Source organism: Streptomyces sp. NPDC002845 (assembly GCF_053591955.1).
Map to the genome: position 1 here is coordinate 1 of NZ_JBSFUU010000010.1, position 113,503 is coordinate 113,503.

The 113,503-nt window shown below is 69.9% G+C and carries 98 protein-coding genes, 1 tRNA gene, 1 other RNA gene and 6 pseudogenes (1 of these 106 cut by a window edge); 36 read left to right on the forward strand and 70 right to left on the reverse strand.

The genetic code is table 11. The annotated features are described in order from the left end of the window. Nucleotides 1–140: 140 nt before the first annotated feature. From serS to ACWD3C_RS09180, 3 genes are all read left to right on the forward strand, one after another. Nucleotides 141–1,433 (forward strand): serine--tRNA ligase, encoded by a 1,293-nt coding sequence (serS, locus tag ACWD3C_RS09170; RefSeq protein ID WP_451141737.1) that lies wholly within the window; start codon nt 141–143, stop codon nt 1,431–1,433. After that, nucleotides 1,433–2,455, forward strand: a complete 1,023-nt coding sequence (locus tag ACWD3C_RS09175; RefSeq protein ID WP_451141739.1) for a glycosyltransferase — start codon at nt 1,433–1,435, stop codon at nt 2,453–2,455. The genes serS and ACWD3C_RS09175 overlap by 1 nt, the downstream gene beginning before the upstream one ends. 77 nt (nt 2,456–2,532) lie before the next feature. Further along, entirely contained in the window at nt 2,533–3,423 is an 891-nt protein-coding gene (locus ACWD3C_RS09180; protein WP_451141741.1) for a hypothetical protein, read from the forward strand. Nucleotides 3,424–3,462: 39 nt separating this feature from the next. Here ACWD3C_RS09180 and aspS read toward each other — a convergent pair whose 3' ends face one another. Both aspS and ACWD3C_RS09190 read right to left on the reverse strand, forming a co-directional pair. Next, entirely contained in the window at nt 3,463–4,509 is a 1,047-nt protein-coding gene (aspS, locus tag ACWD3C_RS09185) for an aspartate--tRNA(Asn) ligase (RefSeq protein ID WP_451141743.1), read from the reverse strand. Between the two features lie 413 nt (nt 4,510–4,922). Then, complete coding sequence (locus tag ACWD3C_RS09190; protein WP_451141745.1) at nt 4,923–6,266, reverse strand: RNA-guided endonuclease InsQ/TnpB family protein; 1,344 nt, start codon at nt 6,264–6,266, stop codon at nt 4,923–4,925. A gap of 26 nt (nt 6,267–6,292) precedes the next feature. Here ACWD3C_RS09190 and tnpA point away from each other — a divergent pair, with 26 nt between their 5' ends. Continuing rightward, nucleotides 6,293–6,724 (forward strand): IS200/IS605 family transposase, encoded by a 432-nt coding sequence (gene tnpA, locus ACWD3C_RS09195; RefSeq protein ID WP_389020981.1) that lies wholly within the window; start codon nt 6,293–6,295, stop codon nt 6,722–6,724. Nucleotides 6,725–6,816: 92 nt separating this feature from the next. Here the strand turns inward: tnpA and ACWD3C_RS09200 are convergent, their stop codons facing one another. After that, a complete protein-coding gene (locus ACWD3C_RS09200; protein WP_451141748.1) occupies nt 6,817–7,068 on the reverse strand; it encodes an LmeA family phospholipid-binding protein in 252 nt (83 codons plus the stop codon). A 513-nt stretch (nt 7,069–7,581) separates the two neighbouring features. Between ACWD3C_RS09200 and ACWD3C_RS09205 the strand changes: the two genes are divergently transcribed. Further along, nucleotides 7,582–7,971: a hypothetical protein gene (locus ACWD3C_RS09205; RefSeq protein ID WP_451141750.1), complete on the forward strand. Its 390-nt coding sequence runs from the start codon at nt 7,582–7,584 to the stop codon at nt 7,969–7,971. 48 nt (nt 7,972–8,019) lie between these two features. Further along, nucleotides 8,020–9,102 (forward strand): substrate-binding domain-containing protein, encoded by a 1,083-nt coding sequence (locus ACWD3C_RS09210; protein WP_451141752.1) that lies wholly within the window; start codon nt 8,020–8,022, stop codon nt 9,100–9,102. A gap of 53 nt (nt 9,103–9,155) precedes the next feature. Here the strand turns inward: ACWD3C_RS09210 and ACWD3C_RS09215 are convergent. Both ACWD3C_RS09215 and ACWD3C_RS09220 read right to left on the reverse strand, forming a co-directional pair. Beyond that, nucleotides 9,156–9,266 (reverse strand): annotated as a pseudogene (locus ACWD3C_RS09215) (esterase); the annotation flags it as partial. A gap of 117 nt (nt 9,267–9,383) precedes the next feature. Then, nucleotides 9,384–11,021 (reverse strand): serine/threonine-protein kinase, encoded by a 1,638-nt coding sequence (locus ACWD3C_RS09220; protein WP_451141754.1) that lies wholly within the window; start codon nt 11,019–11,021, stop codon nt 9,384–9,386. A gap of 105 nt (nt 11,022–11,126) precedes the next feature. Between ACWD3C_RS09220 and ACWD3C_RS09225 the strand changes: the two genes are divergently transcribed. Further along, nucleotides 11,127–11,330, forward strand: a complete 204-nt coding sequence (locus ACWD3C_RS09225; RefSeq protein WP_451141756.1) for an AMIN-like domain-containing (lipo)protein — start codon at nt 11,127–11,129, stop codon at nt 11,328–11,330. 281 nt (nt 11,331–11,611) lie between these two features. Here ACWD3C_RS09225 and ACWD3C_RS09230 read toward each other — a convergent pair whose 3' ends face one another. Further along, nucleotides 11,612–12,085, reverse strand: coding sequence for a carboxymuconolactone decarboxylase family protein (locus ACWD3C_RS09230; protein ID WP_451141758.1), 474 nt, complete (start codon nt 12,083–12,085; stop codon nt 11,612–11,614). 198 nt (nt 12,086–12,283) lie between these two features. Here ACWD3C_RS09230 and ACWD3C_RS09235 point away from each other — a divergent pair, with 198 nt between their 5' ends. Further along, a complete protein-coding gene (locus ACWD3C_RS09235) occupies nt 12,284–13,876 on the forward strand; it encodes a PH domain-containing protein (protein ID WP_451141760.1) in 1,593 nt (530 codons plus the stop codon). Nucleotides 13,877–13,898: 22 nt separating this feature from the next. On the opposite strand, the gene ACWD3C_RS09240 is transcribed toward ACWD3C_RS09235, so the two are convergent. Continuing rightward, a complete protein-coding gene (locus ACWD3C_RS09240) occupies nt 13,899–14,459 on the reverse strand; it encodes an HAD domain-containing protein (protein ID WP_451141762.1) in 561 nt (186 codons plus the stop codon). A 141-nt stretch (nt 14,460–14,600) separates the two neighbouring features. Here ACWD3C_RS09240 and ACWD3C_RS09245 point away from each other — a divergent pair. Beyond that, nucleotides 14,601–15,262 (forward strand): annotated as a pseudogene (locus tag ACWD3C_RS09245) (HAD family hydrolase). A 280-nt stretch (nt 15,263–15,542) separates the two neighbouring features. Here the strand turns inward: ACWD3C_RS09245 and ACWD3C_RS09250 are convergent. Both ACWD3C_RS09250 and ACWD3C_RS09255 read right to left on the reverse strand, forming a co-directional pair. Continuing rightward, complete coding sequence (locus tag ACWD3C_RS09250) at nt 15,543–16,388, reverse strand: inositol monophosphatase family protein (protein ID WP_451141764.1); 846 nt, start codon at nt 16,386–16,388, stop codon at nt 15,543–15,545. A gap of 72 nt (nt 16,389–16,460) precedes the next feature. Continuing rightward, nucleotides 16,461–17,264, reverse strand: a complete 804-nt coding sequence (locus ACWD3C_RS09255) for an alpha/beta fold hydrolase (RefSeq protein ID WP_451141766.1) — start codon at nt 17,262–17,264, stop codon at nt 16,461–16,463. A 248-nt stretch (nt 17,265–17,512) separates the two neighbouring features. Between ACWD3C_RS09255 and ACWD3C_RS09260 the strand changes: the two genes are divergently transcribed. After that, a complete protein-coding gene (locus ACWD3C_RS09260; RefSeq protein ID WP_451141768.1) occupies nt 17,513–17,815 on the forward strand; it encodes a hypothetical protein in 303 nt (100 codons plus the stop codon). Between the two features lie 171 nt (nt 17,816–17,986). Here ACWD3C_RS09260 and ACWD3C_RS09265 read toward each other — a convergent pair whose 3' ends face one another. After that, nucleotides 17,987–18,958, reverse strand: a complete 972-nt coding sequence (locus ACWD3C_RS09265) for a GlxA family transcriptional regulator (protein WP_451141770.1) — start codon at nt 18,956–18,958, stop codon at nt 17,987–17,989. A gap of 188 nt (nt 18,959–19,146) precedes the next feature. Between ACWD3C_RS09265 and ACWD3C_RS09270 the strand changes: the two genes are divergently transcribed. After that, nucleotides 19,147–19,662, forward strand: a complete 516-nt coding sequence (locus ACWD3C_RS09270; protein ID WP_451141772.1) for a protease — start codon at nt 19,147–19,149, stop codon at nt 19,660–19,662. 162 nt (nt 19,663–19,824) lie between these two features. Here ACWD3C_RS09270 and ACWD3C_RS09275 read toward each other — a convergent pair whose 3' ends face one another. Further along, nucleotides 19,825–21,087, reverse strand: a complete 1,263-nt coding sequence (locus ACWD3C_RS09275) for a DUF445 domain-containing protein (RefSeq protein WP_451141996.1) — start codon at nt 21,085–21,087, stop codon at nt 19,825–19,827. A gap of 326 nt (nt 21,088–21,413) precedes the next feature. Between ACWD3C_RS09275 and ACWD3C_RS09280 the strand changes: the two genes are divergently transcribed. Next, nucleotides 21,414–22,835, forward strand: a complete 1,422-nt coding sequence (locus ACWD3C_RS09280; RefSeq protein ID WP_451141774.1) for an SGNH/GDSL hydrolase family protein — start codon at nt 21,414–21,416, stop codon at nt 22,833–22,835. 6 nt (nt 22,836–22,841) lie between these two features. Here ACWD3C_RS09280 and ACWD3C_RS09285 read toward each other — a convergent pair whose 3' ends face one another. The 4 genes from ACWD3C_RS09285 to ACWD3C_RS09300 are packed head-to-tail and all read right to left on the reverse strand — an operon-like array spanning nt 22,842 to nt 26,411. After that, nucleotides 22,842–23,648 carry a DUF1707 SHOCT-like domain-containing protein gene (locus tag ACWD3C_RS09285; protein ID WP_451141776.1) on the reverse strand — a complete coding sequence of 269 codons (807 nt, stop codon included), beginning with the start codon at nt 23,646–23,648 and terminating at the stop codon, nt 22,842–22,844. 32 nt (nt 23,649–23,680) lie between these two features. Next, nucleotides 23,681–24,742, reverse strand: a complete 1,062-nt coding sequence (locus ACWD3C_RS09290; protein WP_451141778.1) for an ABC transporter ATP-binding protein — start codon at nt 24,740–24,742, stop codon at nt 23,681–23,683. Nucleotides 24,743–24,748: 6 nt separating this feature from the next. After that, nucleotides 24,749–25,552: an ABC transporter permease gene (locus ACWD3C_RS09295; protein WP_451141998.1), complete on the reverse strand. Its 804-nt coding sequence runs from the start codon at nt 25,550–25,552 to the stop codon at nt 24,749–24,751. A 58-nt stretch (nt 25,553–25,610) separates the two neighbouring features. Then, the gene (locus ACWD3C_RS09300; protein ID WP_451141780.1) at nt 25,611–26,411 is read right to left on the reverse strand and encodes an ABC transporter permease; all 801 of its coding nucleotides are present in this window, start codon (nt 26,409–26,411) and stop codon (nt 25,611–25,613) included. A gap of 369 nt (nt 26,412–26,780) precedes the next feature. On the opposite strand from ACWD3C_RS09300, the gene ACWD3C_RS09305 reads away from it, so the two are divergent. Next, nucleotides 26,781–29,363, forward strand: coding sequence for a transglycosylase domain-containing protein (locus ACWD3C_RS09305; protein WP_451141782.1), 2,583 nt, complete (start codon nt 26,781–26,783; stop codon nt 29,361–29,363). Nucleotides 29,364–29,445: 82 nt separating this feature from the next. Here ACWD3C_RS09305 and ACWD3C_RS09310 read toward each other — a convergent pair whose 3' ends face one another. After that, nucleotides 29,446–29,748, reverse strand: coding sequence for a GroES family chaperonin (locus ACWD3C_RS09310; RefSeq protein ID WP_152790579.1), 303 nt, complete (start codon nt 29,746–29,748; stop codon nt 29,446–29,448). A 101-nt stretch (nt 29,749–29,849) separates the two neighbouring features. After that, on the reverse strand, nt 29,850–30,179 hold the full coding sequence (locus ACWD3C_RS09315) for a DUF3618 domain-containing protein (RefSeq protein WP_451141784.1): 330 nt from the start codon (nt 30,177–30,179) through the stop codon (nt 29,850–29,852). A gap of 150 nt (nt 30,180–30,329) precedes the next feature. Here ACWD3C_RS09315 and bcp point away from each other — a divergent pair, with 150 nt between their 5' ends. From bcp to ACWD3C_RS09330, 3 genes are all read left to right on the forward strand, one after another. Continuing rightward, nucleotides 30,330–30,797, forward strand: a complete 468-nt coding sequence (bcp, locus tag ACWD3C_RS09320; protein WP_451141786.1) for a thioredoxin-dependent thiol peroxidase — start codon at nt 30,330–30,332, stop codon at nt 30,795–30,797. Nucleotides 30,798–31,563: 766 nt separating this feature from the next. Further along, entirely contained in the window at nt 31,564–32,433 is an 870-nt protein-coding gene (locus tag ACWD3C_RS09325) for an HNH endonuclease signature motif containing protein (RefSeq protein WP_451141788.1), read from the forward strand. 12 nt (nt 32,434–32,445) lie between these two features. Continuing rightward, nucleotides 32,446–32,521: transfer RNA gene (locus tag ACWD3C_RS09330), tRNA-Leu, on the forward strand. 53 nt (nt 32,522–32,574) lie between these two features. Here the strand turns inward: ACWD3C_RS09330 and rdgB are convergent. The 5 genes from rdgB to ACWD3C_RS09355 form a co-directional block, all read right to left on the reverse strand. Next, nucleotides 32,575–33,177 (reverse strand): RdgB/HAM1 family non-canonical purine NTP pyrophosphatase, encoded by a 603-nt coding sequence (gene rdgB / locus ACWD3C_RS09335; RefSeq protein WP_451141790.1) that lies wholly within the window; start codon nt 33,175–33,177, stop codon nt 32,575–32,577. Between the two features lie 84 nt (nt 33,178–33,261). Further along, a complete protein-coding gene (locus ACWD3C_RS09340) occupies nt 33,262–33,657 on the reverse strand; it encodes a hypothetical protein (RefSeq protein WP_451141792.1) in 396 nt (131 codons plus the stop codon). 149 nt (nt 33,658–33,806) lie between these two features. Further along, the gene (gene rph / locus ACWD3C_RS09345; RefSeq protein ID WP_451141794.1) at nt 33,807–34,544 is read right to left on the reverse strand and encodes a ribonuclease PH; all 738 of its coding nucleotides are present in this window, start codon (nt 34,542–34,544) and stop codon (nt 33,807–33,809) included. Nucleotides 34,545–34,668: 124 nt separating this feature from the next. After that, nucleotides 34,669–34,902: a glucose PTS transporter subunit EIIB gene (locus tag ACWD3C_RS09350; RefSeq protein WP_451141796.1), complete on the reverse strand. Its 234-nt coding sequence runs from the start codon at nt 34,900–34,902 to the stop codon at nt 34,669–34,671. 91 nt (nt 34,903–34,993) lie between these two features. Next, the gene (locus tag ACWD3C_RS09355; RefSeq protein ID WP_451141798.1) at nt 34,994–35,746 is read right to left on the reverse strand and encodes an MBL fold metallo-hydrolase; all 753 of its coding nucleotides are present in this window, start codon (nt 35,744–35,746) and stop codon (nt 34,994–34,996) included. A gap of 245 nt (nt 35,747–35,991) precedes the next feature. Between ACWD3C_RS09355 and ACWD3C_RS09360 the strand changes: the two genes are divergently transcribed. Further along, nucleotides 35,992–36,438, forward strand: a complete 447-nt coding sequence (locus ACWD3C_RS09360) for a type II toxin-antitoxin system PemK/MazF family toxin (RefSeq protein ID WP_451141800.1) — start codon at nt 35,992–35,994, stop codon at nt 36,436–36,438. 46 nt (nt 36,439–36,484) lie between these two features. Here ACWD3C_RS09360 and ACWD3C_RS09365 read toward each other — a convergent pair whose 3' ends face one another. The 7 genes from ACWD3C_RS09365 to clpS all read right to left on the reverse strand — a co-directional run bounded on the left by ACWD3C_RS09365 (nt 36,485) and on the right by clpS (nt 41,415). Continuing rightward, complete coding sequence (locus tag ACWD3C_RS09365; RefSeq protein WP_451141801.1) at nt 36,485–37,435, reverse strand: PLP-dependent cysteine synthase family protein; 951 nt, start codon at nt 37,433–37,435, stop codon at nt 36,485–36,487. A gap of 17 nt (nt 37,436–37,452) precedes the next feature. After that, nucleotides 37,453–37,731 (reverse strand): MoaD/ThiS family protein, encoded by a 279-nt coding sequence (locus ACWD3C_RS09370; protein WP_451141803.1) that lies wholly within the window; start codon nt 37,729–37,731, stop codon nt 37,453–37,455. A 118-nt stretch (nt 37,732–37,849) separates the two neighbouring features. After that, complete coding sequence (locus tag ACWD3C_RS09375) at nt 37,850–37,945, reverse strand: putative leader peptide (protein WP_316959376.1); 96 nt, start codon at nt 37,943–37,945, stop codon at nt 37,850–37,852. An 89-nt stretch (nt 37,946–38,034) separates the two neighbouring features. Then, nucleotides 38,035–38,457, reverse strand: a complete 423-nt coding sequence (locus tag ACWD3C_RS09380) for a Mov34/MPN/PAD-1 family protein (protein WP_451141805.1) — start codon at nt 38,455–38,457, stop codon at nt 38,035–38,037. Nucleotides 38,458–38,547: 90 nt separating this feature from the next. After that, entirely contained in the window at nt 38,548–40,080 is a 1,533-nt protein-coding gene (locus ACWD3C_RS09385; RefSeq protein ID WP_451141807.1) for an alanine/glycine:cation symporter family protein, read from the reverse strand. Nucleotides 40,081–40,435: 355 nt separating this feature from the next. Then, nucleotides 40,436–41,041 (reverse strand): DUF2017 domain-containing protein, encoded by a 606-nt coding sequence (locus ACWD3C_RS09390; protein WP_451141809.1) that lies wholly within the window; start codon nt 41,039–41,041, stop codon nt 40,436–40,438. 56 nt (nt 41,042–41,097) lie between these two features. Then, nucleotides 41,098–41,415, reverse strand: coding sequence for an ATP-dependent Clp protease adapter ClpS (gene clpS / locus ACWD3C_RS09395; protein WP_451141811.1), 318 nt, complete (start codon nt 41,413–41,415; stop codon nt 41,098–41,100). Nucleotides 41,416–41,496: 81 nt separating this feature from the next. On the opposite strand from clpS, the gene ACWD3C_RS09400 reads away from it, so the two are divergent. Next, complete coding sequence (locus tag ACWD3C_RS09400) at nt 41,497–42,825, forward strand: nicotinate phosphoribosyltransferase (RefSeq protein WP_451141813.1); 1,329 nt, start codon at nt 41,497–41,499, stop codon at nt 42,823–42,825. Nucleotides 42,826–43,122: 297 nt separating this feature from the next. Further along, nucleotides 43,123–43,707 carry an isochorismatase family protein gene (locus tag ACWD3C_RS09405; protein WP_451141815.1) on the forward strand — a complete coding sequence of 195 codons (585 nt, stop codon included), beginning with the start codon at nt 43,123–43,125 and terminating at the stop codon, nt 43,705–43,707. Between the two features lie 57 nt (nt 43,708–43,764). Here ACWD3C_RS09405 and ACWD3C_RS09410 read toward each other — a convergent pair whose 3' ends face one another. Continuing rightward, nucleotides 43,765–44,139, reverse strand: a complete 375-nt coding sequence (locus ACWD3C_RS09410; protein ID WP_451141817.1) for a hypothetical protein — start codon at nt 44,137–44,139, stop codon at nt 43,765–43,767. 121 nt (nt 44,140–44,260) lie between these two features. After that, nucleotides 44,261–46,600: an immune inhibitor A domain-containing protein gene (locus ACWD3C_RS09415; RefSeq protein WP_451141819.1), complete on the reverse strand. Its 2,340-nt coding sequence runs from the start codon at nt 46,598–46,600 to the stop codon at nt 44,261–44,263. 444 nt (nt 46,601–47,044) lie between these two features. Here ACWD3C_RS09415 and ACWD3C_RS09420 point away from each other — a divergent pair, with 444 nt between their 5' ends. Further along, the gene (locus tag ACWD3C_RS09420) at nt 47,045–47,377 is read left to right on the forward strand and encodes a hypothetical protein (protein WP_451141821.1); all 333 of its coding nucleotides are present in this window, start codon (nt 47,045–47,047) and stop codon (nt 47,375–47,377) included. A gap of 116 nt (nt 47,378–47,493) precedes the next feature. Here ACWD3C_RS09420 and ACWD3C_RS09425 read toward each other — a convergent pair whose 3' ends face one another. Further along, nucleotides 47,494–48,150: an RDD family protein gene (locus ACWD3C_RS09425; RefSeq protein WP_451141823.1), complete on the reverse strand. Its 657-nt coding sequence runs from the start codon at nt 48,148–48,150 to the stop codon at nt 47,494–47,496. A gap of 89 nt (nt 48,151–48,239) precedes the next feature. Further along, nucleotides 48,240–49,814 (reverse strand): RDD family protein, encoded by a 1,575-nt coding sequence (locus tag ACWD3C_RS09430; protein ID WP_451141825.1) that lies wholly within the window; start codon nt 49,812–49,814, stop codon nt 48,240–48,242. 313 nt (nt 49,815–50,127) lie between these two features. Between ACWD3C_RS09430 and ACWD3C_RS09435 the strand changes: the two genes are divergently transcribed. Further along, the gene (locus ACWD3C_RS09435; RefSeq protein WP_451141827.1) at nt 50,128–50,601 is read left to right on the forward strand and encodes an SsgA family sporulation/cell division regulator; all 474 of its coding nucleotides are present in this window, start codon (nt 50,128–50,130) and stop codon (nt 50,599–50,601) included. Nucleotides 50,602–50,671: 70 nt separating this feature from the next. On the opposite strand, the gene ACWD3C_RS09440 is transcribed toward ACWD3C_RS09435, so the two are convergent. After that, nucleotides 50,672–52,087, reverse strand: a complete 1,416-nt coding sequence (locus ACWD3C_RS09440; RefSeq protein ID WP_451141829.1) for an FAD-binding oxidoreductase — start codon at nt 52,085–52,087, stop codon at nt 50,672–50,674. 163 nt (nt 52,088–52,250) lie between these two features. After that, entirely contained in the window at nt 52,251–53,405 is a 1,155-nt protein-coding gene (gene hppD / locus ACWD3C_RS09445) for a 4-hydroxyphenylpyruvate dioxygenase (RefSeq protein WP_451141831.1), read from the reverse strand. Nucleotides 53,406–53,527: 122 nt separating this feature from the next. Between hppD and ACWD3C_RS09450 the strand changes: the two genes are divergently transcribed. The 5 genes and pseudogenes from ACWD3C_RS09450 to ACWD3C_RS09470 all read left to right on the forward strand — a co-directional run bounded on the left by ACWD3C_RS09450 (nt 53,528) and on the right by ACWD3C_RS09470 (nt 55,265). After that, on the forward strand, nt 53,528–54,001 hold the full coding sequence (locus ACWD3C_RS09450) for an Lrp/AsnC family transcriptional regulator (RefSeq protein ID WP_451142001.1): 474 nt from the start codon (nt 53,528–53,530) through the stop codon (nt 53,999–54,001). A 31-nt stretch (nt 54,002–54,032) separates the two neighbouring features. After that, nucleotides 54,033–54,164, forward strand: a pseudogene (locus ACWD3C_RS09455) (ABC transporter permease); the annotation flags it as partial. 73 nt (nt 54,165–54,237) lie between these two features. Beyond that, nucleotides 54,238–54,369, forward strand: a pseudogene (locus tag ACWD3C_RS09460) (glycine betaine ABC transporter substrate-binding protein); the annotation flags it as partial. Nucleotides 54,370–54,471: 102 nt separating this feature from the next. Then, complete coding sequence (locus tag ACWD3C_RS09465) at nt 54,472–55,065, forward strand: ArsR/SmtB family transcription factor (RefSeq protein WP_451141833.1); 594 nt, start codon at nt 54,472–54,474, stop codon at nt 55,063–55,065. Nucleotides 55,066–55,079: 14 nt separating this feature from the next. After that, nucleotides 55,080–55,265 carry a hypothetical protein gene (locus ACWD3C_RS09470; RefSeq protein WP_451141835.1) on the forward strand — a complete coding sequence of 62 codons (186 nt, stop codon included), beginning with the start codon at nt 55,080–55,082 and terminating at the stop codon, nt 55,263–55,265. A 206-nt stretch (nt 55,266–55,471) separates the two neighbouring features. Here ACWD3C_RS09470 and ACWD3C_RS09475 read toward each other — a convergent pair whose 3' ends face one another. From ACWD3C_RS09475 to ACWD3C_RS09535, 13 genes and pseudogenes are all read right to left on the reverse strand, one after another. After that, entirely contained in the window at nt 55,472–56,272 is an 801-nt protein-coding gene (locus ACWD3C_RS09475) for a S16 family serine protease (protein WP_451141837.1), read from the reverse strand. Between the two features lie 353 nt (nt 56,273–56,625). Beyond that, the gene (locus tag ACWD3C_RS09480; protein WP_451141839.1) at nt 56,626–57,270 is read right to left on the reverse strand and encodes an IclR family transcriptional regulator; all 645 of its coding nucleotides are present in this window, start codon (nt 57,268–57,270) and stop codon (nt 56,626–56,628) included. A 628-nt stretch (nt 57,271–57,898) separates the two neighbouring features. After that, nucleotides 57,899–59,698, reverse strand: a complete 1,800-nt coding sequence (locus ACWD3C_RS09485; RefSeq protein WP_451141841.1) for a DEAD/DEAH box helicase — start codon at nt 59,696–59,698, stop codon at nt 57,899–57,901. Between the two features lie 96 nt (nt 59,699–59,794). Further along, nucleotides 59,795–60,232: a type II toxin-antitoxin system death-on-curing family toxin gene (locus ACWD3C_RS09490; protein WP_451141843.1), complete on the reverse strand. Its 438-nt coding sequence runs from the start codon at nt 60,230–60,232 to the stop codon at nt 59,795–59,797. Continuing rightward, a complete protein-coding gene (locus tag ACWD3C_RS09495) occupies nt 60,229–60,429 on the reverse strand; it encodes a hypothetical protein (protein WP_451141845.1) in 201 nt (66 codons plus the stop codon). Before ACWD3C_RS09495 ends, ACWD3C_RS09490 begins: the two co-directional genes overlap by 4 nt. Before the next feature lie 54 nt (nt 60,430–60,483). Next, nucleotides 60,484–61,992 carry an MFS transporter gene (locus ACWD3C_RS09500; RefSeq protein WP_451141847.1) on the reverse strand — a complete coding sequence of 503 codons (1,509 nt, stop codon included), beginning with the start codon at nt 61,990–61,992 and terminating at the stop codon, nt 60,484–60,486. Between the two features lie 93 nt (nt 61,993–62,085). Next, the gene (locus ACWD3C_RS09505; RefSeq protein ID WP_451141849.1) at nt 62,086–63,279 is read right to left on the reverse strand and encodes an SUKH-4 family immunity protein; all 1,194 of its coding nucleotides are present in this window, start codon (nt 63,277–63,279) and stop codon (nt 62,086–62,088) included. A gap of 131 nt (nt 63,280–63,410) precedes the next feature. Beyond that, a complete protein-coding gene (locus tag ACWD3C_RS09510) occupies nt 63,411–65,729 on the reverse strand; it encodes a xanthine dehydrogenase family protein molybdopterin-binding subunit (protein ID WP_451141851.1) in 2,319 nt (772 codons plus the stop codon). Further along, a complete protein-coding gene (locus ACWD3C_RS09515; protein ID WP_451141853.1) occupies nt 65,726–67,351 on the reverse strand; it encodes a 2Fe-2S iron-sulfur cluster-binding protein in 1,626 nt (541 codons plus the stop codon). The genes ACWD3C_RS09510 and ACWD3C_RS09515 overlap by 4 nt, the downstream gene beginning before the upstream one ends. Further along, nucleotides 67,348–68,241, reverse strand: a complete 894-nt coding sequence (locus tag ACWD3C_RS09520) for an FAD binding domain-containing protein (protein WP_451141855.1) — start codon at nt 68,239–68,241, stop codon at nt 67,348–67,350. The genes ACWD3C_RS09515 and ACWD3C_RS09520 overlap by 4 nt, the downstream gene beginning before the upstream one ends. Nucleotides 68,242–68,533: 292 nt before the next feature. Next, nucleotides 68,534–70,201 carry a beta-N-acetylhexosaminidase gene (locus tag ACWD3C_RS09525; RefSeq protein ID WP_451141857.1) on the reverse strand — a complete coding sequence of 556 codons (1,668 nt, stop codon included), beginning with the start codon at nt 70,199–70,201 and terminating at the stop codon, nt 68,534–68,536. 14 nt (nt 70,202–70,215) lie between these two features. After that, nucleotides 70,216–70,967 (reverse strand): annotated as a pseudogene (locus tag ACWD3C_RS09530) (carbohydrate ABC transporter permease). A gap of 9 nt (nt 70,968–70,976) precedes the next feature. Continuing rightward, nucleotides 70,977–71,318: pseudogene (locus ACWD3C_RS09535) on the reverse strand (ABC transporter permease subunit); the annotation flags it as partial. Between the two features lie 111 nt (nt 71,319–71,429). On the opposite strand from ACWD3C_RS09535, the gene ACWD3C_RS09540 reads away from it, so the two are divergent. Then, a complete protein-coding gene (locus tag ACWD3C_RS09540) occupies nt 71,430–71,792 on the forward strand; it encodes a DUF805 domain-containing protein (protein ID WP_451141859.1) in 363 nt (120 codons plus the stop codon). Then, nucleotides 71,789–72,757, forward strand: a complete 969-nt coding sequence (locus tag ACWD3C_RS09545) for a hypothetical protein (protein WP_451141861.1) — start codon at nt 71,789–71,791, stop codon at nt 72,755–72,757. Before ACWD3C_RS09540 ends, ACWD3C_RS09545 begins: the two co-directional genes overlap by 4 nt. A 210-nt stretch (nt 72,758–72,967) precedes the next feature. On the opposite strand, the gene ACWD3C_RS09550 is transcribed toward ACWD3C_RS09545, so the two are convergent. Continuing rightward, a complete protein-coding gene (locus tag ACWD3C_RS09550; protein ID WP_451141863.1) occupies nt 72,968–73,252 on the reverse strand; it encodes a DUF3039 domain-containing protein in 285 nt (94 codons plus the stop codon). 30 nt (nt 73,253–73,282) lie between these two features. Continuing rightward, nucleotides 73,283–73,855 (reverse strand): YqgE/AlgH family protein, encoded by a 573-nt coding sequence (locus ACWD3C_RS09555; protein ID WP_451141865.1) that lies wholly within the window; start codon nt 73,853–73,855, stop codon nt 73,283–73,285. Nucleotides 73,856–74,164: 309 nt separating this feature from the next. Between ACWD3C_RS09555 and murA the strand changes: the two genes are divergently transcribed. Continuing rightward, nucleotides 74,165–75,511: a UDP-N-acetylglucosamine 1-carboxyvinyltransferase gene (gene murA / locus ACWD3C_RS09560; protein WP_451141867.1), complete on the forward strand. Its 1,347-nt coding sequence runs from the start codon at nt 74,165–74,167 to the stop codon at nt 75,509–75,511. 132 nt (nt 75,512–75,643) lie between these two features. On the opposite strand, the gene ACWD3C_RS09565 is transcribed toward murA, so the two are convergent. The 9 genes from ACWD3C_RS09565 to ACWD3C_RS09605 form a co-directional block, all read right to left on the reverse strand. Then, nucleotides 75,644–75,925 (reverse strand): HU family DNA-binding protein, encoded by a 282-nt coding sequence (locus ACWD3C_RS09565; protein WP_007382399.1) that lies wholly within the window; start codon nt 75,923–75,925, stop codon nt 75,644–75,646. Nucleotides 75,926–76,416: 491 nt separating this feature from the next. Continuing rightward, nucleotides 76,417–77,838 (reverse strand): malic enzyme-like NAD(P)-binding protein, encoded by a 1,422-nt coding sequence (locus ACWD3C_RS09570; RefSeq protein WP_451141869.1) that lies wholly within the window; start codon nt 77,836–77,838, stop codon nt 76,417–76,419. A 400-nt stretch (nt 77,839–78,238) separates the two neighbouring features. Next, complete coding sequence (locus tag ACWD3C_RS09575) at nt 78,239–80,764, reverse strand: HelD family protein (protein ID WP_451141871.1); 2,526 nt, start codon at nt 80,762–80,764, stop codon at nt 78,239–78,241. Between the two features lie 339 nt (nt 80,765–81,103). Further along, nucleotides 81,104–81,880: a zf-HC2 domain-containing protein gene (locus tag ACWD3C_RS09580; RefSeq protein ID WP_451141873.1), complete on the reverse strand. Its 777-nt coding sequence runs from the start codon at nt 81,878–81,880 to the stop codon at nt 81,104–81,106. A gap of 53 nt (nt 81,881–81,933) precedes the next feature. Continuing rightward, nucleotides 81,934–82,509 carry a sigma-70 family RNA polymerase sigma factor gene (locus ACWD3C_RS09585; RefSeq protein WP_013003188.1) on the reverse strand — a complete coding sequence of 192 codons (576 nt, stop codon included), beginning with the start codon at nt 82,507–82,509 and terminating at the stop codon, nt 81,934–81,936. Between the two features lie 436 nt (nt 82,510–82,945). Further along, nucleotides 82,946–83,563, reverse strand: coding sequence for a CGNR zinc finger domain-containing protein (locus ACWD3C_RS09590; RefSeq protein ID WP_451141875.1), 618 nt, complete (start codon nt 83,561–83,563; stop codon nt 82,946–82,948). Nucleotides 83,564–83,825: 262 nt separating this feature from the next. After that, the gene (locus tag ACWD3C_RS09595; protein WP_451141877.1) at nt 83,826–84,977 is read right to left on the reverse strand and encodes a uroporphyrinogen-III synthase; all 1,152 of its coding nucleotides are present in this window, start codon (nt 84,975–84,977) and stop codon (nt 83,826–83,828) included. A 105-nt stretch (nt 84,978–85,082) separates the two neighbouring features. Next, nucleotides 85,083–86,477, reverse strand: coding sequence for an MFS transporter (locus ACWD3C_RS09600; RefSeq protein WP_451141879.1), 1,395 nt, complete (start codon nt 86,475–86,477; stop codon nt 85,083–85,085). 777 nt (nt 86,478–87,254) lie between these two features. Then, entirely contained in the window at nt 87,255–87,650 is a 396-nt protein-coding gene (locus tag ACWD3C_RS09605; RefSeq protein WP_451141881.1) for an ATP-binding protein, read from the reverse strand. 334 nt (nt 87,651–87,984) lie between these two features. On the opposite strand from ACWD3C_RS09605, the gene ACWD3C_RS09610 reads away from it, so the two are divergent. The 4 genes from ACWD3C_RS09610 to ACWD3C_RS09625 all read left to right on the forward strand — a co-directional run bounded on the left by ACWD3C_RS09610 (nt 87,985) and on the right by ACWD3C_RS09625 (nt 94,731). After that, nucleotides 87,985–88,839 carry a helix-turn-helix domain-containing protein gene (locus ACWD3C_RS09610; protein ID WP_451141883.1) on the forward strand — a complete coding sequence of 285 codons (855 nt, stop codon included), beginning with the start codon at nt 87,985–87,987 and terminating at the stop codon, nt 88,837–88,839. Nucleotides 88,840–88,851: 12 nt separating this feature from the next. Further along, nucleotides 88,852–89,046, forward strand: coding sequence for a DUF397 domain-containing protein (locus tag ACWD3C_RS09615; RefSeq protein ID WP_451141885.1), 195 nt, complete (start codon nt 88,852–88,854; stop codon nt 89,044–89,046). A 523-nt stretch (nt 89,047–89,569) separates the two neighbouring features. Continuing rightward, nucleotides 89,570–94,174 (forward strand): DUF6531 domain-containing protein, encoded by a 4,605-nt coding sequence (locus ACWD3C_RS09620; RefSeq protein WP_451141887.1) that lies wholly within the window; start codon nt 89,570–89,572, stop codon nt 94,172–94,174. Nucleotides 94,175–94,290: 116 nt separating this feature from the next. Then, the gene (locus tag ACWD3C_RS09625) at nt 94,291–94,731 is read left to right on the forward strand and encodes a hypothetical protein (protein WP_451141889.1); all 441 of its coding nucleotides are present in this window, start codon (nt 94,291–94,293) and stop codon (nt 94,729–94,731) included. Between the two features lie 64 nt (nt 94,732–94,795). Here ACWD3C_RS09625 and ACWD3C_RS09630 read toward each other — a convergent pair whose 3' ends face one another. The 5 genes from ACWD3C_RS09630 to ACWD3C_RS09650 form a co-directional block, all read right to left on the reverse strand. Next, nucleotides 94,796–95,824, reverse strand: a complete 1,029-nt coding sequence (locus ACWD3C_RS09630) for a hypothetical protein (protein ID WP_451141891.1) — start codon at nt 95,822–95,824, stop codon at nt 94,796–94,798. Then, nucleotides 95,812–96,477 (reverse strand): hypothetical protein, encoded by a 666-nt coding sequence (locus ACWD3C_RS09635; RefSeq protein ID WP_451141893.1) that lies wholly within the window; start codon nt 96,475–96,477, stop codon nt 95,812–95,814. The genes ACWD3C_RS09630 and ACWD3C_RS09635 overlap by 13 nt, the downstream gene beginning before the upstream one ends. A gap of 381 nt (nt 96,478–96,858) precedes the next feature. Next, nucleotides 96,859–98,943 (reverse strand): glycosyltransferase, encoded by a 2,085-nt coding sequence (locus ACWD3C_RS09640; protein WP_451141895.1) that lies wholly within the window; start codon nt 98,941–98,943, stop codon nt 96,859–96,861. Between the two features lie 234 nt (nt 98,944–99,177). After that, nucleotides 99,178–100,266 (reverse strand): hypothetical protein, encoded by a 1,089-nt coding sequence (locus ACWD3C_RS09645; protein ID WP_451141897.1) that lies wholly within the window; start codon nt 100,264–100,266, stop codon nt 99,178–99,180. Nucleotides 100,267–100,362: 96 nt separating this feature from the next. Then, nucleotides 100,363–101,436 carry a LysR family transcriptional regulator gene (locus tag ACWD3C_RS09650; RefSeq protein WP_451141899.1) on the reverse strand — a complete coding sequence of 358 codons (1,074 nt, stop codon included), beginning with the start codon at nt 101,434–101,436 and terminating at the stop codon, nt 100,363–100,365. Nucleotides 101,437–101,519: 83 nt separating this feature from the next. On the opposite strand from ACWD3C_RS09650, the gene ACWD3C_RS09655 reads away from it, so the two are divergent. Next, nucleotides 101,520–102,854, forward strand: a complete 1,335-nt coding sequence (locus tag ACWD3C_RS09655; protein ID WP_451141901.1) for an MFS transporter — start codon at nt 101,520–101,522, stop codon at nt 102,852–102,854. Between the two features lie 80 nt (nt 102,855–102,934). Here ACWD3C_RS09655 and ACWD3C_RS09660 read toward each other — a convergent pair whose 3' ends face one another. Further along, nucleotides 102,935–104,380: a cytochrome P450 gene (locus ACWD3C_RS09660; protein ID WP_451142003.1), complete on the reverse strand. Its 1,446-nt coding sequence runs from the start codon at nt 104,378–104,380 to the stop codon at nt 102,935–102,937. A gap of 679 nt (nt 104,381–105,059) precedes the next feature. On the opposite strand from ACWD3C_RS09660, the gene yicI reads away from it, so the two are divergent. Together yicI and ACWD3C_RS09670 are read left to right on the forward strand one after the other, a co-directional pair. Next, nucleotides 105,060–107,342 carry an alpha-xylosidase gene (gene yicI, locus ACWD3C_RS09665; RefSeq protein ID WP_451141903.1) on the forward strand — a complete coding sequence of 761 codons (2,283 nt, stop codon included), beginning with the start codon at nt 105,060–105,062 and terminating at the stop codon, nt 107,340–107,342. After that, a complete protein-coding gene (locus tag ACWD3C_RS09670; protein ID WP_451141905.1) occupies nt 107,342–108,352 on the forward strand; it encodes a LacI family DNA-binding transcriptional regulator in 1,011 nt (336 codons plus the stop codon). Before yicI ends, ACWD3C_RS09670 begins: the two co-directional genes overlap by 1 nt. A gap of 563 nt (nt 108,353–108,915) precedes the next feature. Here the strand turns inward: ACWD3C_RS09670 and dacB are convergent. The 5 genes from dacB to ftsX form a co-directional block, all read right to left on the reverse strand. Further along, complete coding sequence (gene dacB / locus ACWD3C_RS09675; RefSeq protein WP_451141907.1) at nt 108,916–110,517, reverse strand: D-alanyl-D-alanine carboxypeptidase/D-alanyl-D-alanine endopeptidase; 1,602 nt, start codon at nt 110,515–110,517, stop codon at nt 108,916–108,918. A gap of 129 nt (nt 110,518–110,646) precedes the next feature. Beyond that, nucleotides 110,647–111,051: a transfer-messenger RNA gene (gene ssrA, locus ACWD3C_RS09680) on the reverse strand. A gap of 140 nt (nt 111,052–111,191) precedes the next feature. Next, nucleotides 111,192–111,671, reverse strand: coding sequence for an SsrA-binding protein SmpB (gene smpB / locus ACWD3C_RS09685; RefSeq protein WP_451141909.1), 480 nt, complete (start codon nt 111,669–111,671; stop codon nt 111,192–111,194). Between the two features lie 80 nt (nt 111,672–111,751). Next, the gene (locus tag ACWD3C_RS09690) at nt 111,752–112,948 is read right to left on the reverse strand and encodes a S41 family peptidase (protein WP_451141911.1); all 1,197 of its coding nucleotides are present in this window, start codon (nt 112,946–112,948) and stop codon (nt 111,752–111,754) included. Nucleotides 112,949–113,015: 67 nt separating this feature from the next. Further along, nucleotides 113,016–113,503 carry the 3' portion of a permease-like cell division protein FtsX gene (gene ftsX, locus ACWD3C_RS09695; protein ID WP_451141913.1) on the reverse strand. The gene runs 430 nt beyond the window's last position, so the window shows 488 of its 918 coding nt (coding positions 431–918); its start codon lies beyond the right edge, outside the window; its stop codon occupies nt 113,016–113,018.

A 113,503-nucleotide genomic window follows, 5' to 3' on the forward strand; every position in this document is an offset into this window, starting at 1 on the left:
GGTCAGCCCGCCACCCGTCGCGTACCGCATACCACCGGCATACCTGATGGATCATCAGCTGTCGCCAGGTCTACCTCAGGAATTTAAGATCAGTACCTTCAAGGCTGTAGTCCACCCGCCGGAGAAAAAGGACCCTCCTCATGCATGATGCCCGCGCCCTTCTCGAAATGGGTGCCGAAGCGGTTCGTCGCCTCGCTCGCCGCGGATACTCGCTGGACCTGTCTGCGCTGGAGAGTCTCCAGTCGCGGCGCAACCAGAACATCCGCTCGGCTGACGAGCTGCGGGCAGAGTCCAAGCGGGTGGCAAGCGAGGTCCAGCAGACCGCGAAGCAGGGTGGGGACATCTCCAAGCTCAAGGAGCGAGCCCGCGAGATCAAGGAACAGATTCGCGAGATCGAGGCCGATCAGGAAAAGGTGCAGGAGGAGCTCCGCACACTCCTCCTCACCATCCCGAACCTCCCCGACGACAAGTCGCCCGACGGCGACTCCGAGGAGTTCGCTGTCGAGGTCCGTCGAGTCGGGACACCGTCGTCGTTCTCGTTCACTCCGAAGGACCATGTCGATCTCGGTGAGGCCACCGGCATCCTTGACTTCGTCCGGGCCACGAAGCTGTCGGGCCCTCGCTTCGCCGTCGCGCGAGGAGCTGGTGCCGCCCTGGAGCGGGCGCTGGCCACGCTCTTCCTCGACCTTCACACGCGTCGGCACGACTACGTCGAGCACTCGGTGCCGTTCCTGGTCACGCGTAAGACGATGACCGGCACGGGGCAGTTGCCGAAGTTCGAGGAGGACCTGTTCAAGACCGGCGTCGCGGACCGCGAGCTGTTCCTGATCCCGACGGCCGAGGTCCCGCTGACCAACCTCTATGCCGACGAGATCATTCCGCCTGCGGAGCTGCCGCTCGCGCTCACCGCGCAGACTCCGTGCTTCCGCTCGGAGGCCGGCTCGTACGGCCGCGACACCCGGGGCCTGATCCGCCAGCACCAGTTCACCAAGGTGGAGATGGTGCGGATCTGCGACACCGAGGAGGCCGACGCCGAACTGGAGAAGATGCTCGGCCACGCCGAAGCCTGCCTGAAGGAGCTGGGCCTCGCCTATCGCGTGGTCACCCTCGCCGCAGGTGACACGGGTTTCTCCGCCCAGCTCACCTACGACCTGGAGGTGTGGATCCCAAGCCAGAACACCTACCGCGAGATTTCGTCGGTCTCGAACTTCGGCACCTTCCAGGCACGGCGCGCGAACATCCGCACTCGGGGCGCGGACGGAAAGCCCAAGCTCGTCGCCACGCTCAACGGCTCGGGTCTCCCGGTCGGCCGCACCTTGGCCGCGCTGCTCGAACAGGGCCAGCAAGAGGACGGCTCGATCGTCCTGCCTGAACCACTCGTCCCGTACCTCGGCTTCCGCCGTATCTCGGCGGACGGAACACCGGAGTCATAATGCTCGTCGGCGTCTGCGACTTTCCCGGTAGCTACGCTTTCCCCCCTGCCGGATACGGCGGGATCGAACGATGGCTGTGGGCGGTCGCAGTAGGCGCCCGAGCCGCAGGCGCCGACGTACACCTCCTGGGTCCGGGATGGCTCCCGGATCTGGAACCCGATTGGGTCCGCAAGCCGGTCCGTCTCGAAGACGTCATCGAGGGCTCGCTGGCCGAGCGTGAACTCAAAGCCTCCGGCTACGACCTCCTGGTCGTCGGTCACGAGTACCCCTCCCTGCCCGCCTGGGTACGAACCTGGAACCAACTGGACTGCGACGTAGCAACTTTCCAGCACTCTCCGGTGTTCCAGCACACTGACACCGCATTCGACGGCAAACGGTCACGGCTCTACTGCTACTCCCCCGAGATGATCGAGCGGTACACAGCCCACCAGCCCATTCCGGAACTGGCTGTTCACCTCGGCCTCAACGAGAAAGAGCGCCTGGCTATCCAGGGGCGAGACCTGGTGTGGCTCGGCCGCATAGACGAGGAGAAGGCTCCTCACCTCGCGGTACGAGCGGCTCAGCTCCTCGGCCGCCGCATTCGCATCGTCGGTCCCGTCTTCAGCGAGGACTACGTACGGAGCCACGAAGAGCTCTTCGCCGCGGGCAACGTGGAGTGGGGCGGTGAACTCGGCGGCCCGGCCAAGACGGCTGTCATCCGGGACGCCTCAGTGTTCGTCTACACCTACGCGCGGACCTACGTGGAGGCCGGTGCCGCTGTCTTTGGTGAATCCGTACGGGCGGGAACGCCCATGGCTGCGCTGACCTGGCGTGATGGAACCTGCGCCCAAGCTGCGCTCTGCGACCGGACGGGCGTGACGGCCGTCGTGCCGCCCGAGGCAGACGACGAGACCGCAGCGCGGGCCCTCGCGGAAGCGATCGAGCGAGCCGCCGACCTCGATCACACCGAAGTTCAAGCCATCGGCCAGCATCGCTTCGCCCCAACGCGGCACTTCGAAGCCATGGCGGCCCTCTCATGCTGACCGGATCGCCCGCGCTTCAGGCAAAGACCGCGCTCCGCGAAGTACTCGGGCCTAGCTGGGAGTTCACGATCGAGGGCATGAATCTGGAGATCCGTCACCGTCACCGGGGTTCGCCCTACGCGCCGCCGCGCCGACCGCCCTCGTGGGCAGAGCTCCTGAGGACGTTGGAGGACGCTTTTGCCGCTCGCGGTGTTCCTCGCGACGCGTGCATTCCGCTTCGTTGGGGGCGCGAAACCGAGCTGGCCATCTCAGCGGTTCAGGCTCTCGATCCGCTCCTCAAGGACGGTCGCCCGGTGACCTACCGCAGCGGGTTCCTGCCCCAACCGGTGGTCCGATTCACTGGCGAGCGGGGTCGGAACGGGGAGCTCCTCGACGGTTACCTGACGTCCTTCGTCAACGTGTCGCGTGTCCAGCAAATCCAAAGTATCGACGAGTACGCCACCGTCGTAGATGACTGGCTCTACGTACTTTCCCAACTCGGCTTTCACGCCCGGCACATAAGCCTCCACGGCCAGCTCAAGGTCTGGCACCGCCGACAGGTCGCCGGAGTGACCCTCATGTTTCGCCACTTGGATCTCACGCTCGGCGACATCGTTTTGCTATGGAACATTGAGAACCCTCAGCGCATGGCCGTCGACCTCGGCACGGGCCTTGAGCGCTTGGCCTGGGCCCGGACGCTTCGACGCTGGGATGAACTGATCTTCGGTCCTCTCGCCGGAGCCGCGCCTGTCCCTGCCCTGGATGCGCTCCGCACGGCGACCCTTCTGCTCGGCAACGGCATCATGCCTGCCGCACGCGGTGCGGGTGGGGTGACACGGAGAGTCCTGGGCGTGCTTGCGCCTGAGTCGGCGCGACTGGGAGTAAGCGCCGCGGTCCGCTCCTCGCATCAGTATTGGACGGCGATTGCGGCACTGCCAGTCCCTTGGCCTGCTATTGCCTCGTGCATCGAACAGGAAGTCAACCGCTGACGAGGCCTTTGCCCGTGTCGTGGGACAGCCACGACCGGGTTACGGAGTAAGCCGGTTCGGCCCGCGGAACAGGAAGGTGGCCTCGCGAATCGAGTCCAGGCCGAGCATGACCATCAGAACTCGGCCGAGGCCCATGCCGAGGCCCCCGTGCGGCGGGCACCCGTACCGGAACGCGTTCAGGTAGTCCTGCATCGGCTCGGTGCTCATGCCCTTCTCGGCGGCCTGCTTCAGCAGCACGTCGTACCGGTGCTCGCGCTGCGCGCCGGTGGTGACCTCCAGGCCCCTCCACAGCAGGTCGAAGCTCAAGGTCACGCTCGGGTCGTCGGCAGGCCGCATGTGGTAGAAGGGCCGGATGCCGACCGGGTAGTGCGTGATGAACACGAACTCATGCCCGGTGGCCTCCTTGATGTGGGCCGAGATACCCCGCTCACCCTCCGGGTCCAGGTCCTCCTTTACCCCTGCGGGGTCCCAGCCGCCCTTGCGCAGGATCTCCTGCGCCTCGGCCATGGTGATGCGGGGAAAGGGCGTAGTCGGCACGGCGACCTCGACGCCGAAGTGCTCGGCGATCGCCTCACCGTGCGCGTCGGCGACCTTGGCGATCGCGTGGGCGAGCATCTGCTCCTCGAACGCCATCACGTCCTCGACCCCGTCGATCCAGGCCAACTCCACATCGACGCCGGTGAACTCGGTGGCGTGCCGGGAGGTGAACGACGGCTCGGCGCGGAAGACCGGCCCGATCTCGAAGACCTTGTCGACGCCGGCCGCGATCGCCATCTGCTTGAAGAACTGCGGCGACTGCGCCAGGTAGGCACTGCGGCCGAAGTAGCCGAGCTTGAAGACCTCCGCGCCGGACTCCGAGGCAGTGCCCATGAGCTTGGGGATGTGCATCTCGGTGGCGCCCTGCGCGTAGGCGTACTCGCGCATGGCCTGCTCCAGGGTGCTCTGCGCGGTGAGCATCAGCTGGGTGGCGGGACGGCGGCGCACGTCCAGGAAGCGCCAGTCCAGCCTCTGCTCCAGGCCGGTGTGGTCGTCGATCGGCAGCGGCGTGACGTGAACCGCTCCGGGATCTTCGGAGGCTCGGGGCACACCCGAGCCTCCATCAGGCCCGGTGCGGTTCACCCCCGTCACAGCAGCCGCCGGATGTCACCGCGGACCCGGTAGAAGCCACCGCCCGCCGTGTGCAGGGCGTCCACGACGTAGCGCGCCCGAGACCTTGACGCGTGCCGCCTGGCCGTCCGACCCCGAGGCCTGGGAGACCCGCAGTGGCCCGCCGTCGCCTGCCAGCCGCGTCACGACGCCGGACAGCTCCTCGTATGACAAGGTCAGGGTGCCGGTGGCGAGATTCGCTTCGGCGCTGCGCGCAGTCAGCGATGTCACCTTCACGTCGTGGAGGTCGAGCCGGAGACGGTCGATGTGCAGATAGCTACCCTGCGTATTGGTCGTGGTGTCGATTTAAAGTTCTCCCCTCTCCTTCGCAAGCTCAGGAAGGGGATTCCTGTCTACCTTGCGGCGACAGGCTTGACGGTTTTACCCGCCCTGCGACCGCGCCTTCCGGCGGCCGGGACCTCCACGATGACGTGGCCGATCCGGTACAGGTGCAAGATGTTCCTCGCTGCGTTCCAGTCGGCGTTCGCCGTCCAGCCGCAGTCGGGGTTCTTGCATGCGAACAGTTCCTGGCTCTCTCGGCTGCCGGGGGTGGTGAAGCCGCAGGCTGAGCATCGCTGGGAGGTGTGGGGGGCGGGGACCTCGACGAGTCGGCCGCCGTAGCGGGCGGTCTTGTACGTCAGCATCGTCACGGTCCGCCCCCACGCTTCCTGGGCGATGGAGCGGTTGAGTCCGGCCTTCGCCTTGGCCCCGTTGCGCAGGAACGCACCCTCGTTGTGGGGGTCGGGCTTGGGTGCCGGGCTCTTGGTCATGCCGAGGATGTTGAGCTGTTCGACCACCAGCACGCCGTACGTGCGGGCGAGATACGTGGTCGTCTGGTGCTGCCAGTCCAGGGCTCGTCGCGTGGCTTTTGCTCGGAGCTGCTTGATCTGGTCGTAGGTGTGCTGCAACCGCTTGGAGGTCTTCTCTCCGCGTTTGCGGAACGTCTTGCGGTGCGCGGCCTGCCGCTCCAGGCGGAGGAGCTTGGCCTTCTCCCTCGGAGTCAGCCACTTGTCGCGGTCGGAGTCACCGTTCGGTAGGCGCGACGGGCGCCCGTGGTCCTGGTGGTCCTTGTTGGACAGGGCGAGGGGGATGTTCACTCCGGCGTCGATGCCGACCTCCGGCCCCTGGTGGGGCTCGGCGGCGCGTTCGAGGGTCTGGACACGAAAGGCGATGTGCCAGCCCCACGCGTCCTTGACCAACCGGGCACCGGTGATCCGGTTCTCCTTGTTCGCACGCTTTCCGACCGGGAGATCCTTGGTCCAGCGGAAGCGGACCCGGCCCACCTTGGGAATGTTGACCATGCCCCACCGGCGGTGGACGCGAACGATGTTCAGGTCCCGGCCCTGCGGGATGTCCACGGACATCGGCGAGCGGAAGCGGCCCTTGTAGGTGGGCTCCTCTGCCCTGCCTTCCCAGCAGTTCACCCAGGCGCGCAGGTACGTCTTCAACACGGCTTGCGCGGCCTGAGCGGGGAGGACGGCGAGGTAATCGAGGTCCTTGCGGGCCTGCCGGATCGCCGCATCTGCGAGAGACAACTTCGTGTCGCTCTTCGACGCCATCTGCCACCAGGAGTGCAGGCAATTCCACATGGTGCGGGCCGCATGCGCCTGGTCATCGATGAGCCGGATCTCGGCAGGGCTCAGCGCCAGTCGGGCACGGTGCCCGAACTGCCGCTTCATCAGACCGAGTTCACTCATGACGATCACCATACTACAGTTGGCTTATGTCACCACGCTGGAATCCCAACCCCGACGTACGCACCGGCCGTCACGTCGTCTACAACCTGCACGTGCACTTGGTGTTCGTCACCAAGTACCGGCGCAAAGCCATGACGGACGCCATGCTGACGCGCTGCGAAGAGATCATGCGGGAGGTGTGCACGGACTTCGAAGCCGACCTCAAGCAGTTCAACGGCGAAGAGGATCACGTACACCTGCTCGTGCACTACCCGCCGAAAGTCCAGCTCTCCAAGCTGGTCAACTCCCTCAAGGGCGTCTCCGCCCGCCTGCTCCGCAAGGAGTACGACGCGCACGTGCGCCGGTACCTGTGGGGCGGACACTTCTGGTCCGGCTCCTACTTCGCCGGAAGCTGCGGCGGGGCGCCCCTGACCGTCGTACAGCAGTACATCGAGCGGCAGAAACGCCCCGTGGGCTGAGCCGAACAGTGCAGACCCGTGCTTCGGTGCGGATCACACCTATTTTGAGATGGCCTTCACCCCCGGCGTAAACGCCGGAGCACTGGCCAAGATCAAAGGTAGGACATTCCCGCGGTCAGCGTGACGTGACTGAAGTCGCGAGCAGCCGCCTGTGTCAGGAACGGGAAGCCCTCGATCGCGACGCCCAGATACCCGTCGGTGGTGTTCGCGTAGCCGTACTTCTCCTTCGCGAGCTGCGCGGCCTCCGTGTCCGCATAATGCACGGCTATCCGGTCGGCAGCCGTGAAAAGCACGGCGAGCACCACCACCGTGATCGTCAGGACCTTCACCCATCGACGTCTCACGCCGATCCCTCCACACTGTTCAGATGTTCGAGCGACGGTAACGCGATCATGTATTGCGTGATGCGCGTGTGGAGGGCTCCTTTGCGAAGGCATTGCCGCCACACGCCGAGCGCCGAGGCTTCCGCTGAGCTGAGTGACACTCCCGATTGGGGCCCCGTGGGGACCGCTGCTCAGGCCCGTTCGCCCCACGAAGAGGAGTTGGCCTCGAACGCCTCGTACATGTAGATGATCGCCTCACGGCAGATCGAAGTCGCGGACCTGGCGGAAGTACTGCACGGCGCCGAGCTTGCCGTCCTCGGAAGCATGATCAGCGCTGGCTGTTCGCGTCACTCCACAGGAGCGACCGCACGTCAACAGGGGTAATGTCGAGGAGGGCCCCTGCTCGGGGGCGTCGCGGACGCGGAGTACCTCATCACCGCGGCCGGACCGAGCCCAGGTTCGGCCCTCGCCCTGCTGACGGACGGCTTGGTCGAGTCCGCGAGCCCTGCACCTGGAGGAGGGCAAGCGCAGCATGTGCGTCCTCTCGCCGCCGCGGCTCCGTCCGACGCCGAGCGCCTTGCCGGCGCGCTGCTCAGCGACCGCAGGCGGCGCGAGGGCGTCGTGGCGCTGCTGCTCCTGCGGTATGACGGGCTGGAGTTCCGCCCCATACGGTCCGGCTGGACGGTATGGCGGCTGTCCGACGCCGTCATGCACGCCCACCGCTTCACCGCACGCACGCTGCGCTCCTGGGAGGCGACGGGCGGCCGAGGCCTGTTCCTCGTCGCAGCGATGTCGGCGGCCTGGGGAACGGTGCCGGTCAGCGGCAGCAAGCAGGTGTGGAGCGAGATCGTCCTGCCGCCGCACGAGCCCCCGCCGGCTGATACCGAACCGGCCTGCGGGACCACTCGGCCTGCACCCGCCTGAGGACGTCGGCGGGGCCGTCTCCCTGTGCGGGACAAGGAGGTCTCTTCGATGAAGACCTGTCTGCGGGACGCTGCCGTCGCCGTCGCGGCGGTATCGGCGGCCGTCGCTCTCGCCGCCTGCGGGGATGGCGGCGGCGAGGCGGAGGGCGGCCTGGAGATCGGCCTGCTGCTGCCGTCGAGCCAGACCAGCCGCTACGAGGAGTGGGACAGGCCCTTGATCGAGCGGCGGATCAAGGAGCTGTGCGGCGACTGCACGGTGGTGTACGCCAACGCCCAGCTTGACGTGGCCCGTCAGCAGCAGCAGATGAACTCCGTGATCAACAGGGGGGTCGAGGTCCTGATCCTCGACCCCGTCAACGCCTCGTCGCTCCGCTCCTTGGTGGATATGGCGGACCAGGCGGGTATCCCGGTGGTCTCCTATGACCGCCTCGCCGAAGGCCCGATCTCGGGATACGTCTCCTTCGACAACGAACAGGTCGGCAGGCTCCAGGGCAAGGCCCTGCTCGAGGCCATGGGGAAGAAGGCGAACGGAGGCCAGATCGTCATGCTGAACGGCGCCCCGACCGACCCGAACTCGGCCGCCTTCAAGAGGGGCGCGCTCTCCGTCCTCAAGGGCAAGGTGAAGATCGGCAAGTCGTACGACGCCCCCGGCTGGCGGCCGGTGGAGGCCCACCGCAGCATGTCCGCCGCCATCACCGCCCTGGGCGCCGACAACATCGACGGCGTCTACGCCGCCGGCGACAACCTCGCGACTGGCGCCATCTCCGCCCTCAAGGCCGCCAAGAACGAGCCGCTGCCCCCGGTCACCGGCCAGAACGCCGACCTCGCGGCCGTGCAGCGCATCGTCACGGGTGAGCAGTACATGAGCGTCTACAAGCCCTTCAAGCCCGAGACCGATGCCGCCGCCGCCATGGCCGTCGCCCTGGGCCGCGGCGAAAAGCTCGGCGACCTCGCCACGGCCACGGTCAGCAATGACACCACCAAGGACGTCCCAGCCGTTCTGCTCACGCCGATCTCCCTGACCGTCGACAACATCCAGGACACCGTCGTCAAGGATGGCCTGTACACGATCGATCAGATCTGCACCCCTAAGTTCAGGTCTGCCTGCGACAAGGCCGGACTGACCGGATGAGGGCGGGCCTCACCGGGGTGTGTGCTGTTGCTGGTGCGAGACGGCACCGGCGGTCCCTGCCACCACAGTGGACGTTGAGCGGGCAGCGCGTCCACTATCGGCTGCCAGGCCAGCGCCTCATGCAGCGGCACCGGTTGGTCCAGCGCGACCAAGCCGGCCTGGTGCAGCGCCCGGCCTTGCGGACGGCAGGTCTGCATGACGTGGATGCGCGCGTACGGCGCCGAGGGGAAACAGCTCGCGGCACGGGCAGGGTCAGGCCCGGGCGAGGAACAGACGCTTCCTCAGCCGCGGGTGCCGAAGTGGCCGCCGGTCTTCTGGCCGTCCTCCGTGCCGGCGGCGGCGACGCAGCGGAAGACGCGGAGTCCGTTGTCCCATTCCGTCGTGCTCGGGGGAATCACGGTGATCTGCCATTCGTCGGCGATGTCCGCTCCTTGTGGGGACCTGGACTCGGCCATGGTCTGCTGTGAGCACAGTGCCCGGACATCGGGGTGCTTGATGAGATCCCGTGCGTTGTTCGTCATGCCGTCCTCGGGCAGCGGGGCGATGGCGAAGGTCTCCCACACGTGTTTCACCTGGCAGTCCGCGCGGCTGACGGTGACGATCCCCGATACGTCGAGGATGCCGCTCCAGCACTCGGTGGTGGTCACGCACCGGCCGCCCACGCCCTCTACGGCCGCGGCGGGGCAGTTCTCGGTGGTGGTCGACACCCCGCCGAAGCCGGGGGAGGAGGGCGGCGGGCTGCTGACTTCGGCTGTTTCTGACGATGAGGGAGCGGCGTTCGAGGAGGAATCCGCGTCTTTGCTCGACTGCCCGGTCTGGGAGACCACCACGGTGATCGACACGGTGACCGAGACGGCCACCGCCGCCAGCACGGCGATCAGGCGGGGGCGCCACCGCTTGCTGTCGCGGTCGTCCGCTCCCGTGTTCGTCCCTCCTGTCCCTCCCGCCTCGCTCGGGTACCCCGGAGCCACGTCCTGTATGGGCGGCGGAGGGGGAGCCGTGTGTGACGGCGGAGGGGCGTCCTGGTGCTCCCAGTGAGCAGGGCCGGGGGTGGTGGTCATGCCGGGGGCCGGTCCGAAGACGCCGAGGTCGACGGTGTCGAGGTCGACGGCGGCGAGGCCGTCCCGCAGCGCGCCGGCGTCGGACAGCCGGTGCGCGGGGTCGGCGGCCAGGGCGTGTCTGAGCACCTCGTTGAGGGCTGGGGGTACGGCGGGCAGGACGGGATAGGGCCAGGTGTGCCGTACGACGAGTTCGGCGAGACTGAGCTGGCTTCCGTCCTCCGGGAAATGGGGCGGGCGTCCCAGCAGCAGGGCGTACACGGTCGCGGCGAGCGAGTACACGTCTCCGGCCGGGGACGGTTCGGCCATGCGGAACGCCTCGGGCGGCGCGTACGCGGGAGTCAGCGCCTCCCTGGTCACGGAGAGTTCCTGATCCGGCCGTGGCATGGCTGCGAGCCCGAAGTCGGTCAGGGCCACGGCGCCGTACCGGTCGATCATGATGTTGCCCGGCTTGATGTCGCGGTGCAGCACCCCGGTGGCGTGCGCGGCCGCCACCGCGTCGGCGATGCCCACACCGATGTCGCGGGCCTCTCTCACCGGCAACGGCCCGTCCCGGTGCAGCCGTTCGCCCAACGAACCGCCAGGACACAGCTCCAGCACCATGTACGGGCGGTTGTCGCCGAGTACCCCGGCGTCGTACACGGCGACCACATGCGGATGCCCGGACAGCCGCCCGGCCGCGGTGACTTCGCGCATGAACCGCTGCCGGTCGCGGTGCGTGGACAGCACCCTGCTGTCCACCTTGAGCGCGACCTCCCGGTCCACCGCCAGCTGACGCGCCCGGTACACCGTGGCGAACCCGCCCTGCCCCAGGGCTTCCTGGACGTCGTAACCGGGCAGCTCGAAGTGTCCGGAGCGCATAGTGCCGTATCCCCCAGCGCGAATCCCCTGGGCCGGAACGCCTGGCCCAATGCGGGTGACGACTGTAGCTCAGCGGCTACGGGGCGCGAGAACGCGGATGCTTCAGTGCCCGGCACCCCCGCCTGGCCACCGGGCCCGGTCCGGCATCGTCCGACGGTGGACGTCGAGGGCTGCCGGACCTTCCGGGACACCAGGTTCGCCGGGAGCCTCGGTCACACCTACATGGGGCTCGGTGTGCCTGCCCAGCTGCCCTTCCGGACGTTCTCCCTGCCCGGTCGGATCGTCCTGGACGTGGCTCACGCCTGGTGAGGGCCGGGGCGCGGGAGGTCGGATCACGACAGTTGGTTGCGCGAGAGGCCTCCCGTTCGGTTGTGCGAGAGGCCTCCCGTTCCGGTCGCCGCGGACGCCATCCGCAGCAACCCTGCACCCGCTCACCCGACCTCACCCGACCCCGCCCGATCCCACCCGACACACCGGCGTCGGCGTCGGCGTCGCGATCGCCGCATGCAGACCTTCCGGCTCGGCCGGTGGTGAGGCCGGTTGCCGTCGGCCCCACGACCAAGCACGTCACCAGGTGCTGGTGCTCCTCGTTACGCGAACATGCCGGGCTCGTAGTCGCCGGCGGGCTGCTGGACGATGACGTTCATGCGGTTGTAGGTGTTGATGACGGCGATGAGGGACACCAGGGCGGCGAGCTGGTCCTCGTCGTAGTGCTTGGCGGCGTTCGCCCAGGCCTCGTCGGTGACGCCGCCGGCGGCGTCGGCGATGCGGGTGCCCTGTTCGGTCAGTTCGAGGGCGGCGCGCTCGGCTTCGGTGAAGACCTTGGCCTCCCGCCAGGCCGCGACCAGGTTGAGGCGTAGCGAGGTCTCCCCGGCGTGCGCGGCGTCCTTGGTGTGCATGTCGGTGCAGAAGCCGCAGCCGTTGATCTGGCTGGCGCGGATCTTCACGAGTTCCTGTGTCGCGGCCGGCAGCGTCGAGTCGGTGATGATCTTGCCCGCCGAGTTGATGTGCTTCAGGACCCTGGTTCCGACGGAGTTGCCGAAGAGGTTCAAACGGGCGTCCATGGTGGCCTCCTTGCCGTGCCTACGGTTACACAGTTCCGACGGTCCGGCCTGGCGGGGTGTGACAGCGGGCCGGGCCACGCGGCTGTGACGTGCGTCTCACCTGCGGTCGCCTCGTATCCCGTCGGCAGCGCTGCCGGCCGGAAAACTGCCGGACACCGCACAAGCGTCCGCGGTCCGGTGGGAGGCAGAATTCCGCGCATGGCCGATATCCGGGAAGTGACCTTCCGTCCCATCTGGAATCGCGGGCTGTGGGTCCTCGTCGGACTCGGGGCCGCCGGGGCGAGCGTGGCCGCGGTGCGCATGGCGTACTGGGGCGAGTTCGTGGACGTGTGGGTGGGCGTGGGCCTGCTTCTCGCGCTGATGGGCATCGCGTGCCTCTACGCGGGCACCGCCGAGGTGAGCGCCGACGCGTACGGCCTGCGCTCCCGGACGCTGCTGCGCCGCCGGAGCGTGCCGTGGCGCGACGTCGCCGACCTGCGCGTATACCTGCAGTACGGGCGACACCACGAGGTGTACCGCCGCGTCAGCCTGGTGCGGCGCAACGGACGCGAGCGGCGCCTGCCCCTGCCGTGGAGCTCCTCCGACGACGATCCGGACTTCGACGCGAAGCTGGACGTGCTCCGCGCGATGCACCGCCGTTACGGAGCCCCGGAGTCGAGGCACGTGCCGACTGCCCCCGTCCCCGTCATCTCGAACCGCACCGCGGGGCGCGGCCGGGCCGGGTCGCTGGCCCTGTGCGTGCTGCTGCTCGTGGGCGCGGGCGGGGTCGCGTGGAGTGTACTGGCCGTCGCGTCGCACGAGCGGGCCTGGAAGTCAGCCACCCCGTGCACCGCCGGGACGCCCGCCGCGGAGCGCCGCGAGTGTCTGACCACCCTGCCGGCGGTGATCGCGCGGACCGAGGTCAACGGGACCAAGGTGAGCAGTTGGCTGTACTTCGCCGACAGCCGGCCGCTGGAGCGGGTCGGGGTCTCGCGCGAGGACGCCCAGGTGTTCCGGCCCGGCGACAGCGTCGAGCTGACCGTGTGGCGCGGCACGGTGATGGAGGTCGCCGGAGAGCGTCACGTGTGGCACGAGCACGTCTCCACTCCCGGGAGCCAGGCTGTCCTCGCGGCCGTGCTCGGGCTCGCCGCGGGCTACCCCGGCGCCCGGGTGCTGATTCACCTGCGGGGGCGCCGACGGCCCGACGACGAGGTCCTCCCGTCAGCCCTGCCGTTCGTGGGCACGCTCGCCGGTACGGCCCTGTGGCTGCTGCCACTCTGCTACCTCCACCCCACGACCCTGTTCGACTCTCCCGTGACGATCACCTGGGCGACAGTGGGCTCGTCGGCCTCGCTGGGCATGTTGGCCTGGGCCTGGCGCGACACCCGCATCCGTACGCCCGGAGAGGCCGCGGCGACCGAGGAGTCCAAGGGGTCCGACGCGACCGAGGGGTTCGATGGGTCCGATGAGTCCGAAAGGTTCGCCGAGAAGGAGCAGGAGGTGTTTCTGGCCGCCCGCTTCCTGGACCACACCGACTACAACCCGTACGGCTTCGGCACCCACGTCGTTCTCGGGGGCGGTCCGCCCGCGGTGACGCCCCACCCCGGCCCGGGCCGGTTCGCGGCGAAACGGATGCCGGTGGAGCGGCTCGCCGTCAAGGCCGTGCGGCGTGTCCGGGGCAGCGACGGCGAGAACGTCTCCAGCGCGTGGCACATCGCCGAACTCGACGACGCGGGCGAGACGGTCCGCCTCGCAGCCGCCCCGGACGACCTGGCGCGCATCATCCGGGAGCTGGCCCGGCAGTCGGCCTGACGTGGGGCAGGGTGCATGCGGGTCAGAGTGCGCTCGTGTCCTCAGGGCCGATCGTCGATTCGTGGCACTCCGGTGAGGTGGGAGCCTCGCGCAGCCAGTCGTCGAGTACGGCGAAGTCCGCCTCCGTGAGGCCCACTTGGGAGTCGACGCGGTGGAGGAGTGCCTGCCCTCGGTGGTGCGTCGACACCCACGCTCGATCGAGGTCGGTGATCTCGTCGTCGACCCAGACGAACGGGCGCCCCGCGGCCACCGTGACGAGGGCCCGGATCTTCCAGTGGAGCACGCCCGTCTCGTCCTCCTCCGGCGCGTCCGGCAGGTCCGCCACCGGAAGCTCCGGCAGGCCGAGCAGTGGAGCGATGACCTCGTTGGCGTCGTCCATCCAGGCGGTGGCCCACATCAAGGCACAGGGCAACGCCAGCAGACGCGGACCATGGGTGGGGTCGAGCTTCGCCAGCTGGGGGTTCGACACGTGCTGCCGGCCGACCCATGCCTCGGGGGCTGACGGGAGACGTACTCCGCCGTAGGGCAGGAGTGTTCCGTCGACGTCCAGGAAGAGCAGCGGGCGCTCCGCGTGGTCGGTCATGGCCTCACGTTATCGGCCCAACAGTGTGAGCGGGACGGCCGTCGGGGGCCATACCCGCGACCGACGCCGACGCCGACGCCGATGCGCGGATCCGGGTGGGCAGATCCGGGTGGGCATGTCAGGCCTCGCTACCCTGCCTCCATGATTCGCGCGGTGGTCTTCGATGTCGGTGAGTGTCTGGTGGACGAGACCCGGGAGTTCGGGGCCTGGGCGGACTGGCTGGGCGTACCTCGGCACACGTTCTCCGCGATGTTCGGGCCGTCATCGCGCAGGGGCGGGACTTCCGGGAGACCTTTCAGGAGTTCCGGCCCGGGTTCGACTGGAACGAGGAGCGGGAGAAGCGGGTCGCCGCCGGGCAGGCGGAGAGCTATGGGGAGGAGGATCTGTACGAGGACGTCCGACCGGCCCTGGCCGCGCTGCGTGCCGGCGGGCTGTGGCTCGGGATCGCGGGCAACCAGACCGTGCGGTCGGGGCGGATTCTGCGGTCGTTGTTCTCCGAGGACGTCGATCTGATCGGTACGTCGGACGACTGGGGCGCGAGCAAGCCCGACCCGGAGTTCTTCAAGCGGGTCGCCGCCGCCGTGCCCTTCGAGCCCGGCGAGACCCTGTACGTCGGAGACCGGTGCGACAACGACATCCGGCCCGCCGGGGAGGCGGGGATGCGCACCGCGCTCGTACGGCGGGGGCCGTGGGCGTTGATCCAGTGGGACGGTCCCGAGGCCCGGGAGGTGCCTACCTTCCGTGTCGAGGGGCTGCTCGAACTTCCGGGGCTCATCGCCGAGTTCAACAGCTCACCGCACTGACGGCGCGCTCGGCGTGCTCAGCGACGCCGCGTGCGGTCCGTGCGTGTGCGTGCGGCGCGTGCGTGTGCGTGCGGCGCGTGCGTGTGCGTGCGGCGCGTGCGTGTGCGTGCGGCGTGTGCGTGTGCGTGTGTGCGTGCGTGTGCTGTTGACGTCGTGGCGCTCAGGGCCTCGTGGCGGAGAGGGCTTGTTCGGGCTGTGCACTGTTCTCCCCTCTTCGCCCTCTTCTCCCCTTCTCCTCCCTCTTCGCTGCGGCGCCGAGGCCGTCACGACCACCAGGGCACTACGCCCCGGAGCGCGCCTTGTGCCACAGGGCAGCCGCCTCCGCCGCCACTCCCGGTGCGGCGAGGAGCAGCGCCTCGTCGTACGCCGGGGCAGGTGGGAGTGCGACCGCTCCGGCCTCCGTGGCGATGAGGAGGGCAGGGAGGCCGTCGACCGGGTGGAACTCGCCGATGGCTGTGGCCGAGGCCCGGCCGGCGGCGACCTGGGCCAGGGAGAGGGCCGTTGAGCCCATGACGCGGACGGTGCAGTGGCGGGCGGACAGTGCCGAGAGGAAGTCGTCCATGCCGGGCCAGTGGGCGTGGGCCGCCCACTCGGTGAGGACCACGTGGCCGGTGAGGGTGGTGTGGTCGGCGGCGCGGATGGGGGTGCCGTTCAGGTGGGCGCCCCGGCCGGCGACCGCCGTGAACGTCTCGGAGCGCCAGGGGTCGGCCACTACACCCACCAAGGGTGTGCCGTCGGGGGCCGCCAGCCCCAGGGAGAACGAGCACCAGCCGATGCCGTGGGCGTAGTTCGTGGTGCCGTCGACCGGGTCGATGAGCCAGTGGGGCGCGCCGGGGGCGCCCTCGTGGACGCCGTACTCCTCGCCGTCGATGCCGTGGTGCGGGAACTCGCGGCGCAGGACCGAGCGGACGTACGCCTCGATCGTCTCGTCCGTGTCCGTGACGATGTCGGCGGGGCTCGCCTTCTCACGCACCGGGCCGCCTCCCCGGCCGGGGTCGCGGATCGTCTTCGACGCCCACTCGGCCAGGGTGATGGCCACGATCAGGGCCCGGTCGAGGTCGCGGTCATGGTCATGGTCATGGTCATGGCCGTTGGCGTCTTCGTCGTAGTGGTGGTGGTCGGGCATGGGTCCTTCGTCCTCAACTCCGGCCGGTGACGCGGGGATCGTCCGTCTCAGGGAAGGTCCTTGGGAAGGTTCTCAAGGAAGGTTCTCAACGAAGGGTCCTATCGCCGCGTGCAGGCTCTTCGGCTGGTCCAGGTGCACATCGTGGGACGCGTCCTGGATCGTGAGGCATTCCGTTTCGGGACGGTGGGATTTCATCTTCGCGAATTCCGTCGGCGGCATCGTCCCGGACTCACCCCGTACGACGAGTGCGGGACAGCGGACTCGCGACCAGACGTCCCAGTAGTCGTGGGTGGCCAGTTCCCGTACCGCCTCGATCATCCTGTCGCGGTCCAGGCGGGGGTGCCAGCCGTCCTCCCGTTCCTCCAGGCCTTGCGCCCAGGCCTCGTGCCCGAAGAACTCCCTTGCGGAGGCAGGGGAGTCGAAGGGAGTCGGCCAGGTGTCCAGCCAAGCCGAGATCTGCGACGGGAGGTCCGGGGTCGGGCCGCCGGGGCCCGCCTCGATCAGGACCAGCGCCCTTACGAGGCCGGGGTGGGCCGCCGCGGTGAGGAGCGCGGTGTGGCCGCCGAGGGACTGGCCGATCAGGGTTACGGGAGGCAGGGCGAGGGCCTCGATCAGGGTTACCGCATCCCCTACCGCCGCCCCTCGGCTCATGTCCCGTGGGCGGCGGGTGCTCGCGCCGTGGCCTCGGGCGTCGTACGTCACGACTCGGTGGCCGTCCGCCAGCAGCAGCGGCAGGAGGGGGTTCCACTCGCCCAGGTGGCCCGCCAGGCCGTGCAGGAGGAGGACGTCGCTGCCGGACGCGTGGGGTGGGGTGTGGGCGCGGTAGGCGAGGTGGGTGCCGTCCGCCGTGGTGACGTGGCCCGTGCTGGATGTCATCCGATCCCCGCCACCTGTGGTCGTCAGTACCTCGTTGATCTCGTACGTCCTCACGATAGGGCCCGCCGGGTCCGCGAGGCTCAGCAGCCGGCTTGCGTCAGTGACGGCTTGCGTCGTCAGTGACGGCTTGCGTCAGTGACGGCTTGCGGGCGAGCCGGGCGTCCGGGGCCGGCAACGGAGCGTTAGCCTCGGTTCGTCCGACCACATCGTCCGACATCCGACAGCAGCGGAGCCCTGGAGGCGGCGGCATGGCGAGGATTCCTACGGCGGCGGTGGCCGCGAGCGGGCTCATCGGCGGGTACGGCGTGGCCCGCTGGACCAGGAAGCGCCAGCTCGGCGGGGTCGTGCTGGCTGCCGCCGGGGCCGCTGCCGCGCAGCAGTGGCGGCGGGAGGCGGGCGGGGCTGCCGCCGGGGCCCTGAGCGCCGCGTACGTCGCCGCCTTCGCCGGGTCGCATCCGCTGGCCAAGAAGGTGGGCGCCTGGCCCGCCGTGTTCGGGGTCGCGGGCGCCGTCGCGCTGGCCTCCTGGGCGGTGGCCGACCGCAGGGGCTGAGCGCTCCGCTGGCTGTGTCGATACGCGGCTCCGCCGCGGGGGCGCGATGTGCCGTCGTTCGTCTGCGGCGCCGTCGTGGCTGGTCGCGCCCACGCGGCGGAGCCGCACAATGTCACAGCCCGCGCCCCTTCGGGGGCGCTGCCCAACCGCAGAGGACTTCGCCCCGCCTGCTCAGCGTGCCGCCGCCCTCTCTCCGCTTTCTCCTCCCTGGAACGCCCGCCGGTAGGCGTACGGGCTCGTCCCCACCACCCGTTTGAAGCGTTCCCGGAACGCCGTCGGGGAGCCGAACCCCGCCTGCAGCGCGATGCGTTCGACGGGGTACGAGGTGGTCTCCAGCAGGTGCTGGGCGCGGCTGATCCGGGCCCGGTGCAGCCACTGGAGCGGGGTCGTGCCGGTCTGTTCGCGGAAGCGGCGGTTGAGGGTGCGGGTGCTCATGCCCGCCTGCCCCGCGATGTCGTCCAGCGTCAGGTCGCGGTCCGCGTTCTCCTCCAGCCAGCGCAGCAGGGGCTCCATGGTGGCGCCGGCCGGGGCCGGGGGCTGGGTCTGGACGATGAACTGGGCCTGGCCGCCCTCCCGTTCGAGGGGCATGACGCACATGCGGGCGGCGTGCGCGGCGACCGCCGAGCCGTGGTCCTTGCGGATCATGTGCAGGCACATGTCCATCGCGGCCGCGGCGCCGGCCGAGGTGAGGAACTGGCCGTTGTCGACGTACAGCACGTTCGGGTCGACCGTCACCCCCGGGTACATCGCCGCCAGGTCGGGGGCCGCGATCCAGTGCGTGGTGGCGCGCTGCCCGTCCAGCAGGCCGGTCGCCGCGAAGATGAACGCGCCGACGCAGATCGAGGCGATCCGGGTACCGTTCGCCGCCGCCGCGCGCAGCGCCTCCGCGACGCCCGGCGGCAGCGGGACGGTCGGGTCTGCGGTCCCCGGCAGGATGATCGTGTCCGCCTCGGCCAGGGCCTCAAGACCGTACGGCGCCCGCACCGCGAACGGGCCCGCGCTCACCTCCTCCGCCACCGAGCAGACCTTGGTCCGGTAGGGCTCCCGGCCGTCCGGCAGCCGGGCCCAGCCGAAGGTGTCGATGGGGGCGGAGAGGTCGAAGGGGATGACCTGGTCGAGGGCGAGGACGGCCACGGTGTGCATGGCCAGAGGGTAGGGGTGCGACGGGTTCTCGCCAAGGCCCCATCAAGGGTGCCCAGCCGCGCCAACCCCATGGAGGCGGCCTGCGGGCAGCCTGCGGACACCCCACATACCACCCCTGGCGAGAATCCGTTGAGTACTGGCAGAGCCGCCACTTCTCCAAGATCCGTCCCGCGCCCTAGCGTCGGCCCGTGACCAAGTTGCTGCTCACCCTTCACGTCCTCGCCGCGATCATCGCCGTCGGGCCCGTCACCGTCGCGGCCAGCATGTTCCCGCCCAGCGCGCGCAAGGCCATGGCCGAGCCCGGTGAGCCACGGGCGGCGGAGACCGTACGGCTGCTGCACCGCATCTGCCGGGTGTACGCCGGTGTCGGCATCGCCGTCCCCGTCCTCGGGTTCGCGACGGCCGGCAGCATGGGCGTGCTCGGCGACACCTGGCTGATCGTGTCGATCGCGCTGACCACGTTCGCCGCCGGCGTCCTCATCGCCCTGGTCCTGCCCCGGCAGGAGGCCATCGTGGACGAGCTGGGCGAGCCCACCGAGCCCACCGAGCCCACCGCACCCACCGCGCCCGGCCGCAGGCGGACCGTCACCGCGACCCGTCGGCACACCGTTCAACTCGCCATGTTCACCGGCGTGTTCAACATCCTGTGGGCCACGGTCACGGTGCTCATGATCGTCCGGCCGGGGTCGACAACCGGAGCCTGACCCTCAGCTCCGGTGCTCCAGCACATTCACGACCCGCCCGTTCGGGTCCCGCACGAAGAAGCGCCCAGAAGTCACGGTCGGTCTCCAGTGACGCCTCGGACTCGACCCGGACGTCCGGAACGGAGCCTCCGGCCCACCCCGCCCCACGCCCCCGCGGAGCGCCTACGCCCCGAACGCCCGCGCCACCGTGTAGATCACCAACCCCGCCAGCGAACCGACCACCGTGCCGTTGATGCGGATGAACTGCAGGTCACGGCCGATGTGGGCCTCGATCTTACGCGTGGTGTGCTCGGCGTCCCAGCTCGCGACCGTGTCCGTGATCAGGGAGGTGATCTCCTTGCGGTACGTCGTGACGACGTGCACCGCCGCGTCCTCCACCCACTTGTCGACCTTGGCCTGCGCCTTCGGCTCGGTGGCCATCCGGGCGCCCAGCGACAGCAGCGACGCCCGCGCGCGCAGCCGCAGTTCGCTGCGCTCGTCCTCGGCGGCGGACACCATCATCGACCGTACGGCGGTCCAGGCGGACGCGATCAGGTCCTGGACCTCGCCGCGGCCGATCGCCTCGCCCTTGAGCCGCTCCACGCGCGCGCGGGTGTCGGTGTCGGACTGCAGGTCGGAGGCGAAGTCGGTGAGGAACCGGTCGAGGGCGCCGCGGGCCGGGTGGGCCGGCATGTCCCGCATCTCGGTCACGAAGCGCAGCAGCTCCTTGTAGACCCGCTCGCCGATCCTCCTGTCGACGAACCTCGGGGTCCAGCCGGGGGCTCCGCCCTCGACCGCGTCCATGACCTGGTCGTCGTGCAGGACGAGCCAGTCGTGCGCGCGAGCGACGACCAGGTCGACCACCCGCTTGTGCCCGCCGTCGGCGACGACCTTCTCCAGCATCTTCCCCAGGCCGGGCGCGATCTCCTGCGCGTCGGCCCGCCGGGTGATCGCCTCGCTGACCACCGCCTGGACGTCGGCGTCGCGCATCACGGTCAGGGCGCCCCGCAGGGCGGTGGCCAACTCGGCGGTGACGCGGTCGACGTTCTCCGGCTGGGCCAGCCAGGCGCCGAGGCGGCTGCCGATGCCGACGGCGCGCAGGCGTTGCCGTACGACGTCCTGGGAGAGGAAGTTCTCGCCCACGAACTCGCCCAGGGTCACCCCGAGTTGGTCCTTCTTGTTGGGGATGATCGCGGTGTGCGGGATGGGGATGCCGAGGGGGTGCCGGAACAGCGCGGTCACGGCGAACCAGTCGGCCAGCGCACCCACCATGCCGGCCTCCGCGGCCGCGGCCACATACCCGGCCCACGCCCCCGCCCCCTGGTGCTCGGCCCACTTGGCCAGCACGAACACGACCGCCACGAACAGCAACAGCCCGACCGCAGTGAGCTTCATCCGGCGCACGCCCCGGCTCCGCTCCTCGTCGGCAGCGCTGAACACGGTCATGGCGCGGGCCGCGGAGCGGGGAACCCCGGCGGTCGCAGCACGGAACTCCCCGTCCGTGGCGGTCGCGGCATGGAGCTCCGGCTCCGTGGTGTCCTGCTGCCCGGCGGAGCCCGTGTCCTGGTTCACGGGGTCTCCGGGGTGGGCGTCCTGCCCCTGGGCGTCGATTTCTTGCGGATTCGTACGTTCCATTCACTCCACCCGTTCGTGTCCCCCGCAGACATTGTCCCCAATGCGGGGGCGCCCGGGCCCGCCCGCACTCCATGGCGCATCATGGGGACAGGACAGCGGAGCCTCGGGCTCCCCTTGCCCGAGGAGAGACGCACCGCATGACCAGGGGAAACGACGGGGGTGCGGGGCCCGCTGCGGAGCAGCAAGTGTCAACAGCCCCCGTAAGACACAGCGCCCTGCTCGCCGCGATCTGCGCGCTGATCGTGGCCATCTCAGCCGCTATATACGTCGGGGTCGGCCTCGACAACGGCACCCGGAACGACACCGCCCTCGGCGGCGGCGGTGTCCATCACGGCTCCGCCGAACCCGCGTCCGCCGGAACCTGGGTGGGCGCCTGGGCGACCGCCCCGACGGGAGGCGAGCCGGGCACCGAGCTGAACGGTCTCGCGGACCGGTCCGTGCGCAACGTCGTCCACGTCGGCATCGGCGGTACGAACGCCCGCGTCACGCTGTCCAACCTCTACGGCCAGAGCCCGCTCACCATCACGCACGCCTCCATCGCCGTCGCCGCGACCCCGAACAGCGCCGCCGCCCTCGCCGGCACCATGCGCCGCCTCACCTTCGGCGGCAGCACGTCGGTCACCGTCCCCGCAGGCCGGCAGATCGTGAGTGACCCCGCGCGGATCGCCGTCCCGCAGGACACCGACGTACTCGTGACCACCTACTCCCCCACCCCGTCCGGCCCCGTCACCTACCACCCCACCGCCCGGCAGATCTCGTACACCGCCGAGGGCGACCGCACGGAGAACGTCAGCGGGACCCCGTACACCACGCAGACCGCCTACTGGCGTTACCTGACCGCCGTCGACGTGCTGAGCCACGAGGCGAACGGCACCGTCGTCGCGCTCGGCGACTCACTGACCGACGGCTCGACCTCCACCCTCGGCGCCAACAAACGCTGGACCGACGTCCTCGGCGCCCGGCTGCGCGAGGCGGCGGGCTCGGCCGACGTGCCGCGCTACAGCGTGGTCAACCAGGGCCTCAGCGGCAACCAGCTCCTCGTCCACGGCCCCGCCCTCCCCCACTCCCGGCTTCGCTCAAGCGGGGCCACCCCCATCGCCGTGAACCCGAGCGGCCTCTCCCGCTTCCAGCGCGACGTGCTCGGCAGGCCGGGCGTCAGGGTCGTCGTCATCGCCCTCGGCACCAACGACATCCTCCGCAACCGCGGCCAGGCCGACCCCGACCGGATCCTCGCCGGGCTGCGCACGCTCGTCGACGAGGCCCACGCGCACGGTCTCCGCGTCATCGGCGCCACCCTCATGCCGTTCCACGGCCACCGCGGCTACCGCGGCGACCGCGAGGCCGTACGCCGGACCATCAACGAGGAGATCCGCTCCGGCAAGGTCTTCGACGCCGTCGTCGACTTCGACAAGGCCCTCCGGGACCCGTACCACCCGCGCCGGTTCCACCCCGACTACGACTCGGGGGACCACCTCCACCCCAGCGACAAGGGGTACGAGCGGATGGCGGAGGTCTTCGACCTGGAGGAACTCAGAGGGTCGGCTCCGGCGGAGTTGTAAGGCTGCTCAGCAGTCCCCGTTACGGCGCCGCTCCCGCTCCTCCCGCCGCGCCTCCCGGTGGGCGTCATGCACACCATGCCGATGGTCACGCCGAGAGGCGTGCAACTCCTTGCGCGCCTCCCTCCGCTCCAGCTTTTCCTGCCGCCGCGCCTCCTTCAACCGCTGCCGCTCGGCCTTCGGCAGCTTGCGCGTGACGCCGACCCCACCCCAGAAAGCCAGGCCGTTCACGATCACCCGCGGAGCGCCCGGCTCACCCGGCACCCCCTCCTCGCGCTGGTCGAAGCCGCCCATGATGCCGATGCCGCGCACGACGACCTCGACGCCGGGCGGTACGACGATGTCGATGCCGCCCATGATCGCCACGCAGGTGACGGTGACCTCGCGGTCGGCGAAGTTGGCGTCCCGCAGATCGATCTCGCCACCGCCCCAGAACGCGAAACAGCTGAACTGCTTCGGCGCGGTCCACTGCCCCTTGCGCTGGAATCCCGACATGACCGCGACGGCCCAGCCGGACGAGCCCCCGCCGCCGACGATCCGCTGGTCCCAACTCCCGTGCTCCGCAGGCTCCTTGACCATCGACACGGGCTTCACGGCCGCGCTGCCCGGCAGATCGCGGGTGATCGGCTCCAACTCCCCGTACGTCCGCGCCTGGTAGGTCGCGTCCAGCCGCTCCTGGAACTCCTCCATGTCGAGCCGGCCCTCGGCGACCGCGTCCCGCAGCCGCTCGGCGACTCGCTCACGATCGGCGTCGGAGGCACGGAGGTCAGGATCGGCATCGGAGGTCCGCAGCTCCGGCGGCAGTTCGTCGGTCATTACAGCAGCCTACGAGGAAGCCGCGCCAGGGGCTACGAGACCGCCTCCTCGGCCTCCTCGGCCTCCTCTGCATGCGCTCGCTGATCCGGCGGGGGTTTGGGGGTGTCCCCCATTGAATGCAGCATCTTGGCGATCACGGCCTCGATGTCCGGCTCCCGCACCGACAGGTCCACCAGCGGATACTCCGCCGCGATCCGCGCGACCAGCGGCGCCGCCGACTCCGACGCCGGGAACGCCAGCCACTGCCGGGGCCCCTCCACCCGTACGACCCGTGCGGGCGCCGCCTCGATCGGGGGCAGCTCCCGCTCCAGATCGACGACGAGAGTCCGCTCGCTCTCGCCCACCTCGTGCAGCCCGGCCGGCGAACCGTCGTACATCAGCCGCCCGTGGTCGATGACCATCACCCGGCCGCAGAGCTGCTCGATGTCCTGCAAGTCGTGCGTAGTGAGCAGCACGGTCGTGCCCCGCTCGGTGTTCAGGTCCCGCAGGAACTCCCGGACCTTGGCCTTGCTGATGACATCGAGGCCGATGGTCGGCTCGTCCAGGTACAGCACCTCGGGGTCGTGCAGCAGCGCGGCCCCGATGTCGCCGCGCATCCGCTGGCCGAGCGACAGCTGACGCACAGGCACGTCCAACAGCTCGCCCAGGTCGAGGAGTTCGACACAGCGGTCGAGGTTCTCGCGGTAACGGGCGTCCGGGATGCGGTACATGCGGTGCATCAGGCGGTACGAGTCGATCAGCGGGAGGTCCCACCACAGGGTCGTCCGCTGCCCGAACACGACCCCTATGCGCTGCGCGAGGCGGGTGCGTTCCCTCGACGGGTCGATCCCCGCGACCCGCAGCCGCCCGCCGCTCGGCGTCAGAATCCCCGTCAGCATCTTGATGGTCGTCGACTTCCCGGCACCGTTCGGCCCGATGTAGCCGACCATCTCACCGCGCGCCACCTTGAAAGAGAGCGAGTCGACGGCCCGCACCTCGTGCCGCTCCCGGCGCAGGAACCCGGTCTTCTTGCGGACGTCGAAGACCTTCTCGACCCGGTCGAGCTCGATGAACCCCTCAACCGTCTCCACCGTGTCAACCGTCTCTGTTTCCATGTCGGTTCAGCTCCCCGTGCTCCGGTACGAACGCAGTCCCGCGCGCCAGGCGAGCCCCGCCAGCACGCAGCAGCCCGCCCCGACCAGCGGTGGCGTGAAGGCCACCCAGCCGGGCAGGTCGAGCGGGTAGGGGCGGCCCAGCACATACAGCGCGGGCAGCCAGTTGACGAAGGCGAGCGGCAGCACGAAGGTCACCCCGCGCAGCAGGTCCGCGCCGAAGACGGTCGGCGGGTACTGCAGGAGGGTGTTGCCGCCGTACGTGAAGGAGTTCTGTACCTGGGAGGCGTCCTGGGCGACGAACTGGAAGGCCGCGCCCGCCACGAACACCGCCATGAAGATCACGCTCCCGCTGAGCAGCGTCATCGGAAGCATCGCCATCTTCAGCGGGATCCAGTCGATGTCGAGCCGGGAGACGGCGTACCCGAGGATGACCAGCCCCTGGGTGATCCGGCCCACGCGGCGCAGCGCGAACCGGTCCGCGGCGACCTGCGCGAGCACCGGCGCCGGACGGACCAGCAGCGTGTCCAGCGTGCCGTCGCGCACCCGCCGCCCCAGCCGCTCCATCGAGCCCAGGGTCAGGTCCGCGAGCCCGAAGGCGGTGCTCGTGAGGCCGTAGAGGAAGGCGACCTCGGGGAGGGTGTAGCCGCCGAGCTCGTCCACGTGCGAGAACATCAGCCAGATCGCGGCGAAGTCGAAGGCCGTCACGGCGAAGTCGGCGCAGACCGTCATCGCGAACGAGGCGCGGTAGGCCATCGTGGAGCGGATCCACATCGCGGCGATCATCCGGTAGGCGCGCAGCCCGTCACGCACGCGGCGGTACGGGCCGTACGCGCTGCCCGCGAGGGAACCGAGGGAACCGGTCGTCTGCTCAGCCACCCTGCACCACCACCCTCCGCGTGGCCGCCGACTGGAGCAGCCGCCCCGCCCCGAGCAGCGCGGCCGCCCAGGCGAGCTGGAAGCCGTAGGTGCGCAGCGGGTCCGCCGTGCCGAGGAGGACGTCCGCCGGTGCCTGGATGAGCGCCGCCCAGGGCAGGGCGCGGGCGATCTCGCCGAGGGCGCCGGGGAAGACGTTCAGCGGCAGGACCATCCCGGAGAAGAAGAGCCCGGCGAGGGTCGCGAGCTGGGTGGCGCCCACGCCGTCGAGCAGCCAGAAGGCGCACAGCGCGACGAGATAGCGGATCGCGAAGCTGACGACGGTACCGAGGAGGACGGCGACGAGGCAGGCGACCCAGGGCAACGGGCCGGAGGGCAGCGCCAGTTCGAAGGCGAGCGCCCCGAAGGCCATGGGCACCACACCCCGCCCCAGCAGCTGGAAGAGCGCCCGCCCGCTGTCCCCGGCCAGCCACCACAGCTGGAGATCGGCGGGCCGGTAGAGGTCGATCGCGATGTCCCCCGTACGGATCCGCTCCATCAGCTCGCTCTCGAAGCCACCGCCGCCGACGGACATCACCGCGTACATCGCCTGCCCGACCCACACATAGGTGAGCGCCTGCGCCTGGTCGTAGCCGCCGAGGTGCGGCTTCTCGTCCCAGAGTGCGATGTAGGTGTATGCGAGGATGAACCCGAAGACGGTGTTCGTGAACACTCCGGCCGCCGTGGCCACCCGGTACGTCGCGTACCGCCTGAAGCCACCTGCGGCGACGGCGGCGTACAACCGCCCTGCCCCCACGAGGAACCTCCATCTGCTGCGAAGAGTTGCGAATAGTTGTGTCCACGACCGGTCCAAGGCCGGTCCAAGGCCGGTTCAGGGCCGGCTTCGAGGCCTGTTCAGGCCGAAGCGCAGGAGCCTAGTCCGCCGGTGGAGTGGCATGCCACGCATTTTCGGGACCAGCGTTTTCGGGACCATGTCCCCGTGCTGACGGCGCCCTTGTCGCGATTGCGACACGTGCCGGAATCCGGGAACGGAACGGTTGGTGCGACAGTCTTCATCCGGGGGCGCAGAAGCCCATGAGGCCGTATGAGGCCGTATGAGGTCATACGAGGCCGACGAGGCCGTACGAGAACGACGTACGACGCGAAACAGGAGCACGGCAGCACGATGAGCGACGAGCCGCAGCCGAAGCAGCACCGTCCGGGCTGGGCATCCAGAGAACCGGAGCCACCAGCTCCGGACATGGCGAAGCCGGGGGCGGCCCCCGGCGACTCCGGCGCCCCCGGTGACTCCAGCGCCTCCAGCGCCTCTGGCGCCTCTGGCACCTCTGGCACCTCTGGCACCTCTGGCACCTCTGGCACCTCTGGCACCTCTGGCACCTCTGGCGAGAAGCCCGCCAAGCCCAAGCGCCCCAAGCGCACCGGCTGGCGGCGGCTGATCCCCACCTGGCGCATGGTGCTGGGCACCTTCGTCATCGGGACCATGCTCCTGGGCGCCCTGCTCGTGCTGGGCTACTACCTGGTGCAGATCCCGGCGGCGAACGCGGCCGCGACGAAGCAGAGCAACGTGTACCTGTACGCGGACGGCAGCCAGCTCGCCCGGGACGGCGAGGTCAACCGCGAGAACGTGACCCTCGCCCAGATCTCCAAGGACGCCCAGCGCGCCGTACTGGCCGCCGAGGACCGGGACTTCTACAACGAGCCGGCGATCGACCCCCAGGCGATGCTGCGCGCCGCCTGGAACACGGCGACCGGCAAGGGCAAGCAGTCCGGCTCGACGATCACCCAGCAGTATGTGAAGAACTACTACCTGGCCCAGGAGCAGACCCTCACCCGCAAGGCGAAGGAGTTCTTCATCGCGATCAAGCTGGACAACGAGAAGTCCAAGGACGAGATCCTGGAGGGCTACCTCAACACCAGCTTCTTCGGCCGCAACGCGTACGGCATCCAGGCCGCCGCCCAGGCCTACTACGGCGTCGACGCCGACGAGCTGACGGCCGCCCAGGGCGCCTACCTGGCCTCGCTGCTGAACGCCCCGAGCGCGTACGACGTGGTCGCGCACCCGGAGAACAAGGCCGCGGCCGAGGCCCGCTGGAAGTACGTCCTCGACGGCATGGTCAAGGAGGGCTGGCTGACGGAGTCCGAGCGCACCGGCATGGAGTTCCCGACGCCGAAGCAGTCGGTGATCTCGACCGGCCTGTCCGGTCAGCGCGGCTACCTGGTGGAGGCCGTCAAGTCGTACCTGATCAACAACGACATCGTCGGCGAGGACGAACTGGAGACCGGCGGCGGCTACCGCATCACCACGACCATCCAGAAGAGCAAGCAGAACGCCTTCGTCGAGGCCGTCGACGACCAGCTGATGTCCAAGCTCGACAAGAAGAACCGCGAGGTCGACACCTACGTCCGCGCGGGCGGCGTCTCCATCGACCCCGCCACCGGCAAGGTCATCGCGATGTACGGCGGCATCGACTACACCCAGCAGTACTACAACAACGCGACACGCCGCGACTACCAGGTCGGTTCGACCTTCAAGCCCTTCGTGTTCACCTCGGCGGTCCAGAACGCCTCCGAGACCCAGAACGGCATCCTGATCACCCCGAACACCGTCTACGACGGCACCAACCAGCGCCCCGTACAGGGCTGGGACGGCGAGACGTACGCCCCCGAGAACGAGGACCAGGTGTCCTACGGCAACGTCAGCGTCCGCGAGGCCACCGACAAGTCCGTGAACTCGGTGTACGCGCAGATGGCCGTCGACGTCGGCCCGCAGAAGGTCGAGGAGACCGCGATCGACCTCGGCCTGCCCACCGACACCCCCGACATGAACCCCTACCCGTCCATCGCCCTCGGCACGGCCACCGCCAGCGTGCTGGACATGGCGGAGGCGTACGCGACCCTCGCGAACCACGGCAAGCACGGCACGTACACGATGGTCGAGGAGATCACCAAGGACGGCGCCGAGGTCAGGCTGCCGCAGCAGTCCGCCCAGCAGATCGTCACCCGTGAGGCCGCCGACACGACCACGTCCATCCTGCAGAGCGTCGTCGAGGGCGGCACGGGCACGGCGGCACAGGCCGCGGGGCGCCCGGCCGCCGGCAAGACCGGCACCGCCGAGGAGGACCAGGCCGCCTGGTTCGCCGGCTACACCCCCGACCTCGCCACCGTCGTCGCCGTCATGGGCCAGGACCCCGACACCGGTGAGCACGAGTCCCTCTACGGCGCCATGGGCCTGGACCGCGTCAACGGCGGCGGGGCGCCCGCGGAGATCTGGGCCCAGTTCACCGAGGCCGCCCTGAAGGGCAAGGAGGCCAAGGAGTTCGACCTCCGGCTCCAGCCGGGCGCGGAGTACCAGGTGCAGCCCCCGGTGACGGACGATCCGCCCGCCCAGCCGACCGAGACCAGCGACGAGACCGACGACGGTACGACCACGACCGGGGGCGGCACCACGGACGGCGGGACCACGACCTCCCCAGGCGACGGCACGACGACCGACGGCGGCACGACCACCGACGGAGGTACCACCGACGGCGGGACCACAACGTCCACGGGCGGCACCACGACCGGCGGCGGCACCACGACCACCGGCGGCGGCACGACCGACGGCGGAACGACGACCGACGGCGGTACGACCACGGCCGGAGGCGGCGACACGACGGGCGGCACGACGGACGGGGGGACGACGACGGGCGGCACGACGGACGGCGGAGCGACGGGGACCACGACCGAGGGGGTGTTCGGAACCTCGTAGACCGCCGTAACGCCCGCGGCCACACGAAAGGGGCTGGTGACGACGGTCACCAGCCCCTTTCGCCTGCCTGCGTCTTCGCGTCCTACAAATACAACCCCGTCGAGTCCTCCGACCCCTCGAAACGGTCGGCGGCCACGGCGTGGAGGTCGCGCTCGCGCATCAGGACATAGGCCGTGCCACGGACCTCGACCTCGGCGCGGTCCTCGGGGTCGTACAGGACACGGTCGCCCGGCTCCACGGTCCGTACGTTCTGTCCGACCGCGACGACCTCCGCCCAGGCGAGACGCCGGCCGACGGCCGCCGTCGCGGGAATCAGGATGCCCCCGCCGGAGCGCCGCTCGCCCTCGGTGGTGTCCTGCCGCACGAGTACACGGTCGTGCAGCATCCGGATGGGCAACTTGTCGTGGTGGGTGCTGTGCTTGTCCTGGTTGGCGCTCACGCCCCGAACCTACCTGCCTTCACGCCAAGCGTCCGCAGCCGGGGTGGCTAGCCCCTGCGGCGCCGGGAGCCCAGGGCGAGCAGCCCTACGACCCCGACCACGACGAGGGCGACCGGCACGATGCGCTCCAGCCGGGGCGCGCCGTCCTCGCTCACCAGCTGGCCCTTGACGTCGCTCACCACCCGGTTGACGCCGACGTACGCCTTGCCGAGCGTGTGGTCGACGTTGGAGACGACCTTCGCCCTGGCGTCGCCGACGATGGTCTTCGGGTGCACCCGGACGCCGATCTCGTCGAGCGTTTCGGCCAGCGTCGAGCGGCGGCGCTTGATGTCCGCCTCGATCTCCGCCGGGGTTCTGGTGTCCGAGGTGTCCGCCACCGCGCTGCCTCCCAAGCCCAAGGACGTATCCGTTGCGGACAGTCTGTCAGCTCCGGCCGGCATCGCGCTGTCAGGGCCCGCCGTTACGCTCGGAGACGGCACCCGTGCCCCACACGCACTACTTCACGTCCGTACGAGGAGACCTGACCGATGAGCGAGCGACTCCAGCCCGGCGACACCGCCCCCGCCTTCACCCTGCCGGACGCCGACGGCAACGAGGTGTCGCTGTCCGACCACAAGGGCCGCAAGGTCATCGTCTACTTCTACCCGGCCGCCCTGACACCGGGCTGCACGAAGCAGGCGTGCGACTTCACGGACAACCTGGACGTCCTGACCGGCGCCGGCTACGACGTGATCGGCATCTCCCCCGACAAGCCCGAGAAGCTCGCCAAGTTCCGTGACAAGGAGTCCCTCAAGGTCACGCTGCTGGCGGACGAGGACAAGACGGTCCTTGAGGCGTACGGCGCCTGGGGTGAGAAGAAGAACTACGGCAAGACGTATGTCGGCGTCATCCGCTCCACGGTGATCGTGGACGAGGAGGGCAAAGTCGAGCGGGCGCTGTACAACGTGCGGGCGACGGGGCACGTGGCCAAGATCATCAAGGATCTGGACATCTGAGGACCCGAGGTCTTCCAGGGGAACGGTCCGTACCGGCGCGTTCCGCGATCCGGTACGGACCGTTCCGCATTTCGGGCGTGACTGTCCGATGGGCAGTTCGTTACTCCGTGCGAGGTCACGAACGTGTGGCCGGAACGGAGGGAACGGTGGGGGCCAGATACACTCGCGAGCTACTCGAAGAGGCGGCACGTGCGACGGCCAGCTGGGACGACGCCGTGCGGTGGTGCGGTGGAACGCCCACGCCGGGCAGCAGACGCTATCTGCGTCAGAAGATGGCGGAGGCGGGCGTAGACGTCTCCCACTTCCCTGCCAGGTGGACGCGCCACAGCGATGCGACGCTCCGAGAGATCGTGGCCGTCTCGGCCAGTATCAAAGAAGTGGTCCGCCGCCTGGGCATCAGCCCGGTGGGCGGCAACCACACGCACATCAGCCGCCGTATTGCGACACTGGGCATCGACACGTCCCACTTCGTGGTGCGACGAGACAGGCCGAAGGGTTCGCGAGGCAATCCGCTGGCCCTCGGGTCACCGCAGGACGGCCGAATCCCCGGGAGACGGCTGCTTCGGCATCTGCTCTGCAGCGGAGTCCGAGAAGCCTGTGCGATGTGCGGCACGGGACCCGAGTGGAACGAGAAACCCCTTCGGCTGGAGGTCGACCACATCAGCGGCGATTGGTGGGACAACCGACCGGAAAACCTACAGCTCCTCTGCCCCAACTGCCATGCAGTGACGGACACATACCGAGGTCGCAGGCGAAGGACGGCCGCATGAGCAACCCGAAGTACACGCGTGACCTGCTGACTCGGGCGACTGCCAATGCCACCAGCTTGGTCGACCTTATGCGTGCGCTGGGCGCACCTACGGGAAGCGGCCCTCGCCGCTATCTCAGCAAGCGGCTCCAGCACTACGGCATCGACACTTCCCACTTCCGCGAGGAGCCTCTGCCGGAACGCGAGCGCCGCAGCTATCCGGAAGAACTCCTGAGGGAGGCCGCCGCTCGTTCACACAGCATCAGGGAGATGCTGGAGTACATGGGCTTTCCTCCGCGCGACAGCCCGTACGGCCACATCAGAATGAAACTGGACAAGTTCGGGATCGACACCTCGCACTTCACCAACGGACGCGGTTATGGCCCAGGCGTTCTTCCCCGCGAGGAACTGGCGCCCGTGGTCGAAGCCTCCGCGAGCATAGCCGGGGTCCTCACTGCCCTTGGCCGGAGCAACAGCGGTACAGGCCGGGCGCTCGTGAAGCGCAGCATCGAAGCCCACGGCCTGTCCACCGCCCATTTCACGGGGCAAGGACACTATCGCGGTACCCGCTCCCCGAACCGCAAACCAGCAGACGAGATCTTGGTGCGACTCGATCCCGGATGCCCTCGCATCAAGACAGTCATGCTCCGGCGAGCTCTTGACGACCTCGGCGTAGCGCATGTCTGCGATGCATGCGGCATCGGAGACACATGGCAGGGCAGACGGCTCGTTCTGGAGATCGATCACGTCAACGGCGACCGACTGGACAACCGGTTGGAGAACCTGAGGTACCTATGCCCGTCATGCCACAGTCAGACGAGCACCTTCTCGAACCGCAACCGCAACGACATCGCCATCGCTGCACGGCGACTGAACCAGGCACAGTAAAGTAAGCGACCTGGGCCCGTACCCCAGCTGGCCAAGAGGGCGCCGGTTTAGGTCCGGTGTGTCGTGGGTTCGAGTCCCACCGGGCCCACAGGGAAAAGAGACCCCGCACCTTCGGTTCGAAGGTGCGGGGTCTTCTTGCGGTCAGCCCAACAACTCCCGCACCACCGGCACCAACGCACGAAACGCCTTCCCCCGATGGCTGATCGCGTTCTTCTCCTCCGCGCTCAGCTCCGCGCACGTCCGCGACTCCCCCTCCGGCTGCAGAATCGGGTCATACCCGAACCCGTTCGTGCCGGCCGGCGCATGCCGCAGCACCCCCCGCAGCTGCCCCTCGACCACCCTCTCCGTGCCGTCGGGCAGGGCGAGGGCGGCCGCGCAGGCGAAATGGGCGCCCCGGTGTGTGTCGTCGATGTCGGCGAGCTGGGCCAGGAGCAGGTCCAGGTTGGCCCTGTCGTCCCCATGCCGTCCTGCCCAGCGGGCCGAGAAGATGCCGGGGGCGCCGCCCAGGACGTCGACGCAGAGGCCGGAGTCGTCGGCGACGGCGGGAAGGCCCGTTGCCCGAGCGAGGGTGTGGGCCTTGAGTAGGGCGTTCTCGGCGAAGGTGACGCCGGTTTCCTTGACGTCGGGGACGTCGGGGTAGGCGTCCGCGCCGACGAGGTCGTGGGGGAGACCTGCGTCGGCGAGGATCGACTTCAGCTCGGTGATCTTTCCGGCGTTGCGGGTGGCGAGGATCAGGCGGGTCATGCCCCCAGTATCGCCACCGGTAACGCCACCGATGGCGCGGACCCCGGTCGCGGACCTCAGCCGCGGACCCCAGCCGCCGCTCCCTTACGGCGTGCAGACCTTCGTCAGTTCGCCGGCCGCGTCGGTGATCGGGCTGAGATCCGGGGTGTTGTCGCCGTTCTCGACGGCTTCGCGGACGTTGGTGACGGCCTGCTGGAGGTCGTCGACGGCCTTGTTCACGTCGGCGTTGTCGGCCGTGCCGCCGATCTCGTCGAGGTTCTGGTCGATGGAGTCGAGGGACTCCACGAGCTGCGTCGGGTCGTTCGAGGCGTTCTCGACGGCCTGCTGGAGGTCGGTGACGCTGTCGGCGATGGCGTCGGCGGTCTGGACGCAGTCCAGGGCCTTGCCGACGGCGTCGCAGCCGGTGGTGAGCCCCACCGTGAGCCCTACGGCTGCTACGGCTGCGGCGATGGCGGTACGACGTCGGCGGCTCGCGGCCATGGAACTGTCCTCCTAGCTCTCAGGCCTGACGGCCCCCGTGCGGTGCGGTTGCTGGCCGGGCGTACGCGCTGGTCGCACGCCCGTACCCCTAGTGACGCGAACGGGGGCGCCTCGGTTGCCCGCGGCGCCGCCCGTTCTTGGCGCGTCCTTTACCTTTCGAGGACCGTATCAAGTGCCTTGCCCTGCAGGGCGGCCAGTTCTCCGCAGCCCGAAACGGCCAGGTCGAGCAGCGCGTTGAGCTCCTCGCGGGCGAACGGCTCGGCCTCCGCGGTGCCCTGGACCTCGACGAAGCGGCCGTCGCCGGTGCAGACGACGTTCATGTCGGTCTCTGCCTTGACGTCCTCCTCGTAGCAGAGGTCGAGGAGGGGGACGCCGCCGACGATGCCGACGGAGACCGCCGAGACGGTCCCGGTCAGCGGCTGACGGCCGGCCTTGATGAGCTTCTTGCCGCGCGCCCAGGCGACCGCGTCGGCGAGTGCCACGTAGGCGCCGGTGATGGCTGCCGTGCGGGTGCCGCCGTCGGCCTGGAGGACGTCGCAGTCGAGGACGACGGTGTTCTCGCCGAGTACCTTGTAGTCGATGACCGCGCGCAGGGAGCGGCCAATCAGACGGCTGATCTCGTGCGTACGGCCGCCGATCCTGCCTCTGACGGACTCGCGGTCGCCGCGGGTGTTGGTGGAGCGGGGCAGCATCGAGTACTCCGCGGTGACCCAGCCCTCGCCGCTGCCCTTGCGCCAGCGCGGGACGCCTTCGGTGAAGGAGGCGGTGCAGAAGACCTTCGTGTCGCCGAAGGAGACGAGGACGGAGCCCTCGGCGTGCTTGCTCCAGCCGCGTTCGATGGTGACCGGGCGGAGCTGTTCGGGCGTGCGGCCGTCGATTCGAGACATGGCGCTGAGCCTATCCGTACAGACGGAGGCGGCTCCTCCCCCTGTGGAAAACGGTTGGAAACTCGACGGGAAGGCGATCGGAAGCCGGTGGGAAAGGAGCCGCCGGTATGTGAGCGGCCGACGCTCACATCATGTCTTCGATGTCCGCCGCGATCGGGTCCGCGTCCGTGCCGATGACGACCTGGATCGCCGTGCCGGTCTTGACGACACCATGGGCACCCGCGGCCTTGAGGGCTGCCTCGTCCACGAGGGAGGGGTCACTGACCTCGGTGCGCAGGCGGGTGACGCAGCCTTCGACCTCTTCGATGTTGTCGAGGCCGCCGAGCCCGGCGACGATCTTCTCAGCCTTGGTGACCATGTTCTTTCTCCGTGGTCAGAACCGTTTGTCGCAGTAAGCCACAGATGTCCCGCCTTCGCGAGCGGTGGTGGTGGTGTCGTGCGTACGGGCGTCAGATCTCGTAGGACGCCCTCGGTGCGGCCAGTTCCACCGGGCCGTCGAACACCTCGCGTGCGTCCGCGAGGTTGACCTGCGGGTCCGTCCACGGCGGGATGTGGGTGAGGACGAGGCGGCGGGCGCCGGCGCGGCGGGCGGCCTCGCCCGCCTCGCGGCCGTTGAGGTGGAGGTCGGGGATGTCCTCCTTGCCGTGCGTGAACGCGGCCTCGCACAGGAACAGGTCGGCATCGCGGGCGAGTTCGTCCAGGGCGTCACTGATGCCCGTGTCCCCGGAGTACGTCAGCGTGCGGCCGCCGTGCTCGATGCGGATGCCGTACGCCTCCACCGGGTGGGCGACCCGGTCGGTGTGGACGGTGAAGGGGCCGATGTCGAAGGTGCCCGGCTTGACCGTGTGGAAGTCGAAGACCTCGCTCATGGAGGAGGCGGACGGGGTGTCGGCGTACGCGGTGGTCAGGCGCTGCTCCGTGCCTTCCGGTCCGTAGACGGGAAGCGGGTCGCAGCGGCCGCCGTCGTGCCGGTAGTAGCGCGCGACGAAGTACGCGCACATGTCGATGCAGTGGTCGGCGTGCAGATGGCTGAGAAAGATCGCGTCGAGGTCGTAGAGACCGCAGTGGCGCTGCAGCTCGCCAAGGGCGCCGTTGCCCATGTCGAGGAGCAGCCGGAAGCCGTCGGCCTCGACGAGGTAGCTCGAACAGGCCGATTCCGCGGACGGGAACGACCCCGAGCAGCCGACGACGGTGAGCTTCATAAGAGCCGGAACCTCCGCGCTGGCGTGAAGTCGTGAAGTCGTGAAGTACAGACGTGAAGTGCAGACGGGTGTGAACGGGGGTCTTGCGGTCCGTCGAGCGTAAGGCGCAAAAGGGTGGGTCGCTCCTCTGGCAGGGGCCGTTGTGGGGGAACTCACCTGTGGTGTCACCGGTTCGGCTGGACGTGGGGCGTGTGGGGCGACGGGAGGGTGGGCGGGGTGGGGAGTGCGCCGGTACCGTCGTGCGTATGGACACGTCCTGGTGGCCGGCGCTGGCGGCGGTGGTGGTGCTGCTCGCCGTGATTGCCGTGCTGGTGGACGGGTGGGGGCGGCAGGGGGGTGTGCGGACGGCGCGGCGTCCTGTGGCTCGGGGGGTTCCGCGGCCTCGGCCGCAGCCGGCGGAGATCTGGTGGGCGCGGGTTCCGTACGAGGACGGGCCCAGGGGTAAGGACCGGCCCTGCCTGGTCCTGGCCGTGCGTGGTGACCAGGCCAAGGTTGCCAAGATCACCAGTAGGTACCGTGACGAGCAGGCCGGTGTGATCCCTTTGCCGCCCGGTGCCGTGGGTGACACCCACGGCCGGCCCAGCTTCCTGGAGACCGATGAGCTGCGGCAGGTCCCTGTGTGGGGCTTCCGGAGGCGGGTGGGCGTGGTGGATCCGGTGCTGTGGGACCAGGTGCGGTACCTGGCGGGGTGAGGCGGGGGCGAAGACAGCCAACCCCCCGCCCACCTCCGCTGGAGCCCTACGCCCAGAGCTGCCCCTGCAGCGTCTCGATGGCCTCCTCTGTGGTGGGCGCGGTGTAGACGCCGGTGGAGAGGTATTTCCAGCCGCCGTCGGCCACGACGAAGACAATGTCGGCCGGCTCGCCGGACGTGACGGCCTTCTTGCCGACGCCGATCGCGGCGTGCAGCGCGGCCCCGGTGGAGACGCCCGCGAAGATGCCCTCCTGCTGGAGGAGTTCGCGGGTGCGGGTGACCGCGTCGGCGGAGCCTACGGAGAAGCGGGTGGTGAGGACGGAGGCGTCGTAGAGCTCGGGGACGAACCCCTCGTCCAGGTTCCGCAGGCCGTACACCAGGTCGTCGTACCGCGGCTCGGCGGCCACGATCTTCACCTCCGGCTTGTGCTCGCGCAGGAAGCGGCCGACACCCATGAGCGTGCCCGTCGTGCCGAGGCCTGCCACGAAGTGGGTGATGGAGGGGAGGTCGGCGAGGATCTCCGGCCCGGTCGTCGCGTAGTGGGCACCCGCGTTGTCCGGGTTGCCGTACTGGTAGAGCATGACCCAGTCGGGGTGCTCGGCGGACAGTTCCTTGGCGACCCGTACCGCCGTGTTGGAGCCGCCCGCCGCGGGGGACGAGATGATCTCGGCGCCCCACATGGTGAGCAGGTCCCGGCGCTCCTGCGAGGTGTTCTCGGGCATCACGCACACGATGCGGTAGCCCTTGAGCCTGGCCGCCATGGCGAGCGAGATGCCGGTGTTGCCGCTCGTCGGTTCGAGGATCGTGCAGCCCGGCGTCAGGCGGCCGTCCTTCTCTGCCTGCTCGATCATGAACAGGGCCGGGCGGTCCTTGATGGAGCCGGTCGGGTTGCGGTCCTCCAGCTTGGCCCAGATGCGGACGTCGTCGGACGGCGAGAGGCGCGGCAGGCGCACCAGAGGGGTGTTGCCCACCGCGGCCAGCGGGGAGTCGTAACGCATGGGTGATCAGCGGCCGCTCAGGCCATGCCGCCGGCCACGGCCGGCAGGATCGTCACGTTGTCGCCGTCGGCGACCTTGGTGTTGATGCCGTCGAGGAAGCGGACGTCCTCGTCGTTCAGGTACACGTTCACGAAGCGGCGCAGTTCGCCGCCGTCCACGATGCGGTCCTGGATGCCCGTGTGCCGGGCGTCGAGGTCGGCGAACAGGGCGGCGAGGGTGTCACCGCTGCCCTCCACCGCCTTCTGGCCGTCGGTGTACTGGCGGAGGATGGTCGGGATGCGGACCTCGATGGCCATGGCTTCAGGGCTCCTGTCGGGAGTGGTCAGGTCGAAAAGGCGCGCGGCAGCGCAGTTACAGCAGGTCGTGCGTGTGAGGGCGCCGCGGCTCACGGCCGTACGGCGGCAGGGGTCGGCGTCAACAGATGGCGCTGGCAAGCCTGCACAGGTCGACGTGCAGCCGCGCCACGAGCAGCATGCCCGGCGTCTTTTCGCTCACGTCGTGGAAAACCATGGGCTCATCGTATCGATTCCCGGTGCGGGTCCCAGAGTGTGATCTCACATGGCGGATTGTTTCTGACCAGAGTGTGGGATAGGGCGGGATCAGTACGCCTCCACCACCTTCACTTCCTCCTCCGTGACCTCCCCCTCCGCTATCCGGTAGGAGCGGAACTGGAACTCTCCCAGCCCGTCCGTGTCCGCCGTAGAGACCAGCACATAGTGGGCGCCCGGCTCATTGGCGTACGAGATGTCCGTGCGGGACGGGTAGGCCTCGGTGGCCGTGTGGGAGTGGTAGATGACGACCGGGTCCTCGTCGCGGTCGTCGAGGTCGCGGTACAGCTTGAGCAGATCGCCGGAGTCGAACTCGTAGAACGTGGGTGACATGGCCGCGTTCAGCATGGGGATGAAGCGCTCGGGGCGGTCGGAGCCCGCGGGGCCCGCGATGACGCCGCACGCCTCGTCGGGGTGGTCCTTGCGGGCGTGGGCGACGATCTGGTCGACGAGGGCCTGGGTGATGGTCAGCATGTCGGTCAGGATAAGCAGAAGGGCCGTCCCGTACCGAGGAGTGGTACGGGACGGCCCACATGCTGAGCCTTGGGGCTCGGATCAGTCGGGTCAGTCGAGAACCTTCGCGGTCTCCGGCTGCTCGTCGGCGTCCGGCAGGCCCGCCTTCCGGCGCCGGACGAACTCCAGGAAGTTGTTCAGCTCGCGCTTGACGATCGGGGCCAGCAGGTAGAGGCCGATGATGTTGAACACCGACAGCAGGAACAGCGCCGAGTCACCCAGGTAGATCAGCGAGTCGAGGGAGAGCAGCGAGCCCGCGATCACGAAGAAGCTCCACAGGGCCTTGAACGTGGTCTCGCTGGCCTTGCTCTTGCCGAAGAGGTACGACCAGGCCTTGAGGCCGTAGTAGCCCCAGGTCAGGATCGTGGAGAAGGCGAACAGCAGCACCGCGACGGTCAGCAGGTTCGGGAACCAGGGCAGCACGGTCTCGAAGGCGTCGGAGGTGATGGTGACGCCGCCGATGCCCTCGCCCGCGCGGGCCTCGCCCCAGCTGGCCGGGTTGGCGATGACGATGGTCAGCGCGGTCATGGTGCAGATGACGACCGTGTCGATGAACGGCTCCAGCAGGGCGACCAGACCCTCGCTCGCGGGGTGCTTGGTCTTGACCGCGGAGTGGGCGATCGGGGCGGAGCCCAGACCGGCCTCGTTGGAGAACGCGGCCCGCTGGAAGCCGACGATCAGGGCGCCGATCACACCACCGGCGACACCCTCGGCCTCGAACGCGCCCTTGAAGATGGTGCCGATCGCGTCGGGCACCGCGGTGACGTTCGTCAGGATGACGACCAGGCAGGCCACGATGTACATAGCGGCCATCGCCGGGACCAGCCGGCTGGTGACCTTGGCGATGGAGCGGATGCCGCCGAGCAGCACCAGGCCGACAAGGGCGGCGACGACGAGACCGAACAGCACGGCACCGGCGGAGGAGGCCAGGAAGCCGTCCTCGCCGCCGAAGGTCGAGGCGACCTGCGCGTAGCTCTGGTTGGTCTGGAACAGGTTGCCGCCCATCAGACCGAAGAACAGGATCATGATCGAGGCGGCGACGGCGAGCACCTTGCCGAACGTGCGGCCGCCCTTGCCGAAGCGCTCACCGAGGCCCTTGGGCAGGTAGTGCATCGGACCGCCGGAGACGGTGCCGTCCGCGTGCTCCTCGCGGTACTTCACACCGAGGGTGACCTCGACGAACTTGCTCGCCATGCCGAGCAGACCGCACAGGATCATCCAGAAGGTGGCGCCGGGGCCACCGATGGAGACGGCGACGGCGACACCGGCGATGTTGCCGAGGCCGACGGTGCCGGAGACGGCGGCGGTCAGGGCCTGGAAGTGGCTGACCTCACCGGCCGCGCCCTCCTCGTCGTACTTGCCGCGTACGACGTCGAAGGCGAGCTTGAACTTGCGCAGCTGGATCAGCCCGAACCAGCCGGAGAAGACCAGGCCCGCGACGACGAGCCAGGCGACGATCAGCGGAAGGTCGGTGCCGCCGACGGACACGGAGTAGAAGACGACGTCGCCGACGCCATTCGCGACGGGTTCGAAGAAGCCGCTGACGGCGTCGTCGATGGAGTTGGTGATTGATTCAAGTGACATCGAGTTACCTCGGACGCGGGGACGTTGCTGACGGGGTACGGCAGCAATGCGGGTTGCGGTCGGCGAGCGAACGCCATTGTCCGTTCGACGACCGGGAGCGGGGCAGCCCGCGGACCCGGGCCGGGTTACTCCTGGTCGTACACCGGGCGCGACCCGGCTCCTCCGCAGCACGGCGGGATCGCCGCGTTAGGAGTTGGGAGTTCTTACCACGGTCTTAGGATGTGTTCGAGTGATACGAATCACCCAAAACCGCCCCAAGGGACAAAACCCCAGGGGCGGTAACTGGATCGTTATCCGGATTTGATCGTTCGCTGAGCGAACGCTCGGCAAACAGCAATCATCCGACGTCTTGACATCAGGACGTCAAGGTGGAGACGAGCGTCTCCTGAAGCCCGCCCAGCCACAAGTACGCCATCACCATCGGCTTGCGCGGATCCTCGTCCGGCAGCCGGTAGAGGAGGTCGGTGTCCTCCTCGTCGGCGATGTCGAGCCGGGAGCCGATCGCGAGGCGGAGGTCGTTGAGACAGCCGAGCCACTGCCGGGAGTCGTCGGGCGTGAGCTTCAGTACGGCCCCGCCCTCGCCCGTGGCGGCCAGCTGGTCCAGGGAGCGGATCACCGCGAGGGCGTTCTCGCGCTTGCCGGCCCGCAGGTCGTTCTCGGTGAAACGGCGGAACTCGGCCGAGTACGCGCGCAGCTCCTCGGCCTCCCCGGGCGAGCCGGGATCGCCGCCGGGGCCGCCGTACGCGTCCGGGAAGAGGCGGTGCAGCACGGGGTCCTTCGGCGGTTCGCTCGGACCGTCGGAGAAGAGCTCGGCGAGGGGGTCGTCGGTGGCCTCGTCCGCGGGGCCGGGTCCGATGAGCTCCAGGAGCTGCACGGCCAGCGAGCGGATGATGGAGATCTCGACCTCGTCGAGCGCGACGGCCGCGCCGCCTCCGGAGATCGGTTCGAAGTGTCCTGACATGGAGTGAGTTCGCTGCTTCCGGCCTACTGGCTTGGAGGACTGCTTGGAGGACTGGGCTACTTGCGGTCCTGCTGGAGAGTGGCCCACAGACCGTAGCCGTGCATGGCCTGTACGTCGCGTTCCATCTCCTCGCGCGACCCGCTGGAGACGACCGCCCGGCCCTTGTGGTGCACGTCGAGCATGAGCTTGGTGGCCTTGTCCTTGGAATAGCCGAAGTACGCCTGGAAGACATACGTCACATAGCTCATGAGGTTGACCGGGTCGTTGTGAACGATCGTGACCCAGGGGACGTCGGGCTCGGGTACGGCGAAGACCTCCTCCGCCGACTCGGTCTTCTCGGTCTCGATGGGTGCGGGTGCCGTCACACGGCCCATGCTGCCACCAGAGGGGGGTACTCGCACAAATGGCAACGTAAAATCGTCAGAGTGACGAGATGGGGGGTATCATCAGTTGCCATGAACACAGCCGACCTTGGGCTGCCGGTCGACGTCCCTTCGACCGCGCTCTTCACGGACCAGTACGAGCTGACGATGCTGAGGGCCGCGCTGGCGGCGGGCACCGCCGAGCGGCGCTCGGTGTTCGAGGTCTTCACCCGGCGGCTGCCCGAGGGGCGGCGGTACGGCGTCGTGGCCGGGACCGGGCGGGTGCTGGACGCGGTGGAGAACTTCCGCTTCGACGCGGGCGTCCTCGACTTCCTGCGCGAGCACGGGATCGTCGACGAGGAGACCCTGGCGTGGCTCGCCGACTACCGCTTCGGCGGGGACGTCTGGGGCTACCCCGAGGGCGAGGTGTACTTCCCGGGATCGCCGATCATGCGGGTCGAGGGCACGTTCGCGGAGTGCGTGCTCCTGGAGACGGTGATCCTCTCCATCCTCAACCACGACTCCGCCATCGCGGCGGCGGCCTCGCGGATGTCCAGCGCGGCGGGCGACCGTCCCCTCGTCGAGATGGGCGCCCGGCGCACCCATGAGCTGGCCGCCGTGGCCGCCTCGCGCGCCGCGTACGTCGGAGGCTTCACCTCCACCTCCGACCTGGCCGCCGGCTTCCGCTACGGCATCCCGACGGTCGGCACCTCCGCCCACGCCTTCACCCTGCTCCACGACCGCGAGCGGGACGCCTTCCAGGCCCAGGTGAAATCGCTGGGCCGGGGCACCACGCTGCTCGTGGACACGTACGACGTCGCCGAGGCCGTCCGTACGGCCGTGGAGACAGCCGGGCCCGAACTGGGCGCGGTGCGGATCGACTCCGGTGACCTGCTGCTGGTCGCGCACCGGGTGCGGCAGCAGCTGGACGAGCTGGGGGCGTCCAAGACGAAGATCATCGTGACCTCGGATCTGGATGAATATGCCATCGCCTCCCTTGCCGCGGCGCCGGTGGACTCGTACGGGGTGGGTACCCGGCTGGTGACGGGGTCGGGGCACCCGACCTGCTCGATGGTCTACAAACTGGTGGCGCGGGCCGGTTCGACGGACCCCAAGGCCCCTCTCGTCCCCGTGGCGAAGAAGTCGACCGGCGGCAAGACGTCCATCGGGGGCCGCAAGTGGGCGGCGCGGCGGCTGGACGAGTACGGGGTCGCGGAGGCCGAGGTGGTCGGCACGGGGGCCGTCCCGGCGGAGCTGGCCGACCGGCAGCTGCTGGTCGAGCTGATCAAGGGCGGCCAGGTCGTCGCCCGGGAGCCGCTGGACGTCGTACGGGACCGGCACGTGGCCGCGCTCGTCGGCCTGCCGTTGTCGGCGACCCAGCTGTCGCGAGGGGAGGCGGTCATTCCCACCGAGTACGTGTGAAACGCCGCGGGCCCGCGGCCTGTGACCGGGGCACGGCGAGGTGGGGCGCACACAGGCGAATGAACGGGCGTGCGGCGGGAACGCGACCACGACGTGCCCCGCGTACGACCCGCGCACCCGACCCGTGCACCGGCACGCGCCCCGAGCGGCTGCCGAACGCCCCTTCCGCCGCTGCCCCCGAAGTCTCTAGGCTCGGTAGTTCATCGTGTTCAGTTCATCGTGTTCCACTTGTTCCACGTGTTCCACCGGCCGGGCCCGTACCCCTCTCACCGACCCCATAGTCGAAGGACACCGACCATGCGCCGCGCCTTGATCGTCGTAGACGTGCAGAACGATTTCTGCGAGGGGGGCAGCCTCGCGGTGGCCGGGGGCGCCGATGTCGCCGCCGCGATCACGGAGCTGATCGGGCAGGCCCCCGCCGGTTACCGCCATGTCGTGGCGACCCGGGACCACCACATCGCGCCCGGCAACCACTTCGCCGACAATCCCGACTACGTCCACTCCTGGCCGGCGCACTGCGTGGCCGGCACCGAGGGGGTCGGCTTCCACCCGAACTTCGCCCCCGCCGTCGCCTCCGGCGCGATCGACGCCGTGTTCGACAAGGGTGCGTACGCGGCGGCCTACAGCGGGTTCGAGGGCGTCGACGAGAACGGCGTCAAGCTCGCCGACTGGCTGCGCGCCCGCGAGGTCGACGAGGTCGACGTGGTCGGTATCGCCACGGACCACTGCGTCCGCGCCACCGCGCTCGACGCGGCCCGCGAGGGTTTCCGCACCCACGTCCTCCTCGACCTCACCGCCGGCGTGGCCGAGGAAACCACCGAGCGGGCCCTGGAGGAGATGCGGGACGCCGGGGTGGAGCTCTCGGGCAAGCCGGTGGTGTAGCCCGGGCCGCCACGTACGGGGGCGGAGGAAGCTGCCCGGTGGGCGAGCAGGGGCGCGCTACAGGCCCTGTGGGGCCGCCGGCCTGCGGAGCAGGGCTCGGATGGGGTGCCAGAGTTCCGTGGCGGGGAGGCCGTTGTCGGGGGCCGTGCGCCATATCAGGCCGTCGGGGTGGTGGAGGACGGCGGTGACCTCGTCGGGAGTCGGCGGGGCCGCGTTGCCGCGGAGGTAGACGGCGCGCATGCCGAGGTTGCGGAGGCGGGTCAGAGCCCGGGCGCGGTTCTGGGCGTGGACCAGGACGCGGACCGAGCCCGGGGCGGAGCCGGGGCCGCCGGAGCCCGATCCGGAGCCGGGGGTCGGCTCCGCCGGGCTGGGCAGGTTCAGAGCCACCACCACACTGCCGTTCGGCAGCTTGCAGAAACCTCCTGCGGCCATGCGGTCACGCCCCCGTGTAGGTCGGTGTCAATAAGCGGGTCACAGCACGCACCTAAACACGATCGGCCGCGACCCGCCAGGGGGTCACGGCCGATCACGCTCTGACCTGCGAAAACAGCGACTACTTCACCGCGGGGCCCACCTGGACCTTGATCGTGGAGCCGTTCCAGGCCTCCCGAACGATCTTGATCTTGGTGTTGGTGTCAGTGACCTCGACACCGCCCAGCGGGTTCGACTCGTCGTAGTAGGTGCTGGTGTGGTCGTTGAACACCGGCACACCCCGCTTCGACGGGATCTTCGTGGCGACGTCCGCGTTGTGCAGCGTGATGCCCTGCGTGCGGTACCAGCTGAACGGCGCGTCGTACGTCTGGATCCGGTTCCGCATCAGCGTGCCGTCGGACCACTTCAGCGCGGTCGGGTGCGAGTCGACCGGGAGGACCAGGCCGGCACCGGGGTGCTCGCTGGTGTTGTTGTCCGGCTGCGAGGTGTCCCACTTCCAGATCAGCAGACCGTTCTGGTACGGGAAGTGCTCCACCCAGGACGGACGGGTCGTCGCGAAGCCGAAGTTGTACGGGCCGACCTTCAGCGTCTTGTCGTACGACACGTACTGACGGTTCTCGGCGATGTAGTACTGCGCGTAGTCGTCCGTGATGGACGCGCCGACCCGCGTGAAGCCCTTGGTCGTCCAGGCCGCGTCCTCGGTCTCCACGTCGTCCGAGAACAGCGCGGCGCCGTCGGCGGTCACGGCGATCGAGTCGGCCGTGAAGCCCTTCGGGGCCACGCCGCCGTCCGTCGAGTAGCGGAAGCGCAGGTCGATGCTCTGGCCCGCGTAGGCGTCCAGCGAGTACGCCAACTCCTTGTGCTCGCCCGAGGAACCGGACAGCGCCGGCTTGTCGCCGGCGTCGCGCGGGATCGCCACGCCGTCGGCCGTGCCGTCGATGGCTGTCCAGTTGGCGCCGCCGTCGGTGGAGACCTCGGTATAGAGGTAGTCGTAGTCCGCCTCGATGTCGTACCAGGCGTCGAGGGTCAGCTCCGCCGAGGACGTGCCCGTGAGGTCCACGGAACGGGTCAGTGTGTTGGAGAGGTTGTCACCGCTGCCGCTCCACCACTGCATCTCGCCCTGCGCCGGTTCGACGATCTCGGTGGTGACCGTCTTCTCCGGGAGCTCGACCACGAGGGCCTGGGCGTTCTTGGTGTTGTACTCGGCGACACCCAGGGTGTGCCTGGACTTCGTCGCGGCCTTGGCCGTGTCGTAGTTGAGCCAGCCGAGCTGGAGCTTGTCCCAGGCGGTCATGTCACCGGGCAGGTCGCCGATGTTGTCGCCGCCGGTGCCGAGCCAGGAGCCGGAGGACATCAGGGTCCAGAAACCGGTGGAGTTCTCGCCGCCGCCGGAGGTGTCGTAGTGGTCCGGCAGACCGAGGTCGTGGCCGTACTCGTGGGCGAATACGCCGAGTCCGCCGTTCTCCGGCTGGATGGTGTAGTCGCCGACCCAGATGCCCGAGTCGCCGATCTGGGCGCCGCCGAGCCGGTTGTTCTCGGGGCCGGTGCGGCCCGCGTCGGTGCCGAACGCGTACCAGCGGTGGGCCCAGATGGCGTCCTCGCCCTGGGCGCCGCCGCCCGCGGACTCGTCCTCACCGGCGTGCACGACCTGGAAGTGGTCGATGTAGCCGTCGGGCTCGTTGAAGTCGCCGTCGCCGTCGAAGTCGTAGCGGTCCCACACGTCGTACTCGGCCAGCTTCGCCTGGATCTCGGCGTCGGACTTACCAGCCGCCTTCTGCTGGTCGACCCACGCGTTGACGCCGTCGGACACCGCGTACCAGGCGCAGTTGCCGCAGTCGTTGGAGCCGTAACGGGCCTCGTTGTAGGGGACCTTGACCCAGTCGGAGACCTCGCCCTCGATCGAGTAGCGGCCCGAGGACTGCTTCTCGTAGTAGGTCTTCATCGACGCGGTGCCGTCGCCGAAGTAGAGGTCCTGGAAGTGCTCCTGGTTGTAGTCCGCCTGCCAGGCCGTGCTGTTGTCCTGGGTGCGGTCCGGCTCGGCTATCTCGTTGTGCAGCGGGCCGACGGTGCCGCCGTAGCGGCTGTCTATCTCGTCACCGAACTCGACGAGGATCGTGAAGATCTTGTCGGTCTTCTCCCGGCCGAGCTCGACGTACTTGCTCTTGCCCTTCCCGCTCTTCAGCTCCACGACCTGGGAGCCGTCACGCTTCTTGACCGCGGCATCGCCGGATATGACCTGCTTCAGGGCCTCCTCGCGCTGCGCCGCCTGCGTCTTGCTCAGGGGTCCTTCGAGGTCGTGGTCGTGCTCGGCGTGTGCTTCCGCCGGGTCGTGCCGGTCCACGGCCGCCGCCGACGAGCCTTCGTCGGCCTGTGCCACCGCGAAGGTCGAGAACGTCGCGGCGGCCGCGGCGAACGCGACGCCGATCGCCGTCGCTCGATACGTCCAGGGTCTACTGGTCACTTGATGTCCTCCCCCGCGCCCGTTCGCGCGGAAGGAGGGTCCGGTCATGGAAGAATCCGCGCGCGGTATACGCGTGTAGTCAAGTGACGCCATTCGACCGGAGTTTCGGAAGAAAAAACAGACCTTGACTTGGACAGGACAAGTGCACTATGCGGAGGCGCGGTTCGTTAACCGGACGTTACGGCGACCCGCCAACCGGCGCGTGATCGCGTCCACTTCGCGGACCGCATGAATCTGTGCGCCCCCCGTGCCCCCGGCCCCGTGGGTCAGGTCACGCTTACCCGTCGTTCCACTCGGGCACGCTGGCGAATAGGGTCGATTGGCGGAACGCCGGAAGTCGGCGGAAAGTCAAGCCGACACCGTTGCCACAGCTTTGATTCGTATCCGCATCCTCCCCCATCGAGAGAGGCGCGGGGAGACCCCCGAACCGAGGACACGATTGCCATGCCTCGTCCGACCGTCGCACAGCTCGCCTACGGTTCCTGCACCGTGATCTTGTCCACACTCTCCATGCTGTTGCTGTCACAGACGAGTTCGGTCGTCGGTGTCGCGTTGGTCGCCCTCTCGGCGCTCGCGCTCGGGCTGCTCGTCTCGATGACCGTGCCCGTGCGCAAGCCGGCGCCGGCCGCCGCGGCGGCCGCGATTCCGACCCCGGCAGCCGAAGCCGCCGGTAGTGCCGGTGTTTCCGACATTCCGAAGGAACGCGTTCCGGTTCAGCGCGAGGCCGTCTCCGCCTCGTTCGCGGCCGAGCCGGTGCGCGAGCCCGCGGAGCGCTGAGCACGGACGCACAGCCGCATTGCCGCATTGCCGCATTGCCGCATTGCTGTACGAACGAACGACCGGTGGGCCCGTGACGCACGGGCCCACCGGTCGTTTCCGTACTCCTCCTACGGTCAACCCGTGCTGACCACCACCGTCTTGGCCGCCTTGTCGTGCAGCCCCTGCTTGTACGGCTTGTCGAAGAAGCTCCAACCGCCCGCGATCGCCGTCCAGATGCAGGCACAGCAGAACGCGAACGGGATCCACAGCACCGCCGCCCGCATCAGCGCGGTCTGCATGGAGGGCGTCGAGCCGTCGTTCAGGTTGGCCACCCGCAGCTTCATCAGCTGCTTGCCGAGGGTCTGGCCGTTGCGTGTGGTGAAGACGATGTCGTACCCCATGTAGAGGACCGCGGCGATCACACCCTGACCGAAGGAGTCGCCGGTGTTGATGTCGTCCGTGTCGAACGTGGTCTCGACGAGCCCGAAGCCCCACGCCACCAGCCATACCGCGACGCCCACCATGATCATGTCGATGATGCGGGCGAGGACGCGCTTGCCGCTGTCGGCGAGCGGCGGCATACCGGCGAGCGGATCGCCGCCGTACGGGCCGCCGCCACCGTAGGGGTCGCCGGAGGGTGGGGGCTGGGCGCCGGACGAGGAGTCGTACGGCGGCGGGGTCGAGGGAGTGTCGTAAGGAGAGCCGCCGCCCCGGTCCGGCGGTGGCTGCTTCTTGAACTGATCGTCGTCCGGGGACTGACCGGAACCGAAGGGCGGCGGTTGGCTGCTCATGGCCCGAGTCGACCGCGAACCCTCCGGCTCCGCATCCGGCGCGGGGCCGTCCGGAGTACGGAATCGCGTGGTGCTTACGGCGTACGCGGTCAGCCCGCGACGAACGTATGCGCCGCCTTGTCGTGCCAGCACTGGCGCCACGGCTTGTCGAACAGGCACCACGCGACGCCCACGACACCGATGGCGAGCAGGCCCGGCACGCTGTAGACGAGCCAGCGGCGCAGGGCCAGGCCGAAGGACGGGGGATCGTGGCCCTCGATGTCGCGGACCTCCAGGCCGAGCACCTTCTTGCCCAGGGTGCGGCCCCACTTGGCGGTGGGCAGCGCCTCGTAGAGGACCCCGGCGACGAGCAGTACGGCGAGGACGATGCCGAGGTACAGCGAGGTCGTGCCGTCGAGCAGCCAGACCGTGACCGTCTCACCGGAGAGTTTGGCCGCGTCGATCTTGTCGTCGATGTGGTCGATCGCCCTGGTGCCGAGCGGTACGGCGGCCACGCCCGTGACGGTGCCGAGCACCAGGGTGTCCAGGAGCCGGGCGGCGAACCGCTTGCCGAGTCCCGCCGGGCGGGCCTCCGCCTGGGCACGGACGACCGCCTGGAACGGGTCCTCCGTCACCGGCTTCCACGGCGTGACCGGCTGCTCTCCCTCGACATCGGCCAGCCGGTGGACCTGCTGCGCCCAGGAGGGCTGACCGCCGCCGGAGCCGGGGGCCATGGGGGCGCCGGAAAGAGATGGAGAAGGGGCAGGGGCGGGGGCAGGGGCAGGGGACTGCGGCCGGACGGTGGGCGAGGGCTGCCGGGGCTGCGACGGCTGCGGGGCGGACGGGGTCGAGGGGGCCGCAGTGGCCGCGGGGGTCGCAGAGGCTGCCGGGGCCGTGGGAGCTGCGGAGGCTTCGGGGGCCGAGGCCTGGTGGCCGATGCCCAGGGCCTGCTGCGCGGCGGCCTGAGCGCTCGTCCTGGGGGCGCCGAAAGCCGGCCCGGACGCCGGTCCCGACGCCGGTCCGGCGGCCCCCTCGGCGGCCGAGCCCGCCGCACCCGTGCCCCCGCTCTGCTGCCCCGTACGCGGCTTGAGCGGCGCCCGGAACGTCATGGTGCCCTCGGAGGGCACCGCCTCCGCGCCCGCCGGGCGCACGGCACCGGCAGGTCGGCGGAAGACCATCGTGCCCGGCGAGGCGTCCGAGTCCGCCGGGGGGACCGCCGCCGTACCGTCCGCGCCGGCCGTCCGCGCGGCGCCGCCCTCGTCGGCGGGCTCCGCCGGGCCCGGCACCCTCGGGTCACGCGGGTCGGCGCCGCGCGGCGAGCCCCAGGAGACGCGGCGGTCCGGCTCGCCGCCGAAGCCGGCCTGGCGGGAACGGTCGGCACCCCACGCGGACGCGGGCTCGGGACGGCTCCCGTGCTGCGCCTCTGCCGGGCTCGGCTGCTGCGAGGCGGGCCCGGGCTCGGGGTCCTCGTCGAAGAAGTGCGGGCCCGTCTCCTCCACCGTGGGCAGCGCGGGGCCCGCGCCGGGCGGCGGGGAGAGCGGTTCGCCGTCGGACGGCGCCGGACGGCTCGTACCCGGCACCCAGGCGGCACCGTTCCAGTACCGGACATATCCAGGAATGGACGGGTCCGGGTAATACCCTTCGCGGGGCCTGTCGTCACCGGGGGCCGGGGTTGGGGCGCTCATGTCCGTCGTCCCGTATCTGCTCGGGGGTTGATAAGGGGGCGTCCACATCTATCAGATCGCCGCAAGTGTCAGCGCCCGTCCCGCCGGACCCACCCCTTTCGAGCACGGTTCTGCTACGGGCCGTGCCCCGCCGAGTCCTCCCCCGCCGCCCGCTCACGGGGCCGGAAAAAATCTCCGCGAACCCGCGTAATGATCCGGGTCCGGCTCCCCTCTCTCCTCGTACGGGCCCGCTCACAGGGCCTCGAACCCCGTACGGACTCCCTGAGAGTCCGTACGAACCCCTACGAACCCTACGAGAGAGGAAACGCAGAACATGCACACCGTGGTGGAACGCGAACTGGAGCTCAATCTCGTGCTGTCGCCGGAGCGCAGCATCCCGGTCCCGGCCAGACTCAGTTACCGAAGCGACGACCCGTACGCCGTCCACATCACCTTCCACATCGGCTCCGAGCACCCCGTGCACTGGACGTTCGCACGGGAACTGCTCGTCGAGGGGGTGTTCCGGCCGTGCGGGCACGGGGACGTGCGGGTGTGGCCGACGAAGGTGCTGGGCCGCAGCGTCGTGCTGATGGCGCTGAGCTCGCCCGACGGGGACGCGCTGCTCCAGGCACCGTCCCCGCAGGTGTCGGCCTGGCTGGAGCGCACCCTGCGGGTGGTCCCCCCGGGTTCTGAGATCGGGCAGCTCCGCATCGACGACGGCCTGGCCGAGCTGCTCGCCCCGACCCCGGCCGACGACCCGTGGCTGCGGGACTCCTGGCCGTCGGACGAGTCGAAGGACGGGGAGTGAGCGGGACGAGGAGTGAGCGGGACGAGGAGTAGGACATCAGGACATACGCGGGGCCCGGACCGTACGGGCCTCAGAACAACTTGCCCGGATTGAGGATGTCCAGCGGGTCGAAGACGGACTTGACCGCCCGTTGCATCTCCATGCCGACCGGGCCGATCTCGCGCGCCAGCCACTCCTTCTTGAGGATGCCCACGCCGTGCTCACCGGTGATCGTGCCGCCGAGCTCCAGGCCGAGGGCCATGATCTCGTCGAAGGACTCGCGGGCGCGCCGGGACTCGTCGGGGTCTGCCGCGTCGAAGCAGACGGTGGGGTGTGTGTTGCCGTCACCGGCGTGGGCGCAGACCCCGATGGTCAGCTGGTACTTCTCGGCGATGCGCTCCACCCCGTCGAGCAGTTCGCCGAGCCTGGAGCGCGGCACGCACACGTCGTCGATCATCGTCGTCCCCTTGACCGCTTCGAGCGCGGTGAGCGACAACCTCCGTGCCTGGAGCAGCAGTTCGGACTCGGCCGCGTCGTCAGCAGGTACGACCCGGGTGGCGCCTGCGGCCTCGCACAGGGTGCCGACGGAGGCGAGGTCGGCGGCGGGGTCCGGGGTGTCGAAGGCGGCGAGGAGGAGGGCCTCCGTCGTCTCCGGCAGGCCCATGTGCGCGATGTCGTTGACGGCCTTCACCGTCGTACGGTCCATCAGTTCGAGGAGGGACGGCACATGTCCGCCCTCCATGATCCGGCACACGGCTTCGCACGCGGCGGTCGCCGACTCGAACTCGGCTGCCAGCACAAGCTGTTGGGGCGGCTGCGGCTTCAGGGCGAGGACGGCTCGTACGACGATGCCCAGCGAGCCCTCCGATCCCACGAAGAGCCGGGTGAGGTCGTATCCGGCGACGCCCTTGGCGGTACGGCGGCCGGTCGACATCAGCCGCCCGTCCGCCAGGACGACATCGAGGCCGAGGACGTACTCGGCCGTCACCCCGTACTTCACACAGCACAGCCCGCCGGAGGCCGTGCCGATGTTGCCGCCGATGGTGCACATCTCCCAGCTGGAGGGGTCCGGCGGGTAGTGGAGGCCGTGTTCGTTGACGGCGCGGGAGAGGGTCGCGTTGATGACGCCGGGTTCGACGACGGCGGTGCGGTCGACCGGGCTGATCTCCAGGATGCGGTCCATCCGTACGAGGGACAGCACGATGCAGCCGTCGGAGGCGTTCGCGGCGCCGGACAGTCCGCTGCGGGCGCCCTGCGGAACGACCGGGACGCGCAGCTCGGTGGCGGTGCGCATGACGTGCTGGACCTGTTCGACGGTGCGGGGCAGGACCACGACGGCCGGGGTGCCCGCCTCGCAGAAGCTCGCCATGTCACGGGAGTAGGACGCCGTGACGTCCGGGTCGGTGAGGACCGCCTCGGCCGGCAGACCCGCGAGCAGCCGGTCCACAAGGTTTCCCGTGTTCCCCGTGGCATCGTCGCGTGGGGCTTCGATTCGGCTCATGATCACAGGTTCGCACCTGGGGCCATCGGTGTGAACCGTTCCTGCCGGTGTCAGCCGCTGCCGGCCGAATCTCCGGGGGACGCACTGGCCGGCTACGGCCCATGCCCCGATCAACGGCCGTGCGGCCCCACGGCTGTCAGGTTCCGTGGGGCCGCGACTACGGCCAGGGCTACAGGTTGCCCCGTTTGGCCTGCTCCCTCTCGATCGCCTCGAACAGCGCCTTGAAGTTGCCCTTGCCGAACCCCATCGAACCGTGCCGTTCGATGAGTTCGAAGAAGACTGTCGGGCGGTCCTGGACCGGCTTGGTGAAGATCTGGAGGAGGTAGCCGTCCTCGTCCCGGTCGGCGAGGATCTTCAGCTCGCGGAGGGTGTCCAGCGGAACTCTCGTCTCGCCGACCCACTCCCCCAGCGTGTCGTAGTACGAGTCGGGCGTTTCGAGGAACTGAACGCCGGCGGCGCGCATGGTCCGTACCGTCTGCACGATGTCGTTCGTGTTCAGCGCGATGTGCTGGACGCCCGCGCCACCGTAGAACTCCAGGTACTCGTCGATCTGGGACTTCTTCCTGGCGATGGCGGGCTCGTTGATCGGGAACTTGACCTTCAGGGTCCCGTCCGCGACCACCTTCGACATCAGCGCGCTGTACTCGGTCGCGATGTCGTCGCCCACGAACTCCTTCATGTTCGTGAAGCCCATGACCTTGTTGTAGAAGCCGACCCACTCGTTCATGTGGCCGAGTTCGACGTTGCCCACGCAGTGGTCGATGGCCTGGAAGGTGCGCTGGGCGGGTGGTTCGACGATGGGCTGGGCGGCCGTATAACCGGGCAGGTAGGGGCCGTCGTAGCCGGTGCGTTCGACGAGGGTGTGCCGGGTCTCGCCGTACGTGGCGATCGCGGCCAGCACCACCGTGCCGTGCTCGTCCTTCAGCTCGTACGGCTCGGCGATCGAACGGGCGCCGTGTTCGACGGCGTACGCGTACGCGCGGCGGGCGTCCGGGACCTCGATGGCGAGGTCGACGACGCCGTCACCGTGCTCGGCCACGTGCTCGGCGAGGAAGTGGCCCCAGGGGGTGGCCGCCTTGATGACCGAGGTGAGGACGAAGCGCGCGGAGCCGTTCGTGAGGACGTACGAGGCGGTCTCGCGGCTGCCGTTCTCCGGTCCGGAGTAGGCGACCAGCCGCATGCCGAAGGCGGTGGAGTAGTAGTGCGCCGCCTGTTTGGCGTTGCCGACGGCGAAGACGACCGCGTCCATTCCCTTGACCGGGAAGGGGTCTGCCTGCCGTGCGGTGTCGGGAGTGTGGTGTGTGTGTGCGGAGAATACGGCCATGGCCGCAGGCTCCCTCCGTTCGGCAAGGTGCGCAATAGTTTGATTGTTCGCTGGGCAAAGTGACCAGTCGATGGCCCGTGATTGCGGGTGATCTGTACAGGATGACCACCATGGAGGGCGTCATGGCGATCGATCATCTGGACGGGCGGATCATCGTCCTGCTGGCCCGGGAGCCGCGTATCGGCGTGCTGGAGATGTCCCGGCGGCTCGGGGTCGCGCGCGGCACGGTGCAGGCGCGGCTGGACCGGCTTCAGTCGAACGGCGTGATCCGCGGATTCGGACCGCAGGTGGACCCGGCCGCGCTCGGGTACCCCGTCACGGCGTTCGCGACGCTGCAGATCCGGCAGGGGCAAGGCCCGGACGTACGGGCGCACTTGGCGACCGTGCCCGAGGTGCTGGAGCTGCACACGACCACCGGCAGCGGCGACATGCTGTGCCGGCTCGTGGCCCGCTCCAACGCCGATCTCCAGCGGGTGATCGACCGGGTTGTCGGTTTTGACGGCATCGTCCGGGCCTCCACCGCGATCGTCATGGAGAACCCCGTTCCGCTGCGGATCATCCCGCTGGTGGAGCAGGCGGCGGAGGACCGGGACTGAACAAGACCGTGGGGCGACCGCATGTGAGCTTCTGACCGCCCAGCGCGTGCCGGTGCTGATGCCGGGTTCGATCCTCACGGTCGTCCTCGCCCTGCTGGTGGACTGGCCGGCCTCGCCGGCCGAACTGCTGCTGCACCCCAGCGGGTTGGAGGTGGGGTCGTGAGGCGCGTACGTGTACTGCCGGCCGGTGCGCTGCCGACGAGCTGCGGGCTGCGGGCTGAACGAGCGGCTCCCCCATGTACGAGTGCACCAGCACCGCCTGGATCACCTACCAGGGCAACAGCGAGCCCATCGCCGACCCGCGGGCCCAGTGGCGGGCGGTGCGCGACGCCGACCTGAGGAACGGGCTGACGTGGCTGCCAAGAAGTACGGCGCGGAGAAGCTGAGCAACGACGTGGAGGGGTTACTTAAGGAAGGGTGATGCAAAGAAAGGGTTGCAAGGGTTTCTTTGCAACGCTACCTTTGTACGTATGAACGAGCCCGAGGAGCCTCAGGAGTCCCAGGTCCGCCAGCTCGACGCCCGGTCCCTGCGCGGGCTGGCGCATCCGCTGCGCATGCAGCTGTTGGTCGCGCTGCGGCGCGGCGGGCCCGCCACTGCTTCCCGACTCGCCGAGAAACTGGGTGAGTCGAGCGGCGCCACCAGCTACCACCTGCGCCAGCTCGCCGCGTACGGCTTCGTCGAGGACGCGCCCGAGCACGGCAAGGGGCGGGAGCGGTGGTGGCGGGCAGTCCACCGGGGCGTGCGGTTCGACGAAGTCCTGATCCGGGACCCGGACCCGGCAGTCCGCGGAGCGGCTTCGCTGTTCATGCACGAGGTCGCGACCACGCACGCCCAGGAACTCGCGACGTTCATCGGCACCCGGCACGAGTGGCCCGAGGAGTGGTACGGCGCCTCGGACATGAGCGACTGGACCCTGCGGCTGACGCCCGAACTCGCCCGCGAACTCAACACGAAGATGCACGAACTCATCGAGAGCTACCGCGCACAGGCCCCCGTGGAGGGCACCCCACAGACCGAGCAGGTACGCCTCCACACGCACGCCTTCCCCATCACCACGGACTGAGAGGCCACCGCCCGATGCATCCCGAGACCCACCTCGACCTGCACCGCGTCCGTGCCGCCGCGCTCCGGGCCGAGGCGGACGCATACCGGCTCGCCGCCGCAGCCCGGCGCCCCCTCGACCTCCGTAGCCGCATCGGCTGGACCCTGGTCGAAGTCGGCCTGCGGCTCGCGGCCCCGCCGCGACCGGCCCCCACCCACTAGGGCCTGCATTGAGTTGCCCCGTGGAAGAAGGAGCGGCACTGGGTGCGTGCGATCGCAAGGCGCCGGAGCGCCCTCGATGGGGGTGTCCCCGCGCGAGCCGAGCGAAGCCGGTTCGAGCGTGGGGGAGGAGCCACGTGGGCGTTTCGGCAACGCCGCGAGCGTGCGTGCCCAGCACCGCGACGCCGCGGGGCAACTCAATACAGGCCCTAGCAGCTCGGTACGGAGCCCTTCCCCGTCTCCAACGCCACCAGCGCGCTCACCGCGCCCTTGAGGGTCGTCACCGGGATCAGGCGGAGCCCCTCGGGCAGTTCGGACTCGGCGTCGGAGCACTCGGCCTCGGGCACCAGGAACACGGTGGCGCCGTCGCGGTGGGCGGCCTGCGTCTTGAGGGCCACGCCGCCGACCGCGCCCACCGTGCCGTCGGCGTCGATCGTCCCCGTACCGGCGACGGTGCGGCCCCCCGTGAGGTCACCGCCGCTGCCGTCGCCGTCGAGCTTGTCGATGATGCCGAGGGAGAAGAGGAGACCCGCGCTGGGGCCGCCGACGTCGGAGAGCTTGAGGGTGACCTTGATCCCGTCCCCCTCCTTGCCCAGATAGGACAGCGCCGCCTCGGCCGCCGTGTCCTGGGACTCCTTCATCTCGGCCCGGTTGAACTCCTGGATCTCCTCGACCGTGTCGCCGCTCGGGTAGACGGAGTCGCGCGGCATCACCGCCTGGTCCGTACGGAACCAGCCGTCGATGACGTCCGCCAGGTCCACGCGCGCGTCCGGGCCCGTCGCCACGATCGTGGTCATCCGCAGCTCCCCGCTCGTCTGCCGGGTCTCCGCCCCGGTGATGGTGATCACCGGGTCGTCGCCCTTCTCCCCGAGCACGTTCGCCGTCAGGCCGGGCTGCGCCACGGAGAACGGCAGCGGTGCGAACGCCGCCGTCGCGAGCAGGGCCGCGGTGGGCAGGGCACAGACGGCTACGGCCCGGGGGCGCGACAGGCTGGAGAGACGAGAGAGCACGGGATCAATCTAACGTGGGGCCCACTTCCGGCCAGGTGGCGGGCAGCACGGTTGGGTCACGGCTGGTGGATCGCGACCGTCGGTCACCGCCGGTGGATCACAACGGCCGGGTCACGGCTGGTGGATCACGACGGCCGGTGATCGGCCGCCGGATCACGACCGCCGGTCACTGACCGTTGGATCGATGGTCGGATCAGGGCCGCGGGTCACAGCCGTCGGGGCACGACCGTTGGATCACGGCTGCTGGACCACGACCGTCGGACCACGACCGCCGGTTACGGCCCGACCGCCGAGCCCTGTCCCCCCGAACTGACCGGAGCCAGCGGCCGACGCCCCCGCGCGCCCGTCGCGGCTCAGCGCAGGGCCTCGGCCACTTCCCGGGCCGCGTCGACGACGCGTCGGCCCACCCGTTCCGGCACGGCGTCGGTGAGCATCACGACGCCCACGCTGCCCTCGACGCCCGTCACCCCGATCAGGGGAGCCGCGGCGCCGCTGGCCCCGGCCTCCAGTTCGCCGTGGGTGAGGGTGTAGCCGGGCTCGGTGACCGGCTGCTGCTGTCGGGCCGAGAGGATGGCGCGGCCGGCGGCGCCCCGGTCCAGGGGGTGGCGGAAACCGGCGCGGTAGGCCACGTGGTAGTCGGTCCAGGTCGGTTCGACGACGGCGACGGCGAGGGCCTCGGTGCCGTCGACCAGGGTCAGGTGGGCCGTCGCGCCTATGTCCTCGGCGAGGGAACGCAGCGCGGGCAGCGCGGCCTCGCGGACGAGAGGGTGCACCTGGCGGCCCAGGCGGAGCACGCCGAGCCCGACCCGGGCGCGGCCGCCCAGGTCACGCCGTACGAGAGCGTGTTGCTCCAGCGTGGCGAGCAACCGGTACACAACGGTCCGGTTCACGCCGAGCTTGTGCGAGAGTTCGGTGACGGTCAGCCCGTGATCCGTGTCGGCGAGCAGCTTGAGGACGCGCAGTCCCCGGTCGAGCGTCTGGGAGGTCTCCGCGGTCACGACGCCCACTCCTTCTTGGGTGAGGGCGGCGGCCCCCTCCGCGGCGGATGCGTCGCCGGTCCCGTCGGCGACGCGTGTCAGAGGCCGCCGGTCGGCTGGACCCGGAGGGCTCCGGGCGGTGTCGCTTCACGGCTGCGCTCCGCGGCGGCGCTGCCACGGGGCGTATGCGTGTGGGGACATTAGCGAGCCGGTTCGCTCAGCGGAAGTCTCCGTCCAGAATCCGGGCACCGGCCGGTACGGACTGCTTCGTTTTCTCCCGATATGTACGGCGCACATCCACCACCTGCGCGCCTGGGCGCACCAGTGTCAGAGCCTGTGTCATATCGCCGGTCGGATCAGCGCACGTCGTCATGGGGTCCCCCCGCACGAGCGCAGCCGAGCGTGGGGGTGCGTGCGATCGCAAGGCGCCGGAGCGCCCTCGATGGGGGTGCCCCCGCGCGAGCCGAGCGAAGCCGGTTCGAGCGTGGGGGAGGAGCCACGTGGGCGTTTCGGCAACGCGGCTGGGGGTCCCCCCACGCCCTTAAGGCAATGGGGGAGTGCGTGCCGGGCGGCGTGCGCCCGGCCGGGGATATGACACAGGCTCTCAGGTCCTTGCAAGCGCCACGTCCCTGTACGCCCGTGCGTACGGTCACCGCATCCGGGTGGCCCACTCCTGCACCTTGGCGATCCGCTGCCGCAGCTGCCCCGCCGTGGCCTCCGCGCTGGGCGGTCCGCCGCACACACGGCGCACCTCGGTGTGGATCACGCCGTGGGGCTTGCCGCTCTGGTGGGAGTACGCGCCGACCATGCTGTTGAGCTGCTTGCGCAGTTCCAGCAGTTCCTTGTGGGTGACGACGGGCCGCCGCTCGGCGGGGAGTTCGAGGAGGTCGGCCTCGTCGTCCGGCTTCTTGCGGCTGTGCGCGATCTGCCGGGCCTGCCGCTTCTGGAGCAGGAGCTGGACCTGTTCGGGCTCCAGCAGCCCCGGAATCCCGAGGTAGTCCTGCTCCTCCTCGCTCCCGGGGTGGGCCTGCATGCCGAACTCGGCGCCGTTGTACATGACCCGGTCGAACACCGCGTCCGACTCCAGGGCCTCGAACGGCAGCATGTCCTGCTCGCCGGTGTCCTCGTCCTGCTGCTTCTCCGCCTCCTGGAGGAGCTTCTCCTCCTCGGCGTACGGGTCCTCCTCGACGTCCTTCTTCGGCTTGTCGAGGACGTGGTCGCGCTCGACCTCCATCTCGTTGGCGAAGGAGAGCAGGTCGGGCACGGTCGGCAGGAACACGGACGCGGTCTCGCCGCGCCGCCGGGACCGTACGAAACGGCCGACGGCCTGGGCGAAGAAGAGGGGCGTGGAGATGGTGGTGGCGTAGACCCCGACCGCCAGCCGGGGCACGTCGACGCCCTCCGACACCATCCGCACCGCGACCATCCACCGGTCGGTGCTGCCGCTGAACTCGTCGATGCGGTCGGACGCGCCGGAGTCGTCGGACAGGACGAGGGTCGCCTTGTGCCCGGTGATGTCCCGGATGAGCTTGGCGTACGCGCGCGCCGAGTCCTGGTCCGACGCGATGACCAGGGCGCCCGCGTCGGGGATCGCCTTCCTGACCTCGGTCAGCCGCTGGTCGGCGGCGCGCAGCACACTGGGCATCCATTCGCCACGGGGGTCGAGCGCGGTGCGCCAGGCCTGGCTGATGGCGTCCTTGGTCATGGGCTCACCGAGCCGCGCGGCGATCTCGTCCCCCGCCTTGGTCCGCCACCGCATGTTCCCGCTGTAGGAGAGGAAGATGACGGGCCGGACGACCCCGTCACCGAGCGCGGACCCGTAGCCGTACGTGTAGTCGGCGGCGGACCGCCGGATTCCGTCGTTCCCCTCCTCGTACGCCACGAACGGGATGGGGTTGGTGTCGGACCGGAAGGGCGTACCGGTGAGGGCGAGCCGCCGGGTGGCGGGCTCGAAGGCCTCAAGACACGCCTCACCCCACGACTTGCTGTCCCCGGCATGGTGAATCTCGTCGAGAATGACGAGGGTCTTGCGCTGCTCGACGCGGTTGCGGTGGAGCATGGGCCGCACGCCGACACCGGCGTAGGTGACGGCGACCCCGTGGTACTCCTTGCTGAGCGGCCCCGCGCTGTACTCCGGGTCCAGCCTGATCCCTATCCGCGCGGCCGCCTCCGCCCACTGCTTCTTCAGATGCTCGGTCGGCGCGACCACCGTCACCTGCTGCACGACGTGGTGGTGCAGCAGCCAGGACGCGAGCGTCAGCGCGAAGGTCGTCTTCCCGGCGCCGGGCGTCGCCACGGCCAGGAAGTCCCGCGGCTGTTCCTGGATGTACTTCTCCATCGCCCCGTGCTGCCAGGCACGCAGCTTGCCGGCGGTGCCCCAGGGGGCACGGCCGGGGAACGCGGGAGAGAGGTGATGGGACGAACTGGCGCTGGCGGCGGTGGTAGTCACGGTCTCCGGTCTGGGTGGTCGGGCGGCTCGGCTGCGTATGACGACCGGGTCACCCTACCGGCGACCCGGTCGCGTCAACGCGCGGACTGCGCCGGGTCACCCGTGGATGGGACTCAGCTCACAGAGGGCGCGCAGCCGCTCCGCGATCACTGCGACACGGCTCTCCTTGCCCGAGGCCACGTCGACGACCAGGTCGTACGCCGTGTCCTGGTCCGCATGCGCGAGGTCCACGTGGTTGACGGCGAGGAAGGTGGCGGCGGCCAGCCAGGCGGTGCGCTTGTTGCCGTCCACGAGGGGGTGGTTGGTCGCGAGGGCGTGGAGCAGGGCGGCGGCCTGCTCGTACGGGTCCGTGTAGGCGGCCGTGCCGAACATGCGGGCGCGGGGCCGGTGCACGGCCGACGCCAGCAGCCCGGGCTCGCGTGTCTCGGGCGGCCGTCCGCCGAAGGCGACCTCGGCGATGGCGGTGACGTCGGCGACGGTGAGGTGGCGGGCCGGGGTACGCAGGGGCGGCCGGTCGGGGGTCGTGGCGCTCATTCGCCGAGCCTCCGCAGCAGTTCGGTGTGGGTCTTCGCGAGGCGTTCGGCGTGGGCTCGGACGAGCGCCCCTTCCGCGTGCAGTTGTCCGCGTACGGCCTCCCGCGCGACTTCCTCGGGCGTGCGCCCCTGTGCGTCGGCGAGGTCGTCGAGAGCCTGCCGGGTGGCCGCGTCGAGGTGGAGGGTGAGGTCGGTCATGAGAGGTGAGGCCAGAAGAACGTGACACCGCCTTTCCACCGGTTTGCGGTTACGTCACCCCATCTCGTCTCGCGCCTCCCGCACCCGCGTAGTCACCCAAGCCCCCACCAACGCCACCCCCGCCATCGGCAGGAACACCGCGGCGAACGCGGCCGGGTGCGAGCCGCCGGAGGCCTCCGTGGCCGTATGGGCGACCGTGCCGCCGCCGAGGGCCGCGAAGGCGGCGCCGCCCGCGGCGAGGAGGACGACGTTGGAGAGGCCGTCGGATATCTGGAGGGCGGCGGAGTTGGCACCGGCCTCCTCGGGGGCGGAGAGCTTCAGGAGCAGGACGCTGGTGGAGGAGATCACCAGCCCCATCCCGAAGCAGCCGAACGCCCAGGCGACCGCCACGGTCCACACCGGCACCGCCTCGACGAGCACGCTCGGCGCGGCCGCGATCGACATGGCGACCAGGACCATCCCGCCCGTCATCAGCCGCTCCCGGTACGGCTCCACCCGCTGCCGCGACTGCATGTACGACCCCAGCGCCCACGTCGCCCCGCCCGCCGCGAGCGAGAACCCGGCCAGCGTCGGGGACAGCCCGCGCTGGGTGACCAGCATCAGCGGGATGAAGGACTCGGTGGCGACGAACGCTCCGGCCGCGACCCCGCGCAGCAGCACCACGGACGGCAGCCCGCGCGCCGCGCGGTACGTCCCCTTCGGCAGCAGCCCGAGCACGGCGGGCACCAGCAGCGCGGCCCCGGCCACCCCGGGCACCAGCGAGACCCACCGCAGGTCCTGGGCGGCGTACTGCAACAGCGCCGCGCCGAACGAGATCCCGAGGGCGAGCCGGATTCGCCGCCGGTCGACGGGCACGTCGCCCGCGGACTCCTCCGCCGGACCGCCGGCCCGGTGCCGTATCTGCGGCAGGGCGAGCGCCAGCGGGAAGACGACCAGCACGGGGATGCCGACGAACACCCAGCGCCACCCGATGTGCTCGGTCACCGCGCCCGCGGCGAGCGGCCCGACCACGGTCGGCAGCACCCAACTCGCCGCGAACGCCGCCATGATCGCCGGTCGCAGCCGCTCCGGGTACGCCCTCCCCACGACCACGTACAGCGCGACGATCACCAGCCCGCCGCCGAACCCCTGCACGGCCCGCCCGAGGATGAACGGCCACATCGCCCCGGCCGTCCCGGACAGCAGCAGCCCGGCCGCGAAGGCGACGATGCCGGTCGTCAGCGACCCGAGCGGCCCCTTCCGGTCGGACCACTGCCCGGCGAGCACCATCCCGAAGAGACTCGTCGTGAAGTACCCCGAGAACGCGAACGCGTACAGCGAGACCCCGTCAAGCTCCCGCGCGGCCACCGGCATCGCCGTCCCGACCGCCATCGCCTCGAAGGCGATCAGCAGCACGACGGAGACGATGCCGATGCTGAGCGCGCGGTAGGGGCGCCGCAGAACCCCGCCGTCCTCTTCGGCCTCAGCCTCGCCCTCGGTCTCAGCCTTGGTCTCAGCCTCGGCCTTCGACAGGACGGTCGGGGTGTCGGCGACACCTGTGTCGCGCGGTTCGGGGATGGTCATGTCCGCCAGCGTAAGGGGCGTCACCGACATTGACCCCTGTCGGAGGTCGCCCCCTCCTTGGGACCTTGGTCGTACGACCACCGCGGCCGTCGGTCACGCGTACAGCGTTCCGCCCGCCTCGTCCTCGAATATCTCCGGCCAGTACCGCCAGCCGTCGTCGTCCGGGGTGGCCGGGGTCGGGTCGCAGGCTATGGGGTCGACCGTGGCAAGGGTCTGGGTCATGGTGGCGGCGAGATGGACGTAGGAGTCGGTGAGGGAGTGCTCGGCGTCGAGGGACTTCTCCCGGTGCATCAGCCAGACGGTGAACGCGAGGGTGGAGATGTCCGCGTTGAGGGGCCTGAGGGCGCCGTCGGGCTCGCTGAAGCACAGGACCGTGCCCGTGGCGCCGTCGACCACGAGGCCGGTGTCCTCCAGGAGGTGGCCGAGGCGGATCAACCGGTCGGCCTCCGCGGGGAGTCGGCCGGTGTCGAGGACTCCCGGGCGCTCCTGCTCGTAGTACTCGACCAGTGTGGGCAGTGACACCTCCGTGTCCAGCTGGAAGAGGAAGCCGTCCTCCGGGAGGCCGACGTCCTGCAGGAAGCGGCGCGTGGGCCCGTGCGTGAGCGTCGAGGGGAAGTCCACCTCCTCGAAGCGCATGACCTCGCCGGTGCCGAACTCCTCGTCCAGCAGGCGGGGCGGCAGGTCGAGGGCGAGGCCCGTGCCGGGGCCCGCGATGCGCGCGAGGGGGCGGATCAGCGCGGCCATGCGCCAGTACGGCGCCACGTCGTCCCCGGCGCCCGCGCCGAACACGGCGGCCAGCCGCTCGGACGCCTCCGCCACCGCCTTCGGCCCGAAGCGCTTCCCGTACGACGCGAACCGCCCCCGGGGCGCCGTCAGTTCCTCCGTCGCCGCCGCGAAGCGCAGCAGGGTCTCCACGGAGGGGGCGAGCGGGGAGAGGCTCATCAGGCCAGGGGTGTCGCGGTGGACGTACGTCGTCGAGACCTCGCCCGTGGCGCCGTCGAGGACGATCGACTCCAGGTCCCGGTCGAGGGTGCGCAGTGACCCTATGACCAGTTGGTCCCGCAGTTCACGGGCGAGGTCGCCCGCGTCCGCCACCAGTTCCGCCACCCGGCGCAGCCCGGCGCCCTCGCGCAGCGCGCCGAACCCCAACAGCTCGCTGTCGTACGGCAGTCCGGGTCCCGTCAGCCACGCGCGTGTGCCCGCGTGGGTGACGTACGGATCGAGTTCCTCGGCGGTCAGCGTGATCGTGCCGCTGTCCGCGGCGTTCATCGTCGTGGTCGTGCTCATGGTTCCCCCAGCACATGGATCGCATGGTGCTTCCCCCGGCGAGGAACGCCCCACGGCCAAGCGGTCGTCCCCCACTGCTCAGAACCATACGCGGCCCCACTGACAACGGCCGTCGGCTCAGCGGGCGGCCGTCACGATCCCGTCACCACCGCGGCCTGCGGGCGGATCGGCAGGCGGTTCACCGGACGGCCCGTCGCGGCGCGGACGGCGGAGGCGATCGCGGCCGGGGAGGCCACGACCGGGACGGCGCTGACGGCCTTGGCGCCGAAGGGTGCGACGACGTCGCGCTCCTCGACCAGCTTGACGATGCGGATGTCGGGCGCGTCCAGGGCGGTCGGCAACGCGTAACCGGTCAGGTCCGGGTGGCGGATCACCCCGCGGGCCGTGCGCAGGTTCTCCGTCAGGGCCACGCCCACGCCCTGCGTGACGCCCGCCTCGATACGGGCGGTGAGCTGTGCCGGGTTGAGGACGCGGCCGACGTCCTGCGCCACGGCCAGTTCCACGACCCGTACGGAACCCAGCTCGATGTCGACGTCCACGACCGCGCGGATCGCGCAGAACGCCATCCCCACGAAGGCGTCGCCCTGGCCGGTCCCGTCGAGGGGTTCGGTCGGGTGGGGGCGGCACTGGGCGGTGGCCCACAGCTCCTTGCCGTCCAGCGCCTCGGCGACGGTGGTGGACAGGACGCCGTCGTACGACGTGATCTTGCCGTCGGTGATCTGGAGCAGCTCGGTGGACATGCCGAACTTGTGGGCCAAGGGCTGGAGGAGTTGCGTGCGGACCATTTTCGCCGCGCGTTCCACCGCGCCGCCCGACACCCAGGTGTGCCGGCCGCGGCAGCTCGCGCCCGCCGGGGGCTGGTCGGTGTCGACGGGCGCCACGTGCACCTCGTCGATGCCGAGGGTCTCCTGCACGATCTGCCGGGCCAGGGTGCCGAAGCCCTGGCCGGTCTCCACCGCCGCGCACAGCACGGTGGCGACGCCGTCCTGGACCCGCACGGTTGCCGTCGAGACCTCGTCCGCGCCCTCGGCGCCGAGCATGTGCACCATGCCGAGGCCGTAGCCGACGCCCCGGCGCACGGCGCTGGGTTCGCCCGCGCCCTCGGGCCCGCCCGGGAGCAGCCACTCGTCCTCGGGGGTGTCCTTGGGGAGGGTGGGCAGCGGGAAGTCCCGTACGGCCTGCAGGAGTTCGGCCACCGGGGCCGGGCAGGTCACCGACTGGCCCGTCGGGAGGACGTCGCCCGTGGACATCACGTTGCGCAGGCGCAGCTCCGCCGGGTCGACGCCCAGCTTCTTCGCCAGCTTGTCCATCTGGGCCTCGTGGGCCGCGGCGACCTGCATCGCGCCCTCGCCGCGCACATGGCCCGAGGGCGGGTTGTTGGTGCGGACGGCCCAGCCCTCGATGAAGGCGTTGGGGACGACGTACGGGCCGCAGGCGAAGGCCACGGCGGCGGCCAGCGCCTCCGAGGAGGTGTCGGCGTACGCGCCCGCGTCGAGCAGGATCTGCGCCTCGACCTTCACCAGCTTGCCCTCGGCGTCGGCGTGGTGGCGGTAGCGCAGGAGGGTGGGGTGGCGGTGGACGTGGCCGAGGAAGGACTCCTCGCGGGTCGCCGTCAGCTTCACCGGGCAGCCGGTCTTCAGCGCCAGCAGCCCGAGCGGGAGCTGGAAGCCCTGGTCCTCGCGGTCGGCGGTGGCGCCGGGGACGCCGGTGACGACGATCTTGACACGGTCGGGTTCCAGGCCGAAGGCGGCGGCGGCCGTGTCGCGGTCGGTGTGCGGGTCGGTGGAGGCGACGTAGAGCTCGACACCGCCGTCGGGGCGGGGCACGGCGAGACCGGCCTCGGCGCCGATGGGGGCCGGGTCCTGGCGGCCGATGCGGTACAGGCCCTCCACGACGATCTCGCCCTGCGCGTCCGGGTCGCCGTGGCGCAGCGGGATGTGCCGGATCAGGTTGCCGTCGGGGTGCAGGGGCTCGGCCTCGAAGGCCTGCTCCGGGTCGGTCACGGGGTCGAGTACTTCGTACTCGACGATGACGGCGGCCGCGGCCATCCGCGCGGTGTCCGGGTGGTCGGCGGCGACGGCGGCGAGGGGCTCCCCGTGGTGGCGTACGGCCTCGGAGGCGAACACGGGGCGGTCGGCCCGGCCGCGGCCGTGCAGCGCCGTGCCCGGCACGTCCTCGTGGGTGACGACGGCCCGGACGCCGGGCATCTCGCGCGCGTGGGTCGTGTCGATGGACACCACGCGCGCGTGCGGGTGCGGTGAGCGCAGTACGGCGGCCCACAGCAGGCCCTCGGCCCACAGGTCGGCCGCGTACGGGAAGGTGCCCTCCGTCTTGGCGCGCGCCTCCGCGGACGGCAGGGACACGCCGAGGCCGTGCGGCAGCGGCTCGGAGGCGGGTGGTACGGCCGCGGTGCCCGTCGGGGTCGCCGCGGTGGCGGCATCGTTGGTCACGCCTGACCTCCTCCGTCCTGGCCGTACGGCTGGTCGTGCTGTGCCGGGGAGTCGTACGCGGGGTCGTACGCCGCCGGGTTGACGCCGCCCTCACCGGGGCCCGCCTGGTGGGGGATGCGTGCCTCGTCCGGGTCCTGCTCCGGTTCGGCCCCGGCGGCGTCTGCTACGTGTGCCTCGCGTTCGGCGACGACCTCGCGCACGGCGTCCAGGACCCCGCGGTAGCCGGAGCAGCGGCACAGGTTGCCGCAGAGGGCCTGGCGGGTCTCCAGCTCGCTCGGCGCGGGGTTGCCCTCCAGGAGGTCGTGCACGGTCATCGCCATGCCCGGGATGCAGAAACCGCACTGCACCGCCCCGCACTTGGCGAGCGCCCGCTGCACGTCCGAGGGCGCACCGTCGACGGCGAGCCCCTCGACGGTGCGCACCTCGCTGCCCGCGGCGGTGACGGCGGGCACCAGGCAGGACGCCACGAGCCGTCCGTCGACCTGCACGTTGCACGCGCCGCACTCGCCCTGCGAGCAGCCGTCCTTGGCGCCCGCGAGGCCGAGCCGTTCACGCAGCACGTAGAGCAGTGACTCGCCGATCCAGGCGTCGGTCACCGGGCGGTCGGTGCTGTTCACCCGCAGGACGTACGAGGCGAGGGGGTGCTCGTCGGACGGAAGTGCGGAGGGCTCGCCCCCGGGGTCGGGCGTGTCGGCTTCGGGTTCGCCCCGCTCCGCGACTTCGGCGGTGGGCTCGCCCTCGGCGGCGTCCGGCTCGGGAGCCTCCGTAACCTCCGGGGCCTCGGGAGCCCCGTCGGCGTCTGCCGCCCAGGGTGCGCCAACCGCCTCAGACGCCTCCTGAGCACCCTCGGGCGCTTCAACGGCGTTCCCGGCGGGGGTCTCGGCGTACGGCTCGGCAGACGGCGCGCCAGCGGCCTCCACGGGTGCTCCGGCGGGCGGCGCGGGCGCCTGTGCCTCGGCGGGCCTCGGCGGTGGGGCCGTCCAGGCCGTTCCGATCGCCTCGTTCGCACCGGGCGTTCCGGTGGCACCGGGCGCGTCGTTCGTGTCCGTCGTGCCGGGCGCGTCGTTCGTCCCGGGTCCTTCGGTCACCCAGGGGGCGGGTGCGCCGCCGGGGAGGGTGGCCGGAGGGGTGCCGCCCCACTGCTCGACGAGCGAAGATGCGCTGAACTCGCCGGATTCGTCCGGAAGGTCACCCCCGGCGACCGGAATCGACCACTCTCCGGTCACATCGTGTCCGGGAGTGGCCTCCCCTTGAGTGACACCCTCGAAGCTCCACTGCCCGGTGGCTCCCGGGTTGTACGCGAAGCCGTCCTGGGCGCCCCCCTGGGGCACGGCGTTCGGGTCGGGCCACTGGGCGCCCTCGGCCGGTACGGCCCAGCCGTTGCCCGTGGCCGCCGGGTCGGTTCCGTCGGGCGGGGCGGGCGTGACCGTTATGGGCGGGGGCACATAGCCGCTGCCGGGCGCGGCGAGGGGGCTGTCGGAGCCGAGGAGCGCCTCGATGCCCCCTTCGGGGAGCTGGACGAAGGTGGTGGCGCCGTCGTCGTAGTCCCCCTGGGGAAGCCGTTCCCATCCACCCTGGGCACCCTCCTGGGGGGTGCCTTCTCCGTGCTGGTCGTCGGTCACGACAGTGCCCTCCCCAATGCTCGTCGGGCCAGCGCGGCGACGGTGCGCCGCAGGTGCAGTACGGCGGGCGGAAGCGGGGCCACGGAGCCGTCCTCGGCCGGGGGCGCGTCGGGGATGCAGGCGGCGGCGACGTACTCCCCGAAGGCCTGCAGCGCCTCGGGTACGAGCGTGCGCGCGCCGTCCCAGTCGATCAGCCGGCCCACCCACGCCTCGGCGTCCAACGGGCGCAGCGGCATCGGCGCTATGGCTCCGACGGCGCACCGCACTCCGCGCCGGGCGGGGTCGAGGACGAGCGCCACGGACGCGGTCGACCGTCCCGGGCCGGTGCGTCCGGTGGCCTTCAGGAAGACCTGGGGCGCGTGCAGCAGCGGCACGCGCACGTACCCGATGAGTTCGCCCGCGCGGAGCATCTCCATGCCGGCGAGCAGGTGCGAGACGGGCATCTCCCGGCGGGCTCCGCCCGGGCCCGCGATGATCAACGTGGCTTCCAGCGCGGCCAGTACGGGCAGCGCGTCCCCCGTGTGGGAGGCCGTCGCGATGTTGCCGCCCAGGGTGCCCGCGTTGCGGATCTGCGGGGGCCCGGCCGCGCGGGCGGCGGCGGCGAGCGCGGGGATGAGGGCGGCGAAGTCGGGGCGGCCCATACGCGCGTGGGTGAGGCCCGCGCCGAGGAGCGCGTGGCCGTCCTGGTACTGCCAGCCGCGGATCTCGCTGATCTTGCCGAGGCCGACGAGCGCGGCGGGCCTGAGCTGCCCGGAGTTGACCGCGGTCATGAGGTCGGTGCCGCCCGCCACGGGTACGGCGGCAGGCGTGGCCGCCAGCGCCGCCACGGCCTCGTCCAGCGTGCCGGGCAGCGTCACGGCCTGCGCCGCCTGCGGTGCGTGCGTGGTCAAACCGGCTGCCCCTTCCCGCTGCCCCACCTGGTCCCACCTGTGTTGCCGTACGGTACGTGCTGACAGGGCGGACGTGGCAACTCTGGCACATCTTCGCGAGACCCGAACGCAGGGGTCCGCTAGGAGGCATTCGCCCACCTCGGCGCAGGGTTGGTCCGTTTTCGTACGACATCACCCGTGGGCGCGTATTGCCACTCTTCGATGATTCTCGTGCGGCTTTTTCCTTGCGAGGCCACGCTTTTGGGGTGAACGTCCGGGTTGTACGGATTTTTGTGCGGCTTCTCCGGTCACCTCACACGTTCGGGGGCGCCCCGTCGATCGGACGTCCGAGCACCCCGGGGCGCCGCTGCCACGGACGGGGTCCCCCGGGCGGGCGGTAGGCCACGCCCAGGGCGTCAAGTCGGCCGTAGTGGGCGGTCATCCGTCGCTCGAAGTCGGCGAAGTCCCGCTCGGCCGGGGCGGGCAGGCGGCTCCACGCGACCTCGGCGAAGGCAGCGAGCCGCGGGAACGTCTGGTAGTCCACGCGCGCGGCGTCCTCCATCACCTCGGTCCACACGTTGGCCTGCGTCCCGAGAACGTGCCGTGCCTCCTCGTCGGTCAACTCCGGTGGAACGGGCTCGAAGCGGTAGACGTCCTCCAGGGTGCGGACGTACCCGATGGGCACGGGTTCGTCGGCGCCTGCGTCCTGCCGGTGGTCCAAGTACACCTGCTGCTGGGGGCACATGACGACGTCGTGGCCCGCGCGGGCGGCCGCGACGCCCCCGCCGTAACCACGCCACGACGACACGGCCGCCCCCGGTGCCAGCCCGCCCTCCAGGATCTCGTCCCAGCCGATGAGGCACCGCCCGCGCGCGGCGAGCCAGGTGTCGAAGTGCCGGACGAACCACGACTGCAGCTCGTCCTCGTCCGCGAGCCCCAGCTCCTCGATGCGCGCCTGCACGGCCGGCGACTGCCGCCACTGCTCCTTGGCGCACTCGTCGCCGCCGATGTGGATGAACGCCGAGGGAAACAGCTCCAGGACTTCCTCGAACACCCCCTCGTAGAAGCGGAGGGTGTTGTCAGTGGGGGCGAGTACGTTGTGGGAGATGCCCCAGTTGTCCCAGACGGTCAGGGAGGTCGTGTCGATGACGTCGGTGTTGCCCAGTTCCGGATACGCGGCGATGGCAGCCTGCGAGTGCCCCGGGATGTCGATCTCCGGGACGACGGAGATATGCCGCTCGGCCGCGTACGCGACGATCTCGCGGATGTCGTCCTGGGTGTAGAAGCCCCCGTGCGGCTTCTCCTCCCACAACGGCGAGGCGCAGTGGCCGAATTTCGTACGGGCCCGCCATGATCCGGCCTCGGTGAGTTTCGGGTACCGCTCGATCTCGATGCGCCAGCCCTGGTCGTCCGTCAGGTGGAAGTGGAAGACGTTGAGTTTGTGCGCGGCCATCAGATCGAGGTGGCGCAGGACCTGGTCCTTGGGGAGGAAGTGGCGGGCCACGTCGAGCATGAGGCCGCGCCAGGCGAAGCGAGGGCCGTCCTCGATGACCTGGCCGGGGATTCCGTACGTCGCCCCCGGGCGCACGGGGGCTCGGCGGAACGCGTCGGGGCCGAGCAGCTGACGCAGCGTCTGGGCACCCCAGAACACCCCGGCCGCGCTGCCGCCCCGGATCTCGATACCCCGGTCGGCGACGACGCCGAGCCTGTACGCCTCCGCCTCCAGGGTGCCGTCGAGGCGCAGCCGCACGCCGCCCGGGGCGTCCTCGGGGCCGGGCGGCAGGGGCAGGCCGAGGGCCGCACCGAGCGTGGAGCGCAGCCAGCGTTCCGTGCCGCCCGTACCCGGCGCGGCCCACAGGGTGGTGCGCTGGTCGAGCGGGACCCCGCGGCGCATGGGGCCGTCGACGGAGCGGGGCGCCGGAATCAGATCCGTCAGAGAAGTCACGTCCGTCGGAGAAGTCACGTCAGTCAGGGATGTCACGTCAGCCTCAGTCCTCAATCCTTTACCGCTCCGCCCAGCCCGGAGACCAGCCGTCGTTGTACGAGTACGAAGAACACCAGCACCGCAATCGTTCCAGGCGGAGATGAAGGAGAAGACACTGGTGGCGACCAGCCCCGGCAAGACGAGCGGGAAAAGGATCTGCCACAGGAATCGCGCACGGCTCGCCCCGTCGATGTACGCCGCGTCCTCCAGCGCCTCCGGAACGGCCTTCACGAACCCCCGCAGCATCCAGATCGCGAACGGCGGCGAGAAGGCGAGGTGCGGCAGGGTCAGCGCGCCCAGGGTGTTCAGCTGACCGAAGTCCCGCATCAGGAAGAAGACGGGGATTGTCAGCGCCTCCACGGGCACCATCTGCGCGACCAGGAACATGATCAGGAGAGTGGTCCGGAAACGGAAGCGGAATCGGGTCACGGCAGTCGCCGCGAGAAACGCGATCAGCGCGGAGGCGACGGCCGCGGTGCACGCCACGACAAGGCTGTTGAGGAAGTAACGGCCGAATTCCTGCTGTCCGAAGACGCGTTGGAAGGAATCGAGGGACGGGCCAGCGTCCAGGGGTCCAGGGGCGGGGCTCGGTGGACTTGATCTCCCCGGCCGGCTTGATGGCGCTCAACACCATCCAGCACAGCGGAAATGCCACGACCACCGCGATGACCACCGCGATGACCAGCGCGATGACCAGCGCGGATGCCTCCGCGGCCAGCCACCACCGGCGCCGTACGAAATGCCGGACGGACAGCGCGCTCACAGCTCTTCCCCCCTGTCTCCTGATCAGCCTCAAATGCACGAGCGTGACCGCCGGCAGAATCAGCAGAATGACGACGCCGATCACCGAGCCGAGGCTGTGCTGGGAGGACGCGAACGCCTTTTGGCAGGCGTACACGTTCAGTACGAGGTTGCGCGAGGACGGAGCGCCATATCCGCCACTGCGAGGCACATCCAGGGCGGCGGCCTCCAGGACCTCACCCGGTACGGCGCGGATGCCCGCGTACACCGTCACCATCACGAACGGGAAGGAGCACCACACCACTTGGATCAGGACGAGGGCGAAGGCGCTGTAACGCCCGTACGTCCACGAGTGGTCACCGAGCCCCAGCACCACAAGAGGTCTCAACCACTCTGTGACCGAGGGGCGGGTGGAGAAGCGTCGGGAGGGGTCCCCGCGGGGACGGCCTACCGTGCTCGTCGATGTCGACGACGGAGGTGGGCGATGGTGAGCTTCTCGGAGGCGGTCAAGCGCGGCCTGACGCAGACCTTCTCCTGGGAGGGCCGGGCCTCCCGGTCCGAGTACTGGTGGTTCATCCTCTTCGGCATCATCTGCTACATACCCGGCGTCGCCCTGACCGTCGAACTGGACGTCCCGGTCCTCGCCTTCGTGTGGCTGTTCCTGTTCGTGCCGACGCTGGGCGTCTTCGTGCGCAGGATGCACGACTGCGGCCGGACCGGCTGGTCGTGGTTCTGGTCCTTCATCCCGCTGATCGGGCTCATCGTGCTCCTCGCGTTCCTCTGCCAACGCGGCGAGCCGGGGACCAACGAGTACGGCCTGCCGCCGGGCACGAAGGTGGACTGGTGAGAGGTGAGGAGATGGACGTGTCGGCACGGGTGAGGCGTGTCGCGGCGGTGGTGGTGGTCGGTGGCGTACTGGCCGTCGCCGGTTGCTCGCCGGATACGGACACGGACACGACTGGGGCCAAACCCTCGTCTAGCCCGGTGCCGAGCCGCGCGCTGGTGATGTGGGCCGACGGGATGTGCCAAACCACGGACGGCTTCGAGGCGTTGAAGAAGAGGAGCGCCGCAGAGATCAAGGACATCACGGACCCGCCCGAGGAGGCGATCCTCCCGGTCGGCATGGAGGCGCAGACCTATCTGTCGAGCACCTCATCGTCCCTGGACTCTGTCGTGCAGGCGCTCGACGGCCTGGGGGAGTCGGGCATCACCGCCGCGGACCGGCTGCACGACCGGTTCGCCGAGGACGTCGGCAAGGCCGCCACGGAGGCCACCGAGCTGGCCGACTACTCGGTCCTCCACAGCCTCTCCGAGAAGGAGAAGATCAAGCGCGCCGAGCGCGTGGCCGGGCTGGTCAAGTCCCTGAAGATGCCGAAACCCGACCTGAGGACGGTGGCCGACGACGAGCCGAAGCTCGCGGCCGCGTACCGGCTGGCACCTCGCTGCGTCCCGCCCGCCGAGCCGTCACCCAGCACCCCCGAGCGCGCTGAGCCCACGACCCCGAGCCCGGCCTCGACCGGCCCGCTGCCCAAGGCCGAGGACGGCAAGGACACCGGAGCCTGCAAGGACGGGGACTGCGAAATCCTCGTCACCGAACCGGTGGACTTCCTGGTCGGCGACTGGGATCTGCACGTGACCGTGAAAGGCTCCACGGTCACCGTCACGCACAGCGATTCCTCGGGATTCGTGAGCAATTTGGCGTTCGGCGACGGCGGAGGAGGCGCGTTCGCCACAGCGGGCGGCACGGAGACCGCAGTCGACGCCACCGCGGTCAACAAGGACGGCGCCGTACTGAAGTTCAGTACGAAGTAAGTGGCCGTCAACAGCATCCGAAATGATCTGTGGGGGGCGGCTGGGGCAAGGCGAACCAGTCCCCCCGCCCAGGTATGACAGAACCGCGGCACCCGCACCCAGGTGCCGCGGCCGTGCTCACGGCGCACGCGGCGTACGCAGCCGCGCCGACGCGACGCCCCACCCCAAGGCGGCAACCAGGTTGCCCAGGCCGGCGCGTCGTCGCCGGCGCTACTTCTTGTCGCCGTCCTTGTCCTTGTCCCCACCCGCACCCATGGATTCGTAGATCTCCTTGCACATGGGACACACGGGGTACTTCTTCGGGTCACGGCCCGGCACCCACACCTTGCCGCAGAGGGCCACGACAGGCGTGCCGTCGAGAGCGCTCGCCATGATCTTGTCCTTCTGGACGTAGTGGGCGAAGCGCTCGTGGTCCCCGTCACCGTGGGAGACCTGCGGCGTCGGCTCTACGAGGGTCCCCGTACCAGTCCCGCGCTCGGGCTCAAGAGTGCTCATAAGGGCCAAGGGTACTGAAGCTCACAGGCATCAGTTGAGAGAAGGGTCGTCCGGGTACGTGGCCACCATCGCGAGTTCGCTGCGCTGGCGGCGCAGGACCGAGCGCCAGAGTCTCTCGGGGGACGGCGAGGAGACGTCGCCGGGCTCGGACTCCACCACGTACCAGGCGCCCTCGACCAGCTCGTCCTCCAGCTGGCCCGGGCCCCACCCGGCGTACCCGGCGAAGATTCTCAGGGAACCCAGGGCGGACGCGAGGAGTTCCGGCGGAGCCTCCAGGTCGACGAGGCCGATCGCGCCGTGCACGCGGCGCCAGCCCAGCGGCGCCCGTTCCACGGAGTTCCCGCCGGGGATCACCGCGACGCCGAGCGCCGAGTCCAGGGAGACCGGGCCGCCCTGGAAGACGACGCCGGGCTCGCCCGCGAGGCCCGCCCAGCCCTCCAGGATGTCGCCGACGTCCACCGGGGTCGGGCGGTTGAGGACCACCCCGAGCGAGCCCTCCTCGTCGTGGTCGAGGAGCAGCACCACAGCGCGGTCGAAGTTCGGGTCCGCCAGGGCGGGCGTGGCCACGAGCAGCCGCCCTGTGAGCGAGGACACCTCGGTCATGCCAGACATGATCCCGCATCTTGCCCGTCGGCGGGGAGTCAATCCCCGTACGCACAGGAATGCAGCTCAGGGCGCACTGGTGCGGCCCCCGCGCACAAGCGCCGCCACGCCCGTAACGGTGACCCCTCGTGCCCGACGGTGAACGGTTCGTGTTGTGGCAAAGCTATGACGACTGCACGGGCACTTGGGCTTACTGAAGGGGGGTAGGCGGCCATTACGCTAGCTCTTCGGCTCACGCCTCACCGGCCTACGCCTCATCGGCTCCTGTCTGCCGACACCCACTGTCCGACTCCACGGAACGCGAGATTCATGACCGTCAACGGCCCTGAAGACGTACTGCTTGTCCACGGCGGCACCCCGCTGGAGGGCGAGATCCGTGTCCGCGGTGCGAAGAACCTCGTGCCGAAGGCCATGGTCGCCGCGCTGCTGGGCAGCGCGCCGAGCCGGCTGCGCAATGTTCCCGACATCCGCGACGTCCGTGTCGTACGCGGGCTGCTGCAGCTGCACGGGGTGACGGTCCGTCCGGGAGAGGAGCCGGGCGAGCTGGTCATGGACCCGTCGCACGTGGAGAGCGCGAACGTCGCGGACATCGACGCGCACGCGGGGTCGAGCCGGATTCCGATCCTGTTCTGCGGTCCGCTGCTGCACCGGCTGGGCCACGCGTTCATCCCGGGCCTGGGCGGCTGTGACATCGGCGGCCGGCCGATCGACTTCCACTTCGAGGTGCTGCGGCAGTTCGGCGCGAAGATCGAGAAGCGGGCGGACGGCCAGTATCTGGAGGCTCCGCAGCGGCTGCGCGGCACGAAGATCCGGCTGCCGTACCCGTCGGTGGGTGCCACCGAGCAGGTGCTGCTGACCGCCGTACTCGCCGAGGGCGTCACCGAGCTCTCGAACGCGGCCGTCGAGCCCGAGATCGAGGACCTCATCTGCGTGCTGCAGAAGATGGGCGCCATCATCGCGATGGACACCGACCGCACGATCCGTGTCACCGGTGTCGACTCGCTCGGCGGCTACACCCACCGCGCGCTCCCGGACCGTCTGGAGGCCGCCTCCTGGGCGTCGGCGGCGCTGGCGACCGAGGGCAACATCTACGTCCGCGGGGCGCAGCAGCGCTCGATGATGACGTTCCTGAACACCTACCGGAAGGTCGGCGGCGCCTTCGAGATCGACGACGACGGCATCCGCTTCTGGCACCCCGGCGGCCTGCTGAAGTCGATCGCCCTGGAGACCGACGTCCACCCCGGCTTCCAGACCGACTGGCAGCAGCCCCTGGTGGTGGCCCTGACGCAGGCGACCGGGCTCTCGATCATCCACGAGACGGTGTACGAGTCGCGGCTGGGCTTCACTTCGGCGCTCAACCAGATGGGCGCCCACATCCAGCTCTACCGCGAGTGCCTCGGCGGCTCCGACTGCCGCTTCGGCCAGCGCAACTTCCTGCACTCCGCGGTCGTCTCCGGCCCCACCAAGCTCCAGGGCGCCGACCTGGTCATCCCCGACCTCCGGGGCGGCTTCTCGTACCTCATCGCCGCCCTCGCGGCCCAGGGCACGTCCCGTGTCCACGGCATCGAGCTGATCAACCGGGGTTACGAGAACTTCATGGAGAAGCTGGTCGAGCTGGGCGCCAAGGTCGAGCTGCCGGGGAAAGCGCTCGGCTAGATCGTCCGGCCCGGCCGGCGTTCGAGGCCACGTGTCAACGCGACAACGATGGGGCGGCACCCGGAGTCCGGGTGCCGCCCCATCGCGTTACCTACGTGCCGTACACCGTCCCGTGAGGTGTGGACGGCAAGGTCACTTGCCCTTGGCGGCTTCCTTGAGCTTGCTGCCCGCCGAGACCTTGACGCTGTAGCCGGCCGGGATCTGGATCGGGTCGCCGGTCTGCGGGTTGCGCGCGGTGCGAGCGGCACGGTGGGTGCGCTCGAAGGTCAGGAAGCCGGGGATGGTGACCTTCTCGTCCCCCTTGGCGACGATCTCGCCGACGGTCTCGGCGAACGCGGCCAGCACGGCGTCGGCGTCCTTGCGGGTCACCTCGGCGCGGTCGGCCAGCGCGGCCACCAGCTCACTGCGGTTCATGTTGTTACTCCCGTGTTCTTCTTGCCGTTGGGGCGTGCCACGCGGCGGAGCCGCATGTTGGGCACAGCGAAGCCGATGCTGCCAGGGACCTCGGTGAGTCCCCGGACCCGGGTCCGTCGTCAGACCCTCGCGCCCAGAGACGCATCCTGCACTCACCTGCGGCGGGAAAGCCAATCCGGCACCCGTGGGGGTCACACGAACACCCTTGGGAGCCACACGGAGAGTGCCACCGCATCGGTGTGGTGACGCTCCGTCCGTTCCCCGGCGACGGGCCGCAGGGGCCCGGGCCCTGGCGGGCCCAGGCCTGGCCGCCACCCTAGAGGGCGGCCAGGGGCCCCAGGTTCCGCGACGCGCCGGGTTCGGGCGGTCGTGGCGACGGTCACAGAGGCCGCCACGGAGACTCACAGAGACGGCACGAAGTCCGTCGGGCGTGTCCGACAGCCGTGTCCGACAGGCGACCGACGGCGTGTCCGACGGAAGCGTCGGACGTGTCAGACGGACGTGCTCTCCGTCGCCGCCTTCGCCGCGTTGCGCACCGCGTCGGCCACCGCTCCCGCGACCTTGTCGTTGAAGACGCTGGGGATGATGTAGTTCGCGTTGAGCTCGTCCTCGGTCACGACGTCCGCGAGGGCGGTCGCGGCGGCGAGCATCATCTCGGTGTTGACGGTGCGGGACTGGGCGTCCAGGAGGCCGCGGAAGACGCCCGGGAAGACCAGCACGTTGTTGATCTGGTTCGGGAAGTCGGAGCGGCCGGTGGCCACGACTGCGGCCGTCTGGCGGGCGATCGCGGGGTCGACCTCGGGGTCGGGGTTCGCGAGCGCGAACACGATGGCGTCGTCGGCCATGGCGGCCACGTCGTCGCCGTCGATCACGTTGGGCGCCGAGACACCGATGAACACGTCGGCGCCGCGCACGGCCTCCTTCAGCGTGCCCTTGAGGCCCTCGGGGTTGGTGTTGTTCGCGATCCAGCACAGCGGCGAATCCGGGGCGGCGCTCACGAGGTCCTCGCGGTCCGCGTGGACGACACCGTGGATGTCGGCGACGACGGCGTTCTTCACGCCCGCCGCGATGAGCAGCTTGAGGATGGCCGTACCGGCCGCGCCCGCGCCCGACATGACGACCCGGATGTCTCCGATCGCCTTGCCTGCGACGCGAAGTGCGTTGGTGAGGGCGGCGAGGACGACGATCGCGGTGCCGTGCTGGTCGTCGTGGAAGACGGGGATGTCGAGGGCCTCGCGCAGCCGGGCCTCGATCTCGAAGCAGCGGGGCGCGGAGATGTCCTCCAGGTTGATGCCCGCGAAGCCGGGGGCGATGGCCTTGACGATCTCGACGATCGCGTCGGTGTCCTGGGTGTCCAGGCAGAGCGGCCAGGCGTCGATGCCTGCGAACCGCTTGAAGAGGGCCGCCTTGCCCTCCATGACGGGCAGCGCGGCCTTGGGCCCGATGTTGCCGAGGCCCAGCACCGCCGAGCCGTCCGTCACGACCGCAACGGAGTTGCGTTTGATGGTGAGGCGGCGGGCGTCCTCGGGGTTCTCGGCGATCGCCATGCAGACGCGGGCCACACCCGGCGTGTAGACCATGGACAGGTCGTCACGGTTGCGGATGGGGTGCTTCGACGCCATCTCGATCTTGCCGCCGAGGTGCATCAGGAACGTACGGTCGGAGACCTTGCCCAGCGTGACGCCCTCGATGGTGCGCAGCTGCTCGACGATCTCTTCGGCGTGCGCCGTGGAGGTCGCCGCGATGGTGACGTCGATGCGGAGCTTCTCGTGGCCGGAAGCGGTCACGTCGAGGCCGGTCACCGAGCCTCCGTGGGACTCGACGGCCGTGGTGAGCTGGGAGACCGCGGTTCCGCTCGCGGGCACCTCCAGCCGGACCGTCATCGAGTAGGAGACGCTGGGCGCCGTTGCCATGGCCGACTTCCTCTGCTTTCACCGTGTGGCTGGGTTGTGCCGTCCGATCGTCGCACCTACTGCGGAGTACGCGGTAGCCACCCTGGATTGTGAACGTTTTGTTCGCCGGTCAGCCATACGCCGAGCCGACGAAAGAGGCCCACGCCACCTCTCCGGTGACGTGGGCCTCTCACACGTTCAGTGGCACCGGCCCGCCATGCTCGCCTCGCGGCAAGTGGTCGCTCGTAGCGACGAAGGTTGGGCCCGGGGGCTTGGATCGGGCCGGTGCCACACCCAGGCTAACAAACAGATCCCGTAAGGCCATTCCCGTACCAGGAGTTCATTTCCCGGCCCGCGTTCGGTCCCGATTTCAGTCCCGATTTCAGTCCGCCGTTCATCCGGCGGCGGGTGCAAGATCCCTTCAGTCCCGCAGAAGGTCCGGCACCCCCTGCGCGTCCGGCTCGTCCCGCTCCCCCGATACGACGGTGAGCTGCTGGGTCGCCCGGGTGAGCGCCACGTACAGCACCCGCAGCCCCGCGGGGCTCTCGTCGGCGATCTCGGCGGGCGACACGACGACCGTGGCGTCGTACTCCAGTCCCTTCGCCTCCAGGCTGCCCAGCGCCACCACCCGGTCTCCGAGCCCGGCGAGCCAGCGCCTGGCCTCCGCCCGGCGGTTCATGGCGACGACGACGCCGACCGTGCCGTCGACGAGGTCCAGCAGCCGTGCGGCCTCGGCCCTGACGGTCTGGGCGAGCGAGTCGCGTACGACAGTGCTGTGTCGATTGTTCGTTGTCACAAAACGCGGCTCGACCCCCGTGGAGCGCACCGCGGACGGGGACTCGGAGCCGGGCATGGCGAGGGCGAGGACCTTGGCGGCGAGTTCGGCGATCTCGGCGGGGTTGCGGTAGTTGACGGTGAGGGTGAAGCGGCGGCGGGGGCGGGTGCCGAGAGCCTCGTCACGGGCATCGGCCGCCTCGTCCGGGTCGGACCAGGAGGACTGGGCGGGGTCGCCGACCACGGTCCACGTGGCATGCCGTCCCCGGCGCCCGACCATGCGCCACTGCATCGGCGTCAGGTCCTGGGCCTCATCGACGATGACGTGCGCGTACTCGGTACGCTCCTGCGCCAGCCGCTCGGCCCGCTCACGCTGCGACTCCTCGCGTACGGGCATGAGCTCCTCAAGGCCGGTGAGATGGTCGAGCGGGTCGAGCTCCCGCTTCTTCCGAGGCCTGGCAGGCACGCCGAGGATGGCCTGGAGCTCGTCGAGCATGGCCACGTCGTGGACGGACAGCCCGTCGCGCCGCAGGGACCGCGCGACCCGCCGTACCTCGCCCGGGTTGAGGATCCGCCGGGCCCAGCGCCCCAGCCGCTTCTCGTCGGCCATGGCCTCCAGTACGGCGGCCGGGGTCAGCTCGGGCCACCAGACGTCGAGGAACTCGACGAAGCCGTCCTCGCCCGTGATGTCCTCGTCGAACGACGACCGCAGCTCGGCGGCCAGCTCCGGGTCGGTGTGCCGGGTGCCCGCGCCGGACTTCTCCCACAGCGCGTCGAGGAGCAGCTTGCGGGCGCGGGGGCGGAGGAGGTTCACGGGGGCGGTACCGCTGAGCGCGGTGCGGCGAATCCGCTCCAGCTCCTCGGCCTCCAGTTCCAGGCGACGGCCGAAGGCGACCACGCGCAGGCGGGTGGGCGGACCGGCGGGAGCCGGGAGCCGCGCGTCGGCGGGGGTGTCCTCGCCGAAGGCCAGTTGCTGTCCGGCACGACCGCCCGGGTGCGCGCCCTGAGCCACGTCGGTCGTGTCGGTTGCTCCGGTCACGTCAGTCACGTCATTCGCGTCGCCGTTCCGCGCGGGGCGCGAGGGCGCCGCGCCCCGCCCGTCGGCGCCTGCCGGCGCCGGCTCCAGCGCCCCCCGCGCCGCCTTCCGCAGCACCTTGAGCATGCGGTACGAGCCCTTCGCCCGGGCCACGGACGGGGAGTCGTACAGCGTCGCCTCGGCGCCGACCGTGTCCCGGGCGAGTGAGCCGATCGCGCGGATGGCGACCTGGCCCTCCTCGCCGAGGGACGGCAGCACGCCCTCCGTGTACGCCACGAGCAGCGGGGTCGGCGAGACGATCAGGATGCCGCCCGCGTACCGGCGCCGGTCCTGGTAGAGCAGGTACGCGGCCCGGTGCAGGGCCACGGCCGTCTTGCCCGTGCCGGGGCCGCCCTCCACGTACGTCACCGAGGCGGCGGGGGCCCGGATCACCAGGTCCTGCTCCGCCTGGATCGACGCCACGATGTCCCGCATGGTGTGGCTGCGGGCCTGCCCGAGGGCGGCCATCAGCGCGCCGTCACCGATGGCGGGCAGCTCACGGCCGTCGAGGAATGCCTTCAGCTCGGGCCGCATGAGGTCGTCCTCGACGCCGAGCACCCGGCGCCCCTTGGAGCGGATCACGCGCCGCCGTACGACACGCCCCGGGTCGACGGGCGTGGACCGGTAGAACGGCGCGGCGGCGGGCGCCCGCCAGTCGATGACGAGAGGCGCGTAGTCCGCGTCCAGAACACCGATACGGCCGATGTGCAGCGTCTCCGCGATGTCGGCCGTGTTGTCGGCACGCACCGCGCCCTCCGAGGGCTCGACCGCCGTATAGGCGCCGTCGGGCCCCTTCTTGCCGTCCTTGCCGGGCAGCAGGTCGATCCGGCCGAAGAGGAAGTCCTCGAACTCGTTGTTCAGCCGGTTCAGGTGGACGCCCGCCCGGAAGACCTGGGCGTCCCGTTCGGCGAGGGCGCCGGGGGTGCCGACCTGGCCGCGCTTGGCGGCGTCGTTCATCAGGAACTCGGCCTCGTGGATCTTCTCCTCAAGACGCTGGTACACCCGGTCCAGGTGTTCCTGTTCGCCGCTGATCTCTCGGTCTCGTACGGAGTCGTGGACCGAGCCGAACGCGGATTCCTGCTGAACCTGAGCGGCCACCGGGCCCCCTTCTGACGTGCTGGGCAGCCGTCAACCGTACGCGAAGGGGGCCCCGGAGGCCACAGAGTCGCCGACAAGGGATCATCTGCCCCGGGCGAACACGTAGCGTTTCTGACTGGCTCAGTGCCCCTGGGTCTTGCGCGGGGTGTGAGCCAATCGCCTTCGTGCCCTGGTACTGGACGGCAGGAGCCGTCAGCCCTCGTGACACGTCCCTCCGGACGCTGGTCGGCCAGGTCTCACAACCTCAGCGAGGAGGGTGCCCGACGCCGCCTGGGCGCCGGGCATGCACGTGACACTGTGCCACGGGGTCACTACGGAAAGCCAATCCGACCAGTGGGGCTATATGGCGACCTCGACGAGCTTCTTCCCCTCGAAGGTCATGACCTCGAAGTGGTCGATGTCGCTCGGGTCCATGGCGACCCCGCCGTGCACGTAGAGCGGGTTCCTCGCCTGCTCGGTGGTGGCGTTCTCGATGCCGTAGCCCCAGTTCGGGACCGCCCAGGTGGTCGCCGTCTCGCGCTCGCCGCTCTTGGCCACGGCGATGAGCGAGCACTTCTCGGGGCCCGTGACGTTCTTGAGCTCCAGGACGGCGTGGGTGCCCCAGTCCTTGGCCTCCATGGCGACGGTGGCGCTGACCTTGGTGGACGCGTCCGTGGCCTCGACCTTTTCGGACATCACCATGAAGGCGTCCTTGGCCGGGCTGGCGACATCCTGGCCTCCGCCCCCGCCCGAGTCGCCGCCGCTCGTGGTCGCGTACACGGCGGTCGGACCGGCCACGATCGCCGCGATACCGGCCGCCAGCCCGAAGAAGCTCCGCCGGCTCCGCTTGGCCCGGTGCTCGACGACCTCGCCGACGAGCCGATCCGCGAGCCGCGGACTGGGCTTGGCCGCCAGCGACTCGCCGATGGCCGGGCTGCCCTGGGAACTGGGCAGGTCCGCGAGCGCGGCCAGCATCGGTTCCATTCCGGCCAGCTCGTCCAGCTGCTGGCCGCACCATTCACAGGTGGCGAGGTGCGCCTCGAACTGGCTGGCCTCGGCGTCGTCCAGTATCCCGAGGGCGTACGCGCCCACGGTCTCGTGGATGTCGCCGGGGCCGCCCTGTTGGACACCCCGCATCGATCCGGGTCCGCCGGTTCCGGACCCTCCGGTTCCGTACCCCCCGTACGTGTTCATGCCGTCACCCCACGCTCTTCGAGAGCCAGCTTCATGGACCGCAGGGCGTAAAACACCCGTGAGCGCACCGTGCCGCTGGGGATGCCGAGCGTCTCGGCCGCCTCATTGACCGTACGCCCTTTGAAGTACGTCTCGACCAGAACCTCCCGGTGAGCAGGGGTCAGGTCGTCCAGCGCATCCGAGAGTGTCATCAGCCACAACGCCTTGTCGATCTCGTCCTCCGCGGGGATGACCTCCAGCGGCGACGGGTCGACCTCCTGCGGCCGGGCCTGCCGACTGCGGTGGCCGTCGATGACGATGCGGCGCGCGACCGTCACCAGCCAGGGGCGTACCGATCCGGTCGCTCGATTGAGCTGACCGGCGTTCTTCCAGGCACGGATGAGCGTTTCCTGTACGACGTCCTCGGCGCGTTGCCGGTCCCCCGCGACCAGACGCAGCACATACGCAAGCAACGGTCCCGCGTGCTCACGGTAAAGCGCGCGCATCAGCTCCTCATCAGGCTCTGAGGGCTGTGACGCGCGATGTCGGGCCCTGTGCGGGCGTTCATCGGCCACAGCGGAATCCTTGCGCACGGCTACCTCCGGTGTCCGGGGGTTCCCCCAGTCGGTCGCTCATCACGAGGTACGTAGGTAACCAGGTGTGTGTTCAAAGAGGCGCCACAACTTTCTTGATCGGGGTGTGACCGAGGGGACACTGGGGGAACGCCAGGGGGACAAGACCACGCATTTCCGCTGCAATGCCAGTACGAATAGGGGGACTTTGTGAAGAGATGAATCCCATGATGTGAAACACGACACGTGTAACTCGCGGCGGGGGCGGGGGAGTTGTCCAACTGCCGGAATGCGGGCGGAAGTTGGGCAAGTGGGGGGAAAGGGTGGGCGGCTTGGCGGAAGGGGGGCGTGTTTCGCCCTCGCCGCCCTTACCAGGGGGTGCCGGGGTACTGGGGGTACTGGGGGTACTGGGGTTGTCGGGGAAGCCGGGCTGAGCCGGGCTGAGCCGGGCTGAGCCCTACACCCGCGCCAACGCCGCCCGGCGCCGGTGCCGGGCCACCCGCTCGCGGTTGCCGCACACCTCACTGGAGCACCAGCGCCGACGGCGCCCCCGGGAGGTGTCGAGGTACACGATGGAGCAGCTGTCCCCCTCGCACTCCCGGAGGCTCCCGCAGGCGACCGGGTCGGTCAGCAACTCCACGGTGTCGCGGGCGATGACGGCCAGGAGGGCGGCAACGCCGGGCGCTCCGTCCAGGACACGGACGAGCGAGCCCTCGGCGGTACGCACGGCACGCGGCGCCGGAGTCGCGGTCCGTGCGAGCTCGTTGACCCGGGCCAGGGAGATGTCGAACGGCCGGGAGTCGAGGCCTGGTTCGCTGCGGACCAACTGCCCGATATGACCGCGGAGTTCGCGGAAGCCCACGAGCCACGAGGCGTCCACGTCCGCGTCTCCGCCCGCCGGCGGCGTACCCTCCGGCACCAGCCCCGCCCCGACGACCCACGCCCACAACCGCTCCGCCGAGTAGAGCTGTTCGTCGGGATGCGCGGTCGCGAGAAGGTCCAGACAGAGCCGCCCGCAGTCGAACCGCGGCTCGTATCCGGGGGCGTACGCAGAGGAGACCGTGCCCGATGCCATGTGCCTGTCACCGCCTTGGGGTCACCCCGTGAGGGGGGTCGGTGAGGTACCGGTGAACGCTGCCAGAGGTCTTGTACCCCCTACAGTGCCCCGCCGCACGTACGCCCGGAACCCTCGTACCGCCCCAGCCCCTGCCGCACCCCGCCCGGACGCCCGCGCCGTGCTCCTGACGGCGGTGCCGCCGTCTGCGGGTGTGGGCGGCCTGCACGGTGGCCGCAGGCGTCGGCGTACTCAGATGACCGTCAGTCGTACGTCCTCGTACTCAGACATCGGAGTACTTCGCGTCGGCCGCCGGATCCAGGGCGAGCCGGTAGCCCCGCTTGACGACCGTCTGGATCAGCTTCGGCGCGCCGAGTGCCGTACGCAGCCGGGCCATCGCGGTCTCCACGGCGTGCTCGTCCCGCCCGGCGCCCGGCAGCGCGCGGAGCAGCTCGGCCCGGGCGACCACCCACCCGGGCCGACGGGACAGGGCACGCAGCAGGGACATCCCGGCGGGCGGTACGGGCCGCAGCGCCCCGTCCACCAGCACCGCGTGTCCGCGGATCTCCACCTGGTGCCCGGCGATGGGCAGCGTACGGGCGCGGCCGGGGAGTTCCTGGCAGAGGAGCTGCACGAGAGGGCCGAGCCGGAAGCGGTCGGGCTGGACCGTGTCGACACCCCGGGCCTGGAGGGGCAGAGCGGTGACCGGCCCGACACAGGCAGGCAACACGTCATGGTTGAGCGCTTCGAGCAGTTCCGGCAGCAGCCCGCGGTCCTCCGCCCGCGACAGCAGCGAGGCCGCCGCCGGTGCGCTGGTGAAGGTGAGCGCGTCCAGGCCCCGCGCGACCGTGACGTCGAGCAGCCGGTCGACGGGCGCGATGTCCTCCGGGGGCATCCAGCGGTAGACGGGGACGCCCACGACCTCCCCTCCCCCGGCCCGCAGGGCCTCGACGAAGCCGGGCAGGGGTTCGCCGTGCAGCTGTACGGCGACACGGCGGCCGTCGACCCCTTCCTCCAGCAGCCGGTCGAGCACCTCGGCCATGGATTCGGAGGAGGGCGACCAGTGCTCGGTCAGCCCGGCGGCCCGGATCGCGCCCTTCACCTTGGGCCCGCGCGCGAGGAGTTCGGCCCCGCGCAGCCGGTCCAGCAGATCCTCGCCCAGTCCCCACCCGTCCGCGGCCTCCACCCAGCCCCGGAAGCCGATGGCGGTGGTGGCCACCACGATGTCCGGGGGCTGGTGGAGGAGCTCCTTGGTGGCGGCGAGCAGTTCGCTGTCGTCGGAGAGCGGCACGATGCGCAGAGCGGGCGCATGAAGGACGGACGCGCCGCGCCGCTGGAGCAGAGCCCCCAGCTCATCGGCCCGTCGCGCGGCCGTCACGCCCACGGTGAACCCCGCAAGGGGACCGTGGTCTGGTCGCTGCTGTTCGTCGTACATGTCTCGTCCCGCGGTCGAGTCGGTGCACTTACCACTTACGTGCCGAACCGAGCCTGTCAACGGCGCGTGACAGGCTCAGTTCGGCTTGATGTCGACGGTGTTACGTCACACCTCGGCGTAGCTGAGCTGCGGTTTCGCCTCCGTGGTCGCCGTGGCCTGGGCCTGAGCGCCGACCGCCGGGCGGCGAAGGTATACGGCCCAGGTGACCGCGAAGCACACTGCGTAGTAGCAGAGGAAGGCGACGAAGGCGCCGGTGCCGGAGCCGACGGAGAGGAACGACTGCCGCAGCGAGAGGTTGATACCGAGGCCGCCGAGGGCACCGACCGCTCCGATGAGCGACATGGAGGCGCCGGACAGCCGCCGGGCGTAGACGGCCGCCTCTTCACCGGCCAGTCCCTTCGCCGCGGCCTTGGCGCGGAAGATACCGGGGATCATCTTGTACGTGGAGCCGTTGCCCACGCCGGTGAGGATGAAGAGCGCGATGAACCCGGCGATGAACAGCGGCAGCGATTCCTGTACGGACGCGGTGACGATGACCCCGGTCGCGACGGCCATCAGCGCGAAGTTCCACAGGGTGACCTTGGCCCCGCCGATCCGGTCGGCGAGCTGGCCGCCGACAGGGCGGATCAGCGAGCCCAGCAGCGGGCCGATGAAGGTGAGCGAGGCGGCCTGCAGCGGCGTACGGCCGAACTGGTTCTGCAGCACGAGGCCGAAGGCGAAGCTGTAGCCGATGAACGAGCCGAAGGTGCCGATGTAGAGGAAGGACATGATCCAGGTGTGCCCTTCCCGCAGGGCCTCCTTGGCCGCGCCGGTGTCGTTGCGCACCGGCCCGAGGTTGTCCATGTGCCGGGCGCTCAGCACGGTCGCGACGACAATGAACGGCACGTAGAGGGAGAGCAGCACACGCGGGTGCCCGGCCCCGACCACACCGATGACCAGCAGGCCCAGCAGTTGGACCACGGCGACGCCGATGTTGCCGCCGCCCGCGTTCATGCCGAGGGCCCAGCCCTTGAGGCGCAGCGGGTAGAAGTTGTTGATGTTGGTCATGGAGGAGGCGAAGTTCGCCCCGCCCACGCCGGTGAGGATCGCGACCACCATGAAGGTCGTGTACGAGGTGCCGGGCTCCATGACGACCAGCAGCGCCGTCGTCGGCACCAGCAGCAGACCCGCGCTGAAGATGGTCCAGTTCCGGCCACCGAACCGGGCCACGGCGAAGCCGTACGGCACCCGCAGCGCCGCGCCCACCAGCGAGGCCATGGCGACGAGGAAGAACTTCCCCGCGGGGTCGATGCCGTACTCCGGCCCCATGAAGAGGGCCAGCACGGAGTACATACTCCAGATCGAGAACCCGATGTGCTCGGAGATCACCGAGAAGATCAGATTCCGTCGCGCGACCTTCGCGCCTGTCTTGTTCCAGAAGGCCTCGTTCTCCGGATCCCACTCCTCGATCCAGCGGCCTCCCCTGCTGCTCGGTGCGGGGGCCGTACCAGGGGCTGTCATGACGCCTCCACGTTCTCCGGGGCTCGGGTGTCGTACTCGGGGGATGTCCGTGAGGGGGTGATGAGTCCCGAAGGTAGGGAGGGCGCGTTTCCTGCCTGTGGCTGTGGGTGACCGGATTGGAACGTTGCTCTCACGAGCGGGCGGGGGCGTCGGTGAGGACGAGCCCCGGGGGGCGGGGCGGCGACCGGGGCGGGCGGCTCTGGCTCGGATTCCGGGTGGGTGCGTACGAGGGTACGAGAGGGCGAGGTCAGGGGGGTGCGGCGTGCGTCACGGTCCGGGCGGGGGCGGGGCGGGGGCTCTACGGGCGGGGCGGGTGGCGCACGTCACGCTCCGCGAGGGGGCGGGGCGGGCGGCGGGCTCGGGAACTCTACGGGCGGGGGCGGGGGCGGGGGCGGCGCGGGAGCTCTACGGGCGTCGGCGCAGGAGCTCTTTACGGCCGAGCGTGAGGCCGACGCGGGAACTCCACGGCCGGGCGGACTGGTTCCGGACACCACCCTGCACGCCGGAACCGGCCGGGCCGACCCTCACCTCTGCCGTAGAGGTCCCGCACTGGCCTCACCAGCCCACGCCTACCTGCGCCGTCTACCGCCTACCGCCTGGACCAGGTCGGTCGAGGGCGAGCGGTGGAGGTGTCCCTTGGTCCCCACGGCTCGTGAGTACGTCGGAGAACCGGTCCAGCGCCATGGCTCGGCTCTGCCGGAGGCCGAGGATGGAGACGCCGTCGATCGTCCCGCTCGTGGGCGCGGCCGAAGAAGGCCGCCGACTTGGGAGCGCGTGTCATGCTGCCGCCCGCCGACGCCCCACCCTCGGACCGCCCACCTCGAACCACATGAGCTTGCCGGCTCCTCGCCCTCGGGCGTCCCTGCCAAGCGGCCGGCCGCCCCACACGTCCGCCCACTGCTGCACAAGGAGCAGCCCGCGCCCGCCGACCGCATCCGCCGGGGCGAGCGACGGCGCACCGGCGGCCGAGGGATCATCGAAAGGCAGCGGGATGTACGGATTGCCGTCCATCACGAACACCCTCAGACGCTCTTCACCGAGCGCGCGGAGCCGCAGGGAGACGGGCCCCTTCGCGTGCCGGTACGCGTTCGTGACGAGCTCCGACGTCAACAGCTCGGTGACGTCGAGGAGTTCCTCCATACCGTGGCTGGTGAGCGCCGCCCGTACGGTCATACGGGCGACGCGTGGAGCACGGGGGTCGTGGGGCAGGCGGAGGACGTAGCACCAGGACTCGGACGAGCCGACGTCAGGCAGAGAGTGGTCGGGCGGGGATACGGTGCCATGAACAGCTCCGGGAGGAGAGGGACTTGGGCTCACCCAACTGCGGTGCCGAGCGGCGGCAATGCCTGGCTTGGTGCGCTTCCGGCTTATGGGCGGGAGCAGTTGAGCGGTACGTGAACACCGTAGAGCAGACGGTTAGATGCATCTAACTAAACGACATGAAAGCATCCATGCTTCCCTCGTGTGAGGGACACGCTCGCCACATCGCGGTCTGAAGGGAGATGCCTTGCCGCCCACCAGTAGTCCCACGCTGCGCCAGCGGAGACTGGGCGCCGAGCTGCGCAAGCTCCGCGAGCGGGCAGGACTCACGGCCACTGGCGCCGCCACGCTGCTCGGTGTCAATCAGGCACGCGTCAGCATGATCGAGACTGGCCGCACCCCCATCAGCGCCGACCGTGTGCGCTCCACGGCGCGGACCTACGACTGCTCCGACGAGGCATACGTCGACGCACTGGCGGCGATGACCGGGCGACGCGCACGTGGCTGGTGGGAGGAGTACCGCGAACCCCTGCCCGCCGCGCTGGTCGACGTGGCCGAACTGGAGCACCACGCTGTGGCGTTGCGCGTGGCACTGGTAATCCACATCCCGGCACTACTACAGACCACTGATCACGCCCGCGCCCTCTTCCGGGCAGTGGTACCGCCCATGCGGCAGTACGAGATCGAGCACCGCCTCACGTATCGCATCAAGCGACAGGGCATTCTGCACCGCGAGCACCCTCCCCCGTACACGGCGATCATCCACGAGACGGCCCTCCGCATGGGTTTCGGCGGCTCCGACGTCAGCCGCGGTCAGCTCAAGCACTTGCTTGAGCTGAGCGAACTGCCCCATGTCACCGTCAGGGTGATCCCCTTCGGGACGGAATACTTCCCCAGCACAGGCCAGTCCTTCGACTACGTCGAGGGTCGTGTCGCACAGCTCGACACCGTCTCACTGGATACGCATCACGGAGGCTGCGAATTCCTCGACGCGGAGGCACTGTTGAGTAAGTACCGTTCCGTGCTGGATCACATGGAGTCCTGCGCCCTCGGCCCCACCGAGTCACGCGGCTTCATCCACAACCTCATCCAGGACACCTGAGAGAGACCGAGCGTGCACCCCATCCACTGGCAGAAGTCCACGTACAGCGGCGACAGCACGAACTGCGTCTACGTCGCCGCCCCCACCGGAGCCGTGATCCGCCTCCGCGAAAGTGACGAACCTGACGTCATCCTCACGACCACCCAGGCCCTCCTCCACTCCCTGATACGCGCACTCAAGTCCGCCCCGCAGCCACCCCGGCACTGACCAATTGGCAGTTTTGGACCACCTGATTACGCAGCATCAGCCCAGCCCAAAGGGGCGGCCCCACCCCCCGGTGACCCAAACCCGCCAATCACCACGTCACGCCTCCTCCACTACCGCGAGCGGGTTCTCGAAGCCGACCGTCCCTGCGATCTGGCACAGGACCGCGCGACACTCCTCCCGGCGAGCCACCGCTGCGGTATTGAGCATGAGGACAGCCAGACGCCTGCAGTCCGGGTGGGGCAGATGAGCGCAGGCATGGAGGAGGGACTGCTGCGGGAGGCCTGTGTCGGCTGAAGGCGTCCGCACAGTCTCGCTGAACGTGGCCGGACCACAGGGAGGTTCACGGAACTCGATGTGCGTGTGCCCCTGAGCACCGGTCACCGCACGGGCAGCCGTCACGCCCCACGGGGCAACTGCCGTGTCGGTCTGTCCTGGCCGATCTTCCCGTCGAACGGCTGTGCCTTGTAAGTTCACGTATGCATACGGCTGTTGATGGTGGCGTGGGTGTGACGGGGGTTGCAGCATGGCGGGGTATCGGCCGCGGGACTGGCATGTACTGGACCTGGACAAGGACCCCACCCCCGGTGACCCGGACCGGGTCAAGCTGCTGGCCAAGCACCTGCACGACTTCGCCGACGACGTCTCCGAGGCGCTGCGCCTGGTCAAGGGGATGGCCGGGGAGGACGCGGTCCTGGAGTGGGCGGGCAAGTCGGCGGAGGTGTTCAAGGACGAGTTCTCCGGCGTCCCGAAGAACCTGAAGAAGCTCAAGACCTCCTACGAGCTGTGCGGGGACGCGCTCGCGGACTTCTGGCCCAAGCTGGAACGGGCCCAGGCCCTGGCCGACAAGGCCCTGGCCAAGGCCCGCGAGGCGCAGAGCGACCTGTCCTCCGCCCAGTCCCGGCTGTCCTCGGCCGACTCCTGGGTCACCCGCGCCGGCAAGGAAGCCGACAAGTACAAGGCCGACCCCACCGGCAGCAAAAGCACCGACAAGCCGGATGAGGCGAAGGTGCGGGCCGCCACCCGGGACGTGCAGAACGCCAAGTCGGCCCAGTCCAGTGCCCAGTCGGACGTCACCACCGCGCAGAACGCGCTGGACGCGGCGAAGAAGATGGCCGCGGACGCGCGCACGATGCGCGAGGACGCGGCCCGGGACGCCAAAACCAAGATCGACGAGGCCTCCGACGCGGGCATCCAGAACCGGTCCTGGTGGGAGGACGTCGGCGACTGGTTCTCCGACAACTGGGACACCATCGTCGCGGTCTGCAAGGTCGTCGTCGCCGTCGTCGGCATCATCGCCATGATCATCGGCGGGCCGATCCTGGCCGCCATCGTCCTCATCGCCGCCCTCGTCGTCCTCGCCGACACCCTCTACAAATACTCCAAAGGCCAGGCCTCCCTATGGGACGTGGCATTCGCCGCGCTCGACTGCATCCCCGGCATGAAAGGCCTGACCACCCTCGGCGGCCTCGCGAAGGGCATGAAGGGTCTGGGCGCGATGGGCCTGAGGGGCATGGCCCAGGGCCTGCGCGGGCTGGGCAAGAGCGCCAAGGGAATGCTCGCCGACGGGGCCAAGGGCGCCTACAACCGGCTGAAGAACGTGGTGCGCTCCAAGGGCAGCGACCCGGTCGACATGGCCACCGGCGCAATGTTCCTGCCGCAGACCGATGTCGAGCTCCCGGGCAACTTGCCGTTGGCCTTCACCCGGCGGGTGGCCTCCGACTACCGGTGCGGTTGGTGGTTCGGCCCCACCTGGGCCTCCACCGTCGACCAGCGCCTCGAAGTCGACGAAGTCGGCATCGTCTTCGTCACCGAGGACGGCCTGCTGCTCGCCTACCCCCACCCCGCCGCCCCGCAGACCCCGGTTATGCCGCAGGCCGGTCCCCGCCGGCCGCTGACCCGCCTGGACGACGGCGGATACCGCATCGACGACCCGCTCACCGGTCATGCCCGCCACTTCACCCGCCCCACCGCCGACGGCATCGCGCTGCTGGCCCGCATCTCCGACCGCAACCAGCACACGGTCACCTTCGACTACGACAAGCACGGCACCCCGCTCGCCATCCGCCACTCAGGCGGCTATCACCTCAAACTCACCACCGACGACGGCCGCGTCACCGCCCTGAGCCTGGCCGGGGCGGCCGAGGACGGCTCGGACGTCGTCATCAAGCGGTACGGCTACACCGACGGCAACCTCACCGAGACGATCAACTCCTCCGGCCTGCCACTGAAGTTCACCTACGACGAACGCCTGCGCATCACCTCCTGGACCGACACCAACAACCGCTCCTACGCCTACACCTACGACGAGCGTGACCGCTGTATCGCCGAGGGCGGCGAGGCTGGCCACATCACCATCACCCTCGACTACGACGGCACCGACCCCGCCTGGCCCGACCGCCGCATCACCACCCTCACCACCGCCGAAGGCGCCGTCACCCGCTTCGTCATCAACGACAACAGTCAGGTCACCGCCGAAATCGACCCCCTCGGCGGCACGGTCCGAACGGCGTACGACGACCACCATCACGTCGTGTCCCGGACGGATGAACTCGGTCACACCACGGAACTCGCGCATGACGAGGTCGGTCGTCCCACAGAAGTCACCCGACCGGATGGCGCTGTCTTCCGCTTCGAGTACGGCGCCGAGGGCATGCTCACGGTCATTGGCAGGCCGGACGGCAGCACTTGGCGCCGGGAGTACGACGAGCGCGGGAACTGTACGGCGATGACGGACCCGGTGGGGGCCACCACACGGTTCGCCTACGACGCCGCGGGGTGTGTTACCCGGGTCGTCGACGCCCTCGGCAATACCAGGACAGTGCGCTGTGACGCGGCCGGGCTGCCTGTGGCCACCACCGACCCACTCGGCGCCGCCACCGCCTGGGAACGTGACACCTTCGGCAGGATCGTCACATACGTAGATCCTCTGGGAGAGTCCACTCGCCTGGTCTGGACGACTGAAGGCCGCCTGGCCTGCCGCGTCACATCTGACGGCGCCATCGAGTCCTGGTCGTACGACGGTGAGGGGAATTGCATCAGCCACACCACCCCCACAGGCGCGATCACTCGCTTCGAATACACCCACTTCGACCTTCCATCCGCCCGGACAGGGCCTGATGGAGTGCGCTACGAATTCCTGCACGATCACAGCCTGCGCCTCGTCCAGGTCATCAACCCACAGGGACTGACGTGGACGTACGACCATGACGCCGCCGGCCGACTCGTGTCGGAGAGCGACTTCGACGGCCGGACCCTCACGTACACCCATGACCGCGCCGGACGACTCACCTCGCGCACCAACATGCTCGGACAGACCGTGCACTACGCGTACGACGCCGTCGGCAACCTGGTTCAGAAACGCAGCGACGACCAGATCACACAGTTCACCTACGACCTGAACCGGCAACTGGTCGCGGCGACAGCTCCCGACACGGAGCTCACCCTGCTACGCGACTCCAACGGGCATGTCACGCGCGAGTCGGTCAACGGCCGACACCTGACGTACGAGTACGACCAGTTGGGGCGGGTTTCCCGCCGTACGACTCCTTCCGGGGTTTCGAGCGCATGGACTTATGACGGGGCAGGGAACCGCTCACAGCTCGATGTATCGGGCCGTACAGTGCGTTTGCAGTACGACTGGTCCGGCCTGGAAACGACTCGTCGCATCGGTGAGGACACCGTCTTCACGCAGACGTACGACGGTCTGGGCCGCCTCGCAGAGCAAGAGTTGTCATGCGGCGAAGACCAGCGAATTCGGCGTGGCTATTCATACGCGGTGGACGGCAACCTCGTCGGTATAGAGGATTCCCGTTCCGGAAGCCGCCGATTCGACCTGGACGCAGCGCATCGCGTCACGGCGGTCCACGCCTCCGGCTGGTCCGAGCGCTATGCCTACGACGAGGCAGGCAACCTGACAGCCGCGTCCTGGCCCGACCGGCATTCCGATGAGCAAGCGGCCGGCACCCGTACCTACATCGGGACGAGGGTCACTCGTGCCGGCAACACCCGATACGAATACGACGCTTTGGGCCGGGTCATACTCCGCCATCGGAAACGCCTCTCCTGCAAGCCCGAGACCTGGCACTACACATGGGACTCGGAAAACCGGTTGACGTCTGTCAGAACACCGGACGGTACATGCTGGCGTTACTGCTACGATCCGCTGGGGCGGCGCATCGCCAAGCAGCGCTTGATGCCGGACGGTCTGACCGTTGCCGAGCAGATCGAATTCACCTGGGACGGCGTCACCCTTTGCGAACAGACAACAAGGACACCGTCCTTGCCCCATCTGGTGGCGACGACGTGGGACCACAACGGCCTCCATCCGATTGCGCAGACGGAGCGAATCGTCACAGCGGAGACGCCTCAGGAGGAAATCGACTCCCGGTTCTTCTCGATCATCACGGACCTTGTCGGTACGCCGACGGAACTCATCGAAGAAGGCGGGAATATCGCATGGCATACGCGTGCCACGCTATGGGGCGTTACGGCCTGGAACACTGATGCCTCCGCCTACATCCCTCTCCGTTTTCCGGGCCAGTATTTTGATCCCGAAACAGGTCTGCACTACAACTACTTCCGCCACTACGATCCCGAGACCGCTCGCTATGTCACCCCGGACCCGCTCGGCCTCGCCCCTGCGCCCAACCCGGTCACCTACGTCCCCAACCCCCACACAGGCGTCGATCTCCTCGGGCTCAATCCCTACTACAGTGACATCGCCGCGAACGGCCGGCGGGGCCCCGCTTACGCCGAAGTAACCCCGCAAACACTGGACGACGCGGCCAACGGACTCATTGGAAGCCCACCGGGGCGTGGTTCCCGCTATGCTCCGCCCGGCTTCCAGGGCGGACCCGCCGGTCACTCGCGAGGCCATCTGATCGGCCAGCAGTTCGGCGGCGACGGAAGGGACATGCGGAACATCGTCACTCAGGGAACCGCTCAGAACAACGGGCCCATTTCCACGGCCGAAGACCTCATTGCCGATCATGTCAGATCGACTGGAAACACAGTCATCATGAGCGTGACCCCCGAGTACGCGCATGGGGGAAATGTTCCCAGTCACGTCCTCATCGAAGCTGTAGATGATTTCGGATGGTCGTTCAGCAGCAGGCTTCCCAACCTATGAGAGGGAAATCAACCATGGGTGACAACGATCCCACGGAGGATCTGTACCGTCTCACGACACTGTGTCCCCCTCCGCGGGACCCCACGCCCTCGGCACCCGCGAGGCCGGAGCCAGGAGTGCAGATCCCGGCCAGCTATCGCGAGTTGATCCGCACCTACGGAACCGGCTGCTTCGATGAATTCCTGTGGATCTTTGCGGACGGTGCGCCGAACAGCAATCTTGACATCGTCGATCGCACCGATCAGATGCGGTCCATTTTCCGTGGCAAGGAGCTGAGCAGGCTCAGGGGCATGCTCGATAAATACCACGTCTCTCCCGAGGACCTGGTCCAGTGGGGAGTGACCGACAATGCCGATGTATTGGCATGGATTACCGATGGAGACCCTGACAGCTGGCCTACGGTAATCATCCAAGCCGGTCAGCTCGACGCCACTGTCTCACCGGGCAGCTCCACCACCACCCTGCTGCGTCTACTCACGGGATCGCTGCACGTACCGTTCTTTCCCCATGATTTCCCCAGCAGGCACCCAGAATTCTCCGTCAATCCGTATGCGTGACTGCTCACGACAGGCGTGATGCGTGCTCACGCGATGGGACCGAGTTCGCGTAGGGCGTCGGCGTTCAGCGGTTGACGGCCTGGATCTCCTCCACGACCACATCCTGCTCCGCGCCGAACTCACCGGCCGGCAGGGGCTGCGGCTGGGCGACGCCCGTGCCCGTCCAGGAGATCTCCCAGGTGACCGTGGCGGCGAGCGGGTAGGAGCCGTCGCCGGAGGAGCGGAGGTACTTCACGCCGCAGGGCGGGGTCTGGTCGGACTTGCCCCTGGCGTACGGTTCGCCGATCCGGTCGCCCTGGAGTGCGCACTCGCCGGAGGCCGGGTAGGTCTCCGCGTCCTTCGTGCCCGGGTCGATCCTCAGCGACACCGGTACGGCGGTCGTGGTCGCCTGAATACCCAGCACGGGGACCGACGCCGTGACCGACACCGGCTGGAACTCGGCCGCGTCCAGCCAGGCCCAGGTCGGCAGGTTCACCTTCGTCGTGCCCTCGGGGGCCAGGGTCACCTCGGTGCCAGGGACGCGGATTCTTTCGTAGGCAAGGTGGGCGAGGATCTCGGGGTCGATGGTGTTCTCGATGTTGGCGGGCGGGTCGTCGCCCGTGTCCACCCAGAAGTAGTCCTCAGTGCACGCATCCCAGCCGGGCGGGTAGCTCTTGTTGACGTACGACCCCCAGAAGTAGCCCTCACCGGACTTGTCCCTGTTGAAGTCCTTGTACGGGTTCCCGTTGACGAAGCGATCACGCTGCTTCGCGTCCCACTCGTACCCCGTCGACCCCGCTTCCCATCTCGGCTCCAGTTCGGCCTGGAGCTCCTCCGGTGTGTACGTCGGCGCGTACCAACAAGCGGGCGGGGTCCAGGAGATGGTGGATGTGACAGGTCCTACGGAGTTGCCCTTGCCATTTTTCGATTCATCGAAGTCGACGTCGCCAGCGGTGGCACTGATAGTGCCGCCTTCACCGGGGGTCTCCTCGGTCGGGGTCTCAGCGCCACCACCGACGATCTTGTCGGCCAGGGCAGGAGTGGCGCCCCAGAGCATCGAGCCGACCAGGACGGTCGCTATCAGAACTCTGGAACCGACGGTCAGGGCTGGCACTTCTCGCTCCCCCTCTGCGACTCAAGCTCCTCAACAGTCCAGACGCCCTTGTCGTTCTTGCGCAGTTGGAGACTGTAGAGCACATAGCTGTTCTTGGTGACCGGCGTCTTGTTGATTTCCTTCGTCTTCAAGTACATGTCGAACCCTTTGCCCTGGTCCTCGCAGTACAGCAGCGAGGCGGTGTCGGCGCCGCTCACGTTGACGGATGCGTTGTAGTAGCGGTAGGTGCCGGTCGTGCGTGCCTCTTCCTCGACATACGCCTTGATGTACTGCTCCGTCTGGGCAGCAGCCTCGCCCTCGTAGTAGTAGAGGAACGCCTCGTCCAAGGGGTCCTGGTTGGCGATGGCCATGTCCACCGCCTGGATGGACTGCTCTCGGTCGGCGAGGACCGCGTCCTTGTCCTCGTCACCCGTCTTCTGCCACTCGAAGTTGTACGAGAGGTCCGACGGCAGCTCGATCTTCGGCCGGTCGGCCGCAACCGGCTCTGACGCCGACGCGCTCGGCGAAGCCGACATCCCGTTCCCGGTGTCGGCGCCCACGATCTTGTCGTTCGCGTCGTCCTCGGAGCTGTCGCCGCTCCCGCATGCGGACAGGGACAAGACCGCAGTGGCGGTCAGTGCGATCGCTGTGAGCAGGGTGGGGCGGCGGGTCACGGACAGCTCCTGAGGGTGGGGCGTGGGCCAGATGAGCGGAGACACGTTACCGATGGGGCTCGGGCGGCGCCAAAGAGGGAGTACAGCTCTGCCCAGCCGCCCCAAACATGAACCACACCCCAGTCGCAGGCAAGTGCGTATCGAACACGGTTACGTGGTCAATACATAACCAATTGCCCACCCGCCTCAGTGGCTTCGCCGAGACCCCCCACGCTCCACACCATCCGGCCACAACCGGGGCCTCCGCTTCGCCGCCAGATCCTCCGCCCAGTCGAAGGCGAGGACGCTGGCGGCGACGAGGAGCCAGGCGAAAGCCAGTCGTGCTTGTGGTGCATGTTCTGCCTGTGCCGCCGCCGCATTACGTCGCACGCCGTCCCGCCCTCAGCCCACCGGGCGCCGCTCCCCCGCCCGCTGCCGTGCGTCGTCCCCGCCGGCCGGGAGTCCCACCGCGCCCGTGCGCCTGAGCTTCTGCCAGCGCAGGCGGCCGCCGGTCAGGGCGGTGATCCAGGACTGGAGGAGTACGACGTACATGAGCTGCCGGTAGAGGATCTGCTGGAGCGGGAGGGAGATCAGGTGGGTCATCCGCTCCCGGTCGAGGTGGAAGGCGTAGGCCGCGCAGACCGCCTGGATGGCGAGGACGCCCAGCCAGGCGCCGATCGTCTTCTCGGTCGGGCCGAAGATCAGGCCGTAGAGGAGGAACACGTCGATCAAGGGGGCCAGGAGGGGTGCCACGACCATGAACAGCGACACCAGAGGCAGGCCCACTCGGCCGAAGCGGCCCGACGGCCCCCGTTCGACCAGCGCCCGCCGGTGTTTCCAGATCGCCTGCATGGTGCCGTACGACCAGCGGTAGCGCTGTGACCACAGTTGCTGGACGGACTCCGGGGCCTCGGTCCAGGCGCGGGCGTTCTCCGCGTAGACGACGCGCCAGCCGTCGCGGTGCATGGCCATGGTGATGTCGGTGTCCTCGGCGAGGGTGTCGTCGCTCATGCCGCCGACCCGCTCCAGGGCCGTACGCCGGAACGCTCCGACCGCGCCGGGAATGGTCGGCATGCAGCGCAGGACGTCGTACATACGGCGGTCGAGGTTGAAGCCCATCACGTACTCGATGTGCTGCCAGGCGCCGATGAGTGAATCGCGGTTGCCGACCTTGGCGTTGCCGGCGACCGCACCGACGCCCGGGTCGGCGAAGGGCTGGACCAGTTCGCGGACGGTGGACGGTTCGAAGACGGTGTCGCCGTCCATCATGACGATGATGTCGTGACGGGCGTTGGCGATACCGCGGTTGAGGGCGGCGGGCTTGCCCGCGTTGAGCTGGCGTACGACGCGTACGCCGGGCAGGCCGAGGTCCTCGACGATGCGGGCGGTGCCGTCGCTCGAACCGTCGTCGATGACGAGCACCTCGATGGGGTGGTCGCTCGCCACCAGTGAACGGCACGTCTGCTCGATGCACTTGGCCTCGTTGTACGCCGGGACGAGGACCGACACCGGCTCGGTGACCGGCTCCGGGCCCCAGCGGAAGCCGCGGCGGCGGACCTTGCGGGCGTGTGCGACGGAGAGGATCAGCATCAGCCCGAACCGGGCGATGACGAGGACGCCGATGACGGCAAGGCCGACGACGAGGATGCCCGTCGTGTTCTCCGAGGTCTGCACCGCGTACACCCACGCCCTCCCCTTCCACAGCTCGACGCCGTCGACCCGGGTGTGCGCGCTCGGTGCCTTGAGCGCCTCGGTGAGGGTGGTGAACTGGTAGCCCTTGCCCTGGAGTTGGTCGATGTAGCGGTCGAGCGCGGCCACGGTCTGCGAGCGGTCGCCACCCGAGTCGTGCATCAGCACGACGGCGCCGTCGTCGCCCTTGGGTGTGGAGCGCCGGATGATCTCGTCGGCGCCGGGCCTGCGCCAGTCCTCGCTGTCCATGTCGTTGACGACGGTGATGTAGCCGCGGCTGCCGATGTACTGGGTCACCGGCCACGACCTGTTGTCCATGGCGCCGGCCTGCGACGAGTACGGCGGCCGGAAGAGCGACGTACGGATGCCCGCCGCGCCCGCCAGGGTGAGCTGGTTCTGGGACAGCTCCCAGTCGATACGGCGCTTGGACTGGAGGGAGAGGTCGGGGTGGTTGAACGTGTGCAGGCCGATCTCGTGGCCCTCGTCGACGATGCGCCGGACCAGGTCCGGGTGGCGCGAGGCCATGGTGCCGGCGATGAAGAAGACGGCGTGGGCGTCGTACTTGTCGAGGATGTCGAGGACCCTGGGCGTCCACAGGGGGTCCGGTCCGTCGTCGAACGTCAGGACCAGCTTCTGGTCGGGGATGCGCAGGCTGGTCTGGCGCCCGCCCCTGGTGTCGATCACCGGGCCGCCCTCCAGGATCTTCTTCGGGACCTGGTCGGAGGAGCCAGGGGGCTGCACGCGGTGGTCCGCGAGGATTTCGCTGTGGACGTAGCCGCGCAGCATCAGCATCGCCATCAGTGCGATGAGGATGAGCGAGGGCAGCAGGTGACGCAGAGGGAGCGGGGGGAGCAGGCGCCGCCGGGGCCTGGGCCTGGTCCGGGGCCTGGTCCGGGGCCTGGTCCGGGTCCTGGTCCGGGTCCTGGTCCTGGCGCGGACCCGGGTCCGGGACTGGGTCCGGGCCCTGGCTTTCGGGGACTGGCCGGTCTGGCCGGGGCGCTGGGGACGTGCCATCAAGGGGTGTTTCTCCGGTTACGACGAGACGGGGGCGCCGGTGGTGTCAGGGGCGCCGGAGGTGCCGGGGTCGAGCGGGGCCGGTTCCCGGGGGCCGTCGGCGACGGTGTCGGTGCCGGGCCCGGGTTCGGGGTCCGGGGCCGGGGAGTCCGTGGGGGTGGGCGAGGGTTCGGCCGAGGCGCTGGGGCTGGGCGGTGGGGTGGTGGACGCAGGGGTGGACGGTGTCGACACCGGGGCCTTCGTGGTCGGGCCCGCCGGGGCGGGGGCCTCGCGGGTGGCCGACGGTTCGGGGCCGGTGGACGCGCTCGGCGCGGAGGCGCCGGCCGAAGGGGTGTCCGGGGCGGAGACGCCGGCCACGGGTGTCGCCCTCTCCGCTCCCCCGTCCTCGCTCGGCGACACGCTGTCTCCCGAAGGCACGTTCTCCGCCCGGGACGGGTCCGCCGGCTCGGCGGGCAACGGCGGCACCTCGACCTTGCCGGCCGGCTGGTCGTCCTGCGGTCCCGGCACGGGGAGCCAGGGCGCGCTGGAGTTGCCCGACAGGAGCGTCACGACGATCACCACGGCGTACACCGCGCAGGCCGCCCCGACAAGGATGCCTATACGGCGGAGCCTGCTGCGCCTGCGGCCCGACTCGTCGACGAACACCGGGCCGTCCGAGTCCTGCCCGTCGCCCGGGTCCCCCTTGGCCCGCTGCACCAGCTGGTCGTCCAACTGGCGTCCTACACCGTCGAGTTGGACGGTCACCTCGTTGGGGTCGTGGGTGCGTACGGGGTCGTCGGGCTGCTCCCAGGTCGGGTGTGGCGCCTCCTGACCGGACCCCAGCGGCTGGCGCGGAACCCGGACCTGCTGGGTACGGGGCACGGACGCCGTTCCGTTGCCGGCCTCCGGCCAGGCCACCGGCTGGTCACGCCGGTCAGTGCCCTGGTCACCAGCCCCGTTGCCGACCTCGCGGCCGACCCCACCGCCGACCCCACTGTCGGCCTCCCTGTCGGCCTCCCTGTCGGCCTCACAGCCGACCCCACTGCCGGCCTCGTCACGGCCCGCCTGATCGGCATCGGACCGGTTTGGTTGGGCGCCTTTGCGCCAGTTCTTCACGCGCACGTACATCCCCCCAAGGGACACTGTCGGGCGCGCGTACGATTCCGGGCACTTCGCACTTTGTAGTCCGGATCGAGCCCCCACTCGACCCTGGCGCCCCCACTGTCACACTCTGCCCGGGCCGCGAATGTAGCCCTGGTGGGGAGAGTGTGTAGGTGAGGTGTTGATGCGGCTCATCATGATGAGTGAATCTGTGGCCGGAATCCACCCGTCAGCGGGGAGCCTCAGCCATCCTTCCTCGGCCGCAAGCTCGGCCGCCGCCCGCCGAAGCGCGACAACTCCCGTATGCAGCAACCCTTTTCTCCACACCAGAGACACGGGTGACAACGGAACGGGGTCGACCAGCGGCCGGAGCACCGTGTGCGGCAAGGGCGGGAAGTCCACCACGACGAGAACGAGGTTCCGTGTCTTCGCCATGATCCGCTGGAACTCCTCGGCCCCGACGGCGAGCGGGGCGGGCGGCGCGAGTCCGATGCCGCGTCCGTCGAAGAGCTGACGCGCGAGGTCCGTCCACTCGGGCGTACGGGGATTCCCGGCACCCGCGTACACGGTCTCGCCGGCGAGCGCGGCCAGCGGGACCTCGTCCAGGGCGGCCAGCGAGTGGTCCTCGGGGAGGATCACGGCCATCGGCTCGTACCGTACGGGCTGGTGGTCGAGGCGGGCCCGGAGCGTGGGGGCCAGCCCCGCGAACCGCCCGAAGGACGCGTCGAGGCGACCGGCGAGGATCTCCGAGGCGGCTCCGGTCAGCCCACTCTCGTACCGGGCCATCAGCTCGTGTTCCGGGGCGAGTTCGCGGGCGCGGTGCAGTACGCGGCGCCCGGTGGCCAGGCCCGAGGAGTTCAGGTCCACCAGCAGTGGCCGGGTCCGGCCGAAGGCGGCGAGCAGTTCGTCCTGCGCCTCCAGCATCCGGCGCGCGTACGGCACCAGCCGCTCACCGTCGGCCGTCAGCGTCACCTGCCGGGTCGTCCGTACGAAGAGGTCGGCGCCCAACTCCCGCTCCAGCCGCCGGATGTCCCGGCTGAGCGCCTGCTGGGCCACGTACAGCCGGGCGGCGGCGCGGGTGAAGTGCAGCTCCTCGGCGACGGCGAGGAAGGCGCGGAGGAGCCGGGGGTCGACGGTCTTCGCGGGTACGGGCGTCGCGGGTACTGGTGGCTCGGGTACGGGTGGCTCGGTGGACATCCGGCGAACTTACAACCCAGGTGCGTCAATCGCCACGGAGTAAGTGTTGGACGGTCGATCATGCGGCGGGCGACGGTTTTCCCATGCCGCAACCGCCGACCAACCGCCCCCGCCCGCATCCCCATTCCCATTCCCGTCCCGTCGTCCTCACGGTCACCGCCGACACCTTGGTGGCCGCCGACTTCGGCCCTCGCAGGAAGCGCACGCCGAAGCAACCCCCGAAGCCCAAGGGCCCATACCGCCGCCTCTTCACCCTCCCCGGCACCCGCGCCTTCACCATCGGAAACCTCATAGCCCGCCTCCCCATGGGCATGTTCAGCGTGAGCGCGGTCATCATGATCGCCGGTACGCGGGGCTCGTACGCCCTCGCCGGAGCCGTCACCGCGACGGGCCTGGCGGCGACGGCGGTGGTGGCTCCCTGGACCGCGCGGCTGGTCGACCGACACGGTCAAGCCCGGGTGGCCGTACCCGCCACGGCGTTCGCGCTGCTGGGCGAGATCGCGCTCGTGCTCTGTGTGCACCACGGCGCCCCCGACTGGACCCTCTTCGCGGCGTACGCGGCCACGGCGACCGTCCCGAACACCGGCGGAATGTCCCGCGCCCGCTGGGCCCACCTGCTCAAGGACGACCCCGCGTCCCTGCACACCGCGAACTCCTTCGAACAGGCCGTGGACGAGCTCTGCTTCATGCTGGGCCCGGTCCTCGCGGCCTTCCTGTGCACCGCGCTCTTCCCGGAGGCGGGCACGCTGGTCGGCGCCGTTCTGCTGATGACCGGCGTCCTGGTCTTCACGGCCCAGCGCGCCACGGAACCACCGCCCCGAGGCCGTACGGCGGTGAAGTCCCCGCTGCGCGCCCCGGGAATCCCCGCGCTGCTGCTCACCTTCCTCGCCACGGGCGCGGTCTTCGGCTCGCTGGAGGTCGTCACGATCGCCTTCGCGGATGCGCAGGGGCACCCGTCGGCCGCGGGCGTGATCCTCGGTCTCCAGGCGGCGGGTTCGGGCGCCGCCGGGCTGCTGTACGGGGCGCTGAGGCCGACCCGGGCCGCCGAGCGCCGCCATCCCTGGTGCCTGGCCGCGATGACGGCCCTGATGACCCTGCCCCTCCTCACCGCCTCGGCCACCGCCTCCCTCGTGCTTCTCGCCCCGGCCCTCCTCCTCGCCGGCATGGCCACCGCCCCCACGATGATCACCGGCATGACCCTCCTCCAGCGCCGCACCCCCGAGGGCCGACTGAACGAGGGCATGACCCTCGCGGTCACCGCCCTCCTCGGCGGCATCGCCTGCGGCTCGGCGCTGGGCGGGTGGAGTGCGGAGCACGCGTCGGTGACCGCCGGGTTCGGGGTGCCCGTGGCGGCAGCGGCAACCGCGCTGCTCGTCGCGCTCGGGACGGGACCACGGCACAGGCGGCAGCAGAGCTGAGCAGCCGACCGAACGAGCCGACCGAACGACCGAGCCGTCAGTCCGAACGAGCCGTCAGTCCGGCCGGACTCACCCCGCCCTCACACCACCCGAGGCGTCACCCGGCACCGAGCAGGCCCCTTCGCGATCAAGGTGATCGCCGCACCGAGCGGCACCTCGCCCCCGTCGGCGCCTCCGAACTCGTACTCCCTGATCAGCACGGCAAGCCCGAGCACCGACTCCAGCATCGACAGGTGCTGCCCGATGCAGGCGCGCGGCCCGCCCCCGAACGGGAACCAGGCGTAGCGCGGCCGCCCCGCCTCGGCCTCCGGGGTGAACCGGTCGGGGTCGAAGCGCTCCGGGTCCGGCCAGTGGTCGGGGTGGCGGTGGGTGACCCAGGGGCTGACGAGGAGGTCGGCGCCGGCCGGGATGCGTACGCCGTCGATCTCCGTCTCGGCGACCGCACGGCGCCCGATGACCGGGGCCGACGGATACAGCCGCATGGCTTCCTTCACCACCCTTGTCAGGTAGGGCAGTTCGGCCATGTCCGCCGCCGTGGGTGCCCTCCCGCCGGGCCCGCCGAGCACACTGTCCACCTCTTCTCGGGCCCGGCGCTGCTCCTCGGGGTGGCGGGCGAGGAGGTGCAGGGCGAAGGCGAGCGCGGTGGCGGTGGTCTCGTGGCCGGCGAGCAGGAAGATCAGCACCTGCTCGCGGAGTTCGGCGGGGTCGAGGCGCCCGTCCTCGGCGTTCTCCGCTCGCACGAGAAGCGTGACGAGATCCTCCGCGCCCGCACCACCAGTACCGAGCGCACCCCCGGCACCACTGGTATCAGCCGTACCGCCGACACCGCCCCCACCCCGCCCCCGACGGCTCTCAATGATCCCGTCGCACAGCGCGAACAGCTCCGCCCGGTCCCGTGCCACCCGGCGGTTGGCGGGGGTGGGCCAGGTGCGCGGCGTCCTGACCGGCGAGAAGCCGCGCTTCAGGGAGTACTCCTGGAGGACGGGCATCGTCCGCTGGACGACCTCGATCGCCTGCTTCACATCCGTACCGAACAGAATCCGCCCGACCACGCGCAGCGCGAACCGGTGCATCTCCCCGACCAGTTCGACGCGCCCGCCGGGCAGTTCGCGCCAGGCTTCGGCGAGGGTGGACGCCTCGACGGCGACCTCGTCCGCGTATCCGTCCACCCGGCGACGGGTGAACAGGGGCTGCACCAGGCGGCGCTGGCGCAGATAGTCGGTGTCCTGACTGGTGAGCAGGCCGTTGCCGAGCGACTCGCGCAGCTCCTCGTAGAAGACGTTGTCCTTGCGGAAGTTGGCGGCGTCCGTGGCAAGCACGCGCTGCGCGCCCTCCGGCGAGAACACCATGTAGATCTCCGAGCGCAGCCCCGGCGGCCCGGCGTGGAAGCGCACCACGTCGCCGCATTCGCGCCGCGCCCGCAGATACGTGGCGAGCGGATCGTTCAGCAGGTCTTTCATCGAACCCAGCAAGGGCGTTCCCGCCACGATCGGCGCCTGCGCCGCGCCCTCGACCGCCATCGCCATGACCGTGCCGCCCTCCACCAGGGATTCCACACACATGTACGAGCAACGATAGCCGTCCAACCGCCCAACTCATCGAACCCCGATACGATTCCTCCCTCGATCCCTCCCCCAAAACACGCGCATCCCATTGACGCGCCCACAGCCCCCACATACCTTGCCCTGTCGAAGCGCTTCGACGTCACGCATCGAATCGATTCGATGAACGAATGAGCGGATGAGTAGATGAGTGGATGAACGCTGCGTGACGCCCGATACCCATCCGACTCCCTTGGAGGCACAGGATGTTGAGGACGGCACGAGGCGGCCGAGCGCGGCTGGGACAAGAAGGTCGGCGCGGGCGTGCGCACCACGAGCCAGTACGACGTCGACGGAGTCATGGGCGCCCCGTCCGGAAGGATCTTCCGTTGAGGTCTTACACCGGCTCCACAGGCCGAACAAGCCTTGCAGCTGCCCGCCGTGTCCCGGGTGATGGTCGAAACTTCCCCGAGGAACGCTGCCTCATCCGTGGCCTGCTCGCTGGTGGGACAGAAGCGGTACTTGAAAGCAGGCTTCACCCGCCGCTTCAGGCTTACACGCTGATCCACTTTCACGGTAAGGGCATTGCTTTTCGCCAGAATTCCGCATCGCCTTCCCACGCGACAAAGATGCGGAGCCCCAGCGCCACCCCGGGAGGCGGCAAGTGAAGTTCACGGACGGCTACTGGCTGCTGCGCGAGGGCGTCACCGCGGCCCACCCGGTCGAGGTCCTCGATGTCTCCGCCGAGAACGGCACACTGGAGATCCACGCCCCGACCCAGCCCATCCGCCACCGCGGCGACCTGCTGAAGGGACCGGTCGTGACGATCAGCGCGCACGCGCCGATGCCGGATGTCATCGGCGTCACGTTCACGCACTTCGAGGGCGAGGAGCCGCGCGGCCCCCAATTCGACCTCACGAGCGAGGTCCGGGGGTCTGGGGGATGTCCCCCAGAAGAACACAGCACGCCGCAGACCTCGTACGACGACGAGCACGCCACCCTCACCGCGGGCGCGCTGTCGGTCAAGGTCAGCAGGACCGGCCCCTGGCACATCGACTTCCTCGCCCACGGCCGCGCCCTCACCACCAGCGGCCCCAAGGGCATGGGCATCATGCGGGACGCGACCGGCGCCCACTATCTGCGCGAGCAGCTCAACCTCGGCGTGGGAACGTCCGTTTACGGCCTCGGCGAGCGCTTCGGGCCACTCGTCAAGAACGGCCAGGTCGTCGACATCTGGAACGCCGACGGCGGTACGGCCACCGAGCAGGCGTACAAGAACGTGCCCTTCTACCTCACGGACGCGGGCTACGGCGTCTTCGTCGACCACCCGGGCAAGGTGTCGTTCGAGGTCGGCTCCGAGACGGTGTCGCGGGTCCAGTTCAGCGCCGAGACACAGCAGTTGACGTACTACGTCATCTACGGCCCGACCCCGAAGGACATCCTCCGCAAGTACACGGCCCTCACCGGCCGCCCGGCCCTCCCGCCTCCCTGGTCGTTCGGGCTGTGGCTGTCCACGTCCTTCACGACCTCCTACGACGAGACGACGGTGACGTCCTTCATCGAGGGCATGCGGGAGCGCGAACTCCCGCTCTCCGTCTTCCACTTCGACTGCTTCTGGATGCGCGAGTTCAACTGGTGCGACTTCCAGTGGGACCCGCGGGTGTTCCCGGACCCGGAGGGGATGCTCCAGCGGCTGAAGGGCAGGGGTCTGCACATCTGTGTGTGGATCAACCCGTACATCGCGCAGCGCTCCCCGCTCTTCGCGGAGGGCAAGGCGCTCGGGCATCTGCTGCGGCGGCCGGACGGGAGCGTCTGGCAGTGGGACCTGTGGCAACCGGGCATGGCGCTGGTCGACTTCACATCGCCGGCCGCCCGCGAGTGGTACGCCGCCAAGCTGGAGGCGCTGCTCGCGCAGGGCGTCGACTGCTTCAAGACCGACTTCGGCGAACGCGTGCCGGTGGATGTGGCGTACGCGGACGGCTCCGACCCGGAGCGGATGCACAACTACTACACCTACCTCTACAACCGCACGGTCTTCGACGTGCTGCGCAAGCACAGGGGTGAGGAGGAGGCGGTCGTCTTCGCCCGCTCGGCGACCGTCGGCAGCCAGCGGTTCCCCGTGCACTGGGGCGGCGACTGCGAGGCGACGTACGAGTCGATGGCCGAGTCGCTGCGCGGCGGGCTGTCGCTGGGGCTCTCCGGCTTCGGCTACTGGAGCCATGACATCGGCGGTTTCGAGGGGACGCCGACGCCCGCGCTGTTCAAGCGGTGGATCGCCTTCGGGCTCCTCTCCTCCCACAGCCGCCTGCACGGCAGTTCCTCCTACCGCGTGCCGTGGCTGTTCGACGAGGAGTCCGTGGACGTGCTGCGGCTGTTCACCCGGCTGAAACTGCGCCTCATGCCGTACCTCTACGAGGCCGCGCGCGCCGCCCACGCCGAGGGGGTGCCGATGATGCGGGCGATGGTCCTGGAGTTCCCGGACGACCCCGGATGCGCGCATCTGGAACGGCAGTACATGCTCGGCCCCGATCTGCTGGTCGCGCCCGTCTTCAGCGACGAGGGGGAGGTGGCGTACTACGTCCCCGAGGGCACCTGGACCCACTTCCTCAGCGGGCGCACGGTCACCGGGCCCCGCTGGGTGCGCGAGCGCCACGGCTTCAGAAGCGTGCCGCTGCTGGTGCGGCCGGGGTCGGTCCTCCCGGTGGGCGCCGTCGACGACCGGCCCGACTACGCGTACGCCGACGGGGTCACGCTGCGGGCGTACGAGCTGGAACGGGGCGCCCAGGTGACGGTGCCCGTCGGTGACCTGACCTTCACGGTCGTACGGGAGGGGGACACATTGCGGGCCTCGTGCAGTGATCCGTCGGCGCCCTGGGGGCTGGCCGTGGGCGAGCGTGAGGTGCGGGCGAAGGCCGGGACCGGGTTCCTCACGGTGGAGCTGGGCTGATGGTGAAGATCACTGATGTGGCACGGCACGCCGGGGTCTCACCCAGCACCGTCTCCTACGCCCTGAGCGGCAAGCGCCCGATCTCCGAGGAGACCCGGGCCCGCGTCGAGGCGTCCATCCGCGAGCTGGGCTACCGGCCGCACGCGGGCGCACGGGCGCTGGCCAGCAGCAAGTCGAACGTGCTGGCGCTGGTGGTGCCGCTGCGGGCCGGTGTCCACATACCGGTGGTCATGCAGTTCGCGGTGTCGGTGGTGACGGCGGCCCGGCGCCACGACCACGACGTGCTGCTGCTCACCCAGGAGGAGGGCGAGAACGGGCTGCGACGGGTCGCGGACACCGCGCTGGTGGACGCGCTGATCGTGATGGACGTCCAGCTCCACGACCCCCGGCTGCCGTTGCTGCGCGCGCTGGACCGGCCGAGCGTGCTGATCGGGTTCCCTTCGGAACCCTCCGGACTGACCTGCATCGACCTCGACTTCAAGGCGGCCGGTGAACTGTGCGTCGAGCATCTGGCGCTGCTCGGGCACCGGATGGTCGCGCTGGTCGGGTCGCCGCCGGAGGTGTACGTACGTCAGACGGCGTTCGCGCAACGCGTGGTCCAGGGTTTCACGGCCGCCGCCGACCGGAACGGCCTCGCCTCCGCCGTCCACCCGTGCGAGGCCTCGCCCGCCGCCGCCCGCGCGGTCGCCGAGCAACTGCTGCGGGAGCAGCCCGCGTTGACGGGGGTCGTCGTCCATAACGAGGCGATCCTCGAACCTCTCGTCGACGCCTTCGAACAGCTCGGCCTGCGCGTGCCGGGTGACCTGTCGGTCACCGCGATCTGCCCGGATGAGCTGGCCGAGTCGCTGCGGGTGCCGGTCACGTCGATCGCGTTGCCGTCTGCTGAGGTGGGGGCGCGGGCCGTGGAACTGCTGATGGAGAAGCTGACCGGCACCGCCGTACCGGAGGCGACGCTGCTGCCGCCGAGGCTGACGGAGCGGGCGAGTACGGCGCCGCGCACGATCGCGTGAACAGCCGTTGATCGTGCTGCCGGGTGGGGGGCTGGTGTGCTGTACTTGGATGCGGAGGGCGCCGCACTGGGCGGGAAATGCTTTACTCAGGCGGAGGCCCAAGCTCAACAGGAGCGTGTCGGATGTCCCCAGGAACCGTGGGGATATCCGGCTAGCTGCTGAGCCACCAGAGAAGGTGGGCCCCGCTCGGAGCGCTAACTCCGAGCGGGGCCCCGGCTCAACAGGAGCCCGTCGGATGTCCCCAGGCCGTGTGGGGATATCCGGCTACCTGTTGAGCCACCAGAGCAGCCACCTCCTCGCGTGCTTTGCCGCCCGCTCCGGCAGAAGTCGGATCAGCCGCATGACGAGAGTCGGTTTCTGCTCCTCGTGACAGCCCATGTGGGGGCGTCCTCCCTTCGACGTGAGGCGGCCTGTCACGGTCCCGGGACCGCTCTCGTCGGGCCGGGCCCCGACGAGGTGGGGCCCGGAGTGAAGGGAGGACGCACCCATCGGGCACGTCACGGCGTCAGACTACCGTCTCCAACACACCCGGTGTGCGGGAATCCACACACAGTGACCGGCGCTCAGCAGCGGGCGGGCTTGCGCCACGCGCACTCGACGTCGGCGTTCGTCCCGACGCGACGGACGGACGTCGAAGTCGCCGCCTCGGCACTCGACTTCGCGAGCGTCTCCACGATCGCGTCCTCCAACGGCTTCACGGACGAGGCCAGATAGTTGTTGAGGACGATGCTGAAGACGAGTTCGCGTCCCCCGGCGTCTGTGACGTACCCGGACAGGGCCGAGGCCCCCGTCAACGACCCGGTCTTGGCGCGGGCGTTGAGCGCGGCGGGCGTCCCGCACATCCGGGACCGCAGGGTGCCGCCGACGAACCGGTCGGGGTCGCAGGCCACCGGCAGTGAGCGGTACCAGTCGGCGTACCAGGGCTCGGCGCGCACGGCGAGGAGCAACTTGGTGAGCTGTCCGGCCGGGAAGTTGTTCATCCGGGACAGTCCGGAACCGTCGACCTGCCGGATCTTCCCCGGCTCGGCGCCCACGCCCTTCAGGTAACCGCTGACCGCCGCGAGCCCGGCGCTCCAGGTCCCCTCCCCCGAGACCTCGTACCCCATGGCCTTGGTGAGCGCTTCGGCGTGCATGTTGTTGGACAACTTCATGAAGGGGATCAGCAGGTCCTTCAGGGGCATCGAGGCGTGCTCGGCGAGCTTCCTGGCGGCCGTCGGTGTGGCCCTTCCCAGGCGGGTCGGCCCGGTGACCTTCACCCCGTGCGCGGTGAGCGCGTCCCGGAAGACGGCGGCCGCGTACCCGGTCGGCTCCCACACGGCCACCCACTCCTTGGTCCCGGCACCCCCGACGGGTGTCGTCCCGCTGACCACGATGGTGTTCGTGCCGTGCTCCCGCTCGACCCCGAGGGTGTTCGCCCCGCCTGCGGCGACCGTGGTGGCCCGTACGTCGATGTCGACGTACCCGGTGTCGGGCGTGACCGTGACCGTCGGCTCGTCCCCGGCCGTCGCACCCGGGGTGACCTGCACGATCACTGTGCCGGTGTCGTAGTCCGTGTCCGGCGCGACGCTGAGCGCGCTGATCTGCGCCGAGTAGTACGCGGACTCGTCGTCCACCGCCCAGGACCGGCCGAGCCGCTGGTCGTCGAACCGGGTGTCGTCGGCGATCAGCCGCCCGCCGACCCGCTTGATCCCCGCCTCGGCGATCCGCGCCGCCAGCCGGTCGTAGTCGGCGGCGAGCAGGGTCGGGTCTCCGGTGCCCCGCAGATACAGGTCTCCGGCGAGTGTCGAGCCGTACCGCCGTCCGGTGGCCAGCACGTCGGTCGTGAACCGGTGGTCGGGGCCGAGGATCTCCATCGCGGCGGCGGAGGTCGGCAGTTTGGTGTTGGAGGCAGGCATCAGGCGCGTGGTGGGCTGGTGCGCGTAGAGGAGGTCACCGGTCCGGGCGTCGGCGACCACCACGCTCGCCTCGCCGCCCTCCATCCGGGCGTCGCCCAGGATCGTGTCGACGGCCTCCGGCAGCCCACTGGCATCGGAGTCCGCCCCGGCCGGCGCGCTCCAGCTGAGGGTGGCGGCGACGAGGGCCAGGGCGGCGGCCCAAGTCCAGCGGCGGGTACGGGAGTTGGTGCGCTCGGTCTGAGGTGTGACTCGTCTCACGGGTCTGCTCATGCCTCAGCAGCATCCCGGACGGCGGGGACGGGGGACAGGGGGCGTCGGCCGATAGACCGGAAACAGTGACCGGAAAACACAGGGGGCCCGATGGTCGTGATGACCACCGGGCCCCCTGTCACATGGGAATTGTGGAGATGGCGGGAATCGAACCCGCGTCCAACGGTGCGGAACCAGGGCTTCTCCGTGTGCAGTTCGCTGTGCTTTTCTCGGCCCCGGCGATCACGCGAACAAGTCGCCGACGGGCCCAGTCACTGTTTGATTTCCCTCTTCACCCCGTGACCGGGATCAAGGTTTAGTCCCCTAGCTGATGCCAGGATCCGGGTCGGGAACAGCCCCGGGCTGACACTCCCCTAGTAAGGGGCAGTCGCCTCGTTACCTGAGATCAGGCAGCGAGGGCGAACTGCGTCGCCTTGGGAGAATCGCTCTTAACAGTGGCGATTATTTTTTTCGGCCTGTGGTTTACGAGATCATGGCCGCTTCCTCGACACGCTTCCCCTGCTTCGACAGCCGCTGTCGAAACCGATCATCCCCATGTTGATTTTTCAAAGCGGGCCTTTCGGCCCATGCACCCGCTGTGAGGTGCAGGTCCCATCGTACGTGACCAACGCAGGCGCGTGCCAGCGTATTCCCCGCGACCGGAGCCGGCCCTACGCCCGCCCCTACACCTGCTCCTACGCCCGCTGCTTCCGCCGTACCGCCGACATCGCCCGGTCCGCCTCCCGCCGGTCCTGCTTCTCCCGCAGGGTCTGCCGCTTGTCGTACTCCTTCTTGCCCTTGGCGAGCGCGATCTCGACCTTCGCCCGGCCGTCCTTGAAGTACAGGGCGAGGGGCACGATCGTGTGACCCGTCTCCTGGGACTTGGCCTCCAGCTTGTCGATCTCGACCCGGTGGAGGAGGAGCTTCCGCTTGCGCCGGGCGCTGTGGTTGGTCCAGGTGCCCTGGCTGTACTCCGGGACGTGCACGTTGTGCAGCCATGCCTCGTGCCCGTCGAGCTGCACGAAGCCGTCGACGAGGGAGGCGCGGCCCTGGCGCAGCGACTTCACCTCGGTGCCGGTGAGGACCAGGCCGGCCTCGTAGGTGTCGAGGATGTGGTAGTCGTGCCGCGCCTTCTTGTTCTGCGCGATCAGCTTGCGCCCTTTTTCCTTAGCCATAGTGCTGGCCATTTTCGCACTACGGAGGGGGTGGGCGGGAAGTGGATTACGAGGGACCGCGCCGGGGTGCCCACGACCGGCTACGACGGGTCCCCGAGCCCGCTCAGCACCGTCTCGGCCCGCTCGATGGCGTCCTGGTCGACTTCGAGGTCGGGGGTGATGCCCTGGCCGTCGACGCCGCGGCCGGAGGGGGTGCGGTAGTGGCCGACGGTCAGCTCGGCGACGGAGCCGTCGGGGAGGCGGCTCGGCATCTGGACCGAACCCTTGCCGAAGGTGCGGGAGCCCGCGACGACCGCGCGGCCACGGTCCTGGAGGGCCCCGGTGAGCAGCTCGGCCGCGCTCATCGTGCCGCCGTCGACCAGCGCGACCAGGGGTCTGGTGGTGTCGCCGCCGGGTTCGGCGTGCAGGGCCCGCTGGTCGCCGTCGACGTCGTACGTGGCGACGAGGCCGCCGTCGAGGAAGGCGGAGGCGGCGGTGACGGCCTCGGCGACCAGCCCGCCGGAGTTGCCGCGCAGGTCGAGGACGATGCCGGAGTTCTCGGGGGACCCGTCGACGGCGGCCCGGACGCGGTCGCCGGCGCCCTTGGTGAAGGCGGCGACCTTGATGACGGTGACCCCGTCGGAGAGCTGGTGGACGGTGACCGAGTCGGTGGAGAGGCGGGCCCGGCGCAGGGTCTCGCTCCACGCGCGCGTGCCCCGCCGCAGGTCCAGGGAGACGGTCGTACCGGCGGCGGAGTCCTCGGCGTTCTCCGCCTCACCGCGCAGTAAGGAGACGACCTCGGTGACGGGCCTGCCCTCGACGCTCTTGCCGTCGACGCTGAGCAGCCGGTCGCCCGTGCGAATGCCGGCGGCGGCCGCGGGCGAGCCCGTCTGGACGCGGGTGACTTCTATACTGCCGTCACGCTCGCGCCGGGCCCACAGTCCGACGCCGGTGTACTGGCCGTCGAGGGCCTTCTCGAACTCCGCGTACTCGCTCTCCGAGTACACCGCGCCCCAGCGGTCCCCGCTGCGGCTCACGACCCGCTCGGCCGCCTCGACCGGGGACTTGCCCTCGGCCATCGCCTCGGCGGCGGCGTCGACGACGTCCTCGTGGCGCCCCGTGGGGGCGGAGGAACGGGAAGCGACGGTCTTCCGGTCCGTACGGTTCCGGTCATGGCCACCCGGGTCGCCGAACGAGCCGGTGGCGGCGCCCGTGGCGAGGACGCATCCGAAGACCAATGTCAGGGCGGCCCCGCGGCGGATGCGGCGGGGCTGGCAGAACCGGTCACGACCTGACATGCCGGTGAGTCTAGGACAACGAAGAGGGCCGTACGGGCGGTTGCCCGGACGGCCCTCTTGGCATGCGTCACACCTTCAGGTACTTGCGCAACGCGAAGAACGCGGCCAACGCGGGCATCAGAAAACTCGCGGCGAGGATGAGCGGGAGCTTGGTGAGGACCGAGTCCCAGCCGACGAAGTTGATGAGCTGGAGCTTCTCGGAGAGCGCGACCCCGTTGTCGATCACGAAGTACTGCCCGAGAACCAGGAACCCGCACGCGATGCCGCCGCCGATGAGCCCGGCGACCGAGGCCTCCATGATGAACGGCGCCTGGATGTAGAAGCCGGACGCGCCCACGAGCCGCATGATCCCGGTCTCACGACGACGGCTGAACGCCGAGACGCGCACCGTGTTGACGATCAGCAGCAGCGCCACGACGAGCATCATGAACATCACACCGCGCGCGGCCCAGTTCAGATAGCTGAGGAGCGTGAAGAGGTTGTCCAGGAGCCCCTTCTGGTCCTGCACGGACTGCACGCCGTCCCGGCCGTTGAAGGCGCTCGCGATGACCTGGT

What these genes read in the sequence shown, in the direction of transcription:
- ACWD3C_RS09405 (WP_451141815.1), top strand. Translation starts at nt 43,123, where the DNA reads ATGCGCCGCGCCTTGATCGTCGTAGACGTGCAGAACGATTTCTGCGAG.
- ACWD3C_RS09180 (WP_451141741.1), top strand. Translation starts at nt 2,533, where the DNA reads ATGAATCTGGAGATCCGTCACCGTCACCGGGGTTCGCCCTACGCGCCG.
- smpB (WP_451141909.1), bottom strand. Translation starts at nt 111,671, where the DNA reads ATGGCTAAGGAAAAAGGGCGCAAGCTGATCGCGCAGAACAAGAAGGCG.
- ACWD3C_RS09365 (WP_451141801.1), bottom strand. Translation starts at nt 37,435, where the DNA reads ATGCGTTACGACTCCCCGCTGGCCGCGGTGGGCAACACCCCTCTGGTG.
- tnpA (WP_389020981.1), top strand. Translation starts at nt 6,293, where the DNA reads ATGTCACCACGCTGGAATCCCAACCCCGACGTACGCACCGGCCGTCAC.
- ACWD3C_RS09570 (WP_451141869.1), bottom strand. Translation starts at nt 77,838, where the DNA reads ATGGCAACGGCGCCCAGCGTCTCCTACTCGATGACGGTCCGGCTGGAG.
- ACWD3C_RS09420 (WP_451141821.1), top strand. Translation starts at nt 47,045, where the DNA reads ATGCCTCGTCCGACCGTCGCACAGCTCGCCTACGGTTCCTGCACCGTG.
- ACWD3C_RS09490 (WP_451141843.1), bottom strand. Translation starts at nt 60,232, where the DNA reads ATGAGCGCCACGACCCCCGACCGGCCGCCCCTGCGTACCCCGGCCCGC.
- ACWD3C_RS09325 (WP_451141788.1), top strand. Translation starts at nt 31,564, where the DNA reads ATGAGCAACCCGAAGTACACGCGTGACCTGCTGACTCGGGCGACTGCC.
- ACWD3C_RS09340 (WP_451141792.1), bottom strand. Translation starts at nt 33,657, where the DNA reads ATGGCCGCGAGCCGCCGACGTCGTACCGCCATCGCCGCAGCCGTAGCA.
- ACWD3C_RS09265 (WP_451141770.1), bottom strand. Translation starts at nt 18,958, where the DNA reads ATGCACACCGTGGCCGTCCTCGCCCTCGACCAGGTCATCCCCTTCGAC.
- ACWD3C_RS09505 (WP_451141849.1), bottom strand. Translation starts at nt 63,279, where the DNA reads ATGAGCACGACCACGACGATGAACGCCGCGGACAGCGGCACGATCACG.
- ACWD3C_RS09650 (WP_451141899.1), bottom strand. Translation starts at nt 101,436, where the DNA reads ATGTCCACCGAGCCACCCGTACCCGAGCCACCAGTACCCGCGACGCCC.
- ACWD3C_RS09400 (WP_451141813.1), top strand. Translation starts at nt 41,497, where the DNA reads ATGAACACAGCCGACCTTGGGCTGCCGGTCGACGTCCCTTCGACCGCG.
- ACWD3C_RS09465 (WP_451141833.1), top strand. Translation starts at nt 54,472, where the DNA reads ATGAACGAGCCCGAGGAGCCTCAGGAGTCCCAGGTCCGCCAGCTCGAC.
- ACWD3C_RS09655 (WP_451141901.1), top strand. Translation starts at nt 101,520, where the DNA reads ATGCCGCAACCGCCGACCAACCGCCCCCGCCCGCATCCCCATTCCCAT.
- ACWD3C_RS09375 (WP_316959376.1), bottom strand. Translation starts at nt 37,945, where the DNA reads ATGGTTTTCCACGACGTGAGCGAAAAGACGCCGGGCATGCTGCTCGTG.
- ACWD3C_RS09640 (WP_451141895.1), bottom strand. Translation starts at nt 98,943, where the DNA reads ATGGCGATGCTGATGCTGCGCGGCTACGTCCACAGCGAAATCCTCGCG.
- rph (WP_451141794.1), bottom strand. Translation starts at nt 34,544, where the DNA reads ATGTCTCGAATCGACGGCCGCACGCCCGAACAGCTCCGCCCGGTCACC.
- ACWD3C_RS09380 (WP_451141805.1), bottom strand. Translation starts at nt 38,457, where the DNA reads ATGCTGACCATCACCCAGGCCCTCGTCGACCAGATCGTCGCCCACGCC.
- ACWD3C_RS09660 (WP_451142003.1), bottom strand. Translation starts at nt 104,380, where the DNA reads ATGGCGATGGCGGTCGAGGGCGCGGCGCAGGCGCCGATCGTGGCGGGA.
- ACWD3C_RS09565 (WP_007382399.1), bottom strand. Translation starts at nt 75,925, where the DNA reads ATGAACCGCAGTGAGCTGGTGGCCGCGCTGGCCGACCGCGCCGAGGTG.
- ACWD3C_RS09290 (WP_451141778.1), bottom strand. Translation starts at nt 24,742, where the DNA reads ATGGAAACAGAGACGGTTGACACGGTGGAGACGGTTGAGGGGTTCATC.
- ACWD3C_RS09555 (WP_451141865.1), bottom strand. Translation starts at nt 73,855, where the DNA reads ATGACCGAGGTGTCCTCGCTCACAGGGCGGCTGCTCGTGGCCACGCCC.
- ACWD3C_RS09550 (WP_451141863.1), bottom strand. Translation starts at nt 73,252, where the DNA reads ATGAGCACTCTTGAGCCCGAGCGCGGGACTGGTACGGGGACCCTCGTA.
- ACWD3C_RS09470 (WP_451141835.1), top strand. Translation starts at nt 55,080, where the DNA reads ATGCATCCCGAGACCCACCTCGACCTGCACCGCGTCCGTGCCGCCGCG.
- ACWD3C_RS09310 (WP_152790579.1), bottom strand. Translation starts at nt 29,748, where the DNA reads ATGCTGCACGACCGTGTACTCGTGCGGCAGGACACCACCGAGGGCGAG.
- ACWD3C_RS09220 (WP_451141754.1), bottom strand. Translation starts at nt 11,021, where the DNA reads ATGCGCTCCGGACACTTCGAGCTGCCCGGTTACGACGTCCAGGAAGCC.
- ACWD3C_RS09250 (WP_451141764.1), bottom strand. Translation starts at nt 16,388, where the DNA reads ATGCCCGACCACCACCACTACGACGAAGACGCCAACGGCCATGACCAT.
- ACWD3C_RS09285 (WP_451141776.1), bottom strand. Translation starts at nt 23,648, where the DNA reads ATGACCGACGAACTGCCGCCGGAGCTGCGGACCTCCGATGCCGATCCT.
- hppD (WP_451141831.1), bottom strand. Translation starts at nt 53,405, where the DNA reads ATGGCCGTATTCTCCGCACACACACACCACACTCCCGACACCGCACGG.
- murA (WP_451141867.1), top strand. Translation starts at nt 74,165, where the DNA reads ATGACCGTCAACGGCCCTGAAGACGTACTGCTTGTCCACGGCGGCACC.
- ACWD3C_RS09190 (WP_451141745.1), bottom strand. Translation starts at nt 6,266, where the DNA reads ATGAGTGAACTCGGTCTGATGAAGCGGCAGTTCGGGCACCGTGCCCGA.
- ACWD3C_RS09230 (WP_451141758.1), bottom strand. Translation starts at nt 12,085, where the DNA reads ATGGACGCCCGTTTGAACCTCTTCGGCAACTCCGTCGGAACCAGGGTC.
- ACWD3C_RS09360 (WP_451141800.1), top strand. Translation starts at nt 35,992, where the DNA reads ATGGACACGTCCTGGTGGCCGGCGCTGGCGGCGGTGGTGGTGCTGCTC.
- ACWD3C_RS09620 (WP_451141887.1), top strand. Translation starts at nt 89,570, where the DNA reads ATGGCGGGGTATCGGCCGCGGGACTGGCATGTACTGGACCTGGACAAG.
- ACWD3C_RS09385 (WP_451141807.1), bottom strand. Translation starts at nt 40,080, where the DNA reads ATGTCACTTGAATCAATCACCAACTCCATCGACGACGCCGTCAGCGGC.
- ACWD3C_RS09645 (WP_451141897.1), bottom strand. Translation starts at nt 100,266, where the DNA reads ATGTACGTGCGCGTGAAGAACTGGCGCAAAGGCGCCCAACCAAACCGG.
- ACWD3C_RS09690 (WP_451141911.1), bottom strand. Translation starts at nt 112,948, where the DNA reads ATGTCAGGTCGTGACCGGTTCTGCCAGCCCCGCCGCATCCGCCGCGGG.
- ACWD3C_RS09175 (WP_451141739.1), top strand. Translation starts at nt 1,433, where the DNA reads ATGCTCGTCGGCGTCTGCGACTTTCCCGGTAGCTACGCTTTCCCCCCT.
- ACWD3C_RS09670 (WP_451141905.1), top strand. Translation starts at nt 107,342, where the DNA reads ATGGTGAAGATCACTGATGTGGCACGGCACGCCGGGGTCTCACCCAGC.
- ACWD3C_RS09495 (WP_451141845.1), bottom strand. Translation starts at nt 60,429, where the DNA reads ATGACCGACCTCACCCTCCACCTCGACGCGGCCACCCGGCAGGCTCTC.
- ACWD3C_RS09280 (WP_451141774.1), top strand. Translation starts at nt 21,414, where the DNA reads ATGACCAGGGGAAACGACGGGGGTGCGGGGCCCGCTGCGGAGCAGCAA.
- ACWD3C_RS09370 (WP_451141803.1), bottom strand. Translation starts at nt 37,731, where the DNA reads ATGGCCATCGAGGTCCGCATCCCGACCATCCTCCGCCAGTACACCGAC.
- ACWD3C_RS09435 (WP_451141827.1), top strand. Translation starts at nt 50,128, where the DNA reads ATGCACACCGTGGTGGAACGCGAACTGGAGCTCAATCTCGTGCTGTCG.
- ACWD3C_RS09595 (WP_451141877.1), bottom strand. Translation starts at nt 84,977, where the DNA reads ATGTACGACGAACAGCAGCGACCAGACCACGGTCCCCTTGCGGGGTTC.
- clpS (WP_451141811.1), bottom strand. Translation starts at nt 41,415, where the DNA reads ATGGGCCGTGTGACGGCACCCGCACCCATCGAGACCGAGAAGACCGAG.
- ACWD3C_RS09390 (WP_451141809.1), bottom strand. Translation starts at nt 41,041, where the DNA reads ATGTCAGGACACTTCGAACCGATCTCCGGAGGCGGCGCGGCCGTCGCG.
- ACWD3C_RS09350 (WP_451141796.1), bottom strand. Translation starts at nt 34,902, where the DNA reads ATGGTCACCAAGGCTGAGAAGATCGTCGCCGGGCTCGGCGGCCTCGAC.
- ACWD3C_RS09255 (WP_451141766.1), bottom strand. Translation starts at nt 17,264, where the DNA reads ATGACATCCAGCACGGGCCACGTCACCACGGCGGACGGCACCCACCTC.
- ACWD3C_RS09210 (WP_451141752.1), top strand. Translation starts at nt 8,020, where the DNA reads ATGAAGACCTGTCTGCGGGACGCTGCCGTCGCCGTCGCGGCGGTATCG.
- serS (WP_451141737.1), top strand. Translation starts at nt 141, where the DNA reads ATGCATGATGCCCGCGCCCTTCTCGAAATGGGTGCCGAAGCGGTTCGT.
- ACWD3C_RS09305 (WP_451141782.1), top strand. Translation starts at nt 26,781, where the DNA reads ATGAGCGACGAGCCGCAGCCGAAGCAGCACCGTCCGGGCTGGGCATCC.
- ACWD3C_RS09590 (WP_451141875.1), bottom strand. Translation starts at nt 83,563, where the DNA reads ATGGCATCGGGCACGGTCTCCTCTGCGTACGCCCCCGGATACGAGCCG.
- bcp (WP_451141786.1), top strand. Translation starts at nt 30,330, where the DNA reads ATGAGCGAGCGACTCCAGCCCGGCGACACCGCCCCCGCCTTCACCCTG.
- dacB (WP_451141907.1), bottom strand. Translation starts at nt 110,517, where the DNA reads ATGAGCAGACCCGTGAGACGAGTCACACCTCAGACCGAGCGCACCAAC.
- ACWD3C_RS09425 (WP_451141823.1), bottom strand. Translation starts at nt 48,150, where the DNA reads ATGAGCAGCCAACCGCCGCCCTTCGGTTCCGGTCAGTCCCCGGACGAC.
- ACWD3C_RS09500 (WP_451141847.1), bottom strand. Translation starts at nt 61,992, where the DNA reads ATGACCATCCCCGAACCGCGCGACACAGGTGTCGCCGACACCCCGACC.
- ACWD3C_RS09600 (WP_451141879.1), bottom strand. Translation starts at nt 86,477, where the DNA reads ATGACAGCCCCTGGTACGGCCCCCGCACCGAGCAGCAGGGGAGGCCGC.
- ACWD3C_RS09240 (WP_451141762.1), bottom strand. Translation starts at nt 14,459, where the DNA reads ATGACCGACCACGCGGAGCGCCCGCTGCTCTTCCTGGACGTCGACGGA.
- ACWD3C_RS09410 (WP_451141817.1), bottom strand. Translation starts at nt 44,139, where the DNA reads ATGGCCGCAGGAGGTTTCTGCAAGCTGCCGAACGGCAGTGTGGTGGTG.
- ACWD3C_RS09260 (WP_451141768.1), top strand. Translation starts at nt 17,513, where the DNA reads ATGGCGAGGATTCCTACGGCGGCGGTGGCCGCGAGCGGGCTCATCGGC.
- ACWD3C_RS09275 (WP_451141996.1), bottom strand. Translation starts at nt 21,087, where the DNA reads ATGACCGTGTTCAGCGCTGCCGACGAGGAGCGGAGCCGGGGCGTGCGC.
- ACWD3C_RS09540 (WP_451141859.1), top strand. Translation starts at nt 71,430, where the DNA reads ATGGTGAGCTTCTCGGAGGCGGTCAAGCGCGGCCTGACGCAGACCTTC.
- ACWD3C_RS09450 (WP_451142001.1), top strand. Translation starts at nt 53,528, where the DNA reads ATGGCGATCGATCATCTGGACGGGCGGATCATCGTCCTGCTGGCCCGG.
- ACWD3C_RS09580 (WP_451141873.1), bottom strand. Translation starts at nt 81,880, where the DNA reads ATGCGGGGTGTCCAACAGGGCGGCCCCGGCGACATCCACGAGACCGTG.
- ACWD3C_RS09430 (WP_451141825.1), bottom strand. Translation starts at nt 49,814, where the DNA reads ATGAGCGCCCCAACCCCGGCCCCCGGTGACGACAGGCCCCGCGAAGGG.
- rdgB (WP_451141790.1), bottom strand. Translation starts at nt 33,177, where the DNA reads ATGACCCGCCTGATCCTCGCCACCCGCAACGCCGGAAAGATCACCGAG.
- ACWD3C_RS09235 (WP_451141760.1), top strand. Translation starts at nt 12,284, where the DNA reads ATGGCCGATATCCGGGAAGTGACCTTCCGTCCCATCTGGAATCGCGGG.
- ACWD3C_RS09605 (WP_451141881.1), bottom strand. Translation starts at nt 87,650, where the DNA reads ATGACCGTACGGGCGGCGCTCACCAGCCACGGTATGGAGGAACTCCTC.
- ACWD3C_RS09355 (WP_451141798.1), bottom strand. Translation starts at nt 35,746, where the DNA reads ATGAAGCTCACCGTCGTCGGCTGCTCGGGGTCGTTCCCGTCCGCGGAA.